This is a genomic window from Dyadobacter sp. 3J3, assembly GCF_009801115.1.
Lineage (GTDB): Bacteria > Bacteroidota > Bacteroidia > Cytophagales > Spirosomataceae > Dyadobacter.
Window position 1 is genome coordinate 230,685 of record NZ_VTOL01000008.1, and the last position, 115,343, is coordinate 346,027.

General features: G+C 39.3%; 103 protein-coding genes (2 of these 103 cut by a window edge). 53 read left to right on the top strand and 50 right to left on the bottom strand.

Going from position 1 to position 115,343, the window contains the following annotated elements; all coding sequences use genetic code 11:
* On the bottom strand, positions 1–2,409 hold the 5' portion of the coding sequence (locus FZF08_RS18485; RefSeq protein WP_229216592.1) for a DUF1553 domain-containing protein. It extends 768 nt beyond the left edge of the window; only the first 2,409 of its 3,177 coding nucleotides appear in the window; its start codon is at positions 2,407–2,409; its stop codon lies beyond the left edge, outside the window.
* A gap of 183 nt (positions 2,410–2,592) precedes the next feature.
* On the opposite strand from FZF08_RS18485, the gene FZF08_RS18490 reads away from it, so the two are divergent.
* The 3 genes from FZF08_RS18490 to FZF08_RS18500 all read left to right on the top strand — a co-directional run bounded on the left by FZF08_RS18490 (position 2,593) and on the right by FZF08_RS18500 (position 8,491).
* On the top strand, positions 2,593–3,471 hold the full coding sequence (locus tag FZF08_RS18490; protein ID WP_159471439.1) for an AraC family transcriptional regulator: 879 nt from the start codon (positions 2,593–2,595) through the stop codon (positions 3,469–3,471).
* Between the two features lie 151 nt (positions 3,472–3,622).
* A complete protein-coding gene (locus FZF08_RS18495; RefSeq protein ID WP_159471441.1) occupies positions 3,623–6,025 on the top strand; it encodes an ABC transporter permease in 2,403 nt (800 codons plus the stop codon).
* Positions 6,026–6,076: 51 nt separating this feature from the next.
* Positions 6,077–8,491 carry an ABC transporter permease gene (locus FZF08_RS18500; RefSeq protein ID WP_159471443.1) on the top strand — a complete coding sequence of 805 codons (2,415 nt, stop codon included), beginning with the start codon at positions 6,077–6,079 and terminating at the stop codon, positions 8,489–8,491.
* Between the two features lie 30 nt (positions 8,492–8,521).
* Here the strand turns inward: FZF08_RS18500 and FZF08_RS18505 are convergent, their stop codons facing one another.
* Complete coding sequence (locus tag FZF08_RS18505) at positions 8,522–8,926, bottom strand: PIN domain-containing protein (protein WP_159471446.1); 405 nt, start codon at positions 8,924–8,926, stop codon at positions 8,522–8,524.
* Positions 8,916–9,146, bottom strand: coding sequence for a hypothetical protein (locus tag FZF08_RS18510; protein ID WP_159471448.1), 231 nt, complete (start codon positions 9,144–9,146; stop codon positions 8,916–8,918). Before FZF08_RS18510 ends, FZF08_RS18505 begins: the two co-directional genes overlap by 11 nt.
* Positions 9,147–9,298: 152 nt before the next feature.
* On the opposite strand from FZF08_RS18510, the gene FZF08_RS18515 reads away from it, so the two are divergent.
* A complete protein-coding gene (locus FZF08_RS18515) occupies positions 9,299–11,710 on the top strand; it encodes an ABC transporter permease (protein ID WP_159471450.1) in 2,412 nt (803 codons plus the stop codon).
* A 241-nt stretch (positions 11,711–11,951) separates the two neighbouring features.
* A complete protein-coding gene (locus tag FZF08_RS18520; RefSeq protein WP_159471452.1) occupies positions 11,952–12,317 on the top strand; it encodes a hypothetical protein in 366 nt (121 codons plus the stop codon).
* Between the two features lie 93 nt (positions 12,318–12,410).
* Here FZF08_RS18520 and FZF08_RS18525 read toward each other — a convergent pair whose 3' ends face one another.
* Complete coding sequence (locus FZF08_RS18525; protein ID WP_159471454.1) at positions 12,411–12,899, bottom strand: hypothetical protein; 489 nt, start codon at positions 12,897–12,899, stop codon at positions 12,411–12,413.
* A 19-nt stretch (positions 12,900–12,918) separates the two neighbouring features.
* The gene (locus tag FZF08_RS18530) at positions 12,919–13,470 is read right to left on the bottom strand and encodes an RNA polymerase sigma factor (RefSeq protein WP_159471456.1); all 552 of its coding nucleotides are present in this window, start codon (positions 13,468–13,470) and stop codon (positions 12,919–12,921) included.
* A 170-nt stretch (positions 13,471–13,640) separates the two neighbouring features.
* On the opposite strand from FZF08_RS18530, the gene FZF08_RS18535 reads away from it, so the two are divergent.
* The 3 genes from FZF08_RS18535 (at position 13,641) to FZF08_RS18545 (ending at position 17,488) form a co-directional block, all read left to right on the top strand.
* Positions 13,641–13,982 carry a DUF6249 domain-containing protein gene (locus FZF08_RS18535; protein ID WP_159471457.1) on the top strand — a complete coding sequence of 114 codons (342 nt, stop codon included), beginning with the start codon at positions 13,641–13,643 and terminating at the stop codon, positions 13,980–13,982.
* Between the two features lie 128 nt (positions 13,983–14,110).
* Entirely contained in the window at positions 14,111–16,558 is a 2,448-nt protein-coding gene (locus FZF08_RS18540) for an outer membrane beta-barrel family protein (RefSeq protein ID WP_159471459.1), read from the top strand.
* A gap of 42 nt (positions 16,559–16,600) precedes the next feature.
* Complete coding sequence (locus FZF08_RS18545) at positions 16,601–17,488, top strand: Rpn family recombination-promoting nuclease/putative transposase (RefSeq protein WP_159471461.1); 888 nt, start codon at positions 16,601–16,603, stop codon at positions 17,486–17,488.
* A 177-nt stretch (positions 17,489–17,665) separates the two neighbouring features.
* On the opposite strand, the gene FZF08_RS18550 is transcribed toward FZF08_RS18545, so the two are convergent.
* The gene (locus FZF08_RS18550) at positions 17,666–20,203 is read right to left on the bottom strand and encodes a zinc-dependent metalloprotease (protein WP_159471463.1); all 2,538 of its coding nucleotides are present in this window, start codon (positions 20,201–20,203) and stop codon (positions 17,666–17,668) included.
* 167 nt (positions 20,204–20,370) lie between these two features.
* Positions 20,371–21,933, bottom strand: coding sequence for an amidohydrolase (locus tag FZF08_RS18555; protein WP_159471763.1), 1,563 nt, complete (start codon positions 21,931–21,933; stop codon positions 20,371–20,373).
* A 393-nt stretch (positions 21,934–22,326) separates the two neighbouring features.
* Here FZF08_RS18555 and FZF08_RS18560 point away from each other — a divergent pair, with 393 nt between their 5' ends.
* Positions 22,327–22,803: a group II truncated hemoglobin gene (locus FZF08_RS18560; RefSeq protein ID WP_159471465.1), complete on the top strand. Its 477-nt coding sequence runs from the start codon at positions 22,327–22,329 to the stop codon at positions 22,801–22,803.
* Between the two features lie 57 nt (positions 22,804–22,860).
* Here the strand turns inward: FZF08_RS18560 and FZF08_RS18565 are convergent, their stop codons facing one another.
* Positions 22,861–23,703, bottom strand: coding sequence for a sulfurtransferase (locus FZF08_RS18565; protein WP_159471467.1), 843 nt, complete (start codon positions 23,701–23,703; stop codon positions 22,861–22,863).
* Positions 23,704–23,981: 278 nt separating this feature from the next.
* Between FZF08_RS18565 and FZF08_RS18570 the strand changes: the two genes are divergently transcribed.
* On the top strand, positions 23,982–24,179 hold the full coding sequence (locus FZF08_RS18570; RefSeq protein ID WP_159471469.1) for a hypothetical protein: 198 nt from the start codon (positions 23,982–23,984) through the stop codon (positions 24,177–24,179).
* A gap of 586 nt (positions 24,180–24,765) precedes the next feature.
* Here the strand turns inward: FZF08_RS18570 and FZF08_RS18575 are convergent.
* A complete protein-coding gene (locus FZF08_RS18575) occupies positions 24,766–25,335 on the bottom strand; it encodes a hypothetical protein (RefSeq protein WP_159471471.1) in 570 nt (189 codons plus the stop codon).
* A gap of 230 nt (positions 25,336–25,565) precedes the next feature.
* Here FZF08_RS18575 and FZF08_RS18580 point away from each other — a divergent pair, with 230 nt between their 5' ends.
* From FZF08_RS18580 to FZF08_RS18600, 5 genes are all read left to right on the top strand, one after another.
* Positions 25,566–26,069, top strand: coding sequence for a DUF1772 domain-containing protein (locus FZF08_RS18580; RefSeq protein WP_159471473.1), 504 nt, complete (start codon positions 25,566–25,568; stop codon positions 26,067–26,069).
* A gap of 84 nt (positions 26,070–26,153) precedes the next feature.
* Positions 26,154–26,879, top strand: a complete 726-nt coding sequence (locus tag FZF08_RS18585) for a DUF2490 domain-containing protein (RefSeq protein WP_159471475.1) — start codon at positions 26,154–26,156, stop codon at positions 26,877–26,879.
* 208 nt (positions 26,880–27,087) lie between these two features.
* Positions 27,088–27,756 (top strand): hypothetical protein, encoded by a 669-nt coding sequence (locus FZF08_RS18590; protein WP_159471477.1) that lies wholly within the window; start codon positions 27,088–27,090, stop codon positions 27,754–27,756.
* A gap of 275 nt (positions 27,757–28,031) precedes the next feature.
* Positions 28,032–28,505, top strand: a complete 474-nt coding sequence (locus tag FZF08_RS18595) for a VOC family protein (RefSeq protein ID WP_159471479.1) — start codon at positions 28,032–28,034, stop codon at positions 28,503–28,505.
* A gap of 438 nt (positions 28,506–28,943) precedes the next feature.
* Entirely contained in the window at positions 28,944–29,414 is a 471-nt protein-coding gene (locus FZF08_RS18600) for a DUF1801 domain-containing protein (RefSeq protein ID WP_159471481.1), read from the top strand.
* Between the two features lie 66 nt (positions 29,415–29,480).
* On the opposite strand, the gene FZF08_RS18605 is transcribed toward FZF08_RS18600, so the two are convergent.
* Both FZF08_RS18605 and FZF08_RS18610 read right to left on the bottom strand, forming a co-directional pair.
* Positions 29,481–29,759, bottom strand: a complete 279-nt coding sequence (locus FZF08_RS18605; RefSeq protein WP_159471483.1) for a hypothetical protein — start codon at positions 29,757–29,759, stop codon at positions 29,481–29,483.
* 10 nt (positions 29,760–29,769) lie between these two features.
* Entirely contained in the window at positions 29,770–30,384 is a 615-nt protein-coding gene (locus FZF08_RS18610; protein WP_229216593.1) for a sigma-70 family RNA polymerase sigma factor, read from the bottom strand.
* Positions 30,385–30,557: 173 nt separating this feature from the next.
* On the opposite strand from FZF08_RS18610, the gene FZF08_RS18615 reads away from it, so the two are divergent.
* From FZF08_RS18615 to msrB, 3 genes are all read left to right on the top strand, one after another.
* Positions 30,558–31,283 (top strand): cytochrome b/b6 domain-containing protein, encoded by a 726-nt coding sequence (locus FZF08_RS18615; protein WP_159471485.1) that lies wholly within the window; start codon positions 30,558–30,560, stop codon positions 31,281–31,283.
* Positions 31,261–32,094, top strand: a complete 834-nt coding sequence (locus FZF08_RS18620; RefSeq protein ID WP_229216594.1) for a molybdopterin-dependent oxidoreductase — start codon at positions 31,261–31,263, stop codon at positions 32,092–32,094. Before FZF08_RS18615 ends, FZF08_RS18620 begins: the two co-directional genes overlap by 23 nt.
* Before the next feature lie 71 nt (positions 32,095–32,165).
* The gene (gene msrB, locus FZF08_RS18625; RefSeq protein ID WP_159471487.1) at positions 32,166–32,666 is read left to right on the top strand and encodes a peptide-methionine (R)-S-oxide reductase MsrB; all 501 of its coding nucleotides are present in this window, start codon (positions 32,166–32,168) and stop codon (positions 32,664–32,666) included.
* Between the two features lie 86 nt (positions 32,667–32,752).
* On the opposite strand, the gene FZF08_RS18630 is transcribed toward msrB, so the two are convergent.
* A complete protein-coding gene (locus FZF08_RS18630) occupies positions 32,753–33,697 on the bottom strand; it encodes a proline iminopeptidase-family hydrolase (protein ID WP_159471489.1) in 945 nt (314 codons plus the stop codon).
* Positions 33,698–33,993: 296 nt separating this feature from the next.
* Positions 33,994–34,389, bottom strand: a complete 396-nt coding sequence (locus tag FZF08_RS18635) for a hypothetical protein (protein WP_159471491.1) — start codon at positions 34,387–34,389, stop codon at positions 33,994–33,996.
* A 152-nt stretch (positions 34,390–34,541) separates the two neighbouring features.
* On the opposite strand from FZF08_RS18635, the gene FZF08_RS18640 reads away from it, so the two are divergent.
* The gene (locus FZF08_RS18640) at positions 34,542–35,825 is read left to right on the top strand and encodes a YihY/virulence factor BrkB family protein (protein ID WP_159471494.1); all 1,284 of its coding nucleotides are present in this window, start codon (positions 34,542–34,544) and stop codon (positions 35,823–35,825) included.
* 1 nt (position 35,826) lies between these two features.
* Here FZF08_RS18640 and FZF08_RS18645 read toward each other — a convergent pair whose 3' ends face one another.
* The 4 genes from FZF08_RS18645 to FZF08_RS18660 form a co-directional block, all read right to left on the bottom strand.
* The gene (locus FZF08_RS18645) at positions 35,827–38,241 is read right to left on the bottom strand and encodes a cellulase family glycosylhydrolase (RefSeq protein WP_159471496.1); all 2,415 of its coding nucleotides are present in this window, start codon (positions 38,239–38,241) and stop codon (positions 35,827–35,829) included.
* Positions 38,242–38,448: 207 nt separating this feature from the next.
* Positions 38,449–39,135 carry a LytTR family DNA-binding domain-containing protein gene (locus FZF08_RS18650; RefSeq protein ID WP_200837126.1) on the bottom strand — a complete coding sequence of 229 codons (687 nt, stop codon included), beginning with the start codon at positions 39,133–39,135 and terminating at the stop codon, positions 38,449–38,451.
* A gap of 40 nt (positions 39,136–39,175) precedes the next feature.
* The gene (locus tag FZF08_RS18655; protein ID WP_159471498.1) at positions 39,176–40,657 is read right to left on the bottom strand and encodes a sensor histidine kinase; all 1,482 of its coding nucleotides are present in this window, start codon (positions 40,655–40,657) and stop codon (positions 39,176–39,178) included.
* A 148-nt stretch (positions 40,658–40,805) separates the two neighbouring features.
* Positions 40,806–41,147 carry a cupin domain-containing protein gene (locus tag FZF08_RS18660; protein WP_159471500.1) on the bottom strand — a complete coding sequence of 114 codons (342 nt, stop codon included), beginning with the start codon at positions 41,145–41,147 and terminating at the stop codon, positions 40,806–40,808.
* A gap of 711 nt (positions 41,148–41,858) precedes the next feature.
* Between FZF08_RS18660 and FZF08_RS18665 the strand changes: the two genes are divergently transcribed.
* Both FZF08_RS18665 and FZF08_RS18670 read left to right on the top strand, forming a co-directional pair.
* Positions 41,859–42,488: a response regulator transcription factor gene (locus tag FZF08_RS18665; protein WP_159471502.1), complete on the top strand. Its 630-nt coding sequence runs from the start codon at positions 41,859–41,861 to the stop codon at positions 42,486–42,488.
* Between the two features lie 236 nt (positions 42,489–42,724).
* A complete protein-coding gene (locus tag FZF08_RS18670; protein WP_159471504.1) occupies positions 42,725–43,093 on the top strand; it encodes a hypothetical protein in 369 nt (122 codons plus the stop codon).
* A 129-nt stretch (positions 43,094–43,222) separates the two neighbouring features.
* Here FZF08_RS18670 and FZF08_RS18675 read toward each other — a convergent pair whose 3' ends face one another.
* From FZF08_RS18675 to FZF08_RS18715, 10 genes are all read right to left on the bottom strand, one after another.
* On the bottom strand, positions 43,223–45,385 hold the full coding sequence (locus FZF08_RS18675; protein WP_159471507.1) for a S9 family peptidase: 2,163 nt from the start codon (positions 45,383–45,385) through the stop codon (positions 43,223–43,225).
* Positions 45,386–45,622: 237 nt separating this feature from the next.
* Positions 45,623–46,510 carry an alpha/beta hydrolase gene (locus tag FZF08_RS18680; RefSeq protein ID WP_159471509.1) on the bottom strand — a complete coding sequence of 296 codons (888 nt, stop codon included), beginning with the start codon at positions 46,508–46,510 and terminating at the stop codon, positions 45,623–45,625.
* A gap of 28 nt (positions 46,511–46,538) precedes the next feature.
* On the bottom strand, positions 46,539–46,697 hold the full coding sequence (locus FZF08_RS32185; protein WP_310590606.1) for a putative toxin-antitoxin system toxin component, PIN family: 159 nt from the start codon (positions 46,695–46,697) through the stop codon (positions 46,539–46,541).
* A gap of 107 nt (positions 46,698–46,804) precedes the next feature.
* Entirely contained in the window at positions 46,805–46,951 is a 147-nt protein-coding gene (locus FZF08_RS32215) for a putative toxin-antitoxin system toxin component, PIN family (protein ID WP_310590603.1), read from the bottom strand.
* Between the two features lie 269 nt (positions 46,952–47,220).
* Positions 47,221–47,706 carry a peptide deformylase gene (locus tag FZF08_RS18690; RefSeq protein ID WP_159471511.1) on the bottom strand — a complete coding sequence of 162 codons (486 nt, stop codon included), beginning with the start codon at positions 47,704–47,706 and terminating at the stop codon, positions 47,221–47,223.
* Positions 47,706–48,158 (bottom strand): GNAT family N-acetyltransferase, encoded by a 453-nt coding sequence (locus FZF08_RS18695; RefSeq protein WP_159471513.1) that lies wholly within the window; start codon positions 48,156–48,158, stop codon positions 47,706–47,708. Before FZF08_RS18695 ends, FZF08_RS18690 begins: the two co-directional genes overlap by 1 nt.
* Positions 48,159–48,250: 92 nt before the next feature.
* Complete coding sequence (locus FZF08_RS18700) at positions 48,251–49,024, bottom strand: alpha/beta hydrolase (protein WP_159471515.1); 774 nt, start codon at positions 49,022–49,024, stop codon at positions 48,251–48,253.
* Between the two features lie 36 nt (positions 49,025–49,060).
* Positions 49,061–49,834: an alpha/beta hydrolase gene (locus tag FZF08_RS18705; RefSeq protein ID WP_159471517.1), complete on the bottom strand. Its 774-nt coding sequence runs from the start codon at positions 49,832–49,834 to the stop codon at positions 49,061–49,063.
* Between the two features lie 94 nt (positions 49,835–49,928).
* Entirely contained in the window at positions 49,929–52,310 is a 2,382-nt protein-coding gene (locus FZF08_RS18710; protein WP_159471519.1) for an ABC transporter permease, read from the bottom strand.
* Positions 52,311–52,326: 16 nt separating this feature from the next.
* Entirely contained in the window at positions 52,327–52,647 is a 321-nt protein-coding gene (locus FZF08_RS18715) for a hypothetical protein (protein ID WP_159471521.1), read from the bottom strand.
* A 32-nt stretch (positions 52,648–52,679) separates the two neighbouring features.
* On the opposite strand from FZF08_RS18715, the gene FZF08_RS18720 reads away from it, so the two are divergent.
* The gene (locus FZF08_RS18720; protein ID WP_159471524.1) at positions 52,680–53,264 is read left to right on the top strand and encodes a hypothetical protein; all 585 of its coding nucleotides are present in this window, start codon (positions 52,680–52,682) and stop codon (positions 53,262–53,264) included.
* Between the two features lie 67 nt (positions 53,265–53,331).
* On the opposite strand, the gene FZF08_RS18725 is transcribed toward FZF08_RS18720, so the two are convergent.
* From FZF08_RS18725 to FZF08_RS18740, 4 genes are all read right to left on the bottom strand, one after another.
* Positions 53,332–54,633 (bottom strand): T9SS type A sorting domain-containing protein, encoded by a 1,302-nt coding sequence (locus FZF08_RS18725; protein WP_159471526.1) that lies wholly within the window; start codon positions 54,631–54,633, stop codon positions 53,332–53,334.
* A 67-nt stretch (positions 54,634–54,700) separates the two neighbouring features.
* The gene (locus FZF08_RS18730) at positions 54,701–55,369 is read right to left on the bottom strand and encodes a hypothetical protein (protein WP_159471528.1); all 669 of its coding nucleotides are present in this window, start codon (positions 55,367–55,369) and stop codon (positions 54,701–54,703) included.
* 249 nt (positions 55,370–55,618) lie between these two features.
* Positions 55,619–56,299: a hypothetical protein gene (locus FZF08_RS18735; RefSeq protein WP_159471530.1), complete on the bottom strand. Its 681-nt coding sequence runs from the start codon at positions 56,297–56,299 to the stop codon at positions 55,619–55,621.
* A gap of 448 nt (positions 56,300–56,747) precedes the next feature.
* Positions 56,748–57,929 carry a BamA/TamA family outer membrane protein gene (locus tag FZF08_RS18740; RefSeq protein ID WP_200837127.1) on the bottom strand — a complete coding sequence of 394 codons (1,182 nt, stop codon included), beginning with the start codon at positions 57,927–57,929 and terminating at the stop codon, positions 56,748–56,750.
* A gap of 307 nt (positions 57,930–58,236) precedes the next feature.
* Here FZF08_RS18740 and FZF08_RS18745 point away from each other — a divergent pair, with 307 nt between their 5' ends.
* On the top strand, positions 58,237–60,102 hold the full coding sequence (locus tag FZF08_RS18745; protein ID WP_159471534.1) for a glycoside hydrolase family 2 protein: 1,866 nt from the start codon (positions 58,237–58,239) through the stop codon (positions 60,100–60,102).
* Between the two features lie 11 nt (positions 60,103–60,113).
* Here FZF08_RS18745 and FZF08_RS18750 read toward each other — a convergent pair whose 3' ends face one another.
* Entirely contained in the window at positions 60,114–60,359 is a 246-nt protein-coding gene (locus FZF08_RS18750) for a hypothetical protein (RefSeq protein WP_159471536.1), read from the bottom strand.
* Between the two features lie 281 nt (positions 60,360–60,640).
* Between FZF08_RS18750 and FZF08_RS18755 the strand changes: the two genes are divergently transcribed.
* Positions 60,641–60,835 carry a hypothetical protein gene (locus FZF08_RS18755; RefSeq protein WP_159471538.1) on the top strand — a complete coding sequence of 65 codons (195 nt, stop codon included), beginning with the start codon at positions 60,641–60,643 and terminating at the stop codon, positions 60,833–60,835.
* A 195-nt stretch (positions 60,836–61,030) separates the two neighbouring features.
* Here FZF08_RS18755 and FZF08_RS18760 read toward each other — a convergent pair whose 3' ends face one another.
* Both FZF08_RS18760 and FZF08_RS18765 read right to left on the bottom strand, forming a co-directional pair.
* Entirely contained in the window at positions 61,031–61,771 is a 741-nt protein-coding gene (locus FZF08_RS18760; RefSeq protein ID WP_159471540.1) for a glycosyltransferase, read from the bottom strand.
* The gene (locus FZF08_RS18765; RefSeq protein ID WP_159471542.1) at positions 61,758–62,903 is read right to left on the bottom strand and encodes a glycosyltransferase family 87 protein; all 1,146 of its coding nucleotides are present in this window, start codon (positions 62,901–62,903) and stop codon (positions 61,758–61,760) included. Before FZF08_RS18765 ends, FZF08_RS18760 begins: the two co-directional genes overlap by 14 nt.
* A 211-nt stretch (positions 62,904–63,114) precedes the next feature.
* Between FZF08_RS18765 and FZF08_RS18770 the strand changes: the two genes are divergently transcribed.
* Positions 63,115–63,762 carry an RNA polymerase sigma factor gene (locus FZF08_RS18770; protein ID WP_229216595.1) on the top strand — a complete coding sequence of 216 codons (648 nt, stop codon included), beginning with the start codon at positions 63,115–63,117 and terminating at the stop codon, positions 63,760–63,762.
* Positions 63,755–65,134: a hypothetical protein gene (locus FZF08_RS18775; protein ID WP_159471544.1), complete on the top strand. Its 1,380-nt coding sequence runs from the start codon at positions 63,755–63,757 to the stop codon at positions 65,132–65,134. The genes FZF08_RS18770 and FZF08_RS18775 overlap by 8 nt, the downstream gene beginning before the upstream one ends.
* A gap of 137 nt (positions 65,135–65,271) precedes the next feature.
* Here the strand turns inward: FZF08_RS18775 and FZF08_RS18780 are convergent, their stop codons facing one another.
* Positions 65,272–65,685 (bottom strand): EamA family transporter, encoded by a 414-nt coding sequence (locus tag FZF08_RS18780; RefSeq protein WP_159471547.1) that lies wholly within the window; start codon positions 65,683–65,685, stop codon positions 65,272–65,274.
* Positions 65,686–65,815: 130 nt separating this feature from the next.
* Here FZF08_RS18780 and FZF08_RS18785 point away from each other — a divergent pair, with 130 nt between their 5' ends.
* The 5 genes from FZF08_RS18785 (at position 65,816) to FZF08_RS18805 (ending at position 73,401) form a co-directional block, all read left to right on the top strand.
* A complete protein-coding gene (locus tag FZF08_RS18785; protein ID WP_159471549.1) occupies positions 65,816–68,248 on the top strand; it encodes a TonB-dependent receptor in 2,433 nt (810 codons plus the stop codon).
* Positions 68,249–68,511: 263 nt separating this feature from the next.
* Positions 68,512–69,543: a methionine ABC transporter ATP-binding protein MetN gene (gene metN / locus FZF08_RS18790; protein ID WP_159471551.1), complete on the top strand. Its 1,032-nt coding sequence runs from the start codon at positions 68,512–68,514 to the stop codon at positions 69,541–69,543.
* The gene (gene metI / locus FZF08_RS18795) at positions 69,536–70,189 is read left to right on the top strand and encodes a methionine ABC transporter permease MetI (protein WP_159471553.1); all 654 of its coding nucleotides are present in this window, start codon (positions 69,536–69,538) and stop codon (positions 70,187–70,189) included. The genes metN and metI overlap by 8 nt, the downstream gene beginning before the upstream one ends.
* Positions 70,190–70,336: 147 nt before the next feature.
* Positions 70,337–71,158 (top strand): methionine ABC transporter substrate-binding lipoprotein MetQ, encoded by an 822-nt coding sequence (gene metQ / locus FZF08_RS18800; protein WP_159471555.1) that lies wholly within the window; start codon positions 70,337–70,339, stop codon positions 71,156–71,158.
* Between the two features lie 98 nt (positions 71,159–71,256).
* Positions 71,257–73,401, top strand: coding sequence for a two-component regulator propeller domain-containing protein (locus FZF08_RS18805; protein WP_159471557.1), 2,145 nt, complete (start codon positions 71,257–71,259; stop codon positions 73,399–73,401).
* 39 nt (positions 73,402–73,440) lie between these two features.
* On the opposite strand, the gene FZF08_RS18810 is transcribed toward FZF08_RS18805, so the two are convergent.
* The gene (locus tag FZF08_RS18810; protein ID WP_159471559.1) at positions 73,441–74,310 is read right to left on the bottom strand and encodes an endonuclease; all 870 of its coding nucleotides are present in this window, start codon (positions 74,308–74,310) and stop codon (positions 73,441–73,443) included.
* Between the two features lie 422 nt (positions 74,311–74,732).
* Positions 74,733–75,218, bottom strand: coding sequence for a cytidine deaminase (locus FZF08_RS18815; RefSeq protein WP_159471561.1), 486 nt, complete (start codon positions 75,216–75,218; stop codon positions 74,733–74,735).
* Between the two features lie 414 nt (positions 75,219–75,632).
* On the opposite strand from FZF08_RS18815, the gene FZF08_RS18820 reads away from it, so the two are divergent.
* The 4 genes from FZF08_RS18820 (at position 75,633) to FZF08_RS18835 (ending at position 79,916) form a co-directional block, all read left to right on the top strand.
* Positions 75,633–77,099: a Gfo/Idh/MocA family protein gene (locus tag FZF08_RS18820; RefSeq protein WP_159471563.1), complete on the top strand. Its 1,467-nt coding sequence runs from the start codon at positions 75,633–75,635 to the stop codon at positions 77,097–77,099.
* 833 nt (positions 77,100–77,932) lie between these two features.
* Positions 77,933–78,748: an AraC family transcriptional regulator gene (locus tag FZF08_RS18825; RefSeq protein ID WP_159471565.1), complete on the top strand. Its 816-nt coding sequence runs from the start codon at positions 77,933–77,935 to the stop codon at positions 78,746–78,748.
* A 94-nt stretch (positions 78,749–78,842) separates the two neighbouring features.
* Complete coding sequence (locus FZF08_RS18830) at positions 78,843–79,595, top strand: SDR family NAD(P)-dependent oxidoreductase (RefSeq protein WP_159471567.1); 753 nt, start codon at positions 78,843–78,845, stop codon at positions 79,593–79,595.
* 24 nt (positions 79,596–79,619) lie between these two features.
* On the top strand, positions 79,620–79,916 hold the full coding sequence (locus FZF08_RS18835) for a hypothetical protein (protein WP_159471569.1): 297 nt from the start codon (positions 79,620–79,622) through the stop codon (positions 79,914–79,916).
* Between the two features lie 132 nt (positions 79,917–80,048).
* Here the strand turns inward: FZF08_RS18835 and FZF08_RS18840 are convergent, their stop codons facing one another.
* Genes FZF08_RS18840 through FZF08_RS18855 form a run of 4 tightly spaced genes read right to left on the bottom strand, consistent with a single transcriptional unit; the run spans position 80,049 to position 82,061 of the window.
* Positions 80,049–80,339, bottom strand: a complete 291-nt coding sequence (locus tag FZF08_RS18840) for a hypothetical protein (protein WP_159471571.1) — start codon at positions 80,337–80,339, stop codon at positions 80,049–80,051.
* Positions 80,340–80,390: 51 nt separating this feature from the next.
* The gene (locus FZF08_RS18845; RefSeq protein WP_159471573.1) at positions 80,391–80,537 is read right to left on the bottom strand and encodes a hypothetical protein; all 147 of its coding nucleotides are present in this window, start codon (positions 80,535–80,537) and stop codon (positions 80,391–80,393) included.
* Positions 80,534–81,019, bottom strand: a complete 486-nt coding sequence (locus tag FZF08_RS18850; protein WP_159471575.1) for a DUF2341 domain-containing protein — start codon at positions 81,017–81,019, stop codon at positions 80,534–80,536. Before FZF08_RS18850 ends, FZF08_RS18845 begins: the two co-directional genes overlap by 4 nt.
* A 55-nt stretch (positions 81,020–81,074) precedes the next feature.
* Positions 81,075–82,061 carry a hypothetical protein gene (locus tag FZF08_RS18855; RefSeq protein ID WP_159471577.1) on the bottom strand — a complete coding sequence of 329 codons (987 nt, stop codon included), beginning with the start codon at positions 82,059–82,061 and terminating at the stop codon, positions 81,075–81,077.
* A 330-nt stretch (positions 82,062–82,391) separates the two neighbouring features.
* Between FZF08_RS18855 and FZF08_RS18860 the strand changes: the two genes are divergently transcribed.
* Entirely contained in the window at positions 82,392–83,807 is a 1,416-nt protein-coding gene (locus tag FZF08_RS18860; protein WP_159471579.1) for a glycoside hydrolase family 125 protein, read from the top strand.
* Positions 83,808–83,859: 52 nt separating this feature from the next.
* On the opposite strand, the gene FZF08_RS18865 is transcribed toward FZF08_RS18860, so the two are convergent.
* On the bottom strand, positions 83,860–84,003 hold the full coding sequence (locus FZF08_RS18865) for a hypothetical protein (RefSeq protein WP_200837128.1): 144 nt from the start codon (positions 84,001–84,003) through the stop codon (positions 83,860–83,862).
* A gap of 107 nt (positions 84,004–84,110) precedes the next feature.
* Between FZF08_RS18865 and FZF08_RS18870 the strand changes: the two genes are divergently transcribed.
* Both FZF08_RS18870 and FZF08_RS18875 read left to right on the top strand, forming a co-directional pair.
* On the top strand, positions 84,111–84,389 hold the full coding sequence (locus tag FZF08_RS18870) for a type II toxin-antitoxin system RelE/ParE family toxin (protein ID WP_159471581.1): 279 nt from the start codon (positions 84,111–84,113) through the stop codon (positions 84,387–84,389).
* A 14-nt stretch (positions 84,390–84,403) separates the two neighbouring features.
* Positions 84,404–84,727: a HigA family addiction module antitoxin gene (locus tag FZF08_RS18875; RefSeq protein ID WP_159471583.1), complete on the top strand. Its 324-nt coding sequence runs from the start codon at positions 84,404–84,406 to the stop codon at positions 84,725–84,727.
* Between the two features lie 707 nt (positions 84,728–85,434).
* Here FZF08_RS18875 and FZF08_RS18880 read toward each other — a convergent pair.
* Positions 85,435–86,007, bottom strand: coding sequence for a DUF417 family protein (locus tag FZF08_RS18880; protein ID WP_159471585.1), 573 nt, complete (start codon positions 86,005–86,007; stop codon positions 85,435–85,437).
* Between the two features lie 176 nt (positions 86,008–86,183).
* On the opposite strand from FZF08_RS18880, the gene FZF08_RS18885 reads away from it, so the two are divergent.
* Complete coding sequence (locus tag FZF08_RS18885; protein ID WP_159471587.1) at positions 86,184–87,041, top strand: helix-turn-helix domain-containing protein; 858 nt, start codon at positions 86,184–86,186, stop codon at positions 87,039–87,041.
* A gap of 124 nt (positions 87,042–87,165) precedes the next feature.
* On the opposite strand, the gene FZF08_RS18890 is transcribed toward FZF08_RS18885, so the two are convergent.
* The 5 genes from FZF08_RS18890 to FZF08_RS18915 form a co-directional block, all read right to left on the bottom strand.
* Positions 87,166–89,490 carry an NAD(P)-binding protein gene (locus FZF08_RS18890; RefSeq protein WP_310590607.1) on the bottom strand — a complete coding sequence of 775 codons (2,325 nt, stop codon included), beginning with the start codon at positions 89,488–89,490 and terminating at the stop codon, positions 87,166–87,168.
* 141 nt (positions 89,491–89,631) lie between these two features.
* A complete protein-coding gene (locus tag FZF08_RS18895; protein ID WP_255463651.1) occupies positions 89,632–91,425 on the bottom strand; it encodes a T9SS type A sorting domain-containing protein in 1,794 nt (597 codons plus the stop codon).
* A 9-nt stretch (positions 91,426–91,434) separates the two neighbouring features.
* Complete coding sequence (locus FZF08_RS18900) at positions 91,435–92,106, bottom strand: RICIN domain-containing protein (RefSeq protein ID WP_159471593.1); 672 nt, start codon at positions 92,104–92,106, stop codon at positions 91,435–91,437.
* A gap of 6 nt (positions 92,107–92,112) precedes the next feature.
* A complete protein-coding gene (locus FZF08_RS18905) occupies positions 92,113–93,441 on the bottom strand; it encodes a hypothetical protein (RefSeq protein ID WP_229216597.1) in 1,329 nt (442 codons plus the stop codon).
* Between the two features lie 370 nt (positions 93,442–93,811).
* Positions 93,812–94,357, bottom strand: a complete 546-nt coding sequence (locus FZF08_RS18915) for a DUF6252 family protein (protein WP_159471599.1) — start codon at positions 94,355–94,357, stop codon at positions 93,812–93,814.
* 559 nt (positions 94,358–94,916) lie between these two features.
* Here FZF08_RS18915 and FZF08_RS18925 point away from each other — a divergent pair.
* The 3 genes from FZF08_RS18925 to FZF08_RS18935 all read left to right on the top strand — a co-directional run bounded on the left by FZF08_RS18925 (position 94,917) and on the right by FZF08_RS18935 (position 98,008).
* Positions 94,917–95,660, top strand: a complete 744-nt coding sequence (locus FZF08_RS18925) for an alpha/beta fold hydrolase (RefSeq protein WP_409012668.1) — start codon at positions 94,917–94,919, stop codon at positions 95,658–95,660.
* A 583-nt stretch (positions 95,661–96,243) separates the two neighbouring features.
* On the top strand, positions 96,244–96,735 hold the full coding sequence (gene msrA, locus FZF08_RS18930) for a peptide-methionine (S)-S-oxide reductase MsrA (protein WP_159471605.1): 492 nt from the start codon (positions 96,244–96,246) through the stop codon (positions 96,733–96,735).
* Positions 96,736–96,991: 256 nt separating this feature from the next.
* Complete coding sequence (locus FZF08_RS18935) at positions 96,992–98,008, top strand: PD40 domain-containing protein (protein ID WP_159471607.1); 1,017 nt, start codon at positions 96,992–96,994, stop codon at positions 98,006–98,008.
* A 45-nt stretch (positions 98,009–98,053) separates the two neighbouring features.
* On the opposite strand, the gene FZF08_RS18940 is transcribed toward FZF08_RS18935, so the two are convergent.
* Positions 98,054–99,904, bottom strand: a complete 1,851-nt coding sequence (locus FZF08_RS18940; RefSeq protein WP_159471609.1) for a MutS-related protein — start codon at positions 99,902–99,904, stop codon at positions 98,054–98,056.
* A 221-nt stretch (positions 99,905–100,125) separates the two neighbouring features.
* Here FZF08_RS18940 and FZF08_RS32075 point away from each other — a divergent pair, with 221 nt between their 5' ends.
* From FZF08_RS32075 to FZF08_RS18970, 7 genes are all read left to right on the top strand, one after another.
* A complete protein-coding gene (locus FZF08_RS32075; protein ID WP_255463647.1) occupies positions 100,126–100,260 on the top strand; it encodes a hypothetical protein in 135 nt (44 codons plus the stop codon).
* Between the two features lie 228 nt (positions 100,261–100,488).
* Entirely contained in the window at positions 100,489–102,129 is a 1,641-nt protein-coding gene (locus FZF08_RS18945; RefSeq protein WP_159471611.1) for a M20/M25/M40 family metallo-hydrolase, read from the top strand.
* 491 nt (positions 102,130–102,620) lie between these two features.
* Positions 102,621–103,184 carry a Crp/Fnr family transcriptional regulator gene (locus FZF08_RS18950; protein ID WP_159471613.1) on the top strand — a complete coding sequence of 188 codons (564 nt, stop codon included), beginning with the start codon at positions 102,621–102,623 and terminating at the stop codon, positions 103,182–103,184.
* A gap of 73 nt (positions 103,185–103,257) precedes the next feature.
* On the top strand, positions 103,258–104,196 hold the full coding sequence (locus FZF08_RS18955; RefSeq protein WP_159471615.1) for an alpha/beta fold hydrolase: 939 nt from the start codon (positions 103,258–103,260) through the stop codon (positions 104,194–104,196).
* Positions 104,197–104,222: 26 nt separating this feature from the next.
* Entirely contained in the window at positions 104,223–105,119 is an 897-nt protein-coding gene (locus FZF08_RS18960; RefSeq protein WP_159471617.1) for an NmrA family NAD(P)-binding protein, read from the top strand.
* A gap of 188 nt (positions 105,120–105,307) precedes the next feature.
* Positions 105,308–105,928: a dihydrofolate reductase family protein gene (locus tag FZF08_RS18965; RefSeq protein ID WP_159471619.1), complete on the top strand. Its 621-nt coding sequence runs from the start codon at positions 105,308–105,310 to the stop codon at positions 105,926–105,928.
* Between the two features lie 314 nt (positions 105,929–106,242).
* Positions 106,243–107,544, top strand: a complete 1,302-nt coding sequence (locus tag FZF08_RS18970; RefSeq protein ID WP_159471621.1) for an OmpA family protein — start codon at positions 106,243–106,245, stop codon at positions 107,542–107,544.
* A 148-nt stretch (positions 107,545–107,692) separates the two neighbouring features.
* Here the strand turns inward: FZF08_RS18970 and FZF08_RS18975 are convergent, their stop codons facing one another.
* Positions 107,693–111,523, bottom strand: a complete 3,831-nt coding sequence (locus tag FZF08_RS18975; protein WP_159471623.1) for a DUF748 domain-containing protein — start codon at positions 111,521–111,523, stop codon at positions 107,693–107,695.
* A 583-nt stretch (positions 111,524–112,106) separates the two neighbouring features.
* Between FZF08_RS18975 and FZF08_RS18980 the strand changes: the two genes are divergently transcribed.
* The 4 genes from FZF08_RS18980 to FZF08_RS18995 all read left to right on the top strand — a co-directional run.
* On the top strand, positions 112,107–112,316 hold the full coding sequence (locus FZF08_RS18980) for a DUF6965 family protein (protein WP_159471625.1): 210 nt from the start codon (positions 112,107–112,109) through the stop codon (positions 112,314–112,316).
* A 180-nt stretch (positions 112,317–112,496) separates the two neighbouring features.
* Entirely contained in the window at positions 112,497–113,078 is a 582-nt protein-coding gene (locus FZF08_RS18985) for a WD40 repeat domain-containing protein (RefSeq protein ID WP_159471627.1), read from the top strand.
* A gap of 140 nt (positions 113,079–113,218) precedes the next feature.
* On the top strand, positions 113,219–114,394 hold the full coding sequence (locus FZF08_RS18990; RefSeq protein ID WP_159471629.1) for a serine hydrolase: 1,176 nt from the start codon (positions 113,219–113,221) through the stop codon (positions 114,392–114,394).
* Between the two features lie 156 nt (positions 114,395–114,550).
* On the top strand, positions 114,551–115,343 hold the 5' portion of the coding sequence (locus FZF08_RS18995; RefSeq protein ID WP_159471631.1) for a M48 family metallopeptidase. The gene runs 470 nt beyond the window's last position; only the first 793 of its 1,263 coding nucleotides appear in the window; the start codon lies at positions 114,551–114,553; its stop codon lies beyond the right edge, outside the window.

The following is a 115,343-nucleotide window of genomic DNA, read 5'->3' on the forward strand; positions in this document are numbered from 1 at the left end:
AAGTTCCGGGTGACTTGGCATTTCTCCCTGATTTCCAAAATCTTCCGTTGTTTTGACAAGACCGGTTCCAAAGAAGTTTTGCCAAAAACGGTTCACGGCCACACGCGCCGTTAATGGATTTTCTTTGCTGGTCAACCACTGGGCAAGACCATATCTGTTTTTAGGCAAATTCTTAGGAAATTTTAAAATCGACTCCGGCGTATCCGGAAAAACTTCTTCACCAAAAGAATCATAATTTCCTCTCAGCAAAATATGCACCTTTTTTGGTTTAGGCATTTCCTGCATCACCATCAGTTCCCGAATATTTTCCATCGAATCTGATTGCGAGGTTCGTATCTGGATTAGTTCACTATTTACTTTTAGAACGGTCGGCGAAACCACATTTAAATAATAGCTTTCAAGAATATTTAAATCGCTTACTGAAAGCCGGTTTTCAGGTTTTGAAACAATAGCAGACCATGAACTTTTTCCTGCCAGAATCATGATTTCAAAATCCGTTAACACACGATTGTAAACCCGGATGTCATCAATTTTTCCTCCTTTAAAACCAAGTCCGCGCCACCAGCCTCCAACTTGCAGACCAGGTTGTCTGTCTGTTTTAAAAAGAATATCCTTTGTTAACTGATCCATCGTTGTTTCCATAGCCATTTTATTCCCATCCAGAAATAAATTAAAACCATTGGCTTTTGAAGAACCATCATAGGTAATGGACAACTGGATCCATTTATCTCTCGGAATACCGGGACTCGAAATTCTGGTAATAGCGTTCGACGGTGCCGTATGCGCCATATTTAATTCCAGCTTGTCGTCTTTTAAATATAAATGATAACCTCTGAAATTATATAAACGCTCTGCCTGTGACTTATGCAGAATAACGCCTTCTTTCAACTCTTTCGGAATATTGACCCAGATATTAATACTAAAAGGCTGCGATCTTCTGAACACACCCGTTTGGTCAAGATCCAGAAAAACATCACCGTTCATGGCCATTGCCTGGCCGTTTTCGTGCGTTACAAATACAGCTTGATCTCCGGTCTGTCCGGATTCTCTTTTCATAATACCGGTTTGTTTAGGATTTACACCGTTTTTTAAACTGTTTTTTTCAAACGAATAATAAGCCTGTAAACCTGATTCAGGAACCTTTTCACTCTTTAACTTTTGATATTTCTTATCAGAAATCCACTTTTTAAATTCGGGTTCAGCCGCTTTTTTTGCCAATTCAACAGCCTTTTCCTGCACCGTTATTTTTGACTGAATAAACCGCAGCATTTTTTCCTGCTGATCCGTCGGAAGCATTAATGTTGGCGTTGGAAGCGCATCGTCCCAGGAAATCTGCCCCGCTTCTTTTACATTGTTAAAAAAGCTAAAAAGCTGGTAATAATTCTTTTGTGAGATCGGGTCATATTTGTGATCGTGACATTTTGCACAGCCAACCGAAATACCAAGCATCGCATCGCCAAAAGTATTGGTTCGGTCGATAACATATTCCGTCTGAAACTCCTGCTCCACAATTCCGCCTTCCATATTTTGCTGATGATTTCGATTAAATGCGGTGGCAATGATCATTTCTTTTGTAGGTTTTGGCATGAGGTCACCCGCCAGTTGCCATTGCACAAACTGATCATAATGCATGTTTTTATTGAAAGCATCGATCACCCAATCACGGTATGGCGACATATCACGAAGCCGGTCGACAGTATATCCGTGAGAATCCGCAAAACGGGCGAGATCGAGCCAGTCAACTGCCATTTTTTCTCCATAATGTGGTGAATTCAGCAACCTGTCAACCTGTTTTTCGTAAGCATTTGGAGAAGTATCTTTCAGAAAAGCATCAATTTCTTCAATCGTCGGCGGTAATCCGGTTAGGTCAAGAGAAACCCGTCTCAACAATAATTCCTTATTTGCTTCTTTTGAAGGGCTGAGTTTTTCCTGTTCCAGTTTTGCCAGAATAAAATGGTCAATTGGATTTTTGACCCAGTCCGTGTCTTTTAAGTCCGGCAATTCCGCTTTTTCAGGTTTTACAAAGGCCCAATGCGGCTTGTATTCAGCACCATCTTCTATCCATTTTATCAAAATTGCTTTTTCCTTTGCGCTTAAATTCAGATGTGATTCCTTAGTCGGCATCATATAGTCCGGATCATTTGACATGATTCTGTGAAAGAATTCACTACCAGCCAGATCGCCGGGATTTATGGCAACTTTTCCAGGACTTTTTGAAAGTTTTCCATAGGCTGCTTCTTTTAAATCCAGACGTAATCCTGCCTTTTGTTTAGCCTTATCCGGTCCGTGGCAGGCAAAACATTTATCCGATAAAACAGGCTTAACATGCTGGTTGTAATCAAGTTTTTCAGGTAATTCATCATAAGCAATTTGTACGTCATCAGGAAGATCCGGCCCACATGAAAACATGCAGAACAGAATAAAAGATAGAAATACACATTGGAAAATCCGCATACAAATGACAATCAGAAATTAGGCTTCAACAAAATTATAATTTAATAAAATATAAAAATTATACAAAAATGTTTTAATTTTTCACAAATCCGACTTTTACCAATTAATTTATCGCGAACAATTGCTATACCGCTGACCATGAATAACAACGTTATCTCCAAATCAACATTTTCTTTACTAAATGTCGATTATGTAAAATTGAACAAAAGCTGGAATTACCGAAATATAATCAGTCCGTTTTACAGGCTTTATTATATTGACGGAGGTTTCGGACATCTATTTTATGCTAACAAAACAGTCATTCTGGAAAAGGATTTTTTATATCTAATCCCTTGTTTTACGCTTTGCAATTATCAATGTCCGGAATTTTTGAGTCAATACTATATTCATATTTTGGAAGAAACCCCGGACGGTACTTCTCTGTTTTCTTCGCATCAAAATGTTATCAAAATTCCAGCCGAACTATCAGATTTGGAACATTTTAAAAGAATACTGGTATTGAATCCAGGGAGAGATTTGAAAAGGTCCAGCAACCCGAAGGACTATCAAAAACAACCCGTGATCCGGAATTCACAAGCCATGAATAATGATCTTCCCATTTCGGCTTTTATGGAAACCAAAGGAATAACCCTGCAATTGTTATCCCGGTTTTTAACACCAGAAAATTACAGTTTTTCTGTTGGCAAAATTATTCCGTCAAAAATTATAGAATCTATAAATTATATTAATACCAATTTATCAGAAAACCTGACGGTCAACGATCTTGCCGAAAGGGCCGGTCAGAATAAAGATTATTTCTCACGGATTTTTCAGGAGCATACAGCTTCCCGACCGTTATCTTATATTCAGCAAAAGAGAGTTGAAAAAGCTCAGTTCTTAATAATAACCACAGATCTTTCGCTCAGTCAGATTGCCAGCGATACTGGTTTTGAAAGCCTTTCCTACTTTTCAAGAATTTTCAAAAATATCACAGGGCAGACGCCTGGAAGTTATGGAAAAAACGATCATACGATTTAGGTGATTTTGGTTTTATCCGCTGTCCAGTTCTGAACAAAAACGTCCGTTTATGAACATTTTAATGCAAAAAAAAATTTATAAACAACTGATTATCAAACTGGCATACAATTATTAAATTCAGCGAAGGTGCACCTCAAATAATCCGTTAGCCATGATAAAAAATTATTTCAAAATTGCTTTCAGAAATCTTATAAAACATAAGTCTTTCAGTTTCATAAACATCATCGGTGTGGCCATGGGCCTTGCCTGTTTTTTACTTCTTACGCTTTACGTCAAAGACGAACTCAGTTATGACCGTCACAACGTAAACGCTGACAGGATCTACCGTTTATCAAGAATTTTCCTCGCAAAAGACGGAACCGAATCACTCCATCTTGGACATGCAGCCCCACCTTTCGGCCCACTCATTAAGGAGGATTTTCCTGAAACAGAACAGGTTGTCCGTATGCTTGAAACTGGAGGTATGGTGCGTTATGGCGAGCATATATTTAATGAAGAGCATATATACGCTGCGGAAGAAAACATATTCAAAGTTTTTACAATCAATACCTTACAGGGAAACCCTGCAAATGCGCTTGTCAATCCTTTTTCTATCATGTTTTCCAGACCGATGGCAGAAAAATATTTTGGAAAGGAAAATCCAATTGGTAAAATCATACGAATCGACAACCAGTTTGATTATACTGTAACCGGTATTTATGAACCTTTACCTGCACAGTCAAGCTTCCATCCGAATTTTCTTATTTCCTTTTCTACGCTTTCTGATAATCGTATTTATGGAGATGAAAACCTTCGTGCCAACTGGGGTAATAATTCGTTTGCTACATTTCTTTTATTACCAAAAAATTACGATCCTGAAAAATTGGTAAAAGCATTTCCTGCATTTCAAAACAAACATATCGATCCAAAAGCTTCAACTTATTCCGTTCTTAATCTTACCAAACTAACTGATATTCACTTATATTCGCATCTTGATTCCGAGATGGAAGCGAATGGAGATATTCAATATGTATACCTGTTTTCGGCCATTGCTATCTTTATTCTTGTCATTGCCTGTATCAATTATATGAATCTGGCAACCGCCCGTTCTGCCAAAAGAGCGAAGGAAGTTGGCATGCGAAAAGTGGTGGGCGCTATGCGTAGTCAGCTCATCAATCAATTTCTTAGCGAGTCTATTTTGCTGGTGAGCATTTCACTGACAATTGCCGTGATGATTGTAATTCTTTGCATACCTTTTTTGAATGAATTTACACAGAAACAGCTTAGTATAGCCTCTCTTATTAATCCTTCATTTATTGCCATTATCATTGGAATAACACTTTTCACCGGCCTGGTTGCAGGAAGTTATCCAGCTTTTTTCCTTACTTCGTTTCAGCCGACCAGTGTGCTTAAAGGTAAAATCGCATCGGCATTAAAGAATGGGAAATTGCGTCAGACATTGGTTATTGTTCAGTTTGCGATTGCGGTCGTACTAATTATTAGTACTGCGGTAGTTTACAGCCAGATGAAATTTGTCCAGAACTATAAACTTGGTTATTCGAAAGATCAGGTTGTTCTTCTCTCTCCCTCATCTGATTCTACAACCAATTTTGAAGCAATAAGCCAGGAATTAAAACAAAACAGCGGCATTCTTGAAACTGGCCGTTCGTCCAGAATTCCTTCCGGCCGTCTTCTGGATTATTGGGACGCTTATGTGATGAAAGGTGATTCCCTGGCTCCCTCCGATATCAACATAAAATCACTTTCAGTTGATGAAGATTTTATTCCAACCTACAAAATCGAGATGGCTGCGGGACGAAATTTTTCAAAACAATACGGAACAGATAAATCCGAAGGTTTTATTTTGAACCAAACAGCGACTCATCTCCTGGGTTATAAAAATCCGAAAGATGCGATTGGAAATCAGTTTGGCTATGGCAAAGTACGTGGCCATATTATAGGCGTGACAAAAGATTATCATTTCGAATCACTGCATCAAAAGGTGGCTCCCATTGTGATGTTTATGCAAGGAAATAATTTAGGTTGGCTATCAGTCCAGATTTCAGGTGGTGATATTAAATCATCCCTGGCGCATATCAAAAAAGTTTGGGAAAGCAGATTTCCAGACGAGCCATTTTCCTATGAGTTTTTGGATGAACGTTTCGGAAATTTATATGCCCGTGAGCAAACACAGCAACTTCTCTTCGGTATTTTTGCAGGAATCGCCATTTTCATTTCCTGCCTTGGACTTTTAGGACTGTCAATTTTCATGGCTGAATTGCGCATAAAAGAAATTGGTGTACGGAAAGTTCTGGGAGCTTCCGTTTCCAATCTGGTCATTCTTTTGTCAAGCGACTTCCTCAAACTGGTTTTCATTGCCATCATCATCGCTTCACCGATTGCCTGGTATGGAATGTATAAATGGCTGGAAAATTTCGCTTATCATACACAAATTTCGGCATGGATATTTGTAGGAGCAGGTGTTTTATCCGCAGGAATTGCATTGCTCACAATTAGTTTCCAAAGTATTAAAGCGGCATTGACAAACCCTGTAAAATCACTAAAAAGCGAGTAGAAATAACTTTTTTATTGAAACACCAAAAGTTATCGATCAAAATAAATAGCCATGATAAAAAGTTATTTTAAAATTGCCTGGAGGAATCTTGTACGTAATAAAGCCTTTTCAGCCATCAACATTGTCGGGTTGGCGCTTGGAATTGCTGCTTGTATTCTCATTTTACAATATGTGGCATTCGAATTAAGTTTCGACAATTTCCATACAAATGGCAATCAGATTTATCGTGTCAAACAGGATCGTTACAATGAAGGAAAACTAAGTACAGAGTGGGCTGCCGGTGCCTTTGCCGTTGGAAATTCATTTAAAGAAGCCTATCCCGAAGTTGAAGATTTTGTGAAGCTTATCAACCGTGGCTCCATGGTTTTGGACAATGGAGAACGCAGTTTTAAAGTTGAAAAAGTTTATATTTCAAGTCCTTCTTTTTTCTCTGTTTTTTCTTATCCGCTGCTCAACGGCGATTCTAAAACGGCGCTTAAAGAATCAAATACCGTCGTTCTTTCTGCCTCTGTTGCTAAAAAACTTTTTGGGAATGAAAATCCTGTTGGTAAAACACTGCAAATAAATAAAAGACGGTCGGCAAAAGTGACTGGTGTATTTGCAGATATGCCGTCAAATACGCATTTTAAAACAGATATTCTTCTTTCCTACGCCACATTCTTAAATGACGTAAAACCAGAGAATCCGGATCTGGCCTGGCAATGGGATGGTTGTCTCACTTACCTAAAACTTCGCGCAGGTACCGATATTCCAAAACTTGAAGCAAAATTCCCTGCCCTGGTTGACAAACTTGCCGGAGAAGAGCACAAAAAGTATAATTCGGCTGCGGTTTATCTGCTTCAACCGTTGAAGGATATTCATTTGTATTCCCATTTAATGATGGAGGCTGAACCTAACGGTGATGGCAATACGGTTTATCTGCTTCTGGGAATTGCATTTTTTATTGTGGTGATCGCCTGGGTTAATTACATCAATCTATCAACGGCAAGAGCAATTAACCGGGCCAGAGAGGTTGGTGTCAGAAAAGCTGTGGGTTCACAACGAAGCCAGTTGATCGGGCAATTTATGATGGAATCTGTTTTATTGAATGGATTGGCCGTCGTTCTCGCACTGATTCTGGTTGCACTTTCTTTGCCAACATTTAATGAAATCTCGGGTCAGCAACTTTCCTTTGCTTTACTCGGAAGCCGCATGTTCTGGCTTCCACTTATTACTTTATTTATAGTCGGCGCGTTTTTCTCAGGACTTTATCCTGCTTTTGTACTTTCTGGTTTTAAACCTGTTGCCGTCTTAAAAGGTAAAGTTAGTACTTCAACGAAAGGCATTTTATTGAGAAAATCATTGGTGGTTTTTCAGTTTGCGGCTTCCTTGTTTTTGCTGGTTGGCACCTTAACCGTTTTTCAGCAAATACGTTACATGAGACAGCAAAGTCTGGGAATTAATATTGATCAGACGCTGGTCATCAATCCTCCGATTATTGCTGACGATTCTACTTTTATGCGACAAATGTCTGCTTTCAAAGATGAATTATTGCGCCAATCCGGTATCAAAAGCGTTACTGCGTCTACTGTTGTTCCTGGTCAGGCTTCTCAATGGAATGCCGGTGGAATCAGGTTAAAAGGAACGGATGAAAGTGCTGGAAAACAATACCGGATCATTGGAGTCGATTACGATTTCCTTAAAACATATGATCTAAAATTGGTATCGGGACGAAATTTCTCCAAAGAATTCGGGAGTGATCCGAAAGCTCTAATTTTCAACAAAATGGCTGTTAAGCAATTGGGATTCAGCGATCCCGAGCAGGCGATTGGAAAAGAAATTAATTTCTGGGGAGAGATATTTACCATCGTAGGCGTAACAGATAATTTTCATCAGCAGTCTCTCAAAGATGCCTATGAACCGTTAATCATTCGTTTGATCCCCGATATCAGAGGTTATTTTTCAGTCAAACTTAGCACAAGTCAGGCTAATACTTCGGTGGCAGGTATCCAGTCAGAATGGAACCGTTTTTTTCCTGGAAATCCTTTTGAATATTCATTCCTGGACGATCGTTTCAATGATCAGTATAAAGCTGATCAGCGTTTTGGACAAGTTTTCGGTGTATTTACCGGACTGGCGATACTCGTTGCATGTCTTGGGTTATTCGGGCTTGCTTCCTTTACCACCGCCCAACGTACCAAAGAAATCGGGATTCGAAAAGTACTGGGGTCCTCGGTTTATGCTATTGTGGAAATGTTGTACCGTGAGTTTGCGATATTGATTTTGATCTCATTTGTGATATCCGCTCCGCTTGCCTGGTTTGCCACAAATAGCTGGCTGAATGGTTATGCATTCCGTACTGATATTCAATGGTGGTTGTTTGCTGCTCCTTTTGTTTTGGTACTTGTCATTGCGTTATTAACTGTCAGTTTTCAAAGTATAAAAGCAGCACTTATGAATCCTGTAAAAAGTCTTAAAAGCGAATGATATTAATATTCGTCTGATGCAGTGAGGAAATTACAAAAAGGGATTAATTATGGTAAGCCGGTTTTCTATCAGCTGTTTATGCTGCAAATCCTCAGAATACAGGATGCTGCAATTTGCGGCTAATGCGGAAGCTATGATGATGCTATCGAAAAGTTGGAAGTCGTATCGAATTATTAACTTCTTGGCATGTTCCAAAATTGCTTTATTCAGATTAATAATTTCACAATTTTCAAGTAATACAATACTATGCTCAATTAAAGGTACTTTAGGTATTCTCAAAAGTCTTTTTAAAACATTAAGATATTCTGAAACCACCTGCGCAGACACGATAGGAAAGCCTAACACAATACTCTCAGCAATATCCATTTTTGAGGAAGGAATTGTTTCATGCAGATATATCAGGACATTAGTATCAACGGCATACTTATTCATCATAATTATTGGCCTCGTCACGGTCAAATTTAAAATTAGACAAGTCCACTCTCAAACCAGCAAGAGATTCATTAAGTCTTTTTCTTCTGACTTCAATATCTGCATCCGGCCTTGCCTCAACTTCAAAAGCGATAACCTCCACTTGCTTGCCAATCATTTCATCAGGCAGTTTAAGCAAATAGGTATTGTCGGTAGGCACGATGATTTCCCTGATCAGTTCCATATTGGTTTCATTTGTTTGTTCTCAAAGCTAATTAAAAAAACATATAATCCGAAGATTACCAATTGCTTCTCTTCTTGAAAACAGAAAGCATCACTTTATAATTCAAAGAAATACGATCCGATTTTCACTACCAACCTGTTAACTATTTCGTTATGTTTCAAAATTATCTCAAAATCACTTTTCGGAGCCTTTGGAAATATAAAACCAACTCCATTATCAGCATTACCGGATTGTCAATTGGCATTGGCTGTTTCCTTTTGCTGGCTACTTACATTCTTCACGAATTGCAATATGACCAGTTTCAAAAAAATGGAAAAGATATTGTCAGAGTTAATTTATTCTACCAGTCCGGCGATAGCGAGCCTGTTTATGTTGCCATAACGCCAACAGGCGTGGCTCCCGTTTTTTCAAGAGAATTTGCAGAAGTAAAAGATGCTGTAAGATTGTATCCCATCAGCGGTTCAGGCTCCGTTTCTGTTCAATATGAAGACAAATTATTTAATGAAAAGAAAGTTGTTTTTGCAGATGCTTCCTTTTTCAGGATTTTTCCTCAGACTTTTATTGAAGGAGATATCAAAACAGCGATGTCTCAACCTAATTCCGTTGTGACTGATGAAACCACAGCAAAAAAATATTTTGGGAATGAAAGTGCAATTGGGAAATCGGTGAAAATTGCTGAAAAATACATGATGCAGGTAACTGGCGTAGTTCCGGATCTTCCTTCCTATTCACATATCAAATTCAATTGGCTGGCAACTTATAGTACTTTACCGCGTTCAAAAACTGAGGCCTTTGAATCCGCCAATGACTACACTTATTTGCTCCTCAAACCAAATACCGACGTCAGAACCTTGCAGTCAAAAGTGGATGGTTATGTAAATAAAAATCTGAATAACCCGCAGGATCCTTCATCAAAAGTCCGCCTGGAATTGGAAGAATTTAACCGCATTCATCTCTATTCCAAAGCTTCGGGCTCAATGGAAGCTGCGGGAAATTACAAATATATTTACATCCTTTCCGGTGTCGCCATTTTGATTCTGGTCATTGCCTGTATCAACTTTATCAATCTGGTCACTGCTCGCTCTGCTGTCCGTGCACGTGAAGTTGGTGTAAGAAAAGTAATGGGTGCCGCCCGTTTTCAGTTGTTCAGACAATATCTTTTCGAATGTGGAATTATCACAGTTTCATCCATCCTTGTAGGCCTCATCATTTCCCTTCTCGGTTTTCCGGCTCTAAGTAATTTGACAGGCACTATTTTGAATTTTGGTGTCTGGCCAACTTATTCCGTTGGTTTTGTTCTTTTGTTATTAGCCATTCTGGTTACACTTTTGTCAGGCGTATATCCCGCGGCAGTTTTGTCAGGATTTGAACCGATTAAAGTTTTGCAGGGGAAAGTTTTGTCCAAAGCAAACGGAAGCGGATTACGCAGCTTTCTGGTTGTCTCACAATTCACGGTTTCACTTCTTTTTATCATCGGCACAATCATCGCCAATCAGCAGCTTTCTTACATTCAAAATAAAAATCTCGGCATCAATCCTTCGCAAATTATAGTGTTGGATCTCAGCACGGGCATTTCTTCCGGCAAGCTTGCCTCTATCAAAAATGAATTACTAAATAATTCCTCCGTTGAATCTGTTACTGCATCTTATGATTCTCCTGTTAATGTAGGAGGCGGTTACATGATCACTGCGAAAGACAAGCCTCCGGGTTTTAATATGAATATTACCGCTATTCCGGTTGAAAAAGATTTTGTTCCCACGATGGGAATGAAGCTGGTTGCAGGTGACAATTTTAATGAAACGGATATCCTTCAAGCTACACAAGACAGCGCAGATTTAAGGAAATATGCATTTATATTGAATGAATCTGCTGTTAAAGCATTGGGTTGGACCAACAGTAATGCCATAGGAAAATCAGTCAATATGAATGGACGGGAGGGAGAAGTAAAGGCTGTTGCCAAAGATTTTCATTTCAGGTCGCTACACGAGAAGATCGGGCCGATTGCTATCATTCCCGAATACAATTATTTTGGTAAAATGATGGTAAAAATTTCAGGTGATAAAACACCTCAGGCACTTAAATTTCTGGAACAAAACTGGAAAACCAATTTTCCTATGCGCCCCTTTGAATATCACTTCCTGAATGAGGAATTTGACGAAATGTACAAAGCTGAAAGCCGGGTATCCTCAATTCTCGGTCTGTTTTCAACCATTACCATTCTGATTTCCTGCCTGGGATTATTCGCCTTGGTTGCTTTTATATCTCAACAACGCACCAAAGAAATCGGAATCAGGAAAGTGCTGGGAGCCACAGCAACCGGAATCGTAATTTTACTATCAAAAGATTTTATCAAATTGATGCTCATAGCTCTTGTCATCGCTTCTCCACTTGCCTGGTATTTTATGAATCAGTGGCTGCTGGATTTTGCATATCGTATAGAAATTAATTATTGGGTTTTCATTCTTGCCGGTATTATCGCTGTGGCGATAGCGTTGCTAACCGTGAGTTTTCAAAGCATAAAAGCAGCTTTGATGAATCCTGTGAAGAGTCTTAAAAGCGAGTAGTTACCGGTTATTGATGAAAAAGTGGAATGATTGTTATTAAACCACAATCATTCCACTTTTTTCTTTTTTTAACGCGATGAAACTGAAAGTTACCAAAATTAAAATCCAAGCATTTGTCGATGTAAAAACCTTTTTCGTCTTGTAATAACACCTATTGACCGATTATGCATTTCACCCGTTAAACTTCATGGTAAAAATGCTCTCTAAAAGCCATAACAAACAAATTAAACTTTTAGAAACCATGAAAAAGATCATCTTATCAATCGCGCTTTTAGCAACACTTGCAGTTGGAAATTCTTATGCTCAGCAAGGCCGCGCCTATGGAAACAGACCGGTTCCAAATGCTCAGATCGACAATAGATTTGAAGAGTTTCAGATTAACAAATTGGATAAAATCGTTGGTTTGTCGCGCAAACAGGAAAATAAAATCAAGAAAATTGAAAACCGTTATGACCGCATTTTGGCAGGAAGAAGAACACCGAATATGAAAGAAGTTCAATGGAAAAAACAGCGGGAAATTATGGACGTCCTTACTCCTGCCCAACGTGAACGTTTAATGGCCTTTCAACACGGAAATAAATTCGATCGTCATAACCGCAGAGGTTAATTATTAATGGTTAATGGTTAAACGCCTTAAATTGAATGTTTTGCATTCAATTTAAGGCGTTTATATGTTTGGTGAATATTGAAAATAAAGTGCTCAATGCGATGCTCTTTTGCCCAATCTTTGAAGGATAAAATAATCCGCTAAAAGAAGTATACAAAGCGTCACGATAACAATAAAATAAATCACCGGCATTTGTCCGGCATTATTTGAGAAATCAAACATTGCATTTGTAATTTTGATAAGAGACAAATCCATAGCAGTTGTTTGCGAGGCTTTTGAAAAAAAGCTATATTGAATCATCAATGCCAAAAAAGCCGCCGCCACATACCAGGCATTCTTACTGATAATAGGTTTCTCCACTTTTTTCGTGATCGGCGTAATTTGAGCCATAATCCCCGACTCAAACGATTTTGATGGCTGATCCAAATTATTTTTCACCAAAAGAGCACGCAAAGCCGATTCCTGTACAATTTCTTCCGCCTGAACCATTTTCATAACATTATCAGTAAAACCCGAACCTGTAATATCAAGCTCAGACTTTTGGATAAGTTTTCGAAAAATATCTTCTTTATCTTCTTCCATTTGTTCGGCAATAATCTTGTTATAACAAAAAAAGTAATTCCTGTTCCAGTATTTTTCTGGCGCGAAATAGTTTAACCTTAATATTGGATTCTGTCAAACCCGTAATTTCTTCGATCTCCCTAATCGAATTTTCGTTCATATAAAACAACGTAATCAACAACCCTTCCATTTGCGGTAACTTTCCAATGGCTGCTTTTATATAATTTGACTGCTCCGTTGCTAGTAAATTTTCTATTTGCGGTATTGAAAAATCATAAACATAATTTTCATTGATATCTTCATTAATGGAAAAAACAGGTACTCTGTTTTGTTTTAATTTAGAAATTGAAGTCCGATAAACGATTGTGTAAAGCCAGGTTGAAAACTTAGATTTGTTCTCAAATTTCCGGATCTGCTGATATGCCTTTACAAAACTTTCCTGAGCCGCATCCTCCGCGTCTTCCTGATTTTTGAGAATTTTCAATGCAATTGTAAAAGCCATATTCTTATATCTATTTACAAGGAAAGCGTAAGAAGACGGATCTCCCTTTTTAATTTTATCAATATAAAACTGGTCGTCCGTATTTTTCATTCGCATCTTTTACATGGCATATGGCTATAAGACTGTACTTGCAGAAGCAAGGTTACAGATTTCGATTACTTTCTTTTATCAAAATAAATTTATAAAAAATCTGTAACCAACAGAAAAGTATTGTTGTCTAATGCAGTATAAATTGATTTAACTTCTAAAACTGAAAGACAATGAACGGAACCTCCATGATGGTATTTATTTCCATGTTTGCCGCAATATTTGGAATTGCATACGTATTCAGAATAACAAGACATCGCGAACGTATAGCCATGATCGAAAAAGGTGTAGACGCCTCTATGTTTGTCGGGAAAAACAATCAGTCACAATCTCTAACCCTAAAATTAGGAATGCTCTTTGTAGGTATTGCACTAGGTATCATTATCGGTAGCATTCTTCAATACAACTACGACATAGAAGTAGCTGCTGCTTACATTTCCATGATTTTCCTTTTTGGAGGAATAAGCCTGATTATAAACTTTCTAATCGAGAGAAAACTTGATCGGACAAATTAAGTTTTCCTTTCAAAAAGCATTTGAATCTTTTTCTCTTCAAAGATTTTCAGCCCTGAAATTTTAAAATCCGGATGTTCCGGCGAGGATAATTATGCCCTTTAAAATTTATTAGCCATAAAAATAAAATCATGAAAATTAAAAATATATCGCGAAAGCTGCTGCTTTTTGCCATGGGATTACTATCGGTTTACCAGCTTGCAACCGCACAGAGCAGTGATAAAATTTACAGCATCAAAGGAATTGTAAGCGATTCCGTTAGCCAGAAAAAACTGGATTTTATCACGGTAAATCTTCTATCCGATAAGGGAATTCCTATTAAAGCAGATTACACCAAAACAGACGGATCCTTTTCTTTCACCACTTTACCTTTTCAAAAATATGCTATTGTACTGATTGGTGTAGGTTATAAAAACAAAACAATTAATATCGAGTTTTCTGATTCAACAAAGCGAAACGTAGATCTTGGTAAATTGATTTTAACTTCACAAAGCGTAGGTTTAAAGGAAGTTACAGTAACAGCCGCAAAACAAATCGTGAAACAGGAAGTCGACCGGATTTCTTATGATTTGCAGGCGGATCCTGAAAGTAAAGTTTTCAGCGTACTGGATATGATGCGAAAAGTGCCCCTCCTGTCACTGGATGCCGACAATAATATTCTGCTAAAAGGAAACAGTGATTTCAAGATATTGATCAATGGGAAACCGTCCAGTATGGTTGAGAGAAACTACAAGGAGATTTTGAGGACTATGCCCGCTTCATCCATCGAAAGGATTGAAGTGATCACAACGCCACCGGCTAAATATGACGCGGAAGGACTGGCCGGGATTATCAATATTATCACCAATAAAAAAGTGGATAACGGCTATAACGGATCCCTGAATGTAAGTGAGCGTTTCCCGAACGGAGGACCTGGATTTGGCGGATCTTTCTCGGCTAAAATTGGCAAATTAGGTATGTCAGCATTAGGAGGAGCAAGTATCTACAAATCTCCACAAATTATAAATTCAACTTCCAGAAACACTTTTGGTACCGAAAATACAATGCTAGAACAAAATGGTACCGCAGAATCCAAAAGCAAAAGCGGCTACCTTGGCTACGAAATATCGTATGAAATTGATAGCCTGAATCTTATCTCCGGCCAGTTTAATATTAATGGAAGCAAGTTGAATGGAGAGAATGGACAAAGAAGTTTGTTGACCGCAACAGAAACAATTTTACAAAAATATTCTCTTGGGAATATTACCAAAACCAGAGGTTCAGGAATGGACGCGGCGGTGAATTATCAAAAAGGATTTAAATCGAATAAAGACAGATTATTAACTTTATCCTACCGCTATTTTTCTTACACGAATAATCAGAATAGCGCCATTGACATAACCGAAATAACAAATTACGATCAGCCAGATTATAAACAAACGAACGACCAGGATTTTTCTGAACAAACGTTTCAGGCTGATTATGTTCATCCATTGAAAAAGCTAACCGTTGAAGCTGGTTTTAAGGCGATTTTACGTAACAATCAAAGCAATTTCCAAAATCTTTTTCAGAATACTGAAACAGGATTATACGAAGTTCAACCGGGACTTAGCAACAAATTCAGGAATGATCAAAATGTTTTTGGTGCTTATAATACGTATCAGTATAACCTAAAAAAATGGAGTATTAAAGCGGGTGCGAGAATTGAGCAAACTGTAATTAATGCAAATTTCATTTCTAATGAATCAAAACTTTCTACACATTATTTTAATGTAATCCCATCTCTTTCCATCAATAGAAAACTGTCAGGGAGTAGCGGTATAAATCTGGGATATACCCAAAGAATTCAACGTCCGGGAATTTACCAGCTCAACCCGTTTGTAGATAAATCGAATCCTAATTTTGAAAAAACAGGGAATCCCGATCTAAAACCGGCATTGGTTAATGATGTTCAGATTGGATATAATATATCAAAAAAACTTTCAGTTAATTTTGGCCTGGGATATACCCTTTTCAAAAACCTGATATTCCCTGTCTCCGTATATGATTCTGCAACAAATATTACCAAAACTTCATATGGAAATACCGGACAAGCAAAACTGCCGCAGGGAAATCTGAATATTAATTATCCTATTACAAAAAAATGGAATTTCAGTCTTAACACAAGGTTTGCCTACGGAATGGTTCGCGGGATTGTCAATGGCGTTTTGATTAAAAATGAAGGTTTGATGTATAACTTTTCCGCTTCTACGGGATACCGGTTTGAAAAATCATGGCGTATTAATGCCAACCTGAATGCAAATGGTCGCGGTGTAAACTTACAGGGAACAACAAATCGTTTTCTCAGTTCTTCTTTTAGTATGAATAAAGATTTTTATCAGGATAAGTTATCATTTTCGGCCTCGGTTGGAAATCCTTTTACCAAGTATCGTCATAATATTAACGACTCGTTTGGACCTGATTTTACGCAATCAAATATCCGGAGAGATTATTTCAGATCATTTAATTTCAGTGTGAATTACAAATTTGGAAGGTTGAAAGATTCGATTAAAAAGAATAAACGGGGTATCAGAAATGACGATGTGCAGAGTGGGAGTTAGGTAAAATCTTCCTACATTGTTCGCTCACACACTATAAATATAATGACGCAATCTTTCCTACCTACTGGCCGGTTTATTGATCCGTTGACCGATTTTGGTTTCAAACGTCTTTTCGGAAGTGAGCCTAATAAAGAAATTCTTATTGATTTCCTTAACCAATTGTTTCAAGGACAAAAAGTAGTCTTAGATCTGACTTATAATCCAACTGAATTTTACGGAAATAATGAAGATTCAAAAAGAGCAATTTTCGATCTTTTATGCACAGGCGACAATGGAGAGCAATTTATTGTGGAAATGCAGCGTGGAAGACAGGATTATTTCAAAGAGCGAGCCATTTTTTACACCTCTCGTCTTATAAGTGAGCAACTGCCTAAGGGAAACAAATGGGGTTATAAACTGAAAGAAGTTTATTTGATAGCATTTTTAGAATTCACTTTGGAAGAAAATAGCGGCGAACAATATCTCCACGATTTGTGTATAATGGATAAGGTGACCAAGAAAATATTTTACGATAAGCTGGAATATAAATTCATCGAATTACCTAAATTTACAAAGACAGAAACTGAACTAACAAAAGATCTGGATCGATGGCTGTTTCTCTTAAAGAATCTTGTGAAGATGGACAAAATTCCCGTGTTCATGAGAAAAAGTGTTTTTGAAAAGGTATTTAAAATAGCAGAATTAAATAATTTAAACAAGGAAGAGCGTATGTCGTACGATTCAAGTTTAAAGGCAAAATGGGATTATGAAAATGTTCTCGATTATGCGGTAAGAAACGCTGATGAAAAAGCTCGTGAAGAAAGCAAAATTGAATTTGTTAAAAATTTGCTTACAAACACTGACTTCAATACTTCAAAAATCGCCATGCTTGCAGAAGTTAATGAGGAGTTAGTACTGGGTATCCAACAACAATTGAAGGAAAGTAAGTAAAAGGAAAGAATATAAATCCAATAAGAAAAGTCCTGATTTGAGAAATTCAAATCAGGACTTTTTGATTTCAGTTGTTATTGTTATTCTCTGAACTACAATACAAAAGAAAGGCTCCGAAAATCTTCTGCGATGCATCAGATATTCAGAGCTGTTCTTTTTGTCTGACTAGTAAGGCCTTTACTCCCTGCTAAAACTTTGGGAGCAGCCCATAAAATCCATTAAACCCATAATTGGAGCACCAGGAGGCATATCCAGTACGGTGGCCGGTTCAAACTTATCCGGGTTTTTATGAAACTCTTCAATTTGAGAAAGACCAAAAAGCATATTGGCTTTTTGTTTTGGCGTTGCCGAAGCCATTTTATCTTTCATCCATTGACCCAATTCTTCAACTGTTAAAAGTGTTTCTCCCCTTACATTTTCCGGCGCTTTGGAATCAGCCGCCAGGGTTAGTAAATACTTCAATGACAAATTGTTAACCAATGTTTGAAGTTCACCATTGTAACCTGTAACAACCGGAGCTTTCCAGGTTTTTTCCAATATTTTATCAAGCACAGGCATAAGTCCCGGCTGGTTTTCATCTCTTGCATTATATTCGATCAAACGCGCTGCACGTTCGGAGCTGAATAAATACGAAAGCGTAGTTCCTGCCGCCATTTCGGCAGCTGCAATCGGATCAAAAGTTGGTCCGGTATGGCCCGTGAAAGTTTCCTGACTTGACGGATAACCCGTTGGGCGCGGAGGGATTTTTTTGATCAAACCTTCCGGTAAGGCCAATGCTTCGGGAGAAATTGTATTAAGCAAAGATTCCAGTGCACGCCATTGTTCTTTTGGTTCAACCATTCTGGTAATGACCTGTCCGTCATTTTTTACGGCATGTGTAAAATATAAACCGCCCACGGATTTGGCAACTGCTTCAATCTGGTAGCGATGCAGCAAGTAAACGGGAACCAAAACCTCTTCCAATGTCGCCATCGGCTCACCATTTCGAATTGCTTTTTCTGAGAAATTATCCAATACCTTTCTTCTAACCGTCATGATATTGGTCATCTGATCGATAGGGTTTGAACCATCATCCCATTGGTGAGATGTTGGATGTGCGTTGCCACCGATGTCAGGTATGTAGATATAACCTTGTTTCAGCGTTTCCTGCATGATTTTTTCCAAAGCGGCGTTTTCATCTGTTCCCTTTGGGAATTCAGTATACCCCCACATCACAGCGCGTTTATCCCAGCTGCCAATTCCTTTTGCATAGGAATCTGAAATATCAACAGTTCCATCTGATTTCAAAGAAAACTTTGGAAAAGGGTAATCCATAACGGAAGCCCTGTCTTTCGGACTTGCCGCAAAGTTGTGATTAAAACCTAATGTGTGGCCAATTTCATGTGCAGAAAGTTGACGGATACGTGCAAGCGCAAGTTCCTTCATCGCGGTTGGCACAGGTTTTCCATCCTCGTAAGGCTGTAATAAACCTTCTGCAATCAGGTAATCCTGGCGGTGGCGATCAGAACCTAATGTTACTACACCTTTAATAATTTCTCCCGTACGAGGATCAATAAACGACATTCCATAAGAAAATCCGCGCGGACTTCCGTTACGATTCACCCAGTTCACAACATTATACCGGATATCCATCGGATCAGCGCCTTCAGGAAGTTCCTTTACCTGGAAAGCATTTTTATATCCTGCCGCCTCAAAAGCCTGATTCCAGAATGCGCCACCTTCAATTAACGCTGCTTTTACAGGTGCAGGTGCGCCTCGGTCAATGTAATAAACAATTGGTTTTATAGCCTCACTTGGCGCTGAACCCGGATTTTTCTTTTCAAGACGATGGCGACGAATAAATCTTTTAACAATCGGCTCATCCATGGGTGCGGAAAAATCCATGTAACTAAACTGACCAAAAGCAGAACGGGTATCAAACTTCCGGGCTTTATATTTATCATCCGGCAGTTCAACAAATGACTGATGCATATTCACCGTAATCGCACTTGGATCTGGTGCCAAACCACCTCCTCCTCCAAAAAAATTAGTACTTGGATTTCCACCTGTAAAAGTAATCAGGGCTTCAAATTCCGTATTTTTGGGGAAGTTTTTGGTATTATCAATGTATAAAACTGAACGGGTTTCATCCATTTTATAAACACCACCGCCACCAGCTGGCTGTGAAACGGCGACCGGCCCGGCGGCTCTTCTTACGCCCAAACGCGAAGCAATATTCTGGCTATCGCGGACGATAAAAGGCGTTATATCAATCAGCATTTTTTCACCTTCCGCTGCTACCGGCACAAATCCCCAGATAACGGATTTAGCAAAATTATTTTCAACTGCCTTTTTCTCATCCGGATTTTGCGTGATTGCCCGATAATTATAAACAGGTTCAACCAAAAGTATTTTCGGACCTACTTTTACAAACTTAGCAATCGCAGAAGAAGCTTGTCCCCGCTCCGGCCCGCCACTACCAACGCCATCCGTCAGAGATGAAAAATAAAGAAATTCTTTGTCGAGCTTATCTACTTCAAGAAGTACTTTTCCTGTCTTTTCATCGTAATAAAAATTAAAAAAACCTTCGTATTTTTTCAATCCCTGAATCACCGAAGCAAATGTCGCTGGTGTTGCCGCGGGTTTGGCCGGGGCGGTATTTCCAGCCGGATTCTGTGCGTAGGACATAGTCCCGGCAGCCAGCAAAACGGCTAATGCATTAAATGTTAATTTCATAAAATTAGTAAGGAGTTATTTTTCAAAATTTCAGCATTTTATTTTACCAATTCTGCATTAGGCAGAAATATTTCGGAGCGCAAGTCTCAGGTTTCTATGTCGGTAACAATATGCAATCGTCCTTCCGCAATGGATAAAGTGCGGAACAGAAATTACCATAAGCCTTGTCATTTCACCGTTGGATACTTAATTCCCAACTGCTCCATGTAGGTAGCATATTTGGAGGGATCATAATAGAATTTTTTCATCTTGGGACGAAATTCTTCCATAATTCTTTTATTGAGATAAATGGCTGGTTTGTCCGTTGCAGAAACTAACGGAATGTATTTGGTATCTTTTGTTTGTACATCTTTGAAATACGTCCAGGCATTTTTCAAAATATCCGGTTTTACAAAAAGATCCAGTAAAGTCATCGCTTCTGCTTTTGCCCCTGCTGTCACACCTTTATGTGCAATTGGTGTCGCCATGGCTATGGCATCCGCCCAGTGATGGCCAGGCAATCCGGGAATATTTGAAGGATATCCCAAAACGATCGTAGGTACATTCCAGGAAATATCGGCGATATCATCAGAACCGCCGGAAAAGCCGGAAGGAACGGCGGTCGGTTTTCCAAGGGGACTTAATATGGTGCTTAATCCTGAACCTTCCGCAATAGGACTATTTACCTCTTTTTGAGCCGCTTTGGCCAGAATCTGATCTTCTTCACTCCATTTCGGCAAACCCACTTTTTTGATATTTTCATACATGGCTTCGGCAATAGGCTGGTTGAAATGACCCGGCCAGGCACTTCCCAAAACCTCATAGGTCATCTTTGTTTCTGTCATTAAAGCGGCACCTTCTGCAATTCTGATGCCATCTTTATACATACCCATAATTTTCGGATACGTGCGTTCGCGGAAATAATACCAAACAGCGGCCTTGGACGGGACAACATTTGGCTGATCACCTCCATCCGTTATCACATAATGTGAGCGCTGTGATGGTTCCATGTGTTCGCGGTGGTAATTCCAGCCAACATTCATCAGTTCCACCGCATCCAAAGCACTTTTTCCGCGCCATGGTGCCCCACCTGCATGAGCTGCCTGTCCTTCAAAACTAAACTTAACCGAAATCATCCCGACCATCCCCGGATCACCATAGGAGGTTCCAAGATTACTCGCAACGTGTGTAAAAATGCAGGCGTCAACATCCTTGAAAAATCCATCCCGAATGTAATATGCTTTAGATCCCAACTGTTCTTCCGCTACACCTGGCCACAGCATAATGGTACCCGGAATTTTCTCCCGTTCCATTATTTTTTTCAAAGCAAGAACCGCAGTAATATTCAACGGCTGACCGGAATTATGGCCCTCACCATGTCCGGGAGCACCTTCAACGATTGGATCATGATAAGCAATACCTGGCTTTTGAGAAGCTTTTGGAATACAGTCAATATCACTTCCTATGGCAATAACAGGTTTTCCTGAGCCCCACCGAGCCGTCCACGCGGTTGGCATGCCGGCAATACCCATCTCAACTGTAAATCCGTTTTTCTTCAAAATATCTGTCAGATAAGCCGAAGTTTCGGTTTCCTGAAATCCAAGTTCTCCGAAACTGAAAACCATATCCACCATTTCCTGCGAAAACTTTTTATTGGCTTCAATTTCCTTTGAAAGTTCCGTTTTCAGGGCATCAATTTTTACAGGCGTCATTTTGACCTGCGCCAATGTATGACCCGACATCATAGCCATGGTAGCGGCCAAGCAAATTCCTTTTGCCAGTATACCTTTATACCTTGAAAAATTATATACATTTTTCTTCATTTACCGGAAATATAATCGTGAAAATTAGTTAAGATAAGGAATTTCATATTGCTTAAAAATTGCCTTTACAATTTAGCTACATCGTTTTTAATTATTTTAATTATATTCAATTTCATTTTAATTTATTTGGATAAATAATACTAAACATTAATATAATTATGTATTTATGAATTATAATCAAATAATATTCTGAATTCAAATTTAAAAGTAACAGAAGCTTCTATTTCTTTTTTCTGTTGTTTTATTTTTATAAATTGTCAGGCACCTGAAGTTTTCAAATAGATAAATCTCTTCTATCAAAACGTCATTACTATTTAGATTATGGAAAAGCAGATTCCTACACTTTATGAATGGGCCGGCGGAAATGTAGCGCTGGAAAAACTGACACAAGTATTTTACGAAAAGGTTTTTCAGGACGATTTGTTATACCCGGTTTTTAAAAATATGTCCGGTGACCATAGCAAACACGTTGCACATTTTATCGGTGAAGTTTTTGGCGGGCCTAAAATATATTCAGAAGAAGATGCTGGTAGTCATTACAAAATGATCGGCCATCATTTGGGAAAAATGCTTGATGAACCGAAAAGAAAACGTTGGATTACTCTATTGCTAGAAAGCTGCGATGAACAAAACCTGGCAGATGATCCGGAATTCAGGTCTGCATTGGTGGGATATCTGGAATGGGGAAGCAGAATTGCCGTAATTAATTCCAGGGAAACTGAAAATCCGCTGGACAGTGCCGAGCCTATGCCGGTGTGGGGATGGGGAGAAACAGGCGGCCCCTACATACCAAAATAAAATTTCTGATTACAAGTAATCCATACTCATAATCAGAAATTTAGAAATTACAAATATCTATAAATCGCCGGTAGCCACAGTTCTGTCGTTTCTCGACCATTCGCTCCATGAACCTACATACAGTTCTGCGCCGGAAATTCCGGCTTCTTCCAAGGCCAGAAGTGTATGGCAAGCCGTTACACCCGAACCACAGTGCACAATGATGTTTTCAGGTTTATGGTCGCCCAAAGCAACTTTATATTTTTCTCTTAATTCATCCGGTGAAAGGAAATTCCCTTCGGCATCCATATTTCCCAAATAAGGAATATTAATAGCACCGGGAATATGCCCCGCCACCAGATCAATTGGTTCACTTTCTCCACGGAACCTGAAATTTTCACGGACATCAATCACCAAATATTCATCATTTCCAGCTACTTCTGCAACTTTTTCAATATTGGTAAGGGGAGAAATCCAATTTTCCACCGGATATGCAGGAAATTCTGTCAACAATGTTTCCGTCTCATCTGTCGTATTTAATCCTTCTTTTTTAATGGCTTCCAGTCCACCGCTTACTACATAAATTTCTTTATGCCCGATCGCTTTCATCATCCACCAGAAACGAGCAGCAGCCATAGCTCCTCTTTTGTCGTCGTAAACGATAACTCTTGTAGATGGTGTAATGCCAAGTGTGCCAAGAAATTCACCAAATATCACCGCTTCCGGCAAAGGATGACGGCCACCGACGGCGGCATTTTCGCGCTTTTCAGATAAATCCGTTTCCAGATTTACAAAAAGAGCGCCTTCCAAATGTTCGGTTTCAAAGCGTTCCTCCGCATCTGCACCGCCTCTGGCATCTATAATAACCGTATCTCCGGTCGCTGAAAGAGGCTTTATTTCACTTGCTTTAATAATAGTCATATTCTGTAATTGCTGATTGGGAAGTCAATTTACCAAATAAATAAAGATTTTGGCAATTAGTACCTGCCAATTCAGCTTTACGAGCTATAAACTATTTGAATGTCAATGAGATGACTTATTATTTTTAAATTATTTTAATCAAAGCTTATTCTGAAACAGATTCCAATAGTTTACTAACTATTGTCAAAATGACTATTTATTAGCCCAATTTGCTTTGAAACAAAGTACACAACAGCTTGCTTTATTTGAATGTCAATTAAAGGTTCAACTTGTCTTTCATGCTTCCTACTTCTAAGTTTTTTAGAAAAGTACCACTGCGGATTATTTCTATATTTGTTTATCAACCTACTTACAGTCAATTAATTTCAACTGAAAATTTCGGGGCAAAACCGGATAGTTATGAGAATATTACACCCCGGACACACAAAATTATTGATGAATCTGTTACCCGGCACAGCACCAAACTGGTAATTTAAAAGGTCGTTATGATTTTTGGCCAGACAGTGCGATAATGTCAAATATTTTCTGTCAAGCACATCAACCGAAGAAGAAGATTGAACGAAAGTAAAAACCACTGGAATTGTCTTTAAAAAGGCAAAAACCATGACCAGTGGTGGCAATGGCTCATTTATTTATATTTCATGGAAAAATGACCGCCATTGTTCCGGACCGATGCGAATCTTCAAATCAGGATAGAAAATAATGCTTTTACTACTTTTGACTTTCCAGTTCTTTCTGCAAAAAGTACACAGAGACGGGTTTTCAGTGTCAATACAATCATCACAAGCTACAACTTGCTTCTACAATACGACAATAAAATATGCTCTGTTTAATGCTTGTTCCCAAGTCCATCTAGGCAATACAAAAATGTAAGGGGGTGTTTTGGGGAATACTATTAAAATCAACAATACGCCTAAAACAGCTATAAAGGTATGGACAGTAAAAAACTGGTCATCGAGTAAATTTTAAAAAAAGAAAAGCCTGACAACAAAATCCATAGGGATTTGTAATCAGGCTTTCTCACTTTATGAAATGGTAACAAATTACCAGGTTGAATTATGCTTATTTCGGTCTGGTCGTTGTACTTCCAGTTGATGGACTTGACGTGCTGCTACCAGGTGTTGTTGTTGTGCTGCCAGGCTTTGTAGACGACGGATAAGTCGTACTGCCCGGTGTGGTAGTACTGCCTGGATTTGTTGTACTACCTGGTAAAGTTGAGCTTCCCGGATTCGTTGTACTACCTGGATTCGTTGTACTTCCTGGTAAAGTTGAACTTCCCGGATTCGTTGTAGTCCCTGGTAAAGGAGAACTACTCGGCGTGGTTGATGACGGCGATGTTGTGCTGCCAGGAACTGTGGATGGATAAGTACTGCTACCTGGAGTTGTCGATGGCACAGTACTACCCGGATACGTTGTGCTGCCCGGAACAGTAGACGAAGGCGTAGTGCTTCCCGGTACCGTAGCTGGCTGCGTCATTGTACCGTTGGACCCTGCAGAACCACTTGGACGCGTTGTGCTCGGAACATTGGTTGGCGTTGTACTGCCTGAGGTAGATGCAGGCGAAGTTTGTGCATATGCCGCAGATGACCCTAAAATCATTAATGCTATGATATTCAATTCAATACGTTTCATATTTTAAATTATTTTATGTTGATGAAGTATAATTGAATCGGTATATTAAATAATCATACCAATAATTTTGACATGATGTATAAATTCTACAATTCAGAAAACGTATAGATACATTATTTTAGTGGCCGTAATTTCTTGAACCTTATCATTCCATTATTGAAAAATTTAGAAATATTCAATTTTGAAAATCAAAGTCGCTATTTTAATGGAAAAATATACAGTCACCAGCTATGATAAATTTCTCCACCGTCACACTTGGTTTCACCACGGTAACAACTGCTCTGATTGCTGGACTTTTTTATGCTTACTCATGTTCGGTAAATCCCGGATTGGGAAAATTGCCGGACAAAGAATATATTTCCGCCATGCAATCAATCAATATTGCCATCATAAATCCGGTTTTCATGCTGAGTTTTATGGGGACATTGGTCATGTTGCCATTGAGCGCTTATTTAAGTTATACACGGGCTCTACCAATCCGATTTGTCTTTTTAGGAATCGCTTCAATAATTTATATAACTGGTACATTTGGTGTTACAATTTTCGGAAATGTTCCGTTAAATGAAACTTTGGGGGCTTTTCATATTGAATCTGCAACAATTCGGGAAATTGCTGACCCGAGAATAAAATTTGAAGAGTCATGGAATCGTCTTCATACGATCAGAACGATTGCAGCAGTTACTGCTTTGCTATTTGTGATCGCGGCCTGCTTATGCGATGACAGGAATATTTGACGTATAAATTGGAGAATCTACAATCAATTGGGAGCGTCACCCCTATTGAAAAGTCTGGCATAGATATAGATATAATTCTAACTAATGATGAAGATCTATATTACAAAACCAAGATATGTCTGCTACGGCCTGGTAAACTTCCTTATTTTGCTATGCTTTCAGCAAACCTGTGCTCAGACAATTGAGCATAATGCCTGGCTTTTCTGGTCGCATCAACAAAAAATTTCGGAACGATGGCAATTTAGCGCCGATGTTCAGGTCCGTTCAGCTGACAAGCTAGGTTATATAAACACATTACTAATCCGTCCGGGAATTGGTTACAAAATTGCAGATAACAAAACCATCACCATTGGATACACTTATTTCGGCACTTGGGACAAAGAAAAGGAACCAAAGATTTACGAGCTCGAAAACAGAATATTTGAGCAATTTCAGATTGAAAATGAGATACAAAGAACTGAAATCACCAACCGGTTCAGGTACGAGCAAAGGTTTCTTGATCAGCAGAACAGCAAAGCTTTTGCACAGCGTTTCAGATATTATGTTCAGGCACAAATCCCGCTTGTAACCAACCCGCTTTTTACAAAAGGATTATATCTGTCAGTCCAAAATGAACTGTTTCTAAATGTCCAGGGAAAAGATCAGGTAAATGATAACTTTTTTGACCAAAACAGATCCTATGCCGGACCAGGCTATCGTTTCAGTGAAAATCTGGACCTTGAGTTTGGATACATGTTTCGTTACCAAATTGATAAAGAAAAAAATATACGTAATAACATTTTGCAGATTGTAGTCAAAAGTTCATTTTGAGTTAAGACCCACAGAATAATCTACTTTCACCATACGTATAAATTTGGCTAGCAAATATTCTACACTAGTATCAAAATAATTGTACAACTATTAATAATATTTGTAACAATTTTTTCTAAATTTACGAAAACGAAATCCCTCTTCATATCCGTAGTGTCCTAGTAATAAAAGATAAACCTTATTTATTATTCATGAAAAATTCTACTGTATGAAAATTTTACTGCGTTACTATTGGGTATTACTATTGCTGATAGTAAATTTAGCCTGTACCGAAAAGGAACTTGCCAAAGAAAATGAACAGGATATCGTTATTAAAAAAGACGATGTTTTACCCCTGATTGAAAATAAAACCTGGGGCCTCACTAAAATTGAAACACAAATTGGTACCGGCAGCAGATCGGAATTGCCATCTTCTCCTGAATACACTGCTTATAAAACACAATGTTCCTTTGTTTATTCAAGCGGTTATGTAGGTTTCTATTCAGGAAATGAGTCAACTAGTGATTCTGTAAAACAAAACCATAACTTCCCGGCTTATGCAAGGACCTTTTCCATTTTTACCAGAATAGTATTACCGGTTGGATTGGATTATAGCTGGGATGATTCTGCCGGAACTATGGTTACACATTGCTATGATGGGACAAAAATCCTGAAAATTCCACTTGATCAAACTGCTTATCTGGAAAAGGGCAGCCTGATACTTTACAAGGATATGGCAACGGCCAGGGCCACTAAAATACCCGAAAATATAACTTTGGTTGCCCAGGAAAAGGATGCTACCAAAGGTACCGTAACCTATTATTATTCATTCAGGCCGCTTTATCCCTATAAATTACACACAACACAATGGGAAAACGATAATTTTGTTATGTTTTAAAATTCATTGTGACCCTGAATTATATCACAATGCTTACAAGGAAAACCTGCTTCGACTTAAAAATGTCGTAAGCAGGTTTTTACTTTTGTATACTACAATCTTTTATTTTTCTGTTAAACCAATCACACTCCATTCAAATAAAGTCGCAAATCCCCCCTGATAAAGTCGTTTTAAAACCCCGTTTTCGAAAATCCTTTATTTAATTTTGATATACTAAATCAGGATAAATAACAATTCGAAAATTATTATTTCTTAATATCTAAACGATTGACAATATGCAAAAGATAACGCCATTTTTATGGTACGACAATCAGTTGGAAGAAGCGATGAATTTATATATTTCAATTTTCAAAAATTCAAAAATTTTGAATGTTAGCCGATTACCAGGAGACGTACCCGGGTCTGTGGGCAAGGTTATTACAGCGACATTTGAACTGGATGGACAAACTTTCTACGGCCTCAACGGGGGGCCACATTTTAATTTTACAGAAGCAATTTCTTTTTTTGTTGATTGCAAAACACAGGAAGAAGTTGATGACTTGTGGGAACGACTCTCCGAAGGTGGATCTAAAAGTCGCTGCGGCTGGCTCAAAGATAAATTCGGAATTTCCTGGCAAATTGTTCCCTCAATTTTAGGCGAATTAATGGGCTCCAAAGATCCCGCCAAAGCTAAAAGCGTGATGCAGGCAATGATGAAAATGACAAAACTGGATATTGCACTATTGCAGGAAGCCTATGATAATGCCTGAAAAAATCTGACTCATCCCTAACCTAAAAATTAGGTGATGAGCCAAAAAAATTGATTCAAACTTTCAAATTGCAATAAACAAGTACTTGTTGTTGGCCGGCATCTTTTTGACACCTGAATATTCATCTTGGTTCAATTACGCTCAAATTGTCATACGGAATACGATCAACGATGGTATTTTCACTTAATGTACTAGATAAATTAAAAAACGATTACACTCAGCAGTATCCTGGCCTGCTGTTGGCTCATCTACATTTTGCTTGCAATTTATTATCTCCTGTAAGGAAACGCTCATTGGGAGCACCCTTTTTAAGTACATAAAATTCGATAAATTCGTTAACCTCATTTAGTTTCAAAAAAGACTTACGAAAAAAATCGTTATTTCTCTGTTTACCCAGGACTTACTAATTTTATACTTCCATAATAATCAAATCTTTACATGCAATCAGACGCCTCCACGCCGCAGGAATATATAGATTCCCTTCCGGATGACCGAAAATCTGCTGTTAACGAATTGAGAAAAATAATCCTTCAAAACCTGCCGACCGGATTTACCGAGGTTATGAGCTATGGGATGCTTGGCTATGTTGTCCCACATTCCATTTATCCGGATGGATATCATTGCAATCCTTCATTACCGCTGCCTTTTATGAATGTAGCTTCGCAAAAAAACTTCATAGCCATTTATCATATGGGGATTTATGCCAATCCAAACCTTAAGGAATGGTTCACCAATGAATATGCTAAACACATGAAGACGAAACTCGATATGGGAAAAAGTTGCCTCCGTTTTAAAAAGATCAATGAGATACCCTTTGAACTTGTTGGTGAGCTGGCATCAAAAATGACTGTGCAGGACTGTATTGGCATTTACGAAACGCAATATAAAAACAAGAGAAAAGGCAGCTAGCTCATTTCACGTTTTTATAATTTATTTAGCAAACCTTGTTATATTCTGGATCCTAATTTTGCATTTTTACAGGTTTTTGCCCAGCTCATTTTCAATTTTATCCTGCAAATGTCTTTTAAATTGTTCGTCCAGTTTTCTGTCCTTATTTTCTGAATCGCCTATGAGCCTTTTTGCCATTCGATTGATCAGAATGCTTTGTTTTTGAAAAATACGGCAAACCGAGCATCCTGTAAGGTGAATACGCAGTTTGATATTTTCGGTAAATGTTAACTTCTTAATCTGCTTTTTTTCAATCAGAAAAGTAGCGTGGCGGCAATTATAAATAATTCCTTTTATTGAATTCATAACGGTTAAATTAAATCCAGTTTTTTTGAAGACAGGCACGAAGGTTAAGCTTGGCCCTATGAATGATCACCCAAAAATTAGCAGGTGTTATTTTCAATACCTCACAAATATTCTCCGTCGCGTCATCGTCCATATGTTTCATAGCAAAAACAGCAGACCATAGAACAGGTAACTTTTCCATACATTTTTGAAGAATGATAGAAAACTCGTCATTCACCAACAAATCTTCCTCCACTCCTATCTCCTTCGGCCTGAAATCTTCATTCCAGTGTCCGTCATCCGGATCAAAGAAATCTTTTTGTTCTTGTTCCGCATCTGAAACATCCGACTTCTTTAACAATCCCGAAGATTTTTTGCGATAAATATCAACAATTTTGTTTTTCAAAATCGCAGTCAACCAGGTACTTTCCGAACTTCTTCCCTCAAAAGTTTTAATTTTTTCCAAAGCCGCTAGAAATGTTTCCTGCACCAGGTCTCTTGCCTGTTCTTCATCGTTAATGCGCGTAATAGCGTATGTATATAAGTAATCTGCATATTTTTTCACCCATTGAAGCGGATCAATTGGTGAAATGCCGACGGGTGACCTACTTGTGCCCATTTGCGTTTTTGTATGAGTAATTTCCATTAAACCTGTCGACTAAAATTACCTTAAAAACATTAAAATGTTCACCTTTTTTAAGGTTAGTCTGATTGTTGTTCAAAACCTTACAAATTTTTACTAAATTTTGTAAGGTTTATAAAAGATAAGTGACTAAGAATAAAAAGCTAATTTGGAATATTATTTAAATACCTCATCACATGAAAGTTATTAAAGAAAAACATTCACTCGCCATGCGCTGGACGCATTGGGTCAATTTCCCGTTACTGACCATCATGATATGGAGCGGAATGTTGATTTATTGGGCAAATGATGCGTATTCAGTAACCATTTTTGGCTATACTTTTTATCATTTCTTTCCGGATTCAGTTTTTACATTTTTCCATATTCCTTACCGGCTTGCAGAAGGTATGGCATTTCACTTTTTGTTTATGTGGTTTTTTACTTTGAACGGCATATTTTATGTTTTATACACGATTTTTTCAGGAGAATGGCGAAATCTTGTTCCTCAAAAAAAGTCGTTTAAAGAAGCTTGGCTTGTACTTTTACATGATCTGCACATACGAAAAACTGCTCCTCCACAGGACAAATATAATGCAGCACAAAGGATTGCGTACACCGCCATAATTGTCATGGGTTTGGGTTCAGTTCTGACTGGTTTAGCGGTTTATAAGCCTGTTCAGTTTTACTGGCTATGCTGGATTTTTGGTGGCTACAATTTTGCCAGAATATTACATTTTTCTTTGACCCTCGGTTATTTATTTTTCTTTATTGTTCACATTGTTCAGGTAATTATTGCAGGTTGGAATAATTTCAGATCTGTAATTTCCGGCTTTGAAGTAGTTACAGAAGAACCAGCAATTGTGGCAGGATTAGCAGATGAAAATAAAAAGTCATCTGGTAATGAAAATCTTGCAATCGAATAATTTCTATCTAAACCAGGATATCAATATGGATATTATCGATCCAAAAAATAAAAAAGAACTTACCACAGATCAAAAGATCCGTAGAAGGACTTTTATTTCATTTGCAACATTTTTCGCAATGAGTGCTGCGGCTTACGAAGGCTGGGACTGGCTCTACCACGTACCGTCCGAAGCTAACGGGGTTACAGCCCGTGCCCGCAAACCACTGCGTGCTGCAATGAACAAAACCGAGCTTTTTTTCAGGAAGTTTTTCAGTAATAACCATCTGGTAAAAACGTATCCAAAATCAATGGCCGCTAAAAGAGTCAGGATCAATAGTAATATTGGAAATGAGGACAAAAATTTCAATCCTGAAAACTGGCAGCTTTCCGTTGTAAAAACTAATGGGGAAGTTTTGACTGTAAATATGGAAGCAATTAAAGCCTTACCAAAAACCGAAATTATATTTGATTTTAAATGTGTGGAAGGCTGGGATCAGATCCAGCACTGGGCGGGTGTTCGTTTCATCGATTTTATCAAACATTATAAACTGGATGATTTAACAAGCATGCAATATGTGGGAATGGAAACGCCAAGCGGAAAATATCAGGTTGGTCTGGATATGGAAAGCGCCTTGCATCCGCAAACGATTCTTGCATATGAAATGAATGATGCTCCTTTACAAACCGCTCACGGAGCACCGCTGAGATTGATTATTCCTGTAAAATATGGGATTAAAAATCTGAAATGTATTGGAAAAATAACGTTTAGTGACCAGCGACCTCCGGATTACTGGGCCAGAAGAGGTTATGACTATTACTCCGGACTTTAATAAAAAAAACCTCAGAATCAGAATTTTAATAAGTTAAAAATTGTTTTCAATAATCACTTCATATAAAAAAAATGAAACCGTTAAATATAGTATTTGCAATGATTTTGCTGTTGTCAATGAACGCATGCGGCCAAAATCCTAAGAATAAAAACAAAGAAAATACAGTGGACATCGCTGCATTTCCGGGTGCAAAAACGGATGCTGAATGGAAAAAAATGCTGTCTTCGGATGCATACCATATCATGGTTCAGCGAGGAACCGAGATTCCTTATCGGAATCCCTATTGGAACAATCACGAAAAAGGAACTTATGTAAGTGCGGCAACCGGCAAGCCATTATTCAGCTCGGATACCAAATTTGAATCAGGTACAGGTTGGCCAAGCTTTTTCAAACCCATTGACCCAAATGCTGTAAAAGTTGTAACCGATAATTCGCTTGGTATGTCAAGAGATGAAGTTATTGAAACGAGCACAGGATTGCATTTAGGCCATGTTTTTGATGACGGACCTGCACCTACCGGAAAACGTTATTGCATGAATTCCTGGGCTATGAAATTTATTCCGGCCAAGTAAGAATTCAAATAGTAGTTAATGTAAAAACGGGTCAGCCAGGATAAAACTTGACTGACCCGTTTTTACATGCTATATGATTTTCCAAACTATTTCCCTTTCAAAAAACTTCGGATCGCGCCAAGGTATTGGTCAGGGTTATCCCTGATTTTGTTATGACCTGAATTTTCAATTATTTCTACTTTTGAACCTGGAATTTCCTTTTGAAATTCATACATCGTTTCCGGTCTTGCCTCATCAAAACGTCCCGTAATGAATAAGACAGGTTCCTTTATTTCATGTAAATTGGGCGTTCTTTCAAAATTTTTCAACGTACCAGTTGCATTAAATTCCGTTGGGCCCCACATATATCTGTAAATATCTCCGTTACCTTTACCGGATCCTGCACAATCGGGGGCCGAAACTCGCATGCCGGATTTCCTGCTGAGGTAATTGATGTTGAAAGTATCCGTCGCAGCCATGTAAGATTTGTGATCGTACATTCTCAGGCCTTCGTATTTATTTATGGAATCCTGTACAGGTTTGGATAGTTGGGAAATCAGGATTTTGGCATCCCGCATCCATTTCGAAGTACTAATCAGCGGCCCGGCAAAAATGACCGACTTCACTCCTTTCGGCTTTTTGGTTACCATATATTCAACAGCGACTGTTCCGCCCCAGGAACTTCCCAGAATATTAATTTCTTCCAGATCAAGTGCCTTTCGCAGAGCATCTACCTCATCAACAAATCTTGGAAGTTGCCAAAGCGTAGTATCTGTGGGTCTGTCTGAATGACCGGAACCCAACTGATCATAAAATATAATGGGCCGGTCGTTTCCCAACGTGGAATATGCCGGAATTCCCTCACAACTTCTGCTGCCTGGCCCGCCATGGATCAATAACAACGGGACACCTTTTCCGGTACCTACAACTTTGTACCATATACGTCCACCATTAACTTTAACAAAACCCTCTCCCGGCTTTATTTTTTCAGGAATACTGCCCGTTAAAAAAGCGGAAACGACGAAAAGAGTGACTGTAAAAATTGATTTCATAGTAAACCTGTTGTTTAAATATCTCCAAAAACATATATTTTTCAATAGACATTATCATGAATTAATACATGGCTTTACCTAGTCTTTTGGCAGTCAGCCTTCGGTGAGTCAATCTGGTTAAGATTTGGTTAAATGCTTTAATCCGACTGCGACTTCTGATTGCCTAAATTAATCTTTCGTTATAATGTCCAATATAAGAAAAGTTTGAGTTAACAGGGTATATAAAATCTACCGCATTGAAAGAATGCCGTAATCGCGTTTTATAAAAAAAATAAATGTTAAAATATTAAACGGATTTATGGACAGACATACGTTGTCATCATCAAAACAGAATCGGATAAAGCCAGAATAGTATGTGCAATATTTGGATGAAAAACAGCGATCTGTCCCTGAATACTTTGTATGATTTTCCCATCAGTTTCAGTCTGAATTTCTCCCTGCATTACCTGCAAAGTAAAAAACTCTTCCATGCGCTGATGATTCAGGACCGCTCCGGATTTCAAGGCTGTAATAACCATCGTCATACCTGAGGATTTAAAAACCGTTATTCCGTTCCTGTCGTTTTTCTCCCACGACTTCTCGTTTTTCAATTGTTCAACAAAACGTGGAATATCAATAAAAACATAAGGAGCATCAATAACACGATTTCCTTCCGGACGATTTTTGGTAGCTTGATTTGTTTTAATTTCCATAAGAAAAATGGTTTAATTATTTGCTGAACAATTCAAATTTCATGCCATCACGTGAGCATATAAACCTACACATTTTACACGGTTTTTCCTTGGCATAAAAATTTATCTGAAGGATAAATTTCATTAAACAACTGTCATCCACACAGACCTTTATGAACAAAATAAAATTTACTTTCTCACTCATTAAAGATAGTTTTAATGAATTCATGAATGATAATGGGTTGAAACTAGCCGCCGCACTGTCCTATTATACAGTATTTTCACTGGCTCCCATGTTGCTCGTCATCATATCTGTTGTAAGTTTTTTCTATGGCAAAGAGGCTTTTACCGGCGAATTATTTGGACAGATAAGCGGGTTGGTTGGAAAAGACGCCGCCATTCAGCTTCAGGAAATTATCAAGAATGCGGAAATATCCAATAAATCAACGGTGGCTGCGACAGTGGGCATTGTTACCTTGCTTATTGGTGCAACGGGAGTCTTTGCAGAAATACAGGATTCGATCAATTTTATTTGGTCAATCAAATCAAAGCCTAAAAAAAGCTGGCTAGCTTATCTTAGGAACAGGCTTTTATCTTTTTCAGTAATCCTGACACTTGGTTTTTTGTTGATCGTAACGCTCGGTGTAAATACTGCAATAGATTTGCTAAGCACCAGACTTGAACGCTACTTTTCAGAAGTTTCCGTTATTATTTTTACTGGTTTAAATATTATCCTGGTACTTATCGTGCTAACAGCCTTATTTACAGCCATTTTTAAAGTTTTGCCCGACGGTCACGTCCGTTGGAAAGAATGTATGGTCGGCGCAGGCTTCACGGCCATCCTTTTCGCAATCGGAAAATTTGGGATCAGTTTTTACCTCGGCCAACAGGATCTTGGCGCAACTTATGGAGCGTCAGCTTCTATTGTCATTCTGCTTACGTGGGTCTATTATTCCTCAATTATTTTGTATTTCGGTGCGGAATTTACCAAGGTTTATGCCAAAACGGATGGTGAAGATATTTCGCCAAATGAGCATGCTGTGTTAATTTCGAGACTTGAAGTGGTCGAAAAACATGGAACCGCCGCAGCAGAAGTTCCCAAACCTTCTTTTAAAATGGTCGCATCTTTACCTGAAGAAGGTAAAAAACTCATCCATACTGTTATCAAGTTCATTGATGACAAAATGGATATAGTAAAACAACAAATCCTTCCCGTTTTTGAATCGGTTGCGGCAACGGTTACATTTTATATTTTGACAGCCATGCTTGGTTTTACGATCCTTATCACCTGTTTGCTGCTTCTTGGGAATTTCCTGAATCAGTCATTAAACAGCGATTATCTGGGATATCTGATTCTGTTGGGAATTTTTCTGATTTTTGGCGCAGTAAGCATTTTTCTACGAAAAAATGTTCTCGAACTGGTTCGTAAAATTCTGATTATGATGAATAAAGCCTGATTTATTTCCCCTGGACAATCACCTTTCCTATCACTTTGTCATGTAGAGAAATTATATACAATCCCGCAGAAAGTCTTTCAATATTTATCTTTTGACTTTGCTGTGAAACTGTCTGAAAAATAACAGTTCTTCCGGATTGGTCAGTGATCCTAATTTTTGCTGGAAAATACTTTTCACTGGCTTTAATTTGAATAAAATCAAGAGCTGGAGAAGGAAATAAGATTATAGGATCAAAGGATTTTCTAATGACAGAAATGATGCTTGAATAAGCATACGTATCATCAAGGTCCACCAGTTTTAGCCTATAATAATATGTCTGGTCTGTGAGTTTGGTATCTTGAAAATTGTAGTTCGAATTGTTTAAAGCATGTGATTTCAAAATAGTCTGTTGTTCAAAATGTCTTCCATCTACACTTCTTTCAAGCTCAAATTGTTTGAAATTTATCTCACTACTCGTTTTCCATTGTACCAAAATCTGATCTGCTTCGATTTCTTTTGCTTCAAAAGACTGTAATTTAACGGGTAACGGTGTACCCAGACAAAGCACATTCATTTTCGCTGCATGGGTAGCAAGGCCAAAATCAGGATCGTTTATTATCGTATTTCCATAAGTAGAAAGATCTGTAAAACTGCCATTCATGCTGATACGACGACCATTTATTCCTTCACAAAAATCGTCCGTCCATGTCCAGGCCAACCAACCGATATTATGGTTCTGGCAACTTTGGAGCAGATTTTTATAGGCTGGAATCGTATTAGAGCAAGGCCCGGTCGCGTCCTGAACATTAGCAATTTCTCCAAGAATAATCGGAAATCCGGCATCGGCAATTTGTTGAACACGCGCTTCCATGGCAGCAGCATCATCCGCATACCAGTAGGCGTGTGCACTCATGATAACATTATGCAAAGGATCCTGAGTCCTGAGCGCTGCTCCGGCCTGCAACGCAATATCCAGACTTTGACCACAATCAGGAGCATCAATCATAAACGGCACCTGAATTCCGGCAGCGCGCAAATCTGTGATAACGGTTTTATAATGATTGAGCCAGGTGGTATAGGCTGCTGTCTGATCAGATGCCCAACGCACCTCTCCAAATTCATTTGCAATATTTACGATAACAAAACCTTTGTGTTTGGTTATCAAATCTTTTACAGATTGCTGTTTCCACCAGGGCAAAATCATGTTATTAAACTGAGTATAATCATTTGAACAAGTCACGTCGTGCAGGTCAATGACAGAAACAATTCCTGCATTCCTAAAACGCGTGATCACAACGTCAAGGTCTGCAACAGAATACGGTTTCCAGTTGGCAGCACGGCTGGCATACCATTCAATTCTAACAATATTAGGTTTTGCCTTAATTATTTCCGCCGACAATTCATTATTTACACCTGTTGGATCTCCGTTGATATTGGCGGGAAATTCCCAGTCGTCAGCTAGTGAATAATTCATACCCCTTGGTATAAATACCTCATTACAAGGACTCATGATTTGGTTACCTGCTGTATGAATCGTACCATCAGCATACGTTGGCGTTTCAGGGGTAGAAGAACAGGAAGGCGCCGAGGTTATGGAATAAGCTTTTACAAAATCCCAGATCACCTGAGCCGGATTAAAACCTGCGACCGCAGGCCAGCTATGCCCCACACCAGCCACACGGATCAGTGAAATCTCTTTTGTTGCCGGCGGCGCACCCACACAAAAAGAAAGTTTTGTCACATTTGGTACAATGGTAGTGTTAGGAAGCGTATAGGTATTTTTACCGCAAGTGAAATATGAAAACTCGGTAAGTGGCCATTCATTCCACTCCGTAGGCTGATGGTCAGGGTCTGGGTAATCTACTGTCCCGTCAGGGTCACCATGAATATGAAGAATAGGAACAGGCTTGAAACTGGCACTATTGAAATAGGAATAATTGTTATTGTTAGCATACATATTACCTGCCACAGGAGCAAAAGCAGCAATTCTCCCGGCCAGATTCACCGCTAAATTATATGTCATAAAACCGCCTGCTGAATGTCCGGAAGCATATATTTTTTGCGTATTGATATGATAGGCCGAACAAAAATAATCGATCATATCGGAGGTAAAATTCACATCTTTCAGCTGATCAATAGCACGATTCCAGCCATTGCCATCATTATCTGCATTTGGATATACAACGATAAAATTGTTGACATCGGCAATGGCGTCAAAACCGGTTGTACTTTTAATTCCCGGGCCACTTCCGCCATCACCATGAAAAACGAAAAGTAACGGAAGATTTTGCGATACCGCAATTCCCGGTGCGTGAAAAATAAAACTTCTGCCTTTTCCTCCGGAAGTTATCGTTTCCGTGATATCTATTCCGTAAGCTGTAAAAGTCAAAAAGCACAGAAAAAATAATATAGCTAAACTGCGTTGAGAATGTTTCATACTCCTGAACACTAAATAAATAGACACGAAATAGTTCTACTAAATTAACATATTAAGTAGAAAACATTTTACAATAAGGAATCTAATTTCAGTGACAGTTACTGATCGGTTGGAATGATAGAATGATAGAATGATAGAATGATGAAAGTTCGGGATTGACAGAATCAGTTCCAGTTAGCCAATCATTTTTTTATTTAAAATTCAACATTATTTAAGGGAAGATGTAACGTCATCTGAAAACATACTACCGACAGGAATGATATGCGTCCCGATGTGTATTTGATGACGTTCAATTTTGCTGATCCTGCTTTTTGAAACAATAAAAGAACGATGTACACGAATAAAATCCTTTTGCGGTAAAAGCCCCAAAACATCTTTAACAGTAAGACGGGATAATATTTTATCCTGTTGGAGCATAAAAACCATGTAATTTCCAGAGCTCTCAATGTATAATATTTCGTTAAAATACACTTTAACCTGCCCAAAACCAGATTTTAGAAATAGAAAATCTGGTTTTGAAATCGATTTTTTTGTACGGGAATCCAATATCTCGGATGCTTTTTTACAAGCTGTAGCGAAACGTTCAGCGGAAAATGGTTTGAGCAGATAATCCACTGCGTCCAGCTCGTAACTTTTAACAGCATGTTCGGTGTAAGCCGTTGTAAAAATGACAAGCGGTTTATTATCAAGTGCTTTCAACAATTCAAAACCGGAAATATCCGGCATTTTGATATCCAGAAAAATCAGGTCGACAGCATTTTCCTTTATAAATTCGATTGCATCAAAAGCATTAACAAAACTAGCCTGCAAGTTCACAAAAGCAACTTTTGCCGACAATGCTTCAATAATTCCCAATGCAATGGGTTCATCATCCACAGCAATTGCCTTAATCATTATACTCATTTCCGGATTATCATTTCAAATTAATAAAGGCTTAAAACCGCAAAGTAAGATGTACAAAATATTCTATCTGGGATTCTCTGATTTGTAATTCATATTTTCCAGCATATAGCAATTCGAGTCGCTGGCGTACATTTTCCAAACCAATCCCGGTATGTTTATTTTCCGGATCAGCCTGATTTTTAGGATGAATGCTATTATAAACATCCAGTTCCAGTTTACTACCCTGACACCTCAGCGAAATATTTATCCACGATCGGTACTGCAAACTAACACCGTGTTTATAAGCATTTTCTATAAATGGGATTAAGAGCATGGGTGCTATGGAATGCTGACAGGTATTTTCAGAAATATTTACTTCGACTTTAATATTTTCGGACTTGGCCAGACGAAGATTCTGCAAATGAATATAATCTTTCAGGTAATCCACCTCGCGCGCCACCGGAATTATATCCAGATTGTTCTCATAAAGCATAAACCGCATCATATCTCCCAGCTTTTGAATTCCTTCCGAGGTCCTGTCAGCACTTTCCTGAATTGCCGTTCCGTACAGGGTGTTCAATACATTGAAAAGAAAATGAGGATTGATTTGTGATCGAAGAAATTGTAGGTCCGCAGAAGATTTCCCAAGTTCAGTTTTAAGTGAATAAAGTTGTTGAAGCTGGTCTTTATTCTGGTTGTATATAAACCATGAGAACACAATTGCTATCGCAAAAACAAGAAAATTTATCGTTAAAAAAGCCATAGGTGGAGGAAGTTTGTCAAGACCTTTTAAAAAGATCATAGAGAAAAATCCTGAAAGAAGCACCGCGCACGAAAGGCTAATAACGTAACGCCAAAGCTTGTATGACTGTTTTTGATATTTGGGGATTAAAAAATATAAGTTGAAAGCATAAAGAAAATATCCACACGGAATTACACTAAGCCAGAATGGTCCAAAATCACCATTATCACTTTTGATCAAAACAAATAGAATAACAGCCCAAATCAGGAAAACTGCTATAACTTCCCTAACGATTCTGGCACGTAATGTTTGACCATCATAGTCACCAACCAGATAGAGCAAAAACAGGTTTTTGGTAACCGTATATCCCAAAAACAATAGAAATATTTTGAATGTTGTCGGAACGCTGTTGATAAGACTTTGACCAAAGGTTGGATACGTCAGAAAGTTGTCGTTACGATAATAGCTGGCACACGCTGTTGTTAAAAAGAAAAAAGTAAGGAGAACAAAAAGAGCAATAATATTCCATTTTTTGCGTGGCTGATATTTAGGAAGAACCCAGTTGTTTAGAAAAATAAAACTTAGATATAAAGCAGTTACAACCGAAATCCGGGGTAAAAGATGGTACGTATCATAATCATACACCAACCCTTTTTCCGCAAAGAGCTTTGTCATTTCATGGATATATGGCCGATGCGGATCACTGGCTGAAAAAGCACTGTCAAGTAGTTGATAAATACTAAAAATCCAGCAAATTGTTGCCAGCCAAAATTCACTCAAACGTAGTTTCATATCTTATTTTTTCGACAATGTTAGGGCGGGAATTTTCATCAAAAAAATATCAGTGACAGAAACATCGATCCGTGTGACGAAAAGAAAAAAATACGATTGGTTACAATCTGAAGTGCACTATTTTTTGTTTTTTGACCATTGTGAAAAATCAAGGCTGAAGTTTTTCCAGCGCTACAAAATCCTCCCGAACGGGCGTGAAACAGTCAATTACCTTACATGCCGTTAAAGCCCTGGCCGAGTGCGGTGCCATGGATGGAATAAAGGCCGCCATGCCTTTTGTTAGTAATTGAGTTTCCCCGTCGATAGTAAATTCAAGCTCCCCTTCCAACACATGGCAGCACTGTTCATGAATATGGCTATGCTCCGGTAAATCTGTACCATTTTCAATGGTAAAATAACCAAAAGTTGAGTTTTCAGTATGTGCAAGCGTTCCGGAAATTCCGTCCCAAATCTGCAAAATTTTACCCGAATTGAAATTTATAAATGACATGATAATATGCTTTTAATTTGACAGGACAAAGTAGTAAAAAATTCCCGCGTGATTTCCTGATGGATGCAAATATAATGAAACCGATCTGTGAGGTAATTACAAATGCTGTACGCCCGGCTACATGCCACCATACCTGCATAGATTGATTTCGGGTAAATTATTACATATCTTTATGTTACGTATTTCTCACTTTATATAAATTAAATTATCATGAAAAATTATTTACAACTGCATCATCATAACCCTCTCAAAACAGCTACACTTTTTTCCTTTAAACATCTCTTTCTCAATAGCAAAACCCACAATTGGACGTTGATTTAATTTTTTTGTAAACAGTATTTTAACAAATACAATATCATTGTTCCGTTCTGACGGGATGATGTTATTTAGATGTTTTTAGTATTTGAAAATCAGTTCACTGGTCAGAATTGTCATTTTGTTGGCAATTTATTTCCGGAGAACAAAAAATTTTTTGTCCGTAATTGATCAAAGCCAGCCTTTGTGAAAACTATGGACACCGCGTGGCTATACACAAAAAATGTGATAAAAATGAATGCATGATCAATCAGCATTTCAAAAGAAATAAATGACGCTGACACACAAATTGAATTATGAACATTGTTCAAAATCAATCTTTACCGTCCTGCGGTAAAAATTGATTTTGAACAAATGCGAATGCCAGTTATAAAATTAAAAATAACCCCTCTTAAAATGATAACTATTGCCCTCGTGGATAAACATCCGGTTATTCGTATAGGCCTGATTGCTTTACTCAAACATAACTTTAAAGAAATATTGATCCTGGAATCATCTTGCATGGCCGCTTTACTTAAAACAAATGCGAAAAGTGATGTGATCATTCTTGGAATCAACCCCGATTTTGATGCCGACAATATTCGTTTTTTGAATAAATCAGGTGACAGGAATGCTTTTGGACCTATTATTGTATACGATGAAGAACCGCGTCCTTACCTGGCCTTATCATTTTTGAAGGCCGGTGTAATGGGATATTTATCCAAACAAAATAGTGAATCGGAATTGATAAAATGTATCAGCGACGTATTGACTGGAATCCGGTACGTATGCAAAGAAATTTTGGGGACAAACAAAGATGTGTCGGCTTTTGAAAAAACGATCCGTTTAAGGGAAAACAGGAATCTCACTTTTCATGAATATGAAATAGCGCAATATATTTGCCATGGCGTCAATATTTCTGAAATTGCTCAGATTTTTGGTAGAAAAACGTCCACAATAAGCACCATTAAAATGAGAATCCTCAAAAAACTGAAAGTTAATAATGTTCTGGAATTACGCGACCTTATGCTCGTAAATGAGTCGTGAATGGGTACCTGGCTTAATGATGAAAATATATGATCAGGATCATTTTTCACTGTGTTGAAAATCAACTTTTAAGCAAACAGGTTTGAAGATTTTTGTATTGGATTGATGTCAACCTGATTCATTATCAACTAACCCATATACCAGTGAAAACTTATTTTTATATTTTGTTCTTTTCTTGTGCCTTGTTGCTGCTTTTCGCCTGTAATTCCGGCCCTACACAAAATTCGGCAGTCAATATGAAAACTTCCGACAAAGACAGTACTTTCAATATTTGTTATTCTTCTATTGTAAAAAAGGATACCGTGCTGTTAAATGCGTTGATGTTTGGAGACAGTGTCAAGGGAAGTTTGGGGTACAAACTTTATGAAAAAGATCACACCAACGGCTCACTTCTTGGAAAAATGTACGGTGATACTTTGAAAGCTATCTGTACATTTATGGTTAAGGGTTCCGAGTCAACGCAGGAGGTGATATTTCTAAGAAAAGATTCTTTATTTTTAGAAGGTATTACCACCCGGAAGAATCAAAATGGCAAAATTATTTTTACTGATCTGGAAAAACTACATTTCGACGGACTGGTTTTGAAGCATGTACCTTGTAAATAAGCCGTTAAAACTGAAATATTTTATATCTTTTCATTTGATGGAAATGACCAGGATAATCTTAAAACAGAATAAGCTGTCCCCTACATTGGAGACAGCTTATTCTGCTTTCTTAGCATCTAAATTTTCTCGTTACTTTTCACCAACATACCTTTCAAAAAATTCGTAGATCCTTAGAATTCTGTCTATGCGTTGGCGGGGATTTCCGCTTCTGCTCAACTCGTGTGTTCCGCCTGGCATACGTACATATTCCACGTCACGGCCCAGTATTTTCAAACTTTTATATAATAATTCGCTTTGAATAATACCTGTTCTCAAATCATTTTCACCATGTTTGATCAAAAGCGGGGTATGAATATTTTCTACGAAAGTTTGAGGAGAATTAGCATCCATTACTTTTTTGATTTCTGCCTGCCAGGGATAGCCTCCAAAATAATTTGGAACAAGATTCCATGCATTACCCTCCCCCATAAACGTCGTCAATTCATAAACGCCACGTTGTGCATGTGCAGCTTTGAAACGATTGTCATGACCGACAATCCAGGCAGTCAGGTATCCTGCATATGAACCTCCCGTGATCACCTGACGAGAGGTATCTGCCCAGGATTCTTTCGAGGCCATGCTCACCGCTGCCAAAACATCTTCCGCCGGACCGGTTCCCCAATCCTGGAAATTGGCCTTCATAAAGTCAAGCCCATATCCGCCAGAACCACGCGGATTGGCATAAACGACACCATAACCCTGCGCACAAAAAAATTGCAATTCATGCCACATCGATATTTCTCCCGGCCCCCACATGGCAGTCGGGCCGCCGTGCATTTGTAGTACCAATGGATATTTTTTACCTGCATCGATTTTTGCAGGTTTCATAATCCAGTATTCAACAGTCTGGCCTTTGGAATTTTTTAGCGTGTGTTTTTCAGGATAGCTAAGGATTTTATCTTTAAGCCACTCCGTGTTGTGATTGCTCCGTTTTACTTCTGATTTTAGACCAAGGTCCGCGGTGTAAATTTCGGAAGGATCAGCTACTTCTGTTTTTGAATATACAAAAGCAGTCTTTGAAACGTCAAAGCTGTTAATACCAGTATCATAACCGGTAAGCTGATCAATTTTTTTACTTGTCAAAGTCAATTTATAAACAGGGAATCCACCATTGGAAGCTGCTGCGAAGTAGAGCGACTTACTATCAGCTGCCCAGGTAAGATTTGAAGCGACCCGGTCGAAGCTGGAAATATAGGGTTTTGAACCAGAACCTAATGTTAATATTCCAATATGTCCCTGATCTAGTGTGGCAGGTTTGACAGCCGCACTAGAAGAAATGTAGGCCAAAGAATTATTATCCTTTGAAATCGTTGGCTGACTAAAACTGAAAGCCCGATCGCTCAAAATCACAGAAATTTTGCTGCCATCAGCGTTCATACTTACAATTCTGCTGGATTTGCTGCGGTCCGGATGTTGAAGACTATCACCCTGAGTTACCAGAATAATTTTATTATCGGGAGTCCAGATGGCCTGTCCAAAACTATAAAATCCTTTGGTAACAGGTTTTGCCTTGGCACCTTCTTTGGGCTCGATCATGTAAAGATGTGCAAAGGTAAGTTCTGGTTGTGTAGTAGATTCTCCCTGGAAGTTCAGGCGATTGATTACTTTGGCTTTTTTGTCCTCGACGTCTTTATCCAGATAAGCTCGAATTTCGGCCAGGGTTCCATCCGGATTTGCTTTGATCGATTTATCCTTTTTCACAAAGTTATTGTTCGAAAATCCTGGTTTTTCCATTGACCATACGGGAACAGTTTTCCAAGGATTCAGTATAGAATCTTTCAACATTTCACTCATGGAAAGAGTGGTAGAAAACATGATTTTACTACCATCAGGAGACCATTTCGGATTGGATGCACCATACGGCAAATCCGTAAGCTGCCAGGCTTCACCACCATTAACAGGAAGAATAAAAAGTTGTGTTTTATCCTTTATTTTTCTGGAAAACACAATTTTGGTACCATCCGGCGACCATTCAGGAGCACTTGCACTTTCACTTCCGCGTGTTAAAGCAACAGGTTCATTTTTATTGGTAAGATCTACAAGATAAAGGTGGGTTTTATAATCGTACTCAAATGGCGAATCTGGTAAGGGTTCAACTGTTAAGAGCGTATAAATAGCTTGCTTTTCTGTGGGAGAAATGGCAATATTGCCCACCTGCCGGACTTTTGTTAAATCACTGACTTTGATTTTTTCTTTTGGCTGTGCCTGAACAGATACAGACCAGATCAGAAATAAAACATATAATTTCTTCATAAGGTTGAATTTAAATAACGGGTTATAGTAATATGGAGTTGATGAAACAATTTAATACAAATTGAAGGAAATCAATTAACAAAAGTCTGTGATCTAAGTATTGCGGAGAAAATCTGATTCCCAGCCTTGTAGTTGGTGAAGACGCAAGCCAATTTCTTCACCAACCACTCAATTGCCAAAAATTGTTCCGCTATTTTAATTGAAATGAGCTGTAATTTGCAGAATAATTCTGATTCACTAGGGCTTAGCTTTTTCCAAATATCCGTTATCACCAAGCCAGTCGGCCATTCGCTGAGGCCAGGATTTAATACTTTGCCATGGAGAGCGATTTCCCATGTTAAAGCCGTGATCACCTTTGGTAAATAAATGAGCTTCCACAGGACGTTTTGCTTCGCGATATTTCACCAACAAACTTGTGGTTGTAACCGCGCAGCAAGGGTCATCGTTGGCTGCCAGCAAAAACGCAGGCGGCGCATCCTGGGGAATAACATCGGGGATACCCAAGGGTCCGGGATACATCAACATCTGAAAATCTGGCTTTCCATTTAATTTGTCTACCGGATCTTTTGCCCCTGGATCTCCTATCCCTGATTCGTACGCCACAGACGCAACTACTTCACCACCAGCAGAAAAACCAAGCATACCTACGCGATTTTTATCAATTCCATATTCTTTTGCAAGACTTCTCACCTGCCGTATTGCACGCAATCCATCTTCACGCGGCTGCTTTTCGAGAGAATAAGGTGAGCCATCCTCTCTTGGAAGACGGTATTTTAACACAAAAACAGTAATACCGAGTTTGGCCAGATACTCAGCCGGCTCGGTGCCTTCTGCATTATAAACCAATAACCGAAATCCACCACCCGGACAAACCACAACCGCCGTTCCATTTGCTTTTCCCGCTGGTGGAAGAAATACTTCAAGAGACGGATTATGAATATTTTTCACCCAGTAGTCTTTCGCTGATTCCGCCTCTTTTGATTTTGCTTCAAAGCCGGGAGGGCCATTTTTCCATAATGGAATGATTGTTTTGGCTTGTTGGGCGTTGGTTAAAAAGGAGATAAATGTTAGAAAAAATACTATCCTAATTTTTATTGTCAGAGTGTTGTATAGAAAAGATTTCATATAAGGTGTTTAGATAATTTACCGGTATTTAATTGATTTGAAGAAAATCAGAAATTGCAATAATTGAAGTATTCTGAAAAGGATTTAATTCCAGTAAATTTTTGTCGCCAGTAAGAAGAAAATGCGCGTTGCCGTCAATGGATAGCGATAATAAGAAATTATCTTTTGGATCTCTACAAATTTCTATTTTTTAAGTTACAAACACAAATTCCGCATGTTCTTCAATTGTTTTTAAAATTTCTTTAACACCTTCTTGAGGAAAAAAATGTCTGAATTTTGGTCTTTGAGCAACCTCTAAAATTCTTCAAGTAACTCTGAGCTAAAAATCATAGTAACAAGTTTCGAGAAGATAATTTCTTCAAGTTTGGTAAGGTCCATTGTAATAAGAAAACTTATCCAAAGGTTTGTATCCAAGATTATTCTAATAGAATTATTTGGCATAACGCTGGCTTCGAATCAATTCCACCTCAGCTGTTATTTAGTTAGGTGAAGGAACATTTTTAGCCTTTGCCCCAAGTTTTTCTAAACAGACGCAAAGCCATTTCTTGATGAATCCTGGATTGCGCTAAAATCTGGATCAACAAAATCCTCTAACAACTTTTCAGCTTTTGGATTCAATATATCTACTCTTAAAGTATTCATCTTTTCCTTTGATTAGTAGATCTAATATAATAATATTCTTTTAGATATCCATCCACAACTACCCGGCATTACTCCCGCCATTTAAACGATTTGTTATCAATGGCGCGCATGGTACACAAAATGCCTTCCAAATGATCATACTCATGTTGCAGCAATTCAGATAAATCATCAGACATTTTCCATTCCTGCGGCTGCCAATTTTCATCAAGATATTTAATTGTCAAACTTTTATGTCTTTTTACTTTGACTAAAAGATTAGGAAAACTCATACAATCATCCCAAAGCTCAAACATATCTTCACTCAATTCACTAAACTCAGGATTGATAAAGACAACAGGTTTGTCGATATGCATGTAAATCAGCCTCTTCATAATCCCGAGTTGTGGTGCAGCAATAGCCCGTCCAAAATTGTACTTTGCCCTGATTTCCTTCATGACATTATCCAGATCCGCTACCCATTCTTTTACCAGTGGCAATTCGGATTGCGAAACGGGCTCACAAACTTCATAGAGAAGCAGATTGCCCAGTTGCAGCATATCGTTCAATCCTTTCATTAATTCAAATCTTTTTCAAAACACACACTGTTTTCAATTCCGATATACTGCCCATAGTTTGGGATGTTTTTATATCCTTTTTTCTTGTAAAGGTTAATCGCTTCCGGCTGTCTTTTTCCGGTTTCCAAAACACACTTTTTATATGACAATTCTGCTGCCCAGCTTTCCAACTCCGTCAAAACCGCTGTTGCAATTCCTTTTCCGCGACCTTCCGGTGCTGTGTACATCCGTTTTATTTCCATGCTGTCGGACATAAATTCCTTCATCGCCCCGCAGCCAATGGGTATGTTATTTTCCAATGCCACAACGGCGTGTTTTATCTTGTCAATTTTGTTGAATTGGGAATAAAAAACACTATCTTCTCCATCCGTTTCAGCAAGATCTGCATCCAATTGTTTTACGAGTAAGATGAAATCCGGATCATCGGAACTGGTTCGAATTACTTTGAGCATATCTTATTTATTTTACGCTGGAAATAATGCATGTTAGTGAAACAAAAGTATGAAATTTTTGTGTGCTGATTTATTGCAATTTTCAGATCTCTTTACTGTTTCAAAAAGCTCAGAATGTAATCATTAATTTCTTTTTGCTGCTCTTTTGTTCCCCGGTTATCCATATCGTTATGAATGGTATTAGGTAGTTTTATGATCGTAATACCAAATTTATGTTGCTCCACCGCGCCTGGCAAAACTCCTTCATCCGCAGGCTGATCGCTTGAACGTAAAGAATATACTTTTAAGCCTTTAATCATTGGCAAAGCCATTCTCCTGTTGTCCAAAGTAATTATTGTATTTACAATGCCAGGATATTTTTGAGGGAATAAAGCTGTCATATCACCACCGTTGGAATGTCCGATCAGTGTTATGTTCCTGAATTCGACATCAGGATTCGTTTTCTTTAATTCATTGATTACAAACAGAATATTATCCGTTCCTCTATCCCAAAATGGTCGCCTTACCACTTGTGGAATTCCCGCTATTGGGATTAAATCATCGGTTGGCAACTCGTGCTGGATACTGGCCACAAAAAATCCATTCGCCGCCAGATTCTCGGTTAAAAAAGAATACTGTTTATTCCCGAAAGGCATATTTTGATAATATCCATGACTAAAAATCACCAGTTTTTGTTTCCTGATCTTCTTGTCAGCAACTGGCAAATAGAGCATAACGGGAACAGAACGGTTTCGGGCCTTATCAAACAAATTCAGACTGTCTGTTTTTATGCGAAAGGTTGAACCGGAAGATTGTGCAGATGCATTTATGTTTAAAACAACTGTTCCCAATAACAATATGAAATGTGTGTAAATAATTTTGATCATTTTGGATTGATTTTCACCTGATTTGGTAAGGGTATTCTAATCATTTATAAAGTATTCCAGATAATGGTTAATTTCATCTCGCTGAGCGAAATTGGCATCGTTATCCATTTCGTTATGCTTTGTACTAGTCAGTTTGATAATCTTCATTCCATACTTTGCTGCTTCCAGTGATGTTGGCAACACGCCATCGTCGGCAGCTAAATCACTTGAACGGATAGAATATATTTTAGGGGACTTGCTCCTTGGGAGCGCCATTCGCCTGTTATCGAGGGTAATTATTTTGTCCGCCAGTTTCGGATATTTTGTGGCAAATAAGGCGGTCATATCCCCACCATTTGAATGGCCGATCAATGTAAGATGGTCGTAATCAAGATCGTGATATGATCTTTTCAGCTCATTCAAAACAAAATGAATATTGTTAACTCCGCGCTCCCAATTCGATTTTCTTGTAACATTATATGGTTCATTCATTGCCAACAGACTATCAGTCGGCAATTCGTGTTGAATGCTGGCTACAAAATAACCAAGTGCAGCAAGATTTTCCGTCAGATAAGAATAAACCAGATAATCTCCACCTTTATTTTCCCCATATCCATGACTGAAAATCACCAGTTTTTGTTTCCTTATCTTTTTATCAGCAACTGGCAAATAGAGCATAACGGGAACAGAGCGGTTTCGGGCCTTATCAAACAAATTCAGACTGTCTGTTTTTATCCGAAAGGTTGAAACGGAAGATTGTGCAGATGCATTTATGTTTGGCAAAAAGGTAATAAATAATATCAGTAACAAATCAAATAAATTCTTATTCATCCAGAAAATATAAATAAAGGAAACGGCTAATTCATTACTTATTCAGGCAGTAAAGTTATAGCTTTTGCATGGGGAAGGCCTAATCGTTAATTAATTATTCCGCCTTCAAACTTTTCACCGGATTCGTCAGAGCAGCGCGGATACTGAGATAACTAATTGTTCCAAAAGCAATGGCGACTGAAAGAATCGCAGCAACGGCAAAAATCCACCACTGAATATTGGTTTTGTAAGCGAAATTCTGAAGCCATTTATCCATACAAAAAAAAGCCAACGGAGATGCAATGATGAAAGCCAGCACTACGAGTACCAGAAAATCTTTTGACAAAAGCCCAACGATATTTCCGGTAGAGGCACCAAGTACTTTTCGCACACCGATTTCTCTGGTGCGTTGAATGGTGCTGTGAGACGCAAGCCCAAGTAAGCCAAGACAGGAAATAAAAATGGCGAGCATGGCAAAATTGAAAAAGAGCTTTTCAAACCCCTCCTCGCTGCGATATTGCCGGTCAAAGAATTCATCGGCAAAATAATAGTTGAAAGGACGGTTTGGTACCAGTAATTTCCATTTGCTTTCAATAATATCCAATGTTTCTTTGATATTATTCCCTCCTATTTTGACGGAAATCAGATTACTACCTGCGGGATCAATACGCATGGTCAACGGTTTGATAGTTTCGTGTAACGACACAAAATGAAAGTCTTTCATTACGCCAATGATTTTCCCTTCATGCCCCCATTGTTTAAATTTTTTTCCAACAGCATCCAGGGGCGAGCTGTAACCCAAAAGTTTCACAGCAGCTTCATTCACAATCATGGCTTCAGTCGAATCTGTTCTGAAATCCTTCGAAAACATTCTCCCGGCGGCCATTTTTAACTTGTACTGAGGCATATAATTAAAATCAACGAGGTATAATCCAAGATGAGCTACCTGGAAATCACCGTTTTTATTTTCAATTTCTGAATAAGCTCCATCGAAAGCTCCACCGGGAATACTGGACGATGTAGCCGTGGACTGAATTCCCGTAAGACCATCCAATGTTTGTTGAAATACATGCCGGTTTACATCGCCTTCTGAATTGATTATCAGCATCTGTTCTTTACTAAAACCCAGATCTCTTTCCCGCATAAAAGTCATTTGTGTGTAAACAACAAGTGTAGCAATTATTAAAATGATCGAGATTGAAAACTGGATCGTGACCAAACTTTTTCGAAGAACAACACCTTTTAAACCTGATGTAAAACGACCTTTTAAGACCGTTACCGGTTCAAAAGATGATAAAACAACCGCGGGATAAATCCCTGCCAAAAGACCAATAACCACCGAAGTAATAAACAAACCCGATACAAATAATGGATTTTCTAAAAGTCCTTTACTAATCGCTTTTCCGGCCAAACCATTAAACCATGGAATTAGTGCAGAAGAAAATGGTAAGGATAAAAGAAAGGCCAGAATACTGACCGAAAGAGATTCAATCAGAAATTGCCTGGCCAGCAGCATTTTACCGGCACCAAACGATTTCCGAATCCCAACTTCTTTTGCCCTTTCCGCAGAACGTGCTGTGGAGAGATTGATAAAATTAATACAAGCAATGAGCAGGATAAAAATAGCAACGGCAGAAAAAATATAAATATTTGCGGCACTTCCTTTTTCGGCCCCGCCGCGACTGGAATGAAGATAAACCTGTTTTAATGGTTCCAATGACAATATATAGAGCACGTGTGATTTGCGGAACATTTCCCCTGCGTGATTTTCCAGAAATGCAGGCAGTTTCATTTGAAGTGACTGAGCCGATGATCCCGTCTTTAAAAGCAGATAGGAAGTTACACCAAAATCTCCCCAGTTCTCATCCAGTCTTTTATTGATTTTTTGGGTAAAGGTTGACATCGAAATAAACATATCAGCCTTAATCTGAGAGTTTTCCGGAATATCTTTCATCACGCCAGTAACGGTTGCAGCCAGGGTGTCTGCCGACAAAAATAGTATTTGCCCGATTGGATCAGCATTTCCGAAATATTTCCGGGCCGTTTTTTCTGTCAAAACAATACTCAACGGCTCTTTCAGGGCTTGTGAAGGATTACCGTTAAGCAGCTGAAAATCAAAAACTTTAAACAAAGACGAATCTGCATATAAAGCCTTTTCCTCCTTGAGCATAATATTATCTTTTCGGATATTAAAACGTGCGGTATTTATTCTTGTAAAGGCCTCAACTTCCGGAAAATCGTTTTTCATTCCCGGCGCAAAAGCCCAGGTAGTAACATCAAGTTCCAATGTTTCGGATGGTGTTTTTACATCCGTCACCAACCTGTAAATACGGTGGGCTTTTGAATGAAAATTATCATAACTCAGCTCAAAATGCACGTACAAACCAATCAGTAAACAAGCGGACATGCCAACGGTAAGTCCCAGGATATTGATCAGCGAAAACGCTTTATGTTTCCAAAGATTTCTGAGGGCGATTTTGAGGTGATTTTTGAGCACGATAGGTGAGTTGTATTTAGTAAAGGATTAATGTTTGGAATACTTCCCCAAATATTTCAATATAAATTTCTCCAAAGGCAACACCATGGAAAGTATTACGACTAATAAAAATACCCGTTAATAAATCCAGAAAAATACACTTTAAACATTCATTTTGAATTTGATACGCACCTCTTTTTACCGCTAAATAAACCCGTATACTTTTTGTACCCCTCTCTATCACACCCCATCTACCTTTTGTATACCCGGTAAAATAGTCGACAAAATTATTCCTTTTTACGTTTGCATTGCCTTCCGGAAGCAGATTGTCTGCAAGCTGCGAAGGAGAAGAATTCAATTATTCATTTACCAAATTTATCATTTATTGCCATGAAAAATTCAATTATCAATGCCCTGTTTATTTCATTTTCTTTTACAATTGTCTCTTGTAACCAAAACTCAGATCCTCAGCCAGTAGCGCCAATACAAACCTCGCAAATGGCTAATGTAAGTTTTACAGAAACACCCGTTGCCATGATTGATCCAGGTCACTTACCAAACCGCGTACCTCCTGCTTTCAACTGGGGACTTGTTAACACCACAAAGCTTGGATTTGATAAAAGTATGAAGTTAACAAGCCCTTTTACGGTTGCAGCTTATCCGGCCGGTGATATTGGATGGAAGAGTGATGGAGGATGTTATTCTGCATTATTCCCTACAACCGTTACATTTTCCAGTCTTGGGATTGTCAATATTAAAAATATAACTATTGACGATTTAAAAGTGCTGACATTCAATCAATACCAGATTAACGCTGCGCCGACAGGTTCGTATTCCTGGACCAATCACCTGCCTGTAGGTACCGTTGTTGCTTGTAAAACAGCTACCGGAAAGTATTATCTTTTGGAAGTAAAGTCAATTGGTGTTCCTGGCTGGATAGAATTGAACGTTTATCACGGTCTTTATTCGATCTAATAAACAAAAAACCTCTCCGGTTTTATCGGAAAGGTTTTTTGTTTTTAAACTTATTTTCAACAGGATTTTATTTTCTAACCACTATTTTGTGGGTCGAAAGTGTACCGTTGATACGAGTGATTTTCACGACATAAATTCCCTGTGAAAGACTGGCAAGATCAACAAAACCATTACCCGATGCAAAAGAGAGCGATTTATAAACTGAAATTCCGTTCAGATTGCTCACGCTGATATCTTTTACTGTGCTGTAATCCCGGATAAATAATTTATCCACAGAAGGATTTGGATAAACAGACATGTCGGAGTTTGTACCATCAAAAGTCACACTTTGAATACGGCTGTAAGCAAAAGTGCCGTCTTTGTCAACCATGCGCAAACGATATAGATTTTCTCCCGATATTGGCTGGATATCTTTGAAAGAATAACTTAGAATCTTGGTACTTTCACCATTGGAAATAACTTTCCCGATATTAGCCCAGTTTCGACCGTTTTCACTGCGTTCAATATCAAAATGATCCGAATTGGTTTCAGTAGAAGTAGTCCAGTAAAGTAAGGCCGCAGCCGCCTCTGAACCTACCCCGCTTTTCTGTGCGTTGAAGCTAACCAGCGTTACGGGCAATGGTGTAGTAATACTCCCGATCGCCAGAGCCGAAATAGTACCTGTTGCCGGAATTGTACCCGTGATTGTACTACCTTCGGTATTGCCTGTGGCATTGGCAGCACTGCTCAAATTGATCCATTGCGTACCATCCCAACCTGCCAGCCTAAGATTTGCGGCGGTTGCAAAAGTAGTTAGATCTGGTATCGAGGCTGTAACAGTTAGTCCTGAAAATGAGCCTGTAACAGGAATCCAGTCCCAAAAACCGGCCTGACTCACAGAAATTAATGGTCCGTCCAGAGAAGTAACACTATGCGTTTCAGCATCGGAAGGATCACTTACAGTACCAGGATTTCCCTTGAACCAGGCAACCGTAACTTGTGCCGTTGGCGTAGATGGTGCAGAAATGCTTAACGTCCTTAAATCTGTTCCACTTCCGGTAGGGAAAGTAAATGCTGAATTACCAATTTTAGAAACGTAGCCATCCACATGATTTGCATCATTTGCTGCTGTTTGTGTAGCCGCAGCACCAAATTTCAGAACACCGAAAGGCGAAGTACGTATTGTTTTGACGATTCCAGGCTGTGCGCCGCCACCGCCGGTCACGAAATTATGGGCTCCGAAAACTGTAATTTCAGCCCCCCCAAATACGGTGGTATTTCCCTGACTGGCTTGTTGGGCGTTCGTAAAAAGCGACAATCCCAGCAATGGGAATAGTGAACATACCCAAAGCCTGGATGAGGCCGTAGATGATTTTTTATATATTTTCATTTAGATAAAGTTAATAGTAGCCAATAATGATTTATCCTCTTTTAATTTTTGAAAAGTTCAGGCAGCACTAATTAACTATATAACATACCCCGTTCAAAGAAACGTTATGGCCTACCGTAAACTCGGCATCAGGAAGATAAAACCCAACCGCTCCATTTGTATAAATAATTGGAGTGTAAATTTCCCAGGCATCAGCATGTTGTGGCCCGAAGTTCCCTCCGCTTGGTCCTTGCTGAACTACTCGCGGCGTATAACCGCCAGGGATTAAAGCAATTCTAAATTCATTTCCATTTTCGTTCGGAAGTAATGTTTCCAAAGCGTTAATGTTACCCTCGAGACACACCACATTTCCTGTTCTTACTGCATTAACTGCAACATTAACCTGGGCACTGGTATAACGGGTTGGCCCTGCCAATAACCCAAGAGGTGCCACGGTAAGATTGCTTCGTAAAGTAAGATTTCCACTCGCATCAGCCGCAACAACTTTATCCGCTAACGTAGCGTCAGGCAAAGTTTTGACTTGTGCATTACCGTCAATAATAAGTTTTCCGGCATCTTTCGTAATAACAGTTTTGTTACCGTTTGTAGCTTCTACTTCCAAATTTGAATTGGCTCCGATGGTTGTAGAATTTGCTCCGATTTTCACCTGAGCAAATAATGTAGATGATGATAAGATGAATGCAGAAACAAGGGTAACCGCAAAATGTTTGGAGGAAAATTGTAGTTTTCTTTTCATTTGAGTAAAAGTGAATGATATAATAAAATTAATTTATTGATGGCGAGGGTATCAAACGTTTCCAGAATTCAATGACCGGTTATGTAAAAAACCGATGGTTATATATTGAAGTCAGGTAATTTCATTTTAAAATAAGTATGATAATGGTTACAAAGCACCCAACGCAGGCCAGCGAAATGTCTGTTATATTTTTTTTAATGAAATTGCTTTGTTATATGCCCTAAAAATTCCGCCGATACTTGAAGTGTATTAGTCGGCAGTCATATAACAGAATCCAAAGAGAGAAACAATGTGTCCGGCTTCAAAAACACCGTCAGTAAGATAAAAACCCAAGTTTCCCTGAATAACAGAAACTGAATATTGCTCCCAAACATCCGTGTGTACTGCTCCCATGTACCCTCCTGCTGGTCCCTGTACGTGTTTGTTACCTCTTGTTTTAAAACCCGTTGGGAAACTTCCGATTGTAAAAAGATTGATAGTGCCATTTGGTAAAATCGTTTTTTTTGCAGATATAATCCCCTCAAGACATACCATATTACCGGATCTGACTGCAACTACATCTGAAATATCAATATCGTCTGCGGTGTAATGCCCATCACCAGGAGCAAATAAAGTGAGTGGAGTAGTAATGATATTGTCGCGCACAGTTAAATTTCCATTTACATCTGTGGAGACATTTTTATCCGCGCTTGCAGCTGCTGGTAATGTCTTAATCTGTACATTTCCGTCAATAATAAGTTTTCCGGCGTCTTTCGTAATAACAGTTTTGTTACCGTTTGTAGCTTCTACTTCCAAATTTGAATTGGCTCCGATGGTTGTAGAATTTGCTCCGATTTTCACCTGAGCAAATAATGTAGATGATGATAAGATGAATGCAGAAACAAGGGTAACCGCAAAATGTTTGGAGGAAAATTGTAGTTTTCTTTTCATTTGAGATAAAATTGTTGAAATTGATTTATTTATAATTGATTGATTATGAGGAGAAATTTCATATTTGTAAACTTCCGGTTTAACTAAGCTGAAAGATTAAAAGATCAAGCATACTGATGCCTTTACCAAATAGTTTTAAAAACCTTATCCAACTATTTTATCGCAAATGTAGATTACTATTTCCTGGAATGGTGTAGAGAAATCCGAGGATTCGAGTAGTAATTTCTTTGTAAATTTTGTAGTAAAATATTTGTTTCCATACCAGGAGTCGGAAGTAGAAATAGCAGGGAAATAAGGAATTTTCTTAAATTATTTTGACACAATCTTTCGGCAGCATTGCAGCAGAAATACGCAAAATGTTTAAAATAAGATAATTGAGGTAACCTATTGAAGAAATATAAAATGCTAAAAACCTTGATAACCTATTTCAAGATAAACGCATTATGATTTAAAACACTTCACCAAGGGTAAGTTTCAAACCCGAATAATGTTTACTGAAACCATAATTCAACGCAATATTTGTCCCTGATTTTTTGTTCATTTTTATGCGAAGTCCTGCGCCACCGCCGGGATTCCAGTTCAACAAAAACAAGCTTTTCGGACCACTAACGGTATTAGCATTGGCGAAAACCACGAAACCTAAAAACCCGTTGTTGGTAATATCCCGCCGGTATTCTGTTTCAACATATAGGAGATTTCTTCCACGGTAACGATTTTGATCAAAGCCGCGCCCGGAACGGTTATAATCTTCCCAGCCAATACTGGGTAAATCAAGATAAGGTACTTTTTTATCAAAAACCTTCCATAAATAAGTCCAGATGGCTATCATGTTTTGCCTTTCACGGTTTTGATCAAATCGAATATATTTCCGAAAATCAATATAAATTGACTTCCAGGAATTGGAATTTCCAAGATAGGTTGGATTGAAACGGTATTGTACACTTGCGTAATATCCATCCCATGGATTGATCGAATTATTTCTGGTATCGAACAGTGCATTCAAACTTAATCCTGAAGAAAAACTATTGGCCGACTGTGTAGTACCGTATTCATATCCGGTGTAATCTGCGAGAAGAGGTGCCCCATCATCCGTATGTATATGTACCCGGTAATCTATATGATAACCAACACCGGCAAAAAAACCATGGGAAAGCCGTTTGAGTAAAGTTTGATATAACCGGAGATAAGAATAATTAACCAGCAGCTCATCCCCTTCCTTATACTGTTTTCCTAATCCCCAGGTATATTGCGGATAAACCATCAACCGGGTATCTCCACTGATCACCCACCGGTTTTTGTCAAGCCAGATATACGATCGGATTGGAAGGCCGAACCGCTGTTTAAAATTCCAGTAGGGCGTAAATGTAACCCGCGACATGTATGTATCTTTTCTATCACCGAGGTAAAAACCGGCGGTTGTAGATGTTACCAGTGCAGTTCCTCCACCTGGAACTTGTGTAGAAAAAGGAAGGACCGAAAAGTAGATGGTTTTTCCCGGGCTTGATTCTTTTTTCTTTGGCTGAATATGCAACAATCTCTTACCTACATCGATCAAATCATATAATTTACTCGTATCGCCACGGACCGTTGAATCTCTTTCCAGTACATTACCAGGACTTTGGGCAAGCAAAAAACATGGCCAGAATATAACCACAAGGAAAAAACTAATAAAAAAAATATCGTTTCGGGATGAACACATATTTACCGGAAACCTGCCACGCATGAGGAAATATAAAAAAAACAAAATCGTTACTAAAAGTATACCTTAACCCATTCGAAATATAGATCAAGTTAAACAAAATCACAAAAACCTCCTTTAATCCAACTAAGAAATTGAAAGGCAATATTTATAAATGGAAAATATTTTATCATTACTGTTGAAATAGTAATGAAAACATGCTGTTTGATATTCATTGATACCACATGAACATAAGATTATGGCCGCAACAGAAAATCATATTAATTACGGACTTTCAAAATCAAGAGAAGAAAGATTTGATGACTTAGCTAATGCCCTTCCGCGGGCAGTTATACGTCCCAATGATTATATGTTATTGGACGGGGAATGGAAATTTTCTCTTGATAACCTTGACAGAGGTTTGGCGGATAGCTGGTTCGTTAGTCACCGATATGATCAAACGGCTCATTGGCCGGGAAGTGTGGAGGAACATATAGCCAGCGCCTTAAAATCGGAAAAACCGTGGCAAGACAAGGTTGTAGTTTGGTATGAGCGGGAATTTGATTTACCAAAAAAGGAAGAAAAAGAGGATACAAACGCGCTGATGCAGCTTACCTTTGGCGCCTGCGGTTACCAAACCCAGGTGTGGCTAAACGGTTTTGCACTCATTACCATTGAAGGTGAAGCAAAACATTTAGGTGAATACACTTCTTTTTCTTACGAACTGGAAAAGAAAATCCTCCGACCTGTGAACCGGCTTACAGTCAGGATTGAAAGTTCGATGGATGCTGATATTACCCGTGGTAAGCAGGAATCTTATGTGTACAAACGAGGTGGAATATGGTACCAGACCTATACGGGTGCAGTGCGCAGTATTTGGATTGAAACCGTGGAGAGAAACAGGCTCCGTTCCAGAGTTGGTGTTGTGAGCAGCGTGGAAGATAATCTGGTACGGTTCAATCTTACCACACGTATCTCAGATCCTGGTTCTTATCGCATTCGTTTGAAAGTTTTTGATGATAAAACAGACAATTCCGTGCCCATAGCAGAAGACGAATACCCATTAATGCTGCAAGCCGGGCAAAAATCACAGCGTGTGGTTTTAAGAATTCCGAATGCAAAATTGTGGTCGACAGAAAATCCTCATCAATATCGCTTAGTCGCCCAGTTGATTAATGAAGCGAATTATTCCGCTGAAATTGAAACAAAATTTGGATTGAGAAAAATTGAGGCTCGTGGCTCTTCTCTTTATCTTAATAATAAACCCATCTACCTGGATGGAATTCTCTATCAGCCTGGCGCATCTACTTATGAGCAGATCAGCAGGCATATGTACGCAATGAAAGAACTCGGCTGCAATCTGGTCAGAATTCATATTGCAGGTGTTGACCCGCGGATTTATAAACTGGCAGATAAAATAGGGGTTTTACTTTGGGTTGAAGTTCCAAGTCCGCATCAATCCAGCAAAAAAAGCAGGATCAATCATCAGAATGAACTATTGAGAATGCTGGCTTTGATCGGAACACATCCGTCCATTATCATTTGGAGCTTATATAATGAAGACTGGGGCGCACAGGATATTGCCACCAATCCTGAAACGAGGCAATACATAATTGATACTTATCATTATATGCAGCTTGCGTATCCACAATTTCTGGTTGTGGACAATGACGGCTGGCAACATATTTCTCTTGAAGGCCGTTTGAAATCCGATTTATTAACCGCTCATTTATATACCTCGGACCTGCCGAGATGGAAAGAACTTCTCGACCAACTTTCAGAAGGAGCGCTTGACCGTGTTGCTGCATTTCCACTGGTTGTGGGCGATCCGTTTTTCTACCGTAACCAGGTTCCATTGGTGGTGAGTGAATGGGGAGGTTTTGGTTTTGATAACTACGGCGGCCCAAAAAATGACGAGGATCGCGCAGATCTGATTCGTCAATTTAAACAGGAACTACGCAACCGCCCTTTTGCCGGGGATATCTACACACAGGCCACCAATATTGAAGAAGAGAAAAATGGTTTGCTGGATGCTGAAACCGGAACTTTGAACGTTCCTGCCGGCCTTTTAAATACGCAGCAAAATCAAATTGAACTTCCCGGAAACACATCTGTGGAGCATTAGCAAATTACCTTTTATTTCAACAAAGATTCAAGCTTGTGCGCTATTGCCTCCAATAATCCAGCACTTAAATTTTTATCACCCATTTGATCCAAACTTACAATTGCACGGTAATTTCGTTCTTCGTCGGGCTCAAAAAACACGGAAATATCCTCAATAAAAATTTCAATTTTATGCTCATAACCGGAAAGAACAAGGCGTCCTTCAAATTCCCGGATTTCACCTTTATATTCAATGTCAATCTCAAAAATATCTTCCATAACCAAACCGTACCTATTGAATTCCTTTGTTTGTCAGCACAGTCAAAATTACAGAATGATAAGCAATTTGTACACAAATCCTATTTGATATAAATCTTTGAGCATTTCACTTTTTCCAAAGGAAATACAAGAGGGCATATATTGGCAAATCGCAAACTGTTTGATTTAAAAGCATTTAAAGCATACTCATATGATTAGAATTAGTAGAAATTAATTTTGAATTCTTCTGATATTTTCTAATTTGTAACCGGAAGTGCAAAAATTAAAGAAAATCTCTAGCCATGAAATACATTTATTGCAACTTGTTTTTTGTCGCCTTTATTTCCTGTAAAAAAGAGGATGAACCAGCTCCGCCTGATGTACCGAATCAACAGGCTCCTTTTGGGGACAATCTTTATAAATATCTGGCAAATGGTTATCCGGAAAAAGTTACCGTGAAAACTTACGACGCATCCGGTGCGATTAATGAATCCTAAATGCTGTATTTTGTATACAACTAATAAAATTTCTTTGAATAGTAAGCTGATTTAAACCTTTATCGTTTTTATTCAGATTTTAGGCCAACAAAAAGATTTTATCAGCAAAAAAAATTCGATGCCTTTTCCCGGCTCTCGCCGGGAAAAGGACTTTTTAGGCAGGTTAAATAATTTGAACGACAGATTTATTTCTTTTTACAATACTTCATTCCAAGCCCAGCTCATCATAAAAATACGGCTAAGACTAACCGCTTCTTTAAACAAAACTTTGAAACTGAAATCACTGAAAATAATGGAAGGATTTGCGAAAACATTTACGGACTGAATATCTACTTTTTTCCTGATCAATTTTCTGATCAGTTCAATCTCAAAAACAAAAGTATTGGTTTTGGTACGTTGCACTTCCGGCAGGACTTCTCTTCTCAATCCTTTTATTCCTGCCTGCGTATCGGTGATGTGGCCGGAAAGGAAAATACGGTTCAGCAGGTGAAGTCCTTTGGAAATCATCTTACGTTTCAAAGGCAGTTTTTTAAAATATTCACTCGTCCGATTGCCATATACAAACCAGCATTGCGGATTCTCATCGAATATTTTGACCATTTCCACAATCGGATCGGTTCCAAAAGGAAAATCAATATCTGTATAAATGATGATATCACCATCCGCATGTAAGGTTCCTTTACGAATGGCCGAGCCCTTCCCTTCATTCACTACATTATCAAGAAAAATCACATTGTCGCTAGCTGTGAGCAAACATACTTTACTTTTATCAAGGCGTGTGGATCCGTCGTTCGAAATGATGTACTGAATCCTGTTGGATGGCAACCTGCCATTCAATTCTGCAATATTATTTTCCAGTGTCTGGCACCACCCGTCAACGGGATTGTAACAAGGAAGCACGATACTGATTAACGGAGGAAGATTATTTTTTTTCAAGACTAAATAACTGAAATTGTAATACAAACCATACTATAAAACAAGGAATTACCTTGATCAGATTAGGACCTAGAAATTCATGGCGCCAGGATGCCGGATAAACATCCGTAGGTGCCAGAATACTGAACAGAAAAACACCGGCAACAAGAATTTGAGACCACTGACCTAATGTTTCCCTACTGGCAAAATACCATACTGCCACACCCTGAATGGCAATAACATAAGTGGGAGACTCCGCTGCGTGATTGAACATAATCACCCATAAAGATGCATATGCCAGCAAAAGAAACCTGTTTTGCTGCGTTGTGAAATTTCGTTTGGCCAGTGTCCATATCCAGGTTAAAGCAAACAACACCAGACCCAGATACTGCACACGCATCACACCTTTATCAGTAAACGCAGGAAACCATAGTTTGATAAGCCCCATGATAGAGAGCCCGAAATTGACTTTATGGTCATCGATCATGCAGGTATACCAGTCCTGATAGATCTGCACAAAATATTCTGTCCCGACAAACGGCAATGGCAAAAGAGACATGATTACAAGCCAGAAAACGGAATAGAGAATGTATTCCCCACGTTTGGGATAAAAAAGAAACAAAGCAGCAAAGATCAACCCGTATCCTTTTATACAAAAAGCTACAACAGGAAGCAGGGCAGCCCATTTTGCCTTTCCTTTTTCAAGCAATGAAAACGTGAACAAACCCAGCGCCGCAATCACCGGGTTTGTCTGCTCATTGTGTATTGAAGTATTTAATTCCAGAAGAATAAACCACCAGAAAAAAACTTTATTTTTATAAGAAAGAGGAAGGTTTCGTATTGCATAAAACAGGGTAACAGAACAAAATAATAACCAAAAAAACAGCCCCGCCACAACAGGCATAAGACTGAACGGGGCGAACATGATACAAAAAGAAGGATGGTACAAAAAGAGATCAAAATACTCCTTCGGATATTCCAGATGCAGGTTTGTTTTACCCAAAAGATGAATCAGGGACTGACGAAATATAAGGTAGTTATTATACTTCAAAGGTCCACCGACATAATCCTGAATGCCTGTGACGATACTGATTAAAATGTAAATAAATAAAATTACGTTTTCCCTTGAAAAAAATTCGGTAACACGTTTCATTAAAAATTTTATTGTTAGGGTTGTGTTGGAATACACATTCAGGTATATACCGGCAATCAAGTATTTGTTGGACTTACGAATTCACAATCTGTTATAACATATTGATATACAGCATTTAATTTATTTAATGATTAGTATAAGAATTACAAGTATACTTACGGCAATTCCTTGTGTCGCCGTTGCCTGAGATTAGAAGAAAAAAAAATTAACTTTGTCAGGCAACGATACCGTAGCTCTTTTACGTAGAAAAGAATGGAACTTACTTATTGACAGATCTGTGCTATTTAGAAGATCTAAAACATTACCATTGACGGAAATACTGGAAGGATGCCGCAATCAGAAACCAGCCGCACAGAAACAGTTGTTTGAAGCATATTACAGCTTCGGCATCAACATTTGCATGCGTTATGCCAACAATCGGGAAGAAGCAGAGGAAATGTTTGATGACGGCTTTCTCAGAATTTTAAACAAGATAAGTTATTACGATCCGGATCAGCCTTTTGAAGCCTGGTTCAGAACTGTGATAATTCGCTCTGCTATTGACCATTACCGCAAGAACAAGACAGACGTAACGTTTACTGATATTGAAGAAGCCTACGATATTGGTCAGGATGAAGGACTTATTGAACGCTTATCGGCAGAAGAAATTCTATCCGTTTTACAGTTTTTACCACCCTCCTATCGCACTGCTTTTTCTTTACATGTCGTAGATGGCTATTCGCATGCCGAAATTGCCTCAATGCTTGGAATCAATGAAGGAACTTCTCGTTCCAATCTGGCGAAAGCCCGAATTAAATTACAGGAACTACTCATTAACTGGGTCTCAAACGGATCTATAAACAAACGAAACTATGTCTAGTGAACGTTTCGATAAACTAATAAAAAAGAACCTGGAATCTGTCCGGCCGGAATATGAGCCGCGTGCATGGGACCGATTTAGTAAAAAACTGCCCGCTGCGGGATTCTTTCCATGGGCACAACAATACGGCGGATGGGCATTAGCGGCAATGATGTTGGCCGGATGGTTTACAACGCTTTATACGCTCAGGGAAAACCAGGAGCTGTTGAGGCAATTAAGTAATACTTCGGGCAGGAATATAGTTTTTGATAAAAAAAACGTACAACCGGATCAGATTATCGGCAAAAATACAACACGGCAATCTGTGCATCAGACGGACACGGTTTATATAGTAAAAAAAACAATCGTAGAGCACAGGCATTTTTATGAAACATCACAGGGTAACAAGAATCTTGTTGCTGACAAAAGAAGCGAACCGGATAGAAAAATCTCCACGAAATATCCCCAACTAACAACAGGTTTTACATCAGACTTAAAAGATACGGATGAACAGAAAAATTTACTTACAAAAACATCGGGATCTGAAAATCAGCCTGGTGCCGGAAATAATATTTTAGTTGGAAAGGGCTCAACAACATTGAGTAATGAATCAGGAATAACCACTGCGTCGGATACAACTGAAAAAGTGAGCGATGAAGACAGGTTTACAACTTTGCTCGATTCGAACAGAGTCATTCAGGCTTATAACTATAAAGTTCTGGTGGCACTTGTTGATTCACTTTCTGCAAAAAAAACACCGATCCCCGTTGTAAAACCTAAAAGACCACCTTTCCGGCTTTCCTCTTTACAGCCGCGGCTGGGCATGGAAAGTCTGCTTTCCCTTCACAGTTACGGCTTTGGCCCGGCTGTTGAATTTTTCCCAACCGAAAACCTTGGCGTTTCACTTGGAATTCAGGCTTCGACGCTGGAAGCAGAAAATCATAAGGCACTCAGAGATTATAATTCTGCCACTGGGAAATTCTTTCTGGTACAATACCGAAGTTATCTTCCATCCAAGTTTGACCGGATTGAGGATATTTCGATCAAAACATCTGTGATCAGTTTGCCAATAAGCCTTAAATATTACATTCCGTTAAAAAAGAACATTTCGCTATTTGTACAGTTGGGAACTAGTCTGGATTTAACTGCTTATCAGCAGGTTGACTTCGAAAGCTATCTGAACAATTCAAAACGGCGGAATACTTTTGAAACCGACGCCAAGCCTTATTTCTTTCATAATTTCATGTTTGGATCAGGCCTTCAATATAAAAAGTCCAGAGTGCTGGCACAGCTTTCACCCTTTTATGTTTATGATTTCAGAAACATAGTGAACACCCCTTCCGGAAGTAATCTCGGATTGAGGGCATCTCTTTGGATTAATTTATTCAAGTAATTTATTTCAAGTTTCACGCAGAATTAATAAGATAAAAGGCGAAGAACGCTAAGATTTTTGTTGCGGTCTTTGCTGTATACTTATTTTGCTTCCGTCAATCAAATGTCACTTTTTCAAGAATCTGTCAGCCCCAAGTATCATAAAATAATTACGATAGTTCCCGCTACGATCAGCAATCCACCTATCAGGGTTTTTAAATCAATTGGTTCTTTCAAAATAAGAAATGCCAATCCCATGGCAATAGCGACACTCAACTTATCAATGGGTGCAACTTTCGAAACATTTCCTGTTTCAAGTGCCTTGAAATAAAAGATCCAGGAAAGTCCGGTGGCAACACCCGAAAGGGCAAGAAAGAGAAGATTATTTTTGCTCAGCATTTTAACCTCCCTGATTTCTCCGGTAGCGAGAATAATTCCCCAGGCAATAAAAAGTACAACAACAGTACGAATGGCAGTGGCTACATTTCCAGTAATACCCTTTATTCCGATTTTAGCCAGAATAGCGGTTACCGCAGCAAAAATCGCCGACAAAACGGCATAGTATTTCCACATAATGATCAGGATTTAAGTTTGGAAAATATCTGATGATTTTGCATTCAAACTGATTTCTGATCTCAAATAAGGTAGATAATCTTTAAATATTTTATGTAATTTAACTCCAAAAATCACTAAAATAGAAAATATGAAGTCTGATTTACTGAAAGTTCTATTTCTTAGTGCAGGAATCATATTTAATTTAAATGTGCAAGCCCAGGTTAAGCCTGAAAACAGCCTGCAGACGACAGAAAATATTAAAAATTTATTAAGCGGAAAAATTACGAATACTGAAAACGGAGAAATTCTTCCGGGTGCATCCATCATTTTCCCTGACCTGAAAATTGGAGGAACAACAAATGCGCAGGGAGTTTATTCTTTCAAAAACCTGCCCGAAGGAAAATACCTGATTGAAGTAACATATGTCGGTTTCAGTTCGATTTTGGAAACGATTGAGCTAAGAGGAAATATAACCAAAGATTTCACGCTGTCGCCCACTGCTGTGGAAGCGGAAGCGGTTACTATCACCGGCGTATCTTCGGCAACTTCTGTAAAACGGACGCCTATTCCTGTAACAATTATCAAAAAACAGGATCTCAACAGAGGTACTTCAACTAATATTATTGACGCACTCACAAAAATTCCCGGCGTCTCCCAGATTTCTACCGGAGCTGCGATTTCCAAACCTATTATCCGCGGGCTTGGCTATAACCGATTAGTTGTGGTCAATGACGGAATCAGGCAGGAAGGCCAGCAATGGGGCGATGAACATGGCGTTGAAATTGACGAATATAGTATTAACCGCGCCGAGGTTCTTAAAGGGCCGGCATCGATCATGTATGGAAGTGACGCCCTGGCGGGTGTGATCAATTTTACCTCCATTGAACCGGCAGCGGAAGGAGAAACCAGTGGAAGTATTTTGACGACCTATCAGTCAAATAACAACTTGCGTGGTGTTCACGGAGAAGTAAATGGGAATAAAAATGGCCTGGTTTGGGGATTAAATGGTACTTACAAAGCAGCCGCAGATTATAAAAATAAATACGACGGAAAGGTTTTCAATTCTAATTTCAACGAGAAAAACTTCGGCACTTATATTGGTCTCAATAAAAGCTGGGGATTCACTCATTTGTATTTGACGCGCTTCAATCAGACAGTAGGATTAATTGAAGGAGACCGTGACGAGGCTACAGGAAAGTTTACAAAGGTTGTGAATAACAACGGATCGGAAGAGGAAGTCACTGTTGGCTCAAAAGATTTTGACACCTCAAATCCAGTCATTCCCTTTCAAAAAATAAAACATTTTAAGCTCGCGACCGATAACAGTTTTTATCTCGGTAATAACAGGCTTGCGGTTACGATTGCTTACCAACGCAACCGCAGACAGGAATTTGGAAATGTTCTCGATCCGGGAGAAAAAGCCTTATACTTTGACCTGAGCACGGTCAACTATAACATGCGCTACCATTTTTCAGAAAATAATGGCTGGAAAAACTCCATCGGTATTAATGGAATGCAGCAGTCAAACCGGAATAAAGGCGTTGAAGCTTTGATACCTGAATACTCACTTTTTGACGCCGGCGTATTTTTTTACACCCAAAAAAGAATCGATAAATTAACGATCAGTGGCGGAATTCGCTTTGATACCAGATTCCTGAACAGCAACGCATTGTATATAGATGAGGCTTTGAAATTTTCAAATTTCAAAAGAAATTTTTCCAATGTATCTGCCAGCGGAGGTTTGAGTTATGCTTTAACAAAAGCTGCTACCCTGAAATTTAATATTGCCAGAGGATTCCGTGCGCCCAATATCCCTGAGCTGGCAAGCAATGGAGCTCATGAAGGTACCAACCGCTATGTGCACGGCCAGCAAAACCTTAAATCTGAAACCAGCCTTCAGCTCGATGGCGGGATAGAAATGTCTACTTCTCATCTTACGCTTTCGGCCTACGCATTTTATAATTCCATCAGCAATTTCATTTATTACAGGAAACTGGTGTCAGGATCAGGGTCTGATTCTATCGTAATGGATGGAACTAACAAACTCATTGCGTATCAATATGCCCAAAACAAAGCGAGCCTTTACGGCGGTGAAATAAGCGTTGATATACACCCGCATCCGCTCGACTGGCTCCATATACAAAGCTCGTTTTCCTATGTAAGGGCTACGCTCAGCGAAGAACAGGATGGCAGTAAAAATCTTCCTCTGATCCCATCCGGAAGATTAATCAACACGATAAAAGCGGAATTTGGAAAGAACAACAAAAAACTCCGTAACGCATATCTGAAACTGGAACTGGACAATACTTTTGCTCAAAATCACCCTTTTACAGGTTTTAATACAGAAACAAAAACAGCAGGTTATGGCCTGTTAAATGCCGGGGCGGGCGGTGACTTTGCCAACAAACAAAGAACATTTTTGAGCATCTTTTTATCTGCCAATAACATAACTGACGTCGCTTATCAGAATCATTTAAGCCGACTTAAATACACAGCGGTTAATAACGTCACTGGTAGAATGGGTGTTTTTAACATGGGTAGAAATTTCAGCGTAAAGGTGATTATTCCGTTCAGGATCTGACCTGAATTAAACTAAAATTTCAGGAATAATGTATTAAAATTTTCAATCCACGTGGCATTAAAATTCCATATTCCGAGTGCAGTCTCCTGGCTAAAAAAACAATTTCAAAAAACATTCTATCTAGAAAATATAATTTTCCGGTGTTTTATTAATAAGCAAAAAACATAGTCTACTTAATGAATATAGTAATTGTGCAGTTTATGTATTTGAAGCGTAAGTTTGCTTAAATTGCACCAAATATTGCACTCACCTGCTGATAAGAAATGATAGAATTAAGGAATGTTACAAAAACTTTTTATCAAAAAGACAAACAAATTGATGCGCTTGCCAACGTTTCCTTAACCGTTTCGGCCGGAAAGATTTTTGGTGTTATAGGAACTTCGGGAGCTGGGAAAAGTACCCTGATCCGATGTGTGAATTTACTTGAAAAACCGACTTCGGGAGAAATTATTGTGGATGGCGTCAATCTGACCAACCTTTCATCTTCTCAGCTCGCAAAAGAAAGAAGGCACATAGGAATGATTTTTCAACATTTCAATTTACTTTCTTCCAGAACCGTTTCAGAAAATATCGCCTTTCCGCTCGAACTGGATGGCATGCCGAAAGATAAAATAAGAGAAAGAGTTTTTGATTTATTAAAACTGGTCGGACTTCTGGAAAAAGCGGACGACTATCCTGCCAATCTCTCAGGCGGACAAAAGCAGCGGGTGGCTATTGCGAGAACATTGGCCAGCAACCCCAAAGTATTACTTTGCGATGAAGCTACAAGCGCACTGGATCCGGGCACGACGAAGTCCATTTTGAATTTGTTAAAGGATATTAACGCGCGGCTCGGGATTACGATTTTGCTCATCACGCATGAAATGAATGTCGTAAAATCCATTTGTGATTCCGTGGCGGTGATTAGTAATGGAAAATTGATTGAACAGGGGTCCGTCGGCGATATTTTTCTTCATCCCAAAACAGAACTTGCCAAAGAATTCATCGCTTCTTCCTTGAATATTGAAGTACCGGTTTTGTACAAAAACCGGTTAGAAGATACAAGTTCAAAAAATAAGCACCCGTTGTTAAAACTTGAATTAACAGGAAAATCTGTTGATGAACCCGTTTTATCACAAGCCGCAAGATTATTTGACGTGGATACTAAAATTATAACCGCACAAATGGATCAGGCCGGTGCAGCAAGTTTTGGCGTGATACTGATTGAACTTTCGGGAAATGCTAAAAACTGCCAGGAGGCTATTAATTATTTTATTGATAAACACATTAAAGTAGAAATTGTAGGTTATGTATGATTCATTGACAACCCTCGTAATGCAAGGAACGCTTGAAACGGTGGTGATGACTTTTGTGTCAGGTTTTTTTGGTTTTTCCATGGGACTGCCTGTTGGAATTCTTCTTTTTTTAACACGAAAAGGACAGGTTTTAGAACATAAAATTTTCAACAGGATTTTGTCGGTGATCGTTAATATTTTTCGATCCATTCCTTTTATAATACTGATTGTCTGGATGATACCCTTCACCAGGGCACTGGTGGGTACATCCATCGGCGTAAGTGCGGCGCTGGTTCCGCTTAGTATAGGTGCTGCACCGTTTATCGCCAGAATGGTAGAAAATAGCCTGATCGAAGTTCCGTCCGGACTTATTGAAGCGGCCAGGGCCATGGGCGCAACACCCTTTCAAATTGTCTGGAAAGTGCTACTGCCAGAAGCACTCCCTTCGCTGATCAATTGCGCTTCTATCACTTTAATTACATTGGTTGGCTATTCCGCAATGGGTGGCGCAGTTGGTGCAGGCGGTTTGGGACAGATCGGATATCAATATGGTTATATCGGATACGATGCTGTGATCATGAACACCGTCCTGATTCTGCTCGTTTTGCTTGTTTTCCTGATTCAGTTTGCAGGTGACCGAATTTCAAAAAGAGTGGACCACCGATAACTTAAGCAGCCCATAGCCATTAGCGTTCAGCTGGGCGGCGTACCGCTATTCGCCTAAAAATCAATAATAGAATTACTGAAAATATAAGATCCATTATTTTTCAGCAGTTAATATGTAATTCATTAACAATACCATAAATAAAAATCTATGCTTTTTAAGTTAAAAAACCTGTCTTTCTTTTTGTCAATAGTCGCTTCAATAACACTTTTTGCTTGTTCAGGAAATTCAAAAAAAGATGACCCGAATTTTATAAAAGTGGGCGTTTCCGCCGGTCCGGAATTTAAGATAGCGCAGGCTGCACAAAAAGTTGCCAAAGAAAAATATGGCCTGGAAGTTGAGCTCGTTGCATTTACAGATTACGTTATGCCAAATGAAGCGCTGAACCAGGGTGATATTGATGCAAACGCATTTCAGCATAAACCTTACCTGGATGAGCAAGCCAGACAACGCGGATATAAACTGGCTATTGTCGGCAAAACTTTCATTTATCCTATTGCAGGTTATTCAAAAAAAATCAAAAACATTTCAGAATTGAAACCTGAAAGTACGATCATCATTCCAAATGATCCGACAAATGGAGGGCGTTCCCTGCTCCTTTTACAAAAATATGGCCTGTTGAAATTAAAAGATGGCGTTGGTCTGCTGCCAAAGGTTACAGACATCGTTGAAAATCCAAAATCACTTAAAATCCTGGAACTGGAAGCACCGCAGCTTCCAAGATCACTGGATGACAAAGAAGTTGTGGTAGCCATTATCAACAATACTTTTGCCGGTCAGATCGGATTAATCGCCAATCGCGATGGCATTATGGTAGAAAACAGCGACTCACCTTATGTGAACCTGATTGTGTCACGCGAGAATAACAAAGATCAGGAAAAAGTTAAAAACTTTGTCAAAGCATATCAGTCTGACGAAGTAGCAAAAGCGGCCGAAAATGAATTTAAAGGTGGCCAGATAAAAGGCTGGTAAATCCACTTTTTTGGAGCAGTTTGTAGCCTCTTTCTCTATACAGGAAGTAATAATGCTGTTGATTGCCAAGGTTGGCAATACTGATAACCGCATTTTACATGAAGTTTTTCTTTTATTGGATACTATTCATTCCGTCTTATTTATTTGCCCAATCAGTGGGTGATCAAAAATTCATTCAGGAAATTGTCACAATACATGCTGTAAAGGACGGGTTGCCGGAAGGGAAAGTTGATAAAATATATTTGCAAAACGGAGTTCCTGTTTCCGAAATCCGGAAACAAAAATTTCAGTTTCAAAATGGAAAGTGGGCCGAATCAGGGAATTCTAAGTTGAAATCCCCTCCAAAATCGCCCATAATTCCGGGGAGAAAAGTCCTTTCTTCGGTGGTTTACAAAGGCGGTTATGCGGTCGGTTGTGATGAAGGGCTTTACTTTGTCAGCAATGGAAAAAAACCAGAACGAATTTTCCCGGAAAATGATAAATATAACTGGTTATTAAAAAACGTTACTGCGCTCATTATAGATTCTAAAGGAAAACTTTGGATCGGCGCCGAGGAAGGCGTTGCATATCTGGACGGGAAATCCTGGAAATTATTTACCGGGAAAGAAGGGTTGCCTTATAATAAATTTACATGCGCCGCTGCCGGTCCTGACGGAACAGTCTGGTTTGGAACAGAAAAAGGTATTATTGAAGTCAAAAACGATTATTTCAAATACCGTTTCAGCCGTCGCTGGATGCCTGATGATTATGTAAATGATGTTTCAGTCCAGGCCGACGGAACATTGTGGATTGCCACCAATCAAGGAATCAGCCAGATTACACCAGCTTTGATGTCGCTGGAAAATAAAGCAAAGGTTTTCACCAAACAGGTAGAGGAAAAGCATAACCGGATGGGTTTTGTTGCGCCAAGCCATTTGAAAGAACAGTTCAATCCGGCCTCTTCCGAAGTTGCCATTTCGGATAATGATGGCATGTACACAGCCATGTATGGTGCTGCAAATGCGTTCCGATATGCTGCAACCGGTGATTTGGAGGCAAAAGCATTAGCCGACAGAAGTTTCAAAGCCTGCAAATGGCTTGTAGATATTACGCATGAAAAAGGATTTCCGGCGCGTGTCATTATTCCCGTTGATTGGCATGAACCTGTCAATGAAATTTACAGCCAGGAAGCAAATCTGAGACATCAACAGGCTGATCCAATGTGGAAAAACATTTATCCTCGTTTTCCAAAAAGTAAAGACGGCAAATATCTATGGAAATGTGATACCAGTTCGGATGAGCTTGCGGGACATTTCTTTTTTTACGGAATTTATTACGATCTGGTTGCCAAAACAGAAGAAGAAAAAAAGGAGGTTCGGGAAGTTGTGGGTGACATCATGGATCACATGATTCGCCATGGTTACAAACTTGTAGACCACGATGGAAAAGTGACCCGTTGGGGTGATTTTTCTCCTGAATATTTCAATTCTGTTTATGGTTATGACCAGCGCGGGCTGAATTCGATGATCATGTTGTCCTTCCTGAATGTTGCAAAACACGTTACAGGAGATGCAAAATATGATAAGGAAGCCAAAATCCTGCGCGACAAATACAATTATCACATCAATGCCATGCATCCAAAAGAGTTTTTTCCACCGGAAAATGTGGTGCCCTGGGACAACAATCTTTGTTTGATGAGTATGTACGGATTGATCAATTATGAAACCGATCCTTCGCTTTTATTAATGTATCGTCAGTCGCTGGAAATTGCCTGGCAGCATATCAGTAAGCAGAAAAACGCGTTTTGGGATGCAATTTATGCTTCATTGGCAAACCGTTTTACAGAACTTGCTGACCAGAAATTTTTTGATAATAAAAACCTGTTTCCAGAAAACAGGCTCTATACTCCCAAAGTTGTCAAAAGCATGTATAAAGCGAGCAATAATCCGGATTTCATCCTTGAAAATCTGCAAAAAGTTCCGCTGGACCTGATTGGTTATACGATGGACAATACGCATCGTCTGGATGTAGTTTTTGATACTTCCCCACTACAAAACGAGAATATTGGATGGCGGACAGATGGTTACGCATTACCCATTGACGAGCGCGGACATGTCCGACAGGATCGTGACGGTTTTGCTCTACTCGCTTCTGAGGGCGACGGGCATGAGGAGCATGAAGGCACTTTCTTTTTACTGCCTTATTATATGGCTCTTTACCATGGATTATTAGATCCGAAAAATGCGTCAACTACAGGCAAGTAAATGTTGTCTTCAATCCTTGATCTTACCAAAAATGAAAAGTTATTTTTCATTTTTGGTAAATATTGGTTCACTATGATTTCGGACATTACGCTGTATTTTCCAAAAAAATCTGGCACTTACCGGAATATGATCTGAAAGCGGTAACCCTTCTACGCTGGAAAAAAGGAGTTTTTCAAATTTATAATCCTTCACCATAAGTTCAATTTCTTTGCTGCTTTTATAGAGAATTTTATCAATTGTTTCACAGGAATCGGTTATGGAAAGAATATCCTCAGAGGGAAATTCTTTTAATAGATCAGGAAATTTACCTTTGTTTTTCTCAGAGACCCACACATCAGTAAGTCCATTTTCACTATTGAGCAAACTGATATTATCATTGTAAAAACAATACCGGGCATTTAGATCGCCCATCACAATAACCGCATTTTCAGAAGAATTCAGTTTGATATAATCCGATAGCTGTTTGATATTTTTCCGTCTGGCCGCAGAAGCCGAATTATGGTTCCAGGCGTTGGCGTGTACGTTATAAAAGTCGATAAATATATCCCTTGCAACCTCAATCCGGCTGAACGAAAATCCTTTTGGTGTAAGACAATCTGTGCCGCTGCAATCTTTCCAGCGAATTCGACGAAGATCATGCACAGGAAAATTGGAAAGTGTGTTCAATCCATCGCCGAAAGGCACTTTCCCTTTGTGTTTAGTACGAAAAGGATGTGTATTTCCTGAGTTGTAAAGATATTTATTGTAATTAAAATCTTCCTGAACATGGGCGATATCAAAAAGGTTTAACTTCTCGCTGATTTCCGCAATGCTTGGAGCTCTTTTGGTGACAGCACTGGAAATAAATTCGGGCAAACCGGCGATATTATATGTTATCACCGTAAACGCTCCCGCCTCTGTCATTTTCATTTCGGAGGAAAATAAGATGCTTGAAGAATTTTGAGAGAAACAATTCAATGATGCAGTCCAAGTCCATAATAACAGGATAATCAAACACTTAAAAAACAAAATCTTATCACGCCTGTTTTGCCAAACCAGAAAATTCATATTTCGCTTCTTAATGAGAATACGAAGTTAGATTCTCAATATGAACAAGGATCGCGATGCATGTTAATGAATTATTAAATGTGTTTCACTGAGGTTCGCAAAGCGTAGGAAGGTTCTAGCCAACTCATGATGGAAATAAAGAGACAGATTGCCGGTTTTTACTAAAATCCCCAATCTGTCTCTTCGCTTGATATTTACGCCAAAAAAATCAGTAGTTAAAAATAAAAAATATTGGATAACAATAACTTATTCAATATGAACTCCTTTTGTGTGAAAATTAGTACTCAGAAATGATCCGAAGAAAATGCCAGTGGAAGCAGGTTGTCGGCATTTTCCACATAGATAATTTTCCCTTCCGGATTGCTGAGAATAACTTCGATATGACTTTGTTGCCGTTGTGTAGCTTCCGTCAGACTTTGACGACAAATCCCGCACGGCGATAAAATATTTTCCGTAGAACTATCGTCGGCGCTGTTGTGGTAAGATATAGCAACTGCCCGTATTTTTTCATTGGGAAAGAAGGAAGAGGCAGCCGATAATGCCACACGTTCAGCACAAATCCCTGCTGGAAAAGATGCATTTTCCTGGTTACTGCCTTTAACAATTTCACCGTTTGACATTAAAAGTGCAGCCCCGACATGGAATTTTGAATACGGCGCATAAGAAAGACTTACTGCTTCTTTCGAAGCTTTCAAAAGTTTTTGCAAATTTTCGTCCAGCTGCTGAGCGTTTTCAAATAACTGGTACTCAAAAGAAAGTTGTATTTTCATCTGCCTATTTATTTTTTCAGGTTAATTATTGGCTGCTTTGTCAATACCAAACATCTGCAATCTAATCTGTTTAAGACACAAATCTTCAATATTTGACTTCAAATAACTGCACCTTAATTATTATTTAAATAAATGTTAACGGCTTCTTCATTGACCGAACAATCCGTAGTCCATAATTTTATTGATATAAAAGTTCGTCCTAAAAACATCAATCCAATAATGATTTTCCATCTTTTTCAGGTCAACTGAGGCCTGAAAATATCATTTAGCAGTATTTATTAATGTGAACAAGAAATTGATTTTTTGAGTAAAAAAAGATAATATCCTGCTTAGCAAAAGAATAATCCCACCAGTGACTTTTAATATCGGGCTTAAAGTCTTCCTAATTATAAACCACTTAACCAGAATCTTGAAATGCAGGAAAAGAGTACAGGTAATGACAAAATTGCTTCTTCGAGGAGAGATTTTATCAAAACATCCGGTTTGGCAGCAGCCGCATTTATGATCGTTCCACGTCATGTAATAGGCGGAAAAGGCTTTCTGGCGCCGAGCGACAGACTGATTGTTGCAGGTGTTGGCGTTGGAGGTAAAGGACGATCCGATATTGCCAATTTTGCCAAAAGCGGTAAAGCTGATATCGGCTTTTTGTGCGATGTAGACGACAGAAGTGCTGCCCAAAGTGTAACGAATTTCCCAAAAGCCAAGTATTACAAAGACTGGCGCGAATTGTTTGAAAAAGAATCGAAAAATTTTGATGCCGTATCCGTTTCAACGCCGGATCATACACATGCGGTAGTTGCAATGGGTGCCATGCAGCTTGGCAAACACGTGTACGTCCAAAAACCAATGACACACGATATCTATGAAGCCCGCCAGCTTACAGAAGCGGCTGCTCGCTATAAAGTGGTGACGCAAATGGGAAATCAGGGTTCATCTGGTGACGGAGTACGCCAGCTGCATGAGTGGTATGATGCCGGAACTATCGGCAAAGTTCACACCGTTTATATCTGGACAAACCGGCCGATCTGGCCACAGGGTATTCCCTGGTCAACAGAAAAACCACCAGTTCCAAAAGGCCTTGACTGGGATTTATGGTTGGGTACGGCACCTAAAAAGGACTATGTAGACAAGCTAATTCCCGGTAGCTGGAGAGGCTGGTGGGATTATGGTACAGGCGCCTTGGGTGACTTGGGATGCCACTTAATGGAAGCTCCTTTTCGCGTTCTTGGCCTTAAATATGCCCTGGATGTACAGGCAAGCGTAAGCAGCGTTTTTACAGATTTCGGCAAAAGAGGAATTTTCCCGGACAGCTGTCCGCCTTCAAGCCATGCTACCTTAACTTTCCCAAAAACTGCAAAAACAAAAGGCCCCGTAACCATGCACTGGATGGATGGCGGTATAAAACCGGAACGTCCGGAAGAACTGGGCCCGAATGAATTGTTTGGTGATGGCAATAGCGGTATTCTTTTTGTGGGAACAAAGGGAAAAATGATGGCGAGTGAATATGCTGCAAATCCGCGTTTACTGCCGCTTTCGCGTATGGACGAAGTGAAAGTAAAACAAAAGTTTGCCCGTGTGCCCGGTAGCGCAGAAGGTCATTATGCGCAATGGGTGGAAGGCGCGATTGCGGGTTATGGAAAAATGGAACTTAGCTCTCCTTTTGAATTGGCCGGTCCGTTGACCGAAGCGATACTTATGGCTAACCTGGCAATCAGAGGTGCCGATATGCCAAAAGCGAGAGAAAAAGGAAAAGGATTTGATTACCCGGGCGCCAATATGAAAATGCTTTGGGATCATGAAAACATGAAAGTGACCAACTTTGACGAAGTGAACCAGTATGTGAAACGTACTTATCGCGAAGGATGGAGTTTGGGCGTATAGCTCAAAAATTTTTGAGTCAATTTAAAATAAAAGTGCCGGAATTTCGATGAAAATTCCGGCACTTTTATTTTAATATATTAATGTAAGTTGCGTAGTGCTAAATTTGTGAATCCAGGACATACATAATGATAAAAGAAAGAATTTTCCACAAGAAACCTTTAGCCGCAACTGCATGAATTTTCTTAGGGAATTTTGCCGTTATATCGGCAAAGATATTTTCTACAATACTTATTTTCAAGTTGTTGGGCCCATGTATTTTTGATTACAGAGTTCTTCTTTGTTTCTGCTTTAAGTCTGATGTTATTAAATCTCAAAAGCAATTCTTCTTTGCTCTTCGTTTAAATAGGCTGCATCGGCATATAAGTCACTGTTTTCGGGTTAATCCAAAAACATTCCCTGAAATGACGTATTATCATGAATACTTCCAGAGGTTACCAAAAATTCCACATGTATACCTTCCTTGGTATACATAGACCGCGGCGGCGGCCGTCTTGAAACCATAAAAATATTCCCGTTTAGACGCATTATACCGCCTAAACTCTTCTCCTTTCATGATTTTAGACCTGCCAATTCTAATGTTTTTACAAACGGCCACTGGAAAAGAGTCGATTAAATATACACTTTAAAGATTTAATTCCTTGAATACCATACTCAAATGAAAGAATAAATCATCTATTAAGCAATATATTGCAACTGTAAAATCTTTCATCAAAAGATTGTTTGGTTCGCAAAACAAAGTAACCTCGTTTTGAAGGATTTTACCGTTTTGACATTACGCAATTTGCATTTATTACTTTATCTAAGCTTCGTTTATTGAAAAGCTCTCATTTCTTATGGTAACGACAAACTTCATATCAAAGTCCGATATTTTCTTTTCCTGTACGGAAAAGCAATATATGAATGTGGAAAACACAGTTCCAGAGCATGCGCTCGTCCATGTTTTTTCCGGTAGTATGACCATTACGGATGCTGACACGACTTACACGGTAAATGAAAATGAAACCATTATTCTTAACAAGCATTTAATCGCAAAATTCACCAAACATCCTGCACTAGACGAACAATTTAAATCCGTTACCATTTTATTCTCACAGGTTTTTCTTCAAAAGTACTATGCTTCAATAAAACTCAATCCTATCAACAAAAACCTGTGGCCGGTAAAATTTTTACAAAAGCACTCACTTCTACATAGTCTGTTTGATTCCATTTTGCCTTACTATGAATTACATGGAGAGGAGCTTCCACAAAATTTGACAGAAATAAAATTAAGTGAAGCAATAACCATTTTAAGAGCGATTGATACAAGCATAGATTGTGTACTTGCAAATTTTGCAGGACCCGGCAAGATTGACCTCACGGAATTTATGATCAAAAATTATTCATTCAATATACCTATTGACCGTTTCGCTTATCTCACAGGCAGAAGTCTTGCATCATTTAAAAGAGATTTTCAAAAATCCTTTAATGAGCCGCCACAGAGATGGTTACTAAAAAAACGACTGAAACAGGCGCATTACCTGCTGACCAATAAATATCAAAAACCATCTGATGTGTATTTGGAGGTTGGTTTTGAAAATTTTTCTCATTTCTCGACTTCCTTCAAACAACATTTCGGATATACTCCTTCAAGCATAGCCATGAGCCGCTGACCATAACATCTTTGAGCTTACGGCAAAAACTGCTTTTTCATTTCATTCGGACCTTTGTTTTGTCATTTATTAATAACAACAAAACAACGATAAGATGAAAAAGAAAACAGTAATTGTAACAGGCGGTTCCATCGGAATCGGAAAAGCAACAGCCATCGCTTTTGCACAAAAGGGTTTTAACGTCGTCATTTCCGGACGCAATGAAATTGCCGGGCAACAGGCGGCCGAGGAAATCACTTCAACAGGAGCGACTTGTATCTACATGAAGGTTGATATACGAAATGAAACGCAAGTAGCTGCGCTTATTGATGAAACAGTGAAAATATTTGGCAACCTGGATGTGTTGGTCAACAATGCCGGCATAGCAGGTGAACAAAGTGGCTTTTTGGCTGATAACACTACTGAAAATTTTCGGGATTTGATTGACACGAATATTCTTGGCTTATTTTTCGGTATGAAGTACGCAATAAAAGCAATGCTGAAGTCAGGTGGGGGATCTATTGTAAACCTTGCTTCTATTGCCGGTGCAAATGGGTTGCCTTATGCTGCGCAATACTGTGCATCCAAACATGCAGTAGTTGGGCTCACAAAAGCAGCCGCCGTTGAATATGCCACTCAGGGAATCAGAATAAATGCAATAGCTCCGGGTGCTATTAAAACCGACATTCTCAAAACCGCAATTGATTCAGGAAGTTATTCAGAAGAAAGTATTGCTTCTTTACACCCCATGAATCGTCTGGGAGAAGTAGAAGATATCGCCAGTGGTATCTTGTTCATGGCATCTGATGAAGCCGGGTTTATGACAGGCAACATCCTTTTTGTAGATGGCGGTTATCAGGCTAAATAATCAGCCCTTACTTAAAACACGATTATGAAGTGGTATCATTATGTTTCCTCATTTTGGGCTGGGGTATTTTTAGCGAATGCAGTTCCGCATTTTGTTCATGGCATTTCTGGTAAAGAATTCACAACGCCATTTGCGGAGCATCCGGGGGTAAGCTTATCTTCTCCTTTGGTTAATATTTTATGGGGTGGATTTAATCTGCTGATCGGTTACCTTCTATTGCAAGGTGGCAAATTGAAAACAGACCATTTACCGTCTATGGTTTCCTTTTTTGCTGGTATCATGGCACTTGGCATATTATTGAGTATTCAGCTTGCTGAATAAGTACAGTTGCGGTAGAGAAAATGTTCAACAGGATCCGATATCTTGATGAACATTTTTTATTTAAAGGATAAATATTTTGGCGTTACTTGCTTTGAGTAAATGTTATTTAAATCCATTCACAACTCAAGTATATTAATTGCTTTCCTCTTTTCCCAGCAAGCCTTTGTGTTCCGGACCTGAATATTTGCTAACGGATATATATTTAAAATTAGCCCAGCTATCGTTGTCCAGTTTTCTTAAAGTTAGTTTTGAACTTGCATTTTTTAGAGGAAATTCAACCGTAACATCGTCTTGTTTTCCATAAAGCTTATTGCCATCGAACCAATAATCCGTTCTCCTCCATTTGTCCGTAATGACTGTATTTGGTGCTTTGATTAGTGGTGCGCTTTTCAGGCTTCCAATACTTGCGCTGTCAAATAACATCACATAATTTGTTCCGTTTGCGGCCCAATCTGTGTGATCTCCAAAAGCTAACTAGTTGTTCCAGCCTCCTACTCCTGCCCTCACCCAATGTCTATCCGCACCTTCGCGCTGATAAAGTGTGCGAACGATCATTTTTCCGGTGACATTGAAATTGGCCGTTACAATTCCGTCCTGACCATCGGTTTCTTTTAATTTCAACTGACCCTCTTTTTCAATAACTTCACCAATGGATGTATTTGTCCATTTTTTGTAAAACCGTTATCTTCAAAATCGTCAAAAAACAGAAATGTTTTATCTCCGTCAGATACTGACAGGGCATTTGAATTTCCATAAAACATGAAAATAGAGTTGCGTGTTTTTGCTTTGAGCACGGGAATTTTCACCCAAATGATCGTCGATCCGTTTTCATTCCATTGTTCAGTCCAGTAAGATAATCCGTTACAGCTCATTTTACCCGAAGAAGTAGAAAAACGAATATCGGCCCCATCCGTTTTTACTTTTGTAAAATTGAAATCATTGGTGGTAAGTTTGATTTTAATAACGACATCGGTCACAACATCACCTTGATTATCAATAATAATTTCTCTTTTCAAGTGCCACGTTTCAGCCGAAATATTTTCAGGTTTCATCAAAAAAAGTAAGATGAAAATTGTGGCAATAAAGGTGAATTCCGGGTTCATTTTATTTTGTTTCACCGTGTTCATCAAAAATAGAAATATGACTTAATTACTTTTTTCAACGTTGCAAAGACCCATTATCCGGGTTACCCGGTTCGTCCAGTATTTGAATAGAAGTTGCAGGTCCAAGATCAGGTTTGTCCCAGGATGAAAGCGCCCAAACAACCTTTTTATCTTTGTTTACTTCAAAAACCTGTACTGTACCAGCCCATTCGGCGGTGTTATTATTGCCGGCAATCCAACTGGAAATTACAGTATTTCCGTTAGCAAGTCGGTTAGCAGTTTGTGTGCTACCCACTTTGAAAGGCGCATCGGCGCGGGTGAATTCCCAAACCGTTTCTCCTTTGCTATTAACCTCACGGGTATAACCTTCGGAATCTCCGGAGATCAAAGTATTTCCGTTATGCAGACGAATTGCTGACCAGGCCGACGAGGCGTTAACCGACCAGATTTCTTTTCCATCCAAATCAAATTCCACCACTTTTTTTTCTTTCAGAAGTCCTACCATAATGGATTTTTTGCCCGGCGTAATTCTTACATGACGAAATTGATAATGTGATCCGGTTCCTGCCGTAGGGATTACGATTTCTTTCAAAAGTTTATTTTCGGCAGTGTTGAAGATCAATACTTTACCGACAGTTCCATTCAAAACCATCAAAACACTATCTTTCCCAATCGGCTGGCACGAATGCGTTTCTGTCCCTGGCGCACAGGTATATTGCCAGATAATGTTTTTTTCTGGTGTAATTATTCCCGCCCCCGACATGCAGGCGTACACAATATTGCCGTTGGAAAGCAGCGTGGCATCATCAAATTCCTGGATTGAACCAGTAGCAGTACGCAGTGGGACCGAATATTGCCACACCACTTTTCCACCCCGAACCAGGAACATGGATTGGGCTGTTGGCTTGCGCATATCCCACTCGCCGGCGTATAAAAAGTCGTGCTGTTTTAGACCTTTTCCCGGAAATTTGTAATCAGGATCGATCTGTGCTTTGGCAAAGGAATTGGCAAAAAGTAATAAGAATAAGGTAATGAGTTTCATAATTTGCATTTGTTAGGACGTTGTTGGTTCTCTTTTATTCTTCTGACTCATATTCTTGCACTGTTCCCTGAAACATTTCTGCAAACGTGCTGTATATTGCATCCCGATCAAGATATACAAAAGATATATTTCCTTGTGATTATCCATTTCACGAAACAGAGCTATATGTCAAAACAAATGTATGATTTGACAATTCCGTACGTTTTTTTAGTACTTTATTTGTAGGCACCAATTGGAATATTAAGACAATTAGTTCACAATATAATCTTATTTTAGTGGATTGCAGATAGTAAACCAGCACAACAAGAATTTTATTTTTTACATTTTTATATGAACAGAAGCACATTTATAAAAAGTACAGCCTTATTGGGCACAGGCCTTATGATCGGCAAAATGCCTGCTTTTGCCAATCCCGATTTCCCGGTAGTAAGAGTAAATCCCGGCGAACGGAAATTTAGCAGCAAGGTGATCGAAGATTCCATTCTGGAATTTCAGTCGGGAGTTAAGGACAAAGAACTTGGGTGGCTTTTTGGGAATTGTTTTCCAAATACGCTGGATACTACCGTGACCTATAACGGCAAAGGCGAAAAACCTGATACCTATGTTATCACGGGTGACATTGATGCTATGTGGCTGCGCGACAGCACCGCTCAGGTTTGGCCATATCTTGATTTTATCAAAAAAGATAAAACCCTTCAGCAACTAATTGCCGGTGTTATCAACCGTCAGGCTGTATGTATTTTGCGGGATCCTTATGCCAATGCATTTTATGACGACGCTAACAAAACGGGTGAATGGAAAACGGATGAAACGGATATGAAACCCGGTTTACATGAGCGTAAATGGGAAATAGATTCGTTGTGTTATCCCATCCGGCTTGCCCATCGCTACTGGCAATTGACGGGCGATACTACACCGTTTGACGCCAAATGGAAAGAAGCGATCATGCTAACGCTTAAAACTTTCAAAGAGCAACAAAGAAAAGAAAACAACGGACCTTACCATTTTCAGCGAAAAACTTCCTGGGCAACGGATGGCGTGCCAATGAACGGGTATGGATATCCGGTAAAACCGGTTGGTTTGATCTGTTCAGCATTCCGCCCAAGTGACGATGCGACGATTTATTCCTTCCTGATACCATCCAACTTTTTCGCCGTTGTCAGCTTGAAACAGGCTGCAAAAATGGTTGAAAAAATAAGTGGAGATAAGGCTGCCGCTGCGGAATTGACTGCGCTAGCTGTCGAAGTGGAAAATGCGTTAAAAATTCATGCAGTTGTTGACAGCAAAGAATATGGTAAGGTATATGCTTATGAAGTTAATGGTTATGGAAGCTACAACCTGATGGATGATGCCAACGTGCCAAGCCTTTTGGGACTGCCCTATCTTGATGCCTTGCCGGTGAGCGATCCGATATATCAGAACACGCGTAAAATGTTGTTATCGCTAAATAATCCTTTCTTTTTCAAAGGAAAGGCCGGAGAAGGAATTGGCGGACCGCACATCGGACTGGATATGATCTGGCCGTTGGGAATTATTATCCGCGGACTGACAAGCAACAATGACAAGGAAATAAAATCCTGTATTGATATGCTGAAAAAATGCCATGGCGGTACGGGTTTTATGCATGAGTCGTTCCATAAAGATGATGCAACTAAATTTACAAGATCATGGTTTGCCTGGGCCAATACTTTATTTGGAGAATTTTTGTGGGAAACTTATAAAGCCAAACCCCAATTATTTTCATAAAAAATAGATAAATCTCCTGACCACAAATTTGATGTGATCAGGAGATTTTTTATCAGACAGTTAATCTGTAATTCAATGCCGAACTGGTGTCGGCTGTAACATCAATCGTAACTCCGGTTATTTTTCCTGCCAGATCGGAAGATAGAAATAATGCAACATTTGCGATATCAAGCATGGAAGGCAGCGTTTTCAGCATCCATTTACCAAATCCGGTTAGGCGTATTTAAGCCGCTTTGCAGAAAAACATCCAAAAATGTAAAAATAATTATTGACACCTGACACGTTTCAGGTTACATTAGTGTTATGATTATAAGTTACCGGCACAAAGGTTTAGAACTGTATGCAACCAAAGGCGACAGATCGAAGCTACAACAAAACCATGTTTCCAGGATCAGGTTAATTTTAACGCGTCTTGATGCGGCTGAATTGCCTGAGCATATGAATGAACCGGGTTACTACTTTCATGCACTTAAGGGAGATATGCAGGGGTATTACTCCGTTCGTGTGTCAGGAAACTGGCGTATAACATTTTGTTTTGATGGAAAGAATGCCGCAGACGTTAATTATCAGGATTATCACTAAACAAGGAAGGTACCATGGCTTTATTTGATCCAGCCCACCCGGGCGAGCTTATCCGCGAAACCATCGAAGGGTTGCGGGAAGAAACAGGACATAAATTTACTATTGAAGAAGTTGCACAGCATTTAGGAACTACCCGTAAAACGCTGTCTGCATTGATTAACTGCAAGCAAAGACTAACTCCAGAATTGGCAATTAGGCTCGAAGCGGGCTTTCCTAATACGTCCGCGCAATTCTGGCTGAATGTACAGGAAAACTTTGATCTGGCGAAGGCTAAAAAAGAAGTAGATATTTCTAATGTTCGTGCTTTGTGGCAACCGAAAGCGTTGCAACCGGCCTAGTTTAAATTTCAGTATCAATCTGTAATACGCTTAACATGGAGTATAGAGAATACATAGAACAGTTCAAACATCTGGGATGTGAGGACGATATTTTTTATCCCGATGAAGATCCGGTATATGGGAAAGTATTCAATGGATTTTTTACTTTTTGTAGAGATAATATCGATCACAAAATGTGGGAAACTCTAAACATTAAGCCCTGCTACTTTTTTTTCCACAAATCTGAAGAATATAGGTTTGATTATACAGGGCTTTCGGAAAACAAAATCTTACGCGATGGTCATCACCTTTTTTCTCCTTTCTTTTAATTCAACCCAATCCGTCCATAGCAGTTTCAGGAGAAGGGATTAAGTACAACCGGCGAGCGCGCAGGAATGAATTAACCTAAAAAAAAGTATTTCGACACACAAGAGGTCACTTTACCAGGAAGCTCAATAATGGTTTGCAAGAAGGTACTCACTATGAAAATTCTAATCTATGTAACCGTATAAAATAATTTTCAACCAGTAATCGAAATGCTGAACAATCATTTATTAGGCTATTCCAGTAACAATATTCTCAGCAATTAGAATTTGACGTCGCCAGAATATCATTTCAATCACCGATATATTGATTTTCCTGTATTACAACCTGAATTAATCCAAACAAAAAAACACCATAAGTAACTATTTTAAAGTCACTTATTGTGTTTTTCCTAATGTCAATAACTACTTTTTTGAATTCAATCGTGAAAGATAAAGCTGAGCTGATTCACTCATGGTGATAATCGCCCCTCCAAGAATCACAATATCTTTTATTACCAAACGGCCCCGACCCGATAGATAAGGAAATCCCCATTGCTGATCACTTAAATGAGGTACCCAGCTCTCTGGTGTTGTTACTAAAAAAGATAATGTGCCCAGGGTCATAATAAAAATGAGCATGCTTGCGATCATACTTGGCAGTGGAGCTACTTTATACAAAGCAAGTAAAACACCCGCAGCAATAAGAAATACCCCAAGACCATTCGCAAAACCGTAGGTATTATTAGCTTCATGCCATTGATGATTCAGCGGCACCAATTCCCCTTCTTTATTTTGATGTGATTTGTAGTCTTCCGGATGATGATAAAAAAATGACATAAACGGACTATGGGCCACAAAGGGAACAATACCATCGGCTTCGTAAGTGAAAAATTTGAGCAGACCTATCCAGATAAATACTATGACGATGGCATATCTTACCGCTTTTTTTCCTAATTGGTCAAGTCCGGCAATAAATTTTATGATTGACGTGTTCATTGTGATTAAGTTTGTGTTGAAAAGAGTTGTTGATTTATGTATCAAAGGTAGGTCAGCTTTCACGCTTCGGACATGGACAAACAAGGATAAGGCTTGGACAAATTTGACAGCAGGACTTTACTGATTTTTAATTGGTTCCAGGAAATCTGCCGCTCACACTTAACTATAAACGGATTTTGAAAGAGCTATTTTCTACAACAAATGATGTCCTGATTGGAATAAAACAGGCGAAGGATTGTAATTTTGAAAAGCCACGATCTTTTACAAATTATAGTATTCTGTTTGTATATGAGGGACAGGGTTTATTTCATGCCGATTTTGGCAAGTTTCCATTCAGCTCTCCAACGCTATTATTTTCGACCCCGTTGCAGCATATATCTATTGAAAGTTCCCAGCCTGTTGCATTTTCAATGATACAGTTTCACAGTGATTTTTATTGTATTGAATACCACAAAGCGCAGGTTGCCTGCAATGGATTACTGTTCAATAATATTTATCTGGAGCCGTCCGTAAAACTTTCAGCAGCAGAAGCCAAAATATTTTCGGGATTAATGCTTGATGTCGAACGTGAATTTTCGGACACTGAGCCGGATGATATGGTTTTGCGCTCTTATCTGCAACTGATTCTGGCGAAGGCGAGCAGCATCAAAATAAAATCAGTTTCGGAGGAAAGAAGGATTGACAAAAGAGACGAACAAATGGAGCAGTTTTTGAAATTACTTGAAAAAAACTATCTGAATTTGCACAAGCCGAGCGACTACGCCGATTTGTTATCCATGTCTCTGAATAATTTTAGCAAACGTTGTACCAGATATTTCAAAAAACCGCCTTCCGCCCTGATTCAGGAACGTATTGTGCTGGAAGCAAAAAAGAAACTTCACCTCACAAGGCAGAGTATCAAGGAAATTGCCAACGCGCTTAATTTTGAAGATGAATTTTATTTTAGCCGCTTTTTCAAAAAATTCACCAAAGTTTCTCCACAGACATTTCGGGATAAAACAGGAATTTCCATTGTGGCTGACTTAATCAGGTAAGCAAAATTTATTCTGGCACAATTCGTTTAGATCCCAAATTGACATTACAGTTTGTTATGAACTAAACCAGTCCATTTCTTTAAAAGGATTGGCCTGGTTTAGTTTATTTGCCGTTTATTCGTTTTTATGCTTTAAGCTCCGACCAGATTTCCTTGTGGCCGCCCAGATTCATCTTTTTACGTAAAGCCTGAGCTGCCTGTTGCCCCGATTGAATCGTGCCGTCAATGTATCCCACATTACCCCCGAAATCAATCCAGTCTCCACACAAAAATAAATTATCAAAACCGCTCTCATCTGCTTTCAATCTGTAACGGGCACTGTTTGGAACCGAAAGCGTGTAATGATCCGTCGGCCTTACATTGGCCCTGAAAAACTGACTTGAAAAACGATCGTAACCATCAGCAGAATTGTTTGGATCAGCCAATAATTGGAAATTCAAGCCTTGCGGATATAAATAGGTTGCACCTTTTGGCCAAAACCAGGCAGAATTATCTTGCAGCCATTGTTCAAAAGCATCTTTCAATCTGGCATTTTCACTTGACTGATAGTCATGAGCCGAAAATGGCGGCAAAGGTTTCCGTAAAAGATAAGGACCGGTATAATATGCGAGGAATTTTGGCCGCTGATTTTCCGGCCAGTTTTCATTCGGCAATACCAAAGAACTATCAAGCCAGGAATACATTGGATTCTGATAAACTACCACATTTGGCGCACTATTTTGCGGTGGTAATCCCCAATCTGCCAGATCAAAACCCAGTTCTTGTAAAGAAGGTAAAAACCATAGTTGAGCCGACTGCGTTGGCGTTGTAACGATATTGTCAGTCATCAATTTCCACTTTTCTTCTTTTTGAATGATCTCGCTACAAATCGTTTTCAATGTCCCAACCGGAATGCCGAGTATTACTTCGTCAAAATCAGTTCCTTTTTGCAGCTGCCCTTTTTGATGATCCGTCCAATCCGCCCAGGGATCTTCCAGACTGATCTTTCCACTTTGAAGTAAGGACGCATGCTCCGTATTCAACTGATCATAAAGTGGCTCAGAAGGCCAGACATTGAGCTTACCGCCGTTAATTTTTTTTACGGGATTATACTCACTAACACTAAGATGAACCTGCTCGGCGTAAGAAATCGCTTCTATTTCCCCACTGTCGGAATGGTGTATCTGCTCAATTTTGTGAAAGAATTTAAACTTGACGCCTCTGCTTTTTAACACCTCATAAATGGGCATAATCATTACCTCGCCCGTACCATACGTCATCTGGTACACGAAGGATCCTTTGAAACCAGCCGATTTGGCAAAAAATTGAAGAGCCGTTCCAGCTGCTACGGCACCACCCTGTTCATTGATAAGATTGGCAAAAGTACCTGTGTAAAAAAAGCGCACAATCACCGAATCCACCAACCACTGCGGGGCGCCTTGCATAGCCAGCCATACTCTGTAATCATACTGATCAATCTTAGTGAAATCAAAGTTTTCTGTCGCAGGATCGTATACGTCTTTTACTATGCCTTTAATATTGTAATAAGCAAAACAAATACCGATTGCCATGTGTCTTTTTTCCTGCTCATCTTCCGCATAGGGCAGCCCTTCTTTTTCGATGTGCCGGATTTCCCTTTCAATCAAATCCAGAATCAGGCTATGCCGCTTATGTTTATCCTCCACCCCGGATTGTTTCAACATTTTCAGGGCTTCTGTAATATGAGCCATTTCTTTTTTTACCATCCGCTCAATGATTCCGCCTTCACCCAAAAACGGTTTTAACAAAAAATACATACACCCTTTGTTTTCCCGATCTTTTTGCCTGACACCGTTTAAGTATTTTGGAAAAAAACGGCTAAGAATCCGGGCAGCAAATGAACTTGTTTTTTTCGAATACGGACTACCCAGCAACATTTCTATGGACAGTGCCAGACCCTTTTCTATCAAAGTCCACATGGGCAAAGGCCCTCCTAATCCGGGTTGCTCATCTGTTTCAGGAAATATCAGCGGCCAGTTGGTCCATTTACCCAGTTCCGGGACAAATTCTGTGAGCAGGGTGGTGTTATTAGCAACCAGACCGTCTTTGAACAAATCCTGCAAGGGACTATCAGGCGCCAGATTATTTTTCTTTCGTTCATCATAAACGGAACGTAGCAGACGAAACGTTGTCTCATACCAGCCCTGCAAAATATGAATTCCGTGTTCCTCAATCCTGTCATTCTGACTTCGGCCCGTTGCCGTTTTACCACCAAGGCGCCAGCCTGTCTGATAGAGCGTTATCTCATACTTTTCCTGCCAGTTTTCATAGTCCGTAAGCTCATAAGCCGCGGATAGCGAGGCCATGCCACCGCCAAGTATTACAATTTTTTTTTTCGGGTTTTCCAGTCGGGTTGCAGCTGAGTTCGTTTTAGTTATGGAAGCAAAGTTGCATGGCTTCGCATTACAAACGAGAAACCCAAAAGCCCCGATTTGTAATCGGGGCTTTTGGGCAACGTTACAAAAATTATTTCAACCCAAACCTGGCTTTTTAAAATTAGGGGAAAATTGATGGTTGCTGGCCTTTATTAGATTACTATCAACCATGATAAATTCTGTCGTTTAACTTTGAAGTTATTTTATAATAATAATTTTTTTAACCTCAATTCCATTTTCCTTTTTTAATTGCAGAATGAAAGTTCCAGATGAATGGTTTTCCAGATTAATCTTTTCGTTATGAATCCCTTTACCAACTATGGGCTGTTCAAACCAGGTTTTACCTTTAACATCAAATACTGACAGAGTTGCCTTCTTATCTTTTTGGAGATAAAACAATACTTCAAATATCCCTGTGTTTGGGTTTGGTGATACAACTAGATTTTCTTTAGTCAGGACATATTCATTTTTACTACTAAAAAAAATATCATCGTTTACGCCAAACCTGACACTGGATCCCAATTCACCACACAACTGTCTGAAACAAAAGTATCCACTATTACTTGCTAGTTCAATGGTGTTACTTCCTGACAAATAGTAATTTCCTATGCTAACTTCTACATATTCGTTTAAACTTGTTTGAGTAAGATTGTACGTTTGCCATGTACCTCCGTTGATCCGAATACGACCTACCGAAGCACTTTCATGAGACGTATACGTAAGTCGCAATTGATAAGTGCCACTAGATGACGGATTAAGTGTGTAAGAACGGATTTCAGAAGAGTTACCTGAGCACTGCCCCCCAAGATTGATACAAGTATTGCCACTTGATATGTTACCAACCGTAATGCTTGTGCTGGCGGTTTTGTTAGCACAGCCATCTTTGCTTGCCGTAATGGTGTAAGTGTAAGTTCCAGATGAGCCGGGGGCATTTATATTGAATGGAGTTGAAGAACCGCTTACGCCATTTCCACTCCATGAATAAGTCGTGCCACTGCAACTACCACCTGCGCAGTTGTAATTTAGCTGCAAAGCCTGATTTATCATGGGGTTACTGTTTGTGTTTCCAACAGAAACAGTAAAGTCACAACTGGAACCAGTTCCTGTACCTGCGCACAGCTGTCTGAAACAGATGTAGCCACCACCACTGGCAAACTCAACAGTATTATTTCCGCTGTTCAAGTTAAAGCTACCAATCGTTATTTCCACGTACTGGCTTACACTCGTTTGTCCCAGGTTAAAGCTCTGCCATGAACCACCATTAATTCTAACGAGCCCAACCGACGGACCTTCGTGTGCGCGATATGTGAATTTGAGTGGAAAGGTACCACTGGAAGACATATTTATTGTATACGTACGTACTTCAGAGGAATTTCCCGAACATTGGTCACCCAAGCTTATACAAGTCCCTGTCTCTGTAACATTGCCAACCGTTATGTTCGTCGTTGCCGTTTTGTTACTGCACCCGCTCTTGCTTGCGGTGACTGTATAAGTGTAAGTCCCGGCTGAACCTGGTGCATTGATATTGAGCGGAGATGAATTCCCACTGACACCATTTCCATTCCATGCATACGAGACCCCGCCACAGTCATTACCAGAACAGCCGTAAGTGAGTTGCAAACTCTGACCAGGAGAGGGATTACTATTTGTATTGTTGGCCGAGATATTAAAATCACAATTAGTTTGAGTACTGCCACAGCTTACGGAATTAAAATAAAACCTTTGATTATTTCCATTGGTCTCACTCCAAAAATGGAGACCAGCTCCATCATCCCCGCTTACGCCTTCGACATCGGCTAAGCCCACACCAAACTTACTGGAAACCCCAATCGTATAGGCTCCGTCACCGGTAGATCTCAACGCCCATTTTTGATAGTAAATTCCACTCCAATCAGCTTGCTGTACCGGCGTTCCTGAATTGGTGTTACCCCCTGCCAATTCCCACACTTTATTTGTACTTCGCGAAATGATCTTGTATGAATCAGAATTTATGCTTTCTAACTAAAAGATTTGATTGTTTTGTCCATTTGCTCCATACTGCCTGATTTTGGCACCGTTGTTGCCATTTTCTAGTTGCATCAATTTATTAGAATGTTTGGCTGTAATGGTATAACATCCATTGGAGAGTGGCAGATAATTAACGGGAGTACATCCCTGATCGGCGATGGCCAGTTGGGCACGAATGAAGTCTACGCCGGCCTGCGTTATTATGGTGTGCCTCTCATTAGCATCCGGCGCATATATGGCGTCAAATGGCGTATCTGTCTGCACATTGATGTTATTGAGTGAAGCGCCCCAGTCACGATTAAGGTTTTTTAGGGCGAAAGAGCTAACGGAAGGGATGAAAGACGGTGTCGAGAATTGTACTGAACCGGTGGTCTTATACATCCATTTCTTTGTTTTCGCATCATCGACAACTAGCTGGAAATATTCGCCGTAACCACCAGGCAGAATATCCATACTGGGCTGACCTACACCATAAACATAACGTTCGGCCCCACCCCATCCAAATGTTAAAAAACTCTTGTCCATGACCTTGCCCCGGTTAGTACCTGACGGCGAAGTAAAAACCTTCATACTAAAGGCCCTGTCCTTCGCAGCCAGACAAAAGAACCCCGCAGTAAAAGCACAGGTTATTGAACCCAAAGTAGTAAGTTCCGCCTTGATTTCCATAGCCTGTCAGCCAACAGGGAAATTTTGATTAGTCCCATTTTTGCTGCCATTGTTTAGCGCTACTCTCCGTAAGCACGGAGCCTGAGGAAAACCCATAGCGTTCATGGTTTGAGCAAAACGATCACGAAACCCCGGCGAGCCTCCTGGATGCTCGTTTACTGTTCCTTCGTAATGATGTATCAACATTTGCCGTGCGGCCGGTGCAAGTAGCAGGTCTCCTACTGCCTTTCGGGCACCTTCCAAGCCCATGTCAGTGCCCATGTGTACCAACATGGCCTGCAGTCCGATCGGGATACTGGCTCCGTGATGCGGTGAATCAAATGAAACCCAAAGCTTGCAGTTGTGGTTCATATTGTTTTGCTCCATGTAACGAAGCGCGTAACGGGAAATAAGCCCGCCCATACTTGGACCAATGATCGTGATCTTTTCACTGCTGCCATTGGCCTGCAGTTGCTGATTTACAGTTTGTATCAGTTTCACCAGTACCATGGCATTACGCTCAATATAATCTCCGCCCCCAGCCCGGTATCTTTTCACATCCTGAAACCAACAACTGGTACCTTCAAAGTTGAAAATAGGGCAAACAAGTTCTTGAACAGAAGTGTATTCGTACTTAGGTGCGTTGAGTATTACAACATCATATCCGTTACCCGGAGTGTTTTCTCGGAATTTATCACCTAAATTCTGATCCCTTCCATCGCCGTCTTTATACAACATATTTCGATTATAAAATAATTGAGCGCTACGCCCATCTGTTGGGTCAAATCCATCAATGAGAATAATGGGCTTACGAAGCTGTGAACGCGCGGAAGCATAATAAGTAAGTATATCGCCTTTTCCTTGATAAGGCACCCACTCATCATACCCCTGAAAGGGGATGTCGGCTTGTATTCGCGTGGAGTCAACCGTTGAAATCCCATCAAAATATGGATAGGTGGTAGCAGCAGTTCGCGCATTGGGATCCACCTCCAGTTCCGATTTTGCTGTCCGCTGGCTCCCATCTGAACAGGTAATGATGAAATTTAATTGCTTGATCCCTGCGGCGCCGTAAGTAACCTGTACCGAGGGCCCTCCCGGCGTAAGAGTTCTTGAGGCACCTCCGTCGCCAAAATTCACAACTACGCTGTTGATACCTACGCCCTGGTTACTGAAAGCCGCCCAACGTGGCAACTGGAAGTTGCTGACCCCAAGCGGTATTGATGGAGCCAATGCTGAGGCCACAACGGCCTGTTTGGTATTAAACGTCTGTGACGGGGTAAAGCCGGCCTTTAATCTGAGCCTTCCATTCACATCTGTTTCCACTGCGGTGGAGTTAACTTCCTGAAGTCGGACCAAAGATATCCCAATAGGTACAATGTTCTGCTCTTATTACTCTGAAAAATAAGGCTTTGCAATGATTCGGCAGAGAGTAATCCATTGGTGTTCATCGCACCTTTATAGAGTTCGGCCCGGGATTCTAGCCAATGCCCTGAATTAGAAATTTCTGACGAACTGAAAATATTAAGTGAGGCAGCAGGGAAGGCCCTGTTGTACAAGATGCCCGAAGTAACAAAGCTTTTATCCAGGTTCCCCATATAGTCGTCAGCCTCTGCCTGCGTGGTGCGGGCGTTTGACTGCCCAAAGGCACTAAATAAAGGGCATAGTAATGCCAGGCCTAAAAATAGGCTATAAAAATTTCTCATGATTTTAGTTTGTTAAGGGTAGATTATAAAGTTCTGCTGTTTACATCAAACCGTCCGTCGGTAATCTTCACTTTTTGACCAAGCGAATTCCCTCCCTCAAACTCAAAGGTGCCGGATATAACACCGGATTTCGTATCCGCTTTTGTGATAACAACCCTACCCGTTTGGTTCTGGTTTGTAATAAAACTTTTACCATCGGCAGCCTGATACCATCCGTAATTTTCAGGAAAGCGATACCGGTCTATCGTGTAAGTATCCTGATTTAACTCGTGTATTCCTACTTCTATGGTTTTTAGAAAAATATGGAGTCCTATTTTATTCGTGCTATAGGTTCTTAGGTAAATAGTTGGGGGATTATTAGACCCATAACCAGCAAAACCTCCATTAATCGCTTTGTCTAATCCAAACCAGTCGGAGCTGCCATCCGGTATCCACACTTCCCCGTTCACTTTACAGGAAAAGGTATTTTTCCCTTCCTGTGTAGTGGGCGTGAGATCCGGGCCCTTGTCGCAACTCCACAAAAGCAGTAAAACGGCTAATATTGATAAGTATCGGTTTCCATTTTTCATTTGGTTTTTTAGTTTAGAGGTGAAACATTCGTTTTAAATCTGTGTATTTCAAGGTAGTTTCATAGGCAGGCAGTTTATGTTGATCAATTCCTTAGATATCGGTAAGGTAACGTTATCAAAAGGATTTATATCTTGTCGTACGACAAGATTTCAGCTTGTAGAGTCTTTATCTTTATAGTCAGCTGGTTGCGTATTATACTTCGTTGCATAAGTGTATGTAGGTTAGATCAAAATTAATATCCATCTGTCACGACCTTTTGCCCATCATTGCGCTATTCTCGATATGAACATATGGAATAAAACACATTTTATATTTCTATTATTTATTCTTAAATTAATAAATATAAAAACAAATTTAATTCCGTGAAACCACACAGTTAATTTTGAGGCTATACGACTGACAATCAGACTAAAAATAGCTTTTAGCATTTATTATATTAATTTGGTTTGATTATCAAAGTAATGGGCTTACAAATACTAGAAAAAATTCTACCTCATATAGGTATACGTTACACTTATATGCATTTCCAAACTTTCTTTTGACCTGGTCATTCCATCCATTCCCGGATTTGGATTTTCCGGAAAAGCGACGTCACCAGGTTGTAATAGTGCTGTTTTAGCAGATCTTTGGCATGAGCTCATGGTGGAATTAGGTTACGACCCGTATGGTGCGCAGGGAGGAGATATTGGCGCTGGTGTCAGTACCTGGCTTTCATTGAAATATCCTTCCAACGTGATAGGACTGCATCTTAATTTCATTTCCGGTTCATACAAACCGTATCTAAAAGAAAATGAAAAACTATCCGACGAAGTTTTAGCTTTCCAAAAATTTGGAGCTGACTGGTCTGCCCGGGAGGGTGGTTATTCGCATTTGCATGCGACCAAACCGCTTACCGCGGCTTATGGCTTAAATGATTCCCCAACGGGTTTATGTGCCTGGATCATCGAAAAATTCAATAGCTGGAGCGACAATAAGGGAAACATTGAAAACATTTTCACAAAAGATGAACTGCTTGCCAATATCACTTTGTACTGGTTGACTGAAACCATTCATTCGTCAATGCGGATCTACAATGAGAACAGTAAAAAGCCGGTCGCATTTAAAGAAAATGAATTTGTAAAAATCCCTGTTGGTTTTGCCAAATTCCCGAAAGAACTTCCTACCCCACCACGTTCCTATATCGAAAAAGGTTTCAATATTCAGCATTGGACAGAAATGCCGGAAGGTGGACATTTTGCTGCTGCGGAGCAACCGCAATTACTGGCAAAAGATTTACAGGATTTTTTCTCTTTTTTAAATTAAAGTTACAGCAAGAAAGTCTTGGACAAAAATTGTATAGCACTGATTTTACCACAATTGTCGCTAATTTTTATATGAATGGCATAAAGTTGAACCTCGGTCAATCTTTTTTTATTTTGCTCAGAGTTACGCAAAATATGACATTATAAGATGAAATTTATCCGTATTCACCTCGTCTATCGCATCGGTCAAAAACATCATATATATTGAAGGTAACGAGATATCTATCGGCGTTAAAAAACTTCTAATTAGTAACAATTATCGTAAAATGTGATGAAGACATTACACTGGTTTTTTTGATCTAAATTATATTTAATAAACCTTATTTTATAAGTCAGTTTGTTTTAAAAATCCTAATACTTAGGTGAATCTATGTTTTCTCCTATTCGATTTCCGTGATTATTATTTTGCCTTTCGTAGGATTTGTTCGGTCTCGGTAAGATAAGTGCACAACAGTTCAGAAAAGTGCTCTCGGATATTTCATCTATTTTTTTGCAGAAAGGCTGTTACTATTCAATCCCACGACCAATGTCAGTTACCGGGCATAGAATTTGCAACATTGCTTTATCACATAAAAATAGATTATATGAGTACTGAAAAAGCCATTTTGGCAGGTGGTTGCTTTTGGGGAGTGGAAGAACTTTTCAGACACCAACCAGGCGTAATTTCAACAGTAGTTGGATACACAGGCGGCGATGTTCCCAATGCAACATACCGGAATCACGGAACGCATGCAGAAGGAATCGAAATTGTATTCGATCCTGCAAAATTAAGCTATCGTAAACTTCTTGAATATTTTTTCCAGATTCATAACCCGACAACCAGAAATCGTCAGGGAAATGATATAGGAGCTTCTTACCGTTCTGCCATTTTTTACGCAAATGAAACGCAGCATCAAGTGGCCAGTGAACTGATCGCGGAAATGGACGCTTCTGGCGTTTGGCCGGGGAAAATCGTCACAGAAGTTGTACCTGTCACCGATTTTTGGAATGCAGAGATTGAACACCAGGATTATTTACAGAAAAATCCCGGAGGCTATACATGCCATTTCGAAAGACCTGACTGGAAATTGAGTTAATCAGCAGAACAAATTTTATACTAACAGCCATCCTGTCAATAGCGGGATGGTTGTTTCTTTTGGGATCAATCTTACTGGGGAATTCTATTTAATTTTTGAAATTTGATATCAGTTAAAAGAACCATTGCCCTTATCATCGGACCTCAAAGAGTAAGGGTTAACAAAATAATTAATCCTTTGAGCTTTCCAACCATAAGTATACAATCGGTGTCAAGGTTTATACTCCCATCTCAACAATACATTCATTATCTAAGCTATGAAAAAACTGTATATTCTTGCAGCGGTAATCTTGATGAACAGTTGCTCGCAAAAAAATCCGGGTGAAGAAAACCGATATAAAAATGGAGAATTCTTAAATCAGGTGGTAGCATTGTCTGATTTCAACTCCGAGTATGACGACTACAATATGAATTTGCCTTCAAATAAATCAGGGCAGACACATTTGATGTTTTCTTCCAAAAGACAAAAAAAAGAGTTTTTAAATCTGGTTTATTTTCCTGCCTCCTTTACTTACAATCAACATCTTGAATTAGAGAAATCGGTTGGTTCTAACATGATCAATTATGATTATTTTAACAGATACTCAATCGCTAATTCCCTTGCTGACCGGGCCAATGGCAATTTTAATGTATTCGGGCCAAAAGTATTGTCGTTTCAATACGATCTGATCTCTGACACTAACACAACCGATATGATGCTCTTTTATGCAGATGACTCGGAAGGTGACATGCAGATAAAATACGTAGTCAATAATAACAAGGGAATGACAGGGCCTTTTAAATTTGATCTTCTCAACTCAACAAAAGACGACGGCTACCCTAGCTTTTCCAGATTTGGAGACAAAATTTATTTCAGCTCAAACAGAGACGGGAATTTTGATATTTATGAATTGTCTATTCCAAGAACTGAAAATGAAATTGTTACGGTTGAAAACCTGGTAAATCCGAAAAAATATGAGTTACGAAAAGTAGAAGAATTATCCAGTACAAGTGACGACAAGTGCCCATATTTTCAAGACAACATGATGGTTTTCGTATCTGACCGTCCCGGTGGAAAAGGCGGACAGGACATTTATTACGCCAGACTTGAAAACGGAAAATGGTCTGAGCCGGTAAATGCCGGAGACCGAATCAATACGTCAAGCAACGAGTATCGGCCGATTGTACCCTCAACCAATAATTTTTCGTATCGACTGGTCTTATTTTCTTCCGACCGTCCGGGTGGAAAAGGCGGTTATGATTTATATATGTCGGGCCTGACTGAAAAATGGTAAGAAGTTACCTTTATTGACGTAAAACAGAAGATCTATTTTATGGTATCAGGAATTTTCTTCAGCATAAGGTAAAATCTTGATGCCACTTTTTTTCATTAATTCACGGGCATTAAAGTCTTTACATATTCCTTGGGTCAACGCATAGTCAAAAATAATTTGGCCATGCTTTATTTCACTGTTAAAGCTGAAATTCGTAACAGTTTTCTGATTGGCCGTTAATTTCGCCAGTTCCAGATCGTGTGTTGAAATAATACCAAAAGCATTAAGCTCACTCAATTGTTTTATAAGTGAAGCACCTCCGGCATAGCGATCCTGAGAATTAGTCCCTTTAAACATTTCATCCAAAAGAAAAAAAACAGGTTCACCGCTTGTAACCAGGTGCAAAAGTTGTTCAATTCTTTTAAGTTCAGCATAAAAAGAAGAAATACCCTCTTCGAGATTATCCTGTGTTCGCATACTGGTAAATATTTTCAGATGCGAAACGCGGCCTGAACTGGCACAACAAGGTGCTCCCATTAAGGCCAGAACCAGATTTACACCAACGGATCTCAAAAAAGTACTTTTCCCCGCCATGTTTGATCCTGTGATCAAAGCAATTTCTCCCCTTCCATTTAAATTAAAATCGTTACATACTCTTCTTTCGCTACTAATTAAAGGATGCCCGAGTTCTTTAAAATCTATGATATAAGGTTCCATCGTTATTTCAGGGAAAGTGAAGGTCTGATTTGAATAGGCAAAACCGGCAAGGCTGCTTAAAACCTCAAACTCACTCACCGCAGATGCCCATGAAATTAGAAAGGGTCTGTTCCTCTGCTTCCATTTTTCTGTCATGATGATCAGATAAACATCAAAAAACCAAAGGCTATTGAAAATTCCATAAAAATCATTTTTTCCAATTGAGCCCTTTGTCCCTTTCATCTGAAAAATTTCCATTATTCTTAGCAATCCATTGATTTCTATGGATGCAGAATACCCGTGCTGACTGAAAGTTGACCGAAGATGGTTTAATAAAGGTGAATTAAATTCCTCTCCTTCAATTTTTCTGATGAGCGCCTGATAGCCTCCCAGCGTCTTAATATTAACATGTGTACTGTCAATAATTTCCTCAGCAATAGGCCTTATTCTTTTCAAAACACGCCGGTTAACAAAGAGGCTGATGACTAATGGAATGATGTAATATATAGAAAAAGAAACCGTAGATAACAGACCATAAACGAAATATACCACTGCTGATGTAGACAAAATTGACAGCAATACACTAACTAACAGATATTTATATTGATCAGAAAGTAACTTCGCTGGTTTTTTCACCCAGATCAACAATTTGTTATAGGCACTTTTTTTATTTTCAAACTGCATGCCGGATGCCTGGAAATCCTGTCGCCAATACAGTTTGGGAATAAGCTCTCTTATGGCCTCTTGCCTTTCCGAAATTTCCTCTCTGGATGCTGGCTCGGATAACCATTGCGCAAGCATTGCACTTCCGGATTCCGTGGTTGTACGGTTGATAAGCTGAAAAAGTGAGTGTTTACCAAAAATGTCAAAATCTGATGTATAGGAATGATCGCGATTGGGAAATGTTTGCCCTGAATGGAAATCTGATAGTTTATTTTCCTGTCTTAATATCTCATTTTCATTAATTTGAGTTAGAAAATCCGCATGATTTTTCTGTATCGAAAGTTTAAAGTATCGCCTGACAATTAAAACAAAAGCGAGTACACAAACCGGCGTAACAATAATCAATGGCTGGATTAATCTTTCATTTGCCAAAACGAGAATGACAACAAGAGAACAAATAAAAATCCCCAAACGAAAGCCCGAAGTCTTCTTTAAAATATTGGATAACGCCGCACTTGCTGCTGTGTACCGTTGAACATTATTTTTGTAATTAATCATAAATTTTCTCTTCCCAAATTAACATGAATGATTTCAGCATATTCCTTGCTATTAAAGTTTATAAATTAATAAGATTTTAACTATATAATCAGAAAGTCTGATACGATAAGTAATGTATTTCAATAAATTCCATTGCTATAATTGTCTCTGGTATCGTTTTTGTACTATGTTTTAAAAGGATATTATTCCAGTGAATTTTACAAAATAAAAATATAGTAATCATGGGAACTACGAAAAAAATAATCGGATTGGGCGTTGTAACGGGCATTGTTGTATTTGCCTTCTTACGATCATTTAGCGAAAAAATGAATCGCAAATCACTTGGACAGAAGAAAGCGGAAGTTCAGCTGACGTAAGCCAAGGAACTTAAAAAATATTAAAAATCCAAAACAGTCATCCGCCAAAATTATTGGACTGATGGCTGTTTTTTTTAGATTTTAAGAATTCTTTATCACTTCAAATCTATTTTTTAGTCATAATAGTAATCACTTTTCTGCTTTGGTGGATTCAACTCATAAATTTGCTATATTGGACTGGTCACTTGAATGATATAAAAACATAAACAAAGCTCAAATAACCTTTCTATGCGTATCAGGACTCTACTCCCATTTTCTCTTTTTTGCATTTCATTTTTTTCTGCTTTATCCCAAAACCTGAAACTGGATAAAAACACCAAAGCCGCTTTAAACAAAGTCGATACCGCAATAATAAAAAGAGATATTACCTATCTGGCCGATGATAAGTTAAAGGGAAGACTTCCCGGAAAAGAAGGTTTTCAAATGGCAGTAGATTACGTTGTCGATCAATATAAACAAATAAGATTAACACCAGCGGGTGACAATGGTACATTTGTACAAAAACTAATTCTCCGAAAAGCGACGATTAATTCAAAATTATCGATGGCTGTGCTTAAAGATAAAAATGGGAATGAGGACACTCTGGTTATTGGAAAAGACATTACGATATTACCCAATGCCTTGCAGGCAAAAACAATGGCAGAAGCCCCACTTGTATTTGCCGGATATGGAATTGAAGTTCCAGGAAAATATTCTGATTATGACGGATTGGATGTAAAAGGAAAAATCGTAATTGTGCTATCCGGCGCGCCGCAAAGGCTGCAATTACCTTCCAGTATCCAGGCGCATTTTGGTAATCCTGCATCCAAAATGCTGATTGCAGCTTCCAAAGGGGCCATTGGTGTGATCGTAAGTACGGCCGTTCCTGTTGGAGCGAATATGCTTGGAAATGGTATTACCGTGGCTATGGATCCTGCCAAAACAGCAGTTGTAGGTCGGAATTCTCTTGGAAAACTTCAACTAAGTGCTCGTGTACCACACGCAGAACTACTACGGATGTTTATGAATTCCGGAAAAAATCTAAAACAGGTTTTAGCTGTTTTGGAACAAGGAAAGCCATCCGCTTTTGAATTACCGCTGTCTTTCCAAGTGCAATATACGAGCGAATATAAGGACGTGGAGAGCTATAACGTTATTGCCAAAATTGAAGGGACAGATCAAAATCTGAAAAATGAATTTGTAATCCATACGGCCCATCTGGATCATGTAGGCATTGCAACGCCAGTTAAAGGCGATTCTATTTATAATGGGGCACATGATAACGCCTCTGGTGTGGCTTGTCTGCTAGAAATTGCCCGAATTTATAAAAGAACAGGTGTAAAACCCCGCCGGTCTGTTTTGATTGTAATGACAACTGCCGAGGAATTGGGATTGTTGGGATCCGCCTATTTTGCAGCCTATCCGACGGTACCAAAATCACAAATCGTGGCTGACATAAACACCGATATGCCAACACTTATTGCTCCGCTTTTATCGGTAGCGCCTCTTGGTGCGGAGCATTCCGGTATAGATCAACATGTTGCTTTTGCCTGTGCTGAGCTGGGAATTGAAAAACAAAAAGATCCAATGCCAGAAGAAGCAAGGTTTGTACGAAGTGATCAATATAGTTTTGTACTGGAAGGGATACCTGCACTACATATCAAATACGGGACAAAAAGCCTCGATCCTTCTTTTGATCTGGTCAGGTTTACCAAACAATGGAGAGATGCCAATTACCACAAACCATCCGATGAAATCACCAACGGATTCGATTTTGAAGCAGCAAAAAAATATGTACAACTTAACTTTCTGATCAGCTATTCCATAGCGCAAACTACGGCAAGACCCAAGTGGAATCCTGGTGATTTTTTTGGGAATACGGTACAATAATGTATTGTTCTATTTCCTCAAAATGGGTCCGATCTTAACTAAAATATTTTTATGTGTAAGCTTTGCTCAAACTTGCAAACAACCAAAGTTCCGGATCGCCATACGCAAAACCCTGACGTAAAGATCAGAAAACCTTTACGAGCAACTCTGACAGACCTTACCTGATGAACATAAAATTTTGTGATTCAATAAAAAATGAATCCAATTTTCAAATATTTTAAAAGACATATAAAACTCTGCCTGAAAATCAAATAGTTAATTGCTTAGTATTTAGAATTCCAATTATTAAAAAATGAGTCACTTTGGGAAGCAGTTCCAAACGGTGACAGAAACTTTTTTATTAAAATCAGGAACAGCAAGACTTTTTTCTAAAATAAGACGGGAGGTGAAAATACGGTTCAGTTTTTCAACGCAAATAAAGTTATTGCAGATATAAAAAGTCCGCACCTTTGTACGCTCAAACATCAAAAAGCCGGGCCAGGATATTTAAAATGGAGGAATTCATAACATTTATAAAAACAATTATCTGGATAGATGATTTGGATCTGCAACTGGTACTTTCCAGGTGCAAAGAAAGGCAAATACCCAAAGGCAAAATGATTCTGAGAAAAGGGCAGATTGCGAACCAGTATTTTTTCATTGTGTCGGGTGGTATACGATTTTTTTATAACCGTAATGACCAGGAAATTACAACCTGGGTGACGTTTAAGAGTGAGTTTTTTACCGAAATTTCAAGCCTGAATCCACAAAAGCCATCCAGGTTTAACATTGAAGCCATAGAAGACTCTAAATTGGTTGTCATTGACAAAAAAGACATGGATTTTTTATACGGCCATATAGCCGTTTGGGAAGAGTTTGGCAGAAAAATCTGGGAGGCTATGTCGGTGAGAATGATAGATCAGATCTTAAATTTCCAGACACTGACGGCCGAGGAGCGGTACCTGGAATTTATGAATAACCCTGAATTTTTACAAAAGGTACCGATCAAACAGTTGGCTGCGGTTTTGGGTATTACACCCAATGCACTAAGCCGGATCCGGAAAAACATCCGTTAAATTAATTTTCTACCATCTGGTAGTTTTGTCTTTTTAATCGCGTTTTACCTTTGAGTCTCTAAAAATTACAGCAATGACTCATACAAAAGACAATACAACGGTATCCTGCAATCCTTATTCTGATGAGGAATTAATTAAACGTTTACCCGGTTTCACCAATCATTATGCAACTGTTAACGGTGTAACACTACATTACGTAGACGGCGGCAGCGGCACGCCTCTGATATGTTTGCCCGGCTGGCCCCAAACCTGGTATTCTTATCACCCTGTTGCGCTGGATCTTGCAAAATTATACCGGGTAATTATCATTGATATAAGAGGAATGGGTAGTTCCGAAAAACCTGAGTCTGGCTACGACAAGAGGACAATGGCTACGGATGTTCTGGCGCTTATTCAGCTACTTGGGCTTACAAAAATTCATGTCATGGGTCACGATATAGGCGGCATGGTTGCCATGAGTTTTGCTTTTAACTTTCCCGGATTCACTGAAAAACTAATTATTTTAGATGGTTCTCATCCAAGCGAAGGCATGTTGCAAATGCCGTTGATTCCATTTCCGGGAACATTTAACGAAAAAATGGATGCGAATATGCCTTATGCATGGTGGATGGGATTTAACCAGGTAAAGGAATTACCGGAAAAAATATTAGAAGGGCGTTTTCAATATCTGCTGGACTGGCTTTTTCAGTATGTAATGATCGATGACAGTAAAATGACCACATTTGAAAGAGAGGTGTATGCTTACTTTTATAATGAGACAAATAGCATTAGGGCTTCTAATGGTTGGTATCAAACCTTTGCACAGGATATTGAAGATGCAAAAAACTATCAACAACTTACCATGCCCGTTTTAGGAATAGGTAGTTATGTTAGTTATAACTACATGAAGATGGGACTGCCATACGTAGCAAAAGATGTAAATGTCATAGGAATTTTAGACAGTGGACATTACATGTTTGAAGAAAAGCCAGAACAAGTGGTTGACGCTGTTATCAACTTTTTAGCATCATAAATAAAACTCATATCAATAATTCAGAAATGAAAAAAGCGATTTTAGTAGCCGGTGCTACCGGTAATTTGGGAAATAAAATTTGCAGGGAACTAATAAAAAGAAACGCAGTCGTAAGTGCCATAGTCCGAACGTCCGCCGACCCTGAAAAAATAGAAACTCTTACAAAAATGGGTGTAAGGATACTTGAAGTAGATTTAAACAACACGGAAGAAATAACGAAAGCACTTGCAGGTATAAATTGCGTGGTTTCCGCACTGGCAGGCCTTGGTGAGGTTATTGTTGATTTACAAAAACGAATTTTGGACGGTTCCCTTCAAGCTGGTGTTCAAAGATTTATCCCATCCGACTTTTGTACAGATTACAATGCTTTGGTGCCGGGGGAAAACAGGAATTTTGATTTGAGAAGACAATTTAAAGAATACCTGGATAGCACTTCAATAAAAGCATCTTCTATTTTTAATGGTGCTTTTGCGGATATTCTAAAATACAATACACCGGTGTTAAATTTAAAAGACAAGAGCATTGGCTACTGGGGAGAAAAAGCAGACTGGAAACTGGATTTTACCACCATGAATGATACCGCTGCCTTTACAGCCGAGGTGGCTTTGGACGACAACGCACCCAGAGAATTACAGATTGCAAGTTTCCAGATCAGCCCCAATATGTTATGGAATGATGTGAAAGAAACAACCGGCCAGGAATTTAGGATACACCAGCTTTCCAGTCTTGAAGATTTTGCCAAATTTATCAAAAAACAAAGATCCGAAAACCCGGCTGGAGAAAATGAGTTATATGCCAAATGGCAGCAAAGCCAATATATGTATTCGATGTTCTCGACGCAGCACAATCATCTGGCCAATGAACGTTATGAAAGCCTTATCTGGACAACAGGCTCAGCATATATAAAGTCATTTGTCAAATAAAGTAAAAGTGAAGAGCTTATGTAATGGGCTACCCGACCCCTCAATATCCTGCCTAAAATTGAAAAATTATGCTGATTGTCGTATTTGACCTGTTGAATAGTCGGATTTGCACCTCACTTGTTTGAGACGATTTTTCTAAACTTGCATCATCAACCAGAACAGGTCAAAAACCTTTAATCTCAAATTCCATGAGAAGGATTATCATAAATGAATTCATGTCAATGGACGGCGTGATACAGGGGCCGGGTGGTCCTGAGGAAGACACAACAAATGGCTTTGAGCTCGGTGGCTGGTCCGCCACACAATGGGACGATATCATGCTGAAGCTGATGGATGAGCAAATGCAGCTGGATTATGATCTTTTACTGGGGCGTTTCACCTATGACATATGGGCACCCTATTGGCCGTCACAAAAAGGTCCGATTGCGGAAAAATTCAATGCCATCAAAAAGTATGTCGCCACGCAAACGCTTAAAGAGGCTAACTGGAATGGTACTATTTTGTTGAACGAGGACACCATCGAACAAGTAAAAGCCCTAAAAAACAGTGATGGTACCGACCTGCAAATGTGGGGCAGCGCCGATTTTATCCAGTCCCTGCTGGAAAACTGTCTGATTGATCAGATGAATATCTGGATCTTTCCAGTGATTTTGGGTAAGGGAAAAAAACTTTTCAAAGAGGGCACCGTTCCTGGCAATTTTAAATTGACCAGACACACCGTATCAACGACCGGTGTGATCATAACCACCTACGAACCAAATGGCAAAGTGCCGATCGGCCACGCCGGAGAAGCTTCGGTTGAGAGATAATGATGGCAACAGGAAAATCTGCTCTGATTGAAACTTGCCTGTGCTGGAAACAATGCAATAGCAAATACTGATTTAGTATACTTAGCAGCAATCATGATAAATATTTCATTTTCAAAACTTTAAATAAGAAAATCGGAATGAAAATATTGAGAATTACCTCCCATTTATTATTTCCCTGATCGACTGAATGTTAAATTAATGCTGTTTATTTTGATTTTATTTGGTATTTCTGTCAATTTTAATCTGTTTTACCCCTAAACATACTTGTGTACCGAGTCTGTTATGACTGTGGAATGAATTCTATTGATTTGAAAATGAAAAAAATTGTGTTGTTTTTAATGGCCAGTGCCCTTTCCGCTCCTGGCAATGCTCAGCTTCTGGACAGGTTTAGAAATAAGGTAGAACAAAAAGTGGGGGAGAAAATTGATGAGTCAATAGACAAGGCAACTCAAAAAAAGAAACCAAAAGAAAGCAGTCCCCTGGAAAATTCAACCGGGCAAAGCAGTTCAACCCAGCATACAGAAAATACCCCGCCCGAAAAGGACCAGCAGGGACCAGACTCCCAGTCAGCGGAGATCCAGGATATTAACTCCTACTCCAAATTTGACTTTATCGCCGGGGAGAAAATTATAATCCATGAAGATTTTTCTCAGGAAAACATTGGTGATTTCCCTACCCAGTGGAATACCCGCTCGTCGGCAGAAGTTGTTACGATAAACAACCGGGAAGGAAAATGGCTTCGCATGGCTCAAACAGGCGTCTTTTATCCTGAATATCTAATCTCTGACTTGCCTGAGAACTTTACAGTTCAACTCGAATTGTTGACCAACAAGCAAATAGCAGGTATCGGCCAATGGATGATTACGCTTCTTCAGGTCAAAAACCCTATAGAGAATTTCAAGCTGGGAGCAGAAATGGATCTGTCGGACGTTGCCAATTTCAAATTAAATCTGCAACCTGCCTCCTCTAAAGGACAGATGCATTATTCAACAAACCTGATTGGCAGCCAGTATAAATCCGGAATACCTGAATTTCATACGCCCGATAAATCATCAGTGAAAATTTCAATCTGGCGCCAAAAACAGCGTATACGTGTATATTTTGACAGTACCAAAGTACTGGATCTGCCCCGGGCCCTTGATGCAAATGCGATACTTAATTCAATGGTGTTTTCAGCAAGTAATCCCGAATATGATAATAAAGACGGTGCTTTTTTCATGAGCAATATACAGTTGGCAGTTGGTGCGCCTAACCTTCGAAACAAGCTCTTAAAAGAAGGAAAATTCAGCACAAACGGAATTTTGTTCGATGTTAACAGTGACCAGATTAAACCGCAGTCTTACGGCAGTTTACAAGATATTGCCCAGCTTTTAAAGGAAAACAGCACAATTCGCGTCAGTGTTATTGGCCATACAGATGCAGACGGAAATGAGGATACCAACCTGGAACTGTCCAGGCGCCGTTCGGCTGCGGTAGTAAAAGCGCTTACATCAAACTTTGGAATTGACGCATCCCGACTGCAAAGTGACGGAAAAGGTAAATCTGAACCATTAGATACCAATGATACCTCAGCAGGAAAGGCCAACAACCGACGCGTAGAGTTTATAAAGTTATAACTTACACGATGCTAAAAAACAGCTTGTGTAGCAAATTTAGCAATTTGTTGCACAATTTATTTTTCAGAAAAAAACATATCGCCATGGCATTTTAGCAACTTAATGACCTGATAGTACCTATGCTCATTGTCAGTAGGCGTAACATCTTTTACAAAGGCAGTACTGCATTCTTAGGCACTTCCTGAATTTTCCTTTTATACTGCTTCCTGAAAATGAAATTTGTGATCGGTGCAATACTGCTTGCGCATCCGCTAACTACCATTCTCAGAAAATACACAATAACCGGTTTTTGTCTGTTTCTAACAAAAATAAAAGTAGCTTCCCTTTTCTTGTTTTTGTTTCGTATAGCAATTTCGTTGGCAAGAAACCCAATCAGCCTGGTGCGAAATTGCTGCCGGTCAACATTCCCCGAATCAAGCAAATCCGCTTTAAGATGATGATAACGTAAATCCATAGTTCCTTTTGAAACATAGTCATTACCGATTGCAGTCATGCGCATGGAATCAAGATAACCGGATCTGACCCGGACAGAAAGCATCGGGGGAAGAAAAGGATTAAGCGCTGTGAGCTTTCCCGGGCCAAGTTCAATAGCAAGCCGAAGACCGCTCAAGGTATCCTGGTAAGACTGGCTCATCTCCACTTGCAGCTTCATTTCATCCAAAAACATAGCCGAAACCTTCACCTGCAAACTATCCGGATCCGATGTCGGATGCGCATACACATTGCTGATAAGGGCCTGGACAGATGAAAAATTGACACTTCCCGTATCTTTCGAAACCGGATTTAGTTCCGTATAATGCACATGGGCATTACGAAGCTGTACCTGATCAATGTGAAATGGAAAACCTATTTTAGCCAAAGCTGCTATCGGTAAAGGCTGAATCGCCGGCGGACCGAACTTTTTCATTTTGTCTGCATAAATTGTCATTGCCGCATTTTCAATTTCTACTAAAGACATTTGAAAACCCTCCTTTTGGAGCTCCAGGCCGTTCACCAGTATTTCACCGGTTTTGGTTGTCATATAAATTTTACGGTACACCCTACCGGCATAAAAGTCAGATCTGCTTACTGCCGGATGAAATGAAAACGAATGCAACCTGCCCTCATGCTTTATTCCGTCAAAACGTAGCTGACCTAACCCCAGGAAAATCTTTTCTGTTTGCAGATCCAATGAATCCAATTGCAGATGCGCCGCTGATCGGTTGACAAACCAGGGCAGCCCCTCTTGAAGATCAGTTTGACTAGCCGTTATATCTTGAACCTTAACTTTCTCCAAATACAACCGGGTATGCTTTTGAATGCTGTTCCTTGTAAAAACTATATGGTCAGTTTCCAGGTTATCAAGCTTTACATCCCATTTCCCAGGGCCGGGATGATATGCAAAATGATGCAGTTGAGCTGATAAACCACCATCTGCTTCTATTTGGTCGCTATTGTTTTTACCAAGCAAAATAGTACTGGCATCAAAACTGATACCGTCAGCCAAAATGGAGCTGTCCGTTTCGGTCGCAATACTTTTAGCAGAAATGAAAATATGCTTAATCCATGTGCTGTCTCCTGCCAGCCCAGCCTGAAAATAACCATCTTTAACTGTAAATTTATTAATATCAAATTTAGGTAAAACAGCTGATTTTATTGCGTTAGTACCCTTTCGTTTCTGAACAAACAAAGCTACACTTGGCTGATTTATGCTCACTGAATCAAACGTTAGTTTTTTGGTCAGAAGCGTCCGCTCCAGATAAGGTTTGAAGCTCAGAACCGGAACATTGACTAGTAAACTATCTGCAGGATTCTGACGGCTAAAAGTGATATCTCGAACCGTTGAATTTTCCTTATCGCGTATATAAAAAGTGCCCAGCTGCAAAACCCCTTGCGGTGTATCGATAATAGCACTTGTACCCATCGCCCGCAGGCCTTCGGTTTGCAGCGAGCTTCCTTTTTCCCGCGAAATTCTATTGGCAGAAAGATTTTCCAGATTGACTTCGCCCTTTACTCCTTTTCCGGTAAAATTAACCTTTGTATTATTTCCACTCATTTGTTCAATAAAAAACCAGAGCGTCCGGTTTGACTTTGTTTGTATTACCACCCCGGAACCGGCCGCATCTATGGAAACAGAGCCTTCCTCCCACTGTAATCTACTGATGTCAAGCTGATTGTTTTCAAAAGCAAAATCCTGAACTTCCACCTTCTTAAAGGTTCCGCCGATATCGCCATTTTTTGTATCAACTCTTACACTGTCAAAAACCAATTTTTGCCCAATTTCATTAAATACAGAAGGGCCCGTGATAACAATCACGGAAGGCGTTGTGACAGCCGCCTTTGCAAACGATAATTGTCTGACAGACCTTACCAGTTCTCCGGGAGATCTGGCCTTTCCAAGCTTACCGACATGAATACTCAGATTCAGGTTTTGAAGTCGTAATTCCAGGGTGCTGCCTCGTTTTAAACTAACATCACCATTAATAATCCTCAGTTTTTCGAGATCGATAATCTTATCCATCAACGACAGATTTTGATATATCGATCTTTTGGCTTTGGCCGCGGGCATTGAAGTCAAAAGGACGTTCTGCTCAGACCGAAGAATTGGCCGGTACATTACCGCATCATATGCTTTGAAATTATTGTGAAAAATAAAAGCGAGCCAGTCCATCCCAGTGATCTCAAAACGGGGTATGATATAATCCCGGAAAACCTTGTTTCGCCCGTTACGGGGAGTTGAAGCAACCAGATTGTGAAGGACAATTTTATCATTTACGAATTGAAGACTGTCAAACTTCAACTGAAGTAAACTATCAGGGAGAAATCCGGTGTAGTTTCGTACCGTATAGTGGAAACCGCCAATATTAAGTTCTTTTTTCAAGGCATCATTCAGGCGAAAACCGGAAATACTTATGTTGTCGTTGGCCGCAGAAAATCGAGTTATTTTACCTCCCTGATGCAAATTCATAGCCAATGCGCCATGCTGCATAACAACATGACCGATATTAAATCCAACCGGCAATTGATTCAAGGTACTGTCGAATAAGGCTTTTTTATCGTTTCCAGCTATATCCGGTGCCCTGCTTCCGACAAAAATCTCCGAAGCAATAAATGGATTTTCGAGAAAAACAGAATCGGCCTTTACCAATTGTTTTTGGTATAGGAGATTAAAATCCAAACCAAGAATACTAAGTTTCCCAGCTCTGATATCGGTGCTATTTCGTTGATTAAGGGATGGAAAAATACGAACTGCCGCTCCTGAAAGCCTTACAACCTTTTCTTTTGAATCGATCAGAAGTTCTTTAAAGGAAATATTGCTCTTGTTATCGGGAAACATTATTTTCTGATCAGCGATGCGGAGCAAAACCCTTTCAGAGAAAATAAATTGGGAAGTATCTGTTGTGTGTGCCGCACCGATCTTCAATTTATTAATAGAAAAATGAATATGGCTCAATACAAGCGGGGGTTTGGAGGCGTCGTACTCATTTTTTACAATAAGCTTCCCTTCATTGATCTTAAACAACTGAAGATTAAGCACATTGAGGGATTTGTAGATGGAGCTGTATAATTTTTCCAGATCTTCCAGCAAATCAATTTTATTGGTACTATCTGTTTGTGATTTTACCCTTTTGCCAATTATAATTTCAGGGCTATTGAAAACGATCGAATCAATCAGCAGTTGTCTGTGAACAAACAGATCCCATCTTGAACGTGTCCGAAAATGGAAATCTTTAACATTAAACCTGTAACTAGTTGATTGTTTTGAATCGTTGACTGTAAAAATGCTGATTCCCCGGATGTGGATCGCATTGTGAAAATAGTTGGTTTCGATTTTTCCAATGGTACATTTCAGCTTTCCGCTGGAACCCCAGCTGACGAGTTGCTCAATTGTTCTTTCAGAATTGTATTTGAACCAAAAGTGAATACATAACAGTATAATAGCAAAAAAAGCAATGCTAAATCCTGCAAATCTGAATATATTTTTGAAAAGGTGTTTCATTAAAATACCGGCATAACCCAAAATGAACCCACTTGATTTCCGGAATGCAATTCCTCTTACGACTTATAACCAATTTTACTGAAAATAAATCCAAACGCTGGCTTTTGAAAGCGGGATAATAATAGCATGGCGTAATGCATATAGTTAATTTTAGAGATGCATTCGTGCATAATCCAGCGAAAAGTTATACAACAACGCCATTTCTGAACTAATGGTTACAAACTATTTTTTTGAAGTTTACACTGGTTCCGAAACCCGGAATTCCCATCCTGCCGACTTTGTTGTAATCAGTGAAACGCTGCCACAAAAAAGAAGGCTGTATTTTGCCGTGCAGGTCAGGGATTTACTACCGATGCTTTTTATAAAAAATTTTATGGCATCACGGAATAATCATACCTTATTTACCAGATGTAAATTATCACTTGATTAGCAGGTATATTTTAAAAAAAAGGATGCCACTTGTTATCCGGATTGCGGTATGGTTACTACAATTTAGGGCATACATTGAAACTTTAAAGTATCTCTGATGCGTTTCCCGGTTAAATTGAATCAAAGAAGCATACCATTTTTACTATCCAATATAATGAGCATTCAAGAACTTGAAAATTACTTTGCAACCGTGAAACTGCCCGAAAATCCGGTTAAAATCAACGGTTACGCTACTATTGAAGAATCCGATGTTTTTGTGGCTGCACAACTGGCTATCATTACAAGAGAAGCGGAAACCTATCAAAAAACAAGTGCATATTTAAGACTATTGGAATTTAAACAGTGGCTGGAAAATCAGCCCTGAGAGTCTGATTCAGTTGAAACACAAAGGATAAATTACCTCTGCACTGAATAAAGGCTGCCAATTAATAATAGCATTATTAAATTCATATCGATTATAGGGAAAATTAAATTCCCGGATTTACATAGGGGTTGATTTATTTATAATTGTCATCAGCAGGAGAGCTAAATCCATCTGCAAGCTATGAATGTTAAAATCCGGAATAAAAATTTACTATACGCCATTTTTTGCCTGATTCTACTGGTTTCATGCCAGGCAACAAAACCAACACTTCAGAGCAAATTAATTAACGAAACGCCGTCTTCAGTGGTATTCTCTCCCGATGGCAGGCTGATTGCTGCTGGTGTGTGGGGCGGAGTGAGAGTCTGGAATCTGACTTTGGAGAGCTTCAAAGATTATCCCGCCAAAGTAAGAAATGAAACCCCGGTGCACGTGAGCTTTTCTCCGGATGGTACCAAGGTTGCGGCAGGAATCTGGGGTGCAGTAAGGGTCTGGAAACTTAATTCAACCGATTTTACCGATTATCCCAATAAGGTCAGGAATGATACAGCTGCAAGAGTTTACTTTTCTCCCGACGGAAAATGGATTGCAGCAGGTGTTTTTGGCGCAGTACGTGTGTGGAATCTTGACGGTGGCGCCTTCAAGGATTATCCTTTAAAAATTATAAACGAAACACCAGGAGTTCTGGCAATTTCTCCCGATGGAAAAGTCATTGCAACAGGCACATTTGGTGGTGTTATGAAATGGGATATTGTGCCATTTTGAAGAATGCACCATTGCTAAACTTATTTTTATAGGTAATTTAACATGATACTAAGTTATAATTAAATGAAAATCATATAGTTGTATAGTTTAGTATTAGCTTTATCAATTGCAAAAATTACATTTCCAAAACAAGCCTCCGCATGAAATTACGAATACTGATCTCGATCCTTTTACTTCTTCCTTTGTGGTCGTGTCAGGATAAAAAGAAACTACCAAACCTGCTTGAAAGTATCCGGTCCGTAGAGAGGAATTTATGTAAGAAGGGGTATGAGTCCGGCGATTCACTCTGGAACATACAGGAACGTATGAAGTTTTATGGCGTTCCGGCGGTGAGTATTGCGGTGATTCGGGACAATAAAATTTTCTGGTCCAGAGCATACGGTATCCTTGATAAAGAAAGCAAGGAATCGGCAAGTGTCCATACACTTTTCCAGGCCGGTTCTATCAGTAAACCGGTTGCCGCGTATGGTGCACTTTCTGAGGTATTAAAAGGTAAAATCAATTTGGATGAAAATGTAAATACCTACCTGACTTCCTGGAAGCTCCCCGACAATCAATTTACAAAAGAAAAAAAAGTAACCTTAAAACATTTGCTAAGCCACACCGGAGGAATTACAGTGCACGGATTTTTAGGATACAGTCCCGACTTGCCCGTGCCCACGCTATTGCAAGTTCTAAACGGCGAGCCTCCAGCCAATAGTCCAGCCATTCGGGTAGATAAAATTCCCGGAAAAGAGTGGCGTTATTCCGGTGGAGGTTACACAATCATGCAGCAAATGCTGATTGATATTGAAAAAAAACCTTTTCCTGCTGTGATGAAAAGTCGGGTTTTAGATCCATTACAAATGAAAAATAGCACCTATGATCAACCTTTGCCATCTGACAAATTAAAACTAGCCGCAACGGGATATTTGCCGGACGGAACAATGACCAAGGGAAAACGCCATACCTATCCTGAAATGGCCGCGGCCGGACTATGGACAACGTCTGATGATCTTGCCAGATTTGCAATTGATATACAACTTACCTTGCAGGGGGAAGGTAGTAAAGTATTATCAAAAACTGCTGCTGAACAAATGCTGACACCAGTTTTGGGAACTTACGGCCTTGGTTTGGATATTCTAAAAACGGGCGGTGATATTTATTTTCAACACGGCGGCTGGGACGAAGGATTTTCGAGCCACCTCATTGCGCATAAAGAAAAAGGATACGGCGTTGTGGTGCTGACCAATTCCAATCATCCGGATTTCATCAGTGAATTAATCCGCTCGGTAGCACTTACAGAACAATGGGACAATTATTTACCTAATAATTAAAAAACCCGTGTAGAATCTACCCGACCAAATGCCGATCTTCAATAAAGAAATAACCTTTTAGGTAAATTCAGTAAGCTTTTTTTGGTCCGAAAGTCAATATTTCCTTTTAAAATGGAAAATAATGATTCACTTTGTAAGACCATCCAATAGCTTGAAATGAATAAAACATTACTTTTTTTTCTTTTACTAATCAACTCCCACCTTTTACCGGCTCAGTCAACGACCACGGTCTTAAAAGAAAAAAGCCTGATTAAGGGGCAAACGATTTATCTTAATAGTAAGGCAAGACTTGGTGGAAAAAACCGCCTGGTAATCCCCATTCAGCTTCCTCCAAATACGGTAGCATGGTATTATTCCTTCGCTACGGTCACAACCAGTAATGAGAAACAGCGCGTGCAAAGTTCGGGGCTGGAAATACAGATCGCCCGGCTTATTTCTGATGGCGCGCTAAGTTTGATCGGAGCTGGCCTGGTTACCAATGTTGTTGCCCAGCTCATTAAACCCTCAGGAAGCGGATCGGTAGATATTTATCTGACAGATGCTAACGGATTAAAACAATTTGAGAAAACGGATCTTGTTGGCATGTACAGCTACAATGTTCCGGTTTTTTACAAAGAAGGAACGGCTCAAAATAGTCGTAATGGGATTTTTCAGATACCCATTGTCCGGAAAGATCTTTCCCTTTGTCTGAGAAATCCAAGTGTGACGGAAGGTGTTGCCGTTTCGCTGGACGTGGTTGCCATTGTTTCGAGTAAAGAATATCGGGAAATCTGGTCCTCAAAAAATACAGAAACCCTTTACAATGACTGTTTGTCAAAGTTCAGTATTAAAGATGCTTCGAGCGAAAAAATTTGTGATTGTGCCAAAAACCAGATCAAAACAGGTTACCTGCCTTCGGCATTTGTTAATCTTTCAAACCCGGAAAAGGATAAAATTATCAGAAACAATA

What these genes read in the sequence shown, in the direction of transcription:
- FZF08_RS18490 (WP_159471439.1), top strand. Translation starts at nt 2,593, where the DNA reads ATGAATAACAACGTTATCTCCAAATCAACATTTTCTTTACTAAATGTC.
- FZF08_RS18495 (WP_159471441.1), top strand. Translation starts at nt 3,623, where the DNA reads ATGATAAAAAATTATTTCAAAATTGCTTTCAGAAATCTTATAAAACAT.
- FZF08_RS18500 (WP_159471443.1), top strand. Translation starts at nt 6,077, where the DNA reads ATGATAAAAAGTTATTTTAAAATTGCCTGGAGGAATCTTGTACGTAAT.
- FZF08_RS18505 (WP_159471446.1), bottom strand. Translation starts at nt 8,926, where the DNA reads ATGATGAATAAGTATGCCGTTGATACTAATGTCCTGATATATCTGCAT.
- FZF08_RS18510 (WP_159471448.1), bottom strand. Translation starts at nt 9,146, where the DNA reads ATGGAACTGATCAGGGAAATCATCGTGCCTACCGACAATACCTATTTG.
- FZF08_RS18515 (WP_159471450.1), top strand. Translation starts at nt 9,299, where the DNA reads ATGTTTCAAAATTATCTCAAAATCACTTTTCGGAGCCTTTGGAAATAT.
- FZF08_RS18520 (WP_159471452.1), top strand. Translation starts at nt 11,952, where the DNA reads ATGAAAAAGATCATCTTATCAATCGCGCTTTTAGCAACACTTGCAGTT.
- FZF08_RS18525 (WP_159471454.1), bottom strand. Translation starts at nt 12,899, where the DNA reads ATGGAAGAAGATAAAGAAGATATTTTTCGAAAACTTATCCAAAAGTCT.
- FZF08_RS18530 (WP_159471456.1), bottom strand. Translation starts at nt 13,470, where the DNA reads ATGAAAAATACGGACGACCAGTTTTATATTGATAAAATTAAAAAGGGA.
- FZF08_RS18535 (WP_159471457.1), top strand. Translation starts at nt 13,641, where the DNA reads ATGAACGGAACCTCCATGATGGTATTTATTTCCATGTTTGCCGCAATA.
- FZF08_RS18540 (WP_159471459.1), top strand. Translation starts at nt 14,111, where the DNA reads ATGAAAATTAAAAATATATCGCGAAAGCTGCTGCTTTTTGCCATGGGA.
- FZF08_RS18545 (WP_159471461.1), top strand. Translation starts at nt 16,601, where the DNA reads ATGACGCAATCTTTCCTACCTACTGGCCGGTTTATTGATCCGTTGACC.
- FZF08_RS18550 (WP_159471463.1), bottom strand. Translation starts at nt 20,203, where the DNA reads ATGAAATTAACATTTAATGCATTAGCCGTTTTGCTGGCTGCCGGGACT.
- FZF08_RS18555 (WP_159471763.1), bottom strand. Translation starts at nt 21,933, where the DNA reads ATGGCTATGATGTCGGGTCATACATTGGCGCAGGTCAAAATGACGCCT.
- FZF08_RS18560 (WP_159471465.1), top strand. Translation starts at nt 22,327, where the DNA reads ATGGAAAAGCAGATTCCTACACTTTATGAATGGGCCGGCGGAAATGTA.
- FZF08_RS18565 (WP_159471467.1), bottom strand. Translation starts at nt 23,703, where the DNA reads ATGACTATTATTAAAGCAAGTGAAATAAAGCCTCTTTCAGCGACCGGA.
- FZF08_RS18570 (WP_159471469.1), top strand. Translation starts at nt 23,982, where the DNA reads ATGCTTCCTACTTCTAAGTTTTTTAGAAAAGTACCACTGCGGATTATT.
- FZF08_RS18575 (WP_159471471.1), bottom strand. Translation starts at nt 25,335, where the DNA reads ATGAAACGTATTGAATTGAATATCATAGCATTAATGATTTTAGGGTCA.
- FZF08_RS18580 (WP_159471473.1), top strand. Translation starts at nt 25,566, where the DNA reads ATGATAAATTTCTCCACCGTCACACTTGGTTTCACCACGGTAACAACT.
- FZF08_RS18585 (WP_159471475.1), top strand. Translation starts at nt 26,154, where the DNA reads ATGATGAAGATCTATATTACAAAACCAAGATATGTCTGCTACGGCCTG.
- FZF08_RS18590 (WP_159471477.1), top strand. Translation starts at nt 27,088, where the DNA reads ATGAAAATTTTACTGCGTTACTATTGGGTATTACTATTGCTGATAGTA.
- FZF08_RS18595 (WP_159471479.1), top strand. Translation starts at nt 28,032, where the DNA reads ATGCAAAAGATAACGCCATTTTTATGGTACGACAATCAGTTGGAAGAA.
- FZF08_RS18600 (WP_159471481.1), top strand. Translation starts at nt 28,944, where the DNA reads ATGCAATCAGACGCCTCCACGCCGCAGGAATATATAGATTCCCTTCCG.
- FZF08_RS18605 (WP_159471483.1), bottom strand. Translation starts at nt 29,759, where the DNA reads ATGAATTCAATAAAAGGAATTATTTATAATTGCCGCCACGCTACTTTT.
- FZF08_RS18610 (WP_229216593.1), bottom strand. Translation starts at nt 30,384, where the DNA reads ATGGAAATTACTCATACAAAAACGCAAATGGGCACAAGTAGGTCACCC.
- FZF08_RS18615 (WP_159471485.1), top strand. Translation starts at nt 30,558, where the DNA reads ATGAAAGTTATTAAAGAAAAACATTCACTCGCCATGCGCTGGACGCAT.
- FZF08_RS18620 (WP_229216594.1), top strand. Translation starts at nt 31,261, where the DNA reads ATGAAAATCTTGCAATCGAATAATTTCTATCTAAACCAGGATATCAAT.
- msrB (WP_159471487.1), top strand. Translation starts at nt 32,166, where the DNA reads ATGAAACCGTTAAATATAGTATTTGCAATGATTTTGCTGTTGTCAATG.
- FZF08_RS18630 (WP_159471489.1), bottom strand. Translation starts at nt 33,697, where the DNA reads ATGAAATCAATTTTTACAGTCACTCTTTTCGTCGTTTCCGCTTTTTTA.
- FZF08_RS18635 (WP_159471491.1), bottom strand. Translation starts at nt 34,389, where the DNA reads ATGGAAATTAAAACAAATCAAGCTACCAAAAATCGTCCGGAAGGAAAT.
- FZF08_RS18640 (WP_159471494.1), top strand. Translation starts at nt 34,542, where the DNA reads ATGAACAAAATAAAATTTACTTTCTCACTCATTAAAGATAGTTTTAAT.
- FZF08_RS18645 (WP_159471496.1), bottom strand. Translation starts at nt 38,241, where the DNA reads ATGAAACATTCTCAACGCAGTTTAGCTATATTATTTTTTCTGTGCTTT.
- FZF08_RS18650 (WP_200837126.1), bottom strand. Translation starts at nt 39,135, where the DNA reads ATGATTAAGGCAATTGCTGTGGATGATGAACCCATTGCATTGGGAATT.
- FZF08_RS18655 (WP_159471498.1), bottom strand. Translation starts at nt 40,657, where the DNA reads ATGAAACTACGTTTGAGTGAATTTTGGCTGGCAACAATTTGCTGGATT.
- FZF08_RS18660 (WP_159471500.1), bottom strand. Translation starts at nt 41,147, where the DNA reads ATGTCATTTATAAATTTCAATTCGGGTAAAATTTTGCAGATTTGGGAC.
- FZF08_RS18665 (WP_159471502.1), top strand. Translation starts at nt 41,859, where the DNA reads ATGATAACTATTGCCCTCGTGGATAAACATCCGGTTATTCGTATAGGC.
- FZF08_RS18670 (WP_159471504.1), top strand. Translation starts at nt 42,725, where the DNA reads ATGAAAACTTCCGACAAAGACAGTACTTTCAATATTTGTTATTCTTCT.
- FZF08_RS18675 (WP_159471507.1), bottom strand. Translation starts at nt 45,385, where the DNA reads ATGAAGAAATTATATGTTTTATTTCTGATCTGGTCTGTATCTGTTCAG.
- FZF08_RS18680 (WP_159471509.1), bottom strand. Translation starts at nt 46,510, where the DNA reads ATGAAATCTTTTCTATACAACACTCTGACAATAAAAATTAGGATAGTA.
- FZF08_RS32215 (WP_310590603.1), bottom strand. Translation starts at nt 46,951, where the DNA reads ATGCCAAATAATTCTATTAGAATAATCTTGGATACAAACCTTTGGATA.
- FZF08_RS18690 (WP_159471511.1), bottom strand. Translation starts at nt 47,706, where the DNA reads ATGAAAGGATTGAACGATATGCTGCAACTGGGCAATCTGCTTCTCTAT.
- FZF08_RS18695 (WP_159471513.1), bottom strand. Translation starts at nt 48,158, where the DNA reads ATGCTCAAAGTAATTCGAACCAGTTCCGATGATCCGGATTTCATCTTA.
- FZF08_RS18700 (WP_159471515.1), bottom strand. Translation starts at nt 49,024, where the DNA reads ATGATCAAAATTATTTACACACATTTCATATTGTTATTGGGAACAGTT.
- FZF08_RS18705 (WP_159471517.1), bottom strand. Translation starts at nt 49,834, where the DNA reads ATGAATAAGAATTTATTTGATTTGTTACTGATATTATTTATTACCTTT.
- FZF08_RS18720 (WP_159471524.1), top strand. Translation starts at nt 52,680, where the DNA reads ATGAAAAATTCAATTATCAATGCCCTGTTTATTTCATTTTCTTTTACA.
- FZF08_RS18725 (WP_159471526.1), bottom strand. Translation starts at nt 54,633, where the DNA reads ATGAAAATATATAAAAAATCATCTACGGCCTCATCCAGGCTTTGGGTA.
- FZF08_RS18730 (WP_159471528.1), bottom strand. Translation starts at nt 55,369, where the DNA reads ATGAAAAGAAAACTACAATTTTCCTCCAAACATTTTGCGGTTACCCTT.
- FZF08_RS18735 (WP_159471530.1), bottom strand. Translation starts at nt 56,299, where the DNA reads ATGAAAAGAAAACTACAATTTTCCTCCAAACATTTTGCGGTTACCCTT.
- FZF08_RS18745 (WP_159471534.1), top strand. Translation starts at nt 58,237, where the DNA reads ATGGCCGCAACAGAAAATCATATTAATTACGGACTTTCAAAATCAAGA.
- FZF08_RS18750 (WP_159471536.1), bottom strand. Translation starts at nt 60,359, where the DNA reads ATGGAAGATATTTTTGAGATTGACATTGAATATAAAGGTGAAATCCGG.
- FZF08_RS18755 (WP_159471538.1), top strand. Translation starts at nt 60,641, where the DNA reads ATGAAATACATTTATTGCAACTTGTTTTTTGTCGCCTTTATTTCCTGT.
- FZF08_RS18765 (WP_159471542.1), bottom strand. Translation starts at nt 62,903, where the DNA reads ATGAAACGTGTTACCGAATTTTTTTCAAGGGAAAACGTAATTTTATTT.
- FZF08_RS18775 (WP_159471544.1), top strand. Translation starts at nt 63,755, where the DNA reads ATGTCTAGTGAACGTTTCGATAAACTAATAAAAAAGAACCTGGAATCT.
- FZF08_RS18780 (WP_159471547.1), bottom strand. Translation starts at nt 65,685, where the DNA reads ATGTGGAAATACTATGCCGTTTTGTCGGCGATTTTTGCTGCGGTAACC.
- FZF08_RS18785 (WP_159471549.1), top strand. Translation starts at nt 65,816, where the DNA reads ATGAAGTCTGATTTACTGAAAGTTCTATTTCTTAGTGCAGGAATCATA.
- metN (WP_159471551.1), top strand. Translation starts at nt 68,512, where the DNA reads ATGATAGAATTAAGGAATGTTACAAAAACTTTTTATCAAAAAGACAAA.
- metI (WP_159471553.1), top strand. Translation starts at nt 69,536, where the DNA reads ATGTATGATTCATTGACAACCCTCGTAATGCAAGGAACGCTTGAAACG.
- metQ (WP_159471555.1), top strand. Translation starts at nt 70,337, where the DNA reads ATGCTTTTTAAGTTAAAAAACCTGTCTTTCTTTTTGTCAATAGTCGCT.
- FZF08_RS18805 (WP_159471557.1), top strand. Translation starts at nt 71,257, where the DNA reads ATGAAGTTTTTCTTTTATTGGATACTATTCATTCCGTCTTATTTATTT.
- FZF08_RS18810 (WP_159471559.1), bottom strand. Translation starts at nt 74,310, where the DNA reads ATGAAAATGACAGAGGCGGGAGCGTTTACGGTGATAACATATAATATC.
- FZF08_RS18815 (WP_159471561.1), bottom strand. Translation starts at nt 75,218, where the DNA reads ATGAAAATACAACTTTCTTTTGAGTACCAGTTATTTGAAAACGCTCAG.
- FZF08_RS18820 (WP_159471563.1), top strand. Translation starts at nt 75,633, where the DNA reads ATGCAGGAAAAGAGTACAGGTAATGACAAAATTGCTTCTTCGAGGAGA.
- FZF08_RS18825 (WP_159471565.1), top strand. Translation starts at nt 77,933, where the DNA reads ATGGTAACGACAAACTTCATATCAAAGTCCGATATTTTCTTTTCCTGT.
- FZF08_RS18830 (WP_159471567.1), top strand. Translation starts at nt 78,843, where the DNA reads ATGAAAAAGAAAACAGTAATTGTAACAGGCGGTTCCATCGGAATCGGA.
- FZF08_RS18835 (WP_159471569.1), top strand. Translation starts at nt 79,620, where the DNA reads ATGAAGTGGTATCATTATGTTTCCTCATTTTGGGCTGGGGTATTTTTA.
- FZF08_RS18840 (WP_159471571.1), bottom strand. Translation starts at nt 80,339, where the DNA reads ATGTTATTTGACAGCGCAAGTATTGGAAGCCTGAAAAGCGCACCACTA.
- FZF08_RS18850 (WP_159471575.1), bottom strand. Translation starts at nt 81,019, where the DNA reads ATGAACCCGGAATTCACCTTTATTGCCACAATTTTCATCTTACTTTTT.
- FZF08_RS18855 (WP_159471577.1), bottom strand. Translation starts at nt 82,061, where the DNA reads ATGAAACTCATTACCTTATTCTTATTACTTTTTGCCAATTCCTTTGCC.
- FZF08_RS18860 (WP_159471579.1), top strand. Translation starts at nt 82,392, where the DNA reads ATGAACAGAAGCACATTTATAAAAAGTACAGCCTTATTGGGCACAGGC.
- FZF08_RS18865 (WP_200837128.1), bottom strand. Translation starts at nt 84,003, where the DNA reads ATGCTGAAAACGCTGCCTTCCATGCTTGATATCGCAAATGTTGCATTA.
- FZF08_RS18870 (WP_159471581.1), top strand. Translation starts at nt 84,111, where the DNA reads ATGATTATAAGTTACCGGCACAAAGGTTTAGAACTGTATGCAACCAAA.
- FZF08_RS18875 (WP_159471583.1), top strand. Translation starts at nt 84,404, where the DNA reads ATGGCTTTATTTGATCCAGCCCACCCGGGCGAGCTTATCCGCGAAACC.
- FZF08_RS18880 (WP_159471585.1), bottom strand. Translation starts at nt 86,007, where the DNA reads ATGAACACGTCAATCATAAAATTTATTGCCGGACTTGACCAATTAGGA.
- FZF08_RS18900 (WP_159471593.1), bottom strand. Translation starts at nt 92,106, where the DNA reads ATGGAAATCAAGGCGGAACTTACTACTTTGGGTTCAATAACCTGTGCT.
- FZF08_RS18915 (WP_159471599.1), bottom strand. Translation starts at nt 94,357, where the DNA reads ATGAAAAATGGAAACCGATACTTATCAATATTAGCCGTTTTACTGCTT.
- msrA (WP_159471605.1), top strand. Translation starts at nt 96,244, where the DNA reads ATGAGTACTGAAAAAGCCATTTTGGCAGGTGGTTGCTTTTGGGGAGTG.
- FZF08_RS18935 (WP_159471607.1), top strand. Translation starts at nt 96,992, where the DNA reads ATGAAAAAACTGTATATTCTTGCAGCGGTAATCTTGATGAACAGTTGC.
- FZF08_RS18940 (WP_159471609.1), bottom strand. Translation starts at nt 99,904, where the DNA reads ATGATTAATTACAAAAATAATGTTCAACGGTACACAGCAGCAAGTGCG.
- FZF08_RS32075 (WP_255463647.1), top strand. Translation starts at nt 100,126, where the DNA reads ATGGGAACTACGAAAAAAATAATCGGATTGGGCGTTGTAACGGGCATT.
- FZF08_RS18945 (WP_159471611.1), top strand. Translation starts at nt 100,489, where the DNA reads ATGCGTATCAGGACTCTACTCCCATTTTCTCTTTTTTGCATTTCATTT.
- FZF08_RS18950 (WP_159471613.1), top strand. Translation starts at nt 102,621, where the DNA reads ATGGAGGAATTCATAACATTTATAAAAACAATTATCTGGATAGATGAT.
- FZF08_RS18955 (WP_159471615.1), top strand. Translation starts at nt 103,258, where the DNA reads ATGACTCATACAAAAGACAATACAACGGTATCCTGCAATCCTTATTCT.
- FZF08_RS18960 (WP_159471617.1), top strand. Translation starts at nt 104,223, where the DNA reads ATGAAAAAAGCGATTTTAGTAGCCGGTGCTACCGGTAATTTGGGAAAT.
- FZF08_RS18965 (WP_159471619.1), top strand. Translation starts at nt 105,308, where the DNA reads ATGAGAAGGATTATCATAAATGAATTCATGTCAATGGACGGCGTGATA.
- FZF08_RS18970 (WP_159471621.1), top strand. Translation starts at nt 106,243, where the DNA reads ATGAAAAAAATTGTGTTGTTTTTAATGGCCAGTGCCCTTTCCGCTCCT.
- FZF08_RS18975 (WP_159471623.1), bottom strand. Translation starts at nt 111,523, where the DNA reads ATGAAACACCTTTTCAAAAATATATTCAGATTTGCAGGATTTAGCATT.
- FZF08_RS18980 (WP_159471625.1), top strand. Translation starts at nt 112,107, where the DNA reads ATGAGCATTCAAGAACTTGAAAATTACTTTGCAACCGTGAAACTGCCC.
- FZF08_RS18985 (WP_159471627.1), top strand. Translation starts at nt 112,497, where the DNA reads ATGAATGTTAAAATCCGGAATAAAAATTTACTATACGCCATTTTTTGC.
- FZF08_RS18990 (WP_159471629.1), top strand. Translation starts at nt 113,219, where the DNA reads ATGAAATTACGAATACTGATCTCGATCCTTTTACTTCTTCCTTTGTGG.